Here is a 115,343-nt window from a genome sequence, read left to right as displayed (position 1 = left end):
GGCAGCGCCTCGCCGCGGAACCCGAGGGTGGCAACACCCTCCAGGTCGTCCAGCGAAGCGATCTTGCTGGTCGCATGCCGCGACACCGCCAGCGGCAACTCGTCGGGAGTGATGCCTCCACCATTGTCGCGGATGCGGATCAGGCGGACGCCACCTTCCTCCAGATCGATGTCGACGCGGGTCGCGCCGGCATCGAGCGCGTTTTCGACCAGTTCCTTGACTACCGAGGCCGGCCGTTCGACAACTTCGCCGGCAGCGATCTGGTTGATGAGGGTGTCGGGGAGCTGGCGGATCGTCACCGCACGAATGATAACGGTAGCGCCGGTTTTTTGTGACCCTTCATCCGGATGCGAGGGCCTCTGCCTGGCAGCCGATCCACCGGAGGTCGAAGAGAAGAACCGTTTTTGCAGGCTGCGGGCGCTCAGGGACTGCCGCCGGCACCGCCAGTATCACCCCCACCGCCCGAGTCGGCACTGGCGCGGGCTGCGTACAGGGTTCCGGGCGGCGGCTGGCGCACGAAGTAGGTATTGACACCATCGAGCATCGCACGCGCGAGCTGGCGCTGGAACGCAGGGTCGATCAGGCGGCGCTCTTCATCCGCATTGGAGATGAAGGCGGTCTCGACCAGCATCGCCGGCATGTCGGAGGTGCGCAGCACGGCGAAGTTCGCGCGCTCGATATTCGGCTTGTGGTTGTTGCCGATACGCTTGAGCCCGTTGAGCACCTGGATGGCGGCATCCTCGGACGCCCGCATCTGGCCGCTCTGGGTCAGGTCGAGCAGGACATTGGCCAGGGTGCTGTTGGTCTGCTCCAGTCTCACCCCACCGATCAGGTCGGATGCATTCTCCTTGTCGGCCAGCCAACGTGCGCGCTGCGACGAGGCGCCCTTGAGCGAAAGCACGTAGACCGAGGACCCCTTGGCATTGCGGTTCTCGGCGGCATCGGCATGAATCGACACGAACATGTCGGCCTTGGCCTGGCGGGCGAGCTGGGTGCGCCGGTGCAGCGGAATGAATACGTCACTGTCCCGGGTCAGGTAGGCCTTGAGGCCGGGGGTGGCATTGACCTGACGCGCTAGTTCACGGGCGATGGCGAGGGTCACGTCCTTCTCGCGCTTGCCGTTGGGGCCGATCGCTCCGGGGTCCTGGCCGCCGTGGCCTGCATCGATGGCGATGATCAGAGGACGCATCGGTCCGCCACGCGGCAGTCCCTGCGGCTGGCCGCTGGTGGCAGGCGCCGGAGTCACCGGCAGCGGCGGCCGCGTGGCCGGATCAGCGCTGGCCAGCGTTGGAGGCGGGACGGCCGAAGGCGCCGCCGCGGCAGGTGTCTGCGCCTGTCGTTCGGCGGTGGCAGCCTTGGCGGCCAACTCGCTGATCAACCGGGTCGTCGCGGCTGCGGAAGCGGCGGCATCGATATTCGCCTGCGCGCCAGCGGCGTCGTTCACCGTGGCCGGACCAGGAGCGCCTTGAGTCGTGGCCGGAACCGCTTGTGCGGGCGTGTCTTGTGCAGGCGTATGTTGCACCGGCGTAGCGGAAGCCGGGGTGACAGGTGTCGCTGCACTCTGCGATGCCACCGGAGCGCCGTCGTCCGGCCATTCCAGCACCAGGGTCGGCCCTTTCGCACCCGGTTCGAGCCTTGGCTTGAGCACGGCGACCGGCTGGGCAAGATCGAACACGATACGGGTGGTGCCGGGCACCGGCTGGCCTGTACGCACGGCCTTGACCACGCCGGCACCGGCCGGCAAGCGCAGATTGCGGGCCAGTTGGGAGCCTGGCAGGTCGACGACCAGCCGGTCCGGCCCGGACAGGCTGAGGGTGCGGATCTCGCCCTCGGTGTCCAGCAAGATCTCGGCTCGGGTCCCGGTGGCACCTGAACTGAGCTGCAAGTCATTGATTTGCGAGGCGTGCGCGAGGTTCCAGGCCAATGCGCCAAGCAGCGCCATGGCCAGCAGGAATTTCTGTACGGTGGCGCCCCTGACTCGCATGGACGCTAGTCAAGCACCAGCCCCAAGGATTTGCAAGCGTTTTTTCCTTGCAAATCGGGCACCTGCCGCCACTTCCTTCGGATTCGTTCAGGAGTGGACGGCAACTGCCGGTTCAGGTTTGCGGGCTCAGCCGTCGGCAGACGATCTGGCCAGCCAGCTCGCCCCGGCAGCCGACGCCGGGACCAGATGGGCATGACGGCCTTCGCCCTCCATCGCCAACTCGACAAGCAGATCGGCCGGCGGCAGCGCTCCGGCGCCCCGCTCCGGCCATTCGACCAGCCACAGCGCGACACCGTCGGCGTCCAGGCCCAGATACTCGAGCTCGCCGGCATCGGCAATGCGGTACAGGTCCAGGTGCCAGGCTTCACCGCCCTCGGCCAGCGGATAGCGTTCGACCAGGGTATAGGTCGGGCTGCGGATGGTGCCGGTCACTCCCAGTTCCCGCAGCAGCGCTCGGGCCAACGTCGATTTGCCGCTGCCGAGGTCGCCACGCAGATGCACGACGGCCCGCGCCGGCCGGGTTCGCGCCAGTTCGCGGCCGAGGTCCTCGGTGGCGGCCGGGTCGGCCAGATACAGTTCTCGGGTCGCCGAGGTCATCTGCAGATCTCCGGATTGGCCAATCGTCTCAGCCATGGCATCAGGTCCGAAGGCAGCAGGCCACGCTCGCCCGCCTCGGCCGCGGCACGGTCGCCTGCAGCCGAGTGCAACAGCGCGCCGCAACAGGCGGCATCGAACGGTGCAAGTCCTTGCCCGCACAGGGACGCGGTCACGCCACACAACACGTCCCCCATGCCCCAACCGCCATGCCCGGATTGCCGGCAGCGAGCACACGGGGCCGCTCGCCAGGGGCGGCGATCACGGTGCCGGCACCCTTGAGCACCACAACGCAGCCGTAGCGACAGGCGAGTTCTTCCGCCGCCCTGAAACGATCGGCCTGGACCTCCTGCGTCGTGCGGCCGAGCAGCCGTGCGGCTTCGCCAGGATGCGGGGTCAGCACGGCCTGCGCGCCTGGCCTTGCCTCCTTTCGCGCAAGCAGGTTCAGTGCGTCGGCATCGAGCACGAGAGGACGGTCGCTGCACAGGGCCTGCTCGAACAGCCGGCGGCCCCAGCCCTCCTGTCCCAGGCCCGGTCCGATCGCGATCACGTCGCAGCCATCGAGCAGACTGTCGGACAGAGCCGCATCGTCGACACCATGCACCATCGCCTCCGGCCGCCGCGCCAGCAAGGCAGGCACATGGGTCGGGCGGGTCACCACATCGACCAGGCCCGCGCCACAGCGCAGCGCCGCTTCGGCCGTGAGCAGGATCGCACCACCATGGCCATGATCTCCGCCGATGCACAGCACGCGTCCGTTGCCTCCCTTGTGGGTATCGCGCCGGCGCGGCTGCAGCCAGCGCATGAGATCGGCTGCCTGCAGGCGGGTGGACCGCGGCGAGGTGCCGGCGAAGTCGTCGGCAATCAGGCCGAGCCCGGCCACTTTGCATATGCCGGCATGATCCAGCGCCCGCCCGGTCGCCAGCCCGGCCTTGGCGACGATGAACTCCACCGTGCGTTCGGCACGCACCGCGGCACCCGGCACAGCACCGCTGTCAGCATCGACCCCACTGGGGACATCGAGCGCGAGCACGGGAACACCAGCGGCATTGATCGCATCGATCAGCCCGGCCGCATCCGCCTCGGGCGCCCGTGACAGGCCGATCCCGAACATCGCATCGACGATGAGATCGGCCTCCGACAACCGCTCGCCGGAGTCGACGACTCGGCCACCCGTTCCGGTGTAACGCCCTGCGGCATCGATCGCGAGCCGGCCATGGGGCGCGTGCGCAGGCAGGCGCACGACCGTGACATCCCGGCCGGACTCATGCGCATGACAGGCGAGCTCATAACCGTCGCCGCCGTTGTTGCCGGGGCCGCACACCACCACGATGCGTCGTGCCTGCGGCCAATGCGCAAGCAGAACCTGCCAGGCCGACTGGCCGGCGCGCCGCATCAGTTCGGCGGCATCGCCCAGCCGCAGCGCGGCCTGCGTCTCGATCCGGCGCAACGCATCGACGGCAAACAGCGGATCGCCCAGGGCGTAATCGTCTTGCATCGCGCGATTCTATACTTGGCACAGCCGTGAACACGTCCACCGCCCGCGATATCGATTACCCCTCACTCGCCCTGCGCGTGCGCGAACTCGCGCGCGAGGCCGGTTTCCAGCGCTGCGGCATCGCCGGAATCGAACTGGGCGAGGACGAAACGCACCTGCACAGCTGGCTGGCCGAAGGCCTGTACGGCTCGATGGACTGGATGGCACGGCACGGCGACAAGCGTTCGCGCCCGGCGGAGCTGATCCCCGGCACGCTGCGGGTGATCTCGGTCGGGCTCGACTACGGCCGCGACCCCGACGAGGCCTGGGCGACCTTGGACGATGGCGGGCGCGCCTACGTCGCCCGTTATGCGCTCGGCCGCGACTACCACAAGCTGATGCGCAACCGCCTGCAGAAACTGGCCACGCGCATCGCCGAGGAGGTGGGTCCGTTCGGCCACCGCGTGTTCGTCGACTCGGCACCGGTGCTCGAGCGCGCGCTCGCGCGCAACGCCGGGCTGGGCTGGATCGGCAAGCACACCTGCCTGATCGACAAGGACGGCGGTTCGTGGTTCTTCCTCGGTGAGATCTACGTCGACCTGCCGTTGCCCATCGATCCGCCGGCGACCGCGCACTGCGGCACCTGCACGCGCTGCATCGACATCTGCCCGACGCAGGCCATCGTCGCACCGAACCGGCTCGATGCGCGTCGTTGCATCGCCTACCTCACCATCGAACATGACGGCCCGATCCCCGAAGACCTCCGCAAGCCGATCGGCAACCGCATCTTCGGCTGCGACGACTGTCAGCTGGTGTGCCCGTGGAACAAGTTCGCCCGGCGCACCGACGAGCCGGACTTCCGCGTCCGCAACAACCTCGACAAGGCAACGCTCGCCGAGCTGTTCGCCTGGGACGAAGACGAGTTCCTGCAACGCAGCGAGGGCTCGGCGATCCGCCGCAGCGGCCACGAGCGTTGGCTGCGCAATATCGCCATCGCGCTGGGAAACGCACCGACCACGCCGGAAACGGTCAACGCGCTGCGCTCACGCCGCGACACCGCCAGCCCGATGGTGCGCGAACACATCGACTGGGCGTTGCGGGAGCACGGCCAGTAGCCCTTGCCCGGGCTACAACATCGACGGGATCAGACCCTGTCGCGCAACCGCGCCATCAGATAGACATCGACATATGCGCCATCGCGCAGGGCATAGCCGCGTGCATGGCCCTCGCGGACAAAGCCGTGCCGTTCGTACAGGGCGATGGCAGCCGCGTTGTCGGTGTAGACCTCCAGTTCGAGCCGCCGCACGCCATGCCAACGCTCGGCGGTCTCGATCACCGATTGCAGCAACCGCGTACCGATGCCCTGTCCCCGCCGCCGCTTCGCCACAGCCATGCCGAGGTTGGCGGCATGGCGTCGACGCGGGTTGCTGAACACCTCGAATCCGGCGGCGCCGGCCAGACAGCCGTCGGCATCGATCGCCACCAGTTGCACCATGTGCCTGGGCGGATCGGCCAGCACCCGTTCCCAGGCCGCCTGCGACGGAAATGGCGGCTGCAAGGTGCCACCATAGGCTTCTGCTTCGGAGAACAGCGCGTACAGGCCGGCCGCATCGACCGGCTCCGCATGGCGGACGCGGATACTGTCGCTCATGCGTCCCTGAGCTGCGCGATCAGCTCGCGGGTTACCGGATCGTCCGCCTCCGCTTCGCCGGCCAGGGCCGGCAGCAGGCGGTTGGCCACCTGCTTGCCGAGCTCGACGCCGAACTGGTCGAAGGCGTTGATGCCCCACATCACCGATTGCAGGTAGACGCTGTGCTCGTATAGCGCCAGCAGCGCACCGAGCGCGCGCGGGGTCAGGGCGTCGAGCAGGATCGTGGTGGTCGGACGACCGCCGGCATAGGCACGGTGCGGATCGTCGCTGGCCTGGCCATTGGCGAAGGCCTCGGTCTGCGCGAGCAGGTTGGCGTGCAGCGCGCGGTGATTCTCCACATACGGTGAATCGGCATGGATGACGCCAATGAAGTCGGCCGGCACGATCGAGGTGCCCTGGTGCAGGGCCTGGAAAAAGCTGTGCTGGGTATCGGTCCCCACCCCGCCCCACCACACCGGCACGGTGTCGCCGGCCACGGGGGAACCGTCGCGGCGTGTCGACTTGCCCAGGCTCTCCATCACCAGTTGCTGCAGGTAGTTCGACAGCAGCTTGAGACGGTCGTCGTAGGGCAGCACCGCGTGGGTGGCGAGGCCCAGCGCGTTACGGTTCCAGATCGCGGTGATCGCGTGCCAAGCCGCGAGGTTCTGCTCCAGCGGCGTGTTCAGGACGTGCGCATCGACCTCGGCCGCACCCGCGAGGAAGTCCTCGAACGCGTCCATGCCAATCGCCAGCGCGATCGGGAAGCCGACTGCCGACCATAGCGAATAACGGCCGCCGACCCAGTCCCACATCGGCAGGATGCGCTCGGGCGGGATGCCGAACACCTCGGCAGGACGTTCGACGTTCGCCGACACCGCGTACAGGCGGTCGACCGCACCCTCGCCCAGCCAGTCGGCCAGCACGCGGCCGTTGAGCAGGGTTTCCTGGGTGCCGAAGGTCTTGGAAATCAGGATGCCGGCGGTACGCGCCGGGTCGAGACCCGCCAGCACGCGCTGGGCGGCATGGCCGTCGACATTGGACAGGAAGTGCACGCGCAGGCGGTCGGGCACGGCGAGCGCGTCGACCACCAGCCGCGGACCGAGGTCGGAACCGCCGATGCCGACGCTGACCACGTCGGTGATGCCGCTGCCCTCGAGCGCCTCGACCAGCCCGCGCATGCGGGCCCGGGCCTCGACAGCCTGTGCGTGTGCCTCGCGTGCAACCGGCGCCCGCGACAGGTCGCTGCGCAACGCGGTATGAAGCACCGCGCGGCCTTCGGTCAGGTTGATCTTCTCGCCGTCGAACTGGGCGCGAACGCGACCCTCGGCACCGGCGTCGCGCAGCAGGCCGAACAGTGCGGCCAATGCATCGCGGTCGTAACCCTGGCGGGCGAAGTTGGCGTAGATCGGGCCGACCCGCAGCGCCATTGCCTGCGGTCGCCCGGGGTCGTTGGCGACCAGATCGAGCGTGCGTTGGCCGGAAAGGCGGGCCTGGTGGGCGCGGAGGGCTTCGTCGATCCGGTCAGTGGCAGTCATCGTGTCGTCAGGCGGCCTGCGCGGGGATGGAATCGTTGGTGTGGGTGAGCCGGTTGTCGCGGTCGACGTAGACCATGGTCGGCTTGTAACTGGCCGCCTCGGCCTCGTCGCACTGGCCGTAGGCGCAGATGATGACCAGGTCGCCCGGCTGGGCGCAGTGGGCGGCGGCACCGTTGACCGAGATCACCCCGCTGCCTTCCTCGGCGCGAATGGCGTAGGTCGAGAAGCGGTGGCCGCTGTTGATGTTGTAGATATGCACCTGCTCGTACTCGCGGATGCCCGAGATGTCGAGCAGGCGGCCGTCGATCGCGCACGAGCCTTCGTAGTGCAGCTCGGCGTGGGTGACGGTGGCGCGGTGGATCTTGGCCTTGAGCAGGTTCAGCAGCATGTCGTGTCTCCGTCGGGCGACGGGGTTTGGCGTGAACGTTGGATTTTAGCAGTCCATGGCGCGCTGCAACACAACCGGAACCGATGAAACCGTCCCCGGCCCCAAACGCCGTTCAGGCACCCGTGCACCAAAACGCTGTGTTCCGCTCAGACCTCGAATTCGAGGTTGTCGATCAGCCGGGTGCGCCCGAGCCGCGCGGCGATCAGGGCGACGCGGGCGCCGTTTCCGTATTCGGGCGGTTCGGACAGGTCGGGGCGGCGGACCACCGCGTAATCGACCTCGAAACCAGCCGCGGCCAGGTGCTGCTCCGCCCAGGCTTCCAGCTCGAAACGAGGTCGCCCGGCCCGGGCACCCTCGCGCATGGCCTGCAGCACAGTGTGGATTTCCGCTGCGCGTGGACGTTCGTCGGCCGAGAGGTACTGGTTGCGCGAACTCATCGCCAGTCCGTCCGGCTCGCGCAGGATCGGCGCCGGCACGATTTCGACCGGGAACGCCAGCTCGCGCACCATGTAGCGGATCACCGCCAGCTGCTGGTAGTCCTTGCGCCCGAACACCGCGACATCGGGCCGGACCTGGTTGAACAGCCGCGCGACGACGGTGGCGACGCCATCGAAATGACCCGGGCGATGCGCGCCCTCCAGCACGGCGGTCACGCCCGGCACGCCAACCCGCACCGCGCCTTCGATGCCGAACGGGTACGTGGTCTCGACCGAAGGCAGCCACAGTGCATGGCAGCCGGCTGCCTCCAGCCCGGCGGCATCGCCTTCCGGCGTGCGCGGGTAGCGGGCGAAGTCCTCGTTCGGACCGAACTGGGTCGGATTGACGAACACGCTGGCGACCACGCGGTCGGCATGCTGCAGCGCAAGCTCCACCAGCGAATGATGGCCGGCATGCAGGTTGCCCATGGTCGGGACCAGGGCGACGCGCAGGCCGGCGCGCTTCCAGTCGTCGATACGGGCGCGCAGGGCGTCGAGTCCGGTGAAGGTTTCGAGGCCACGCATGCTGATGTCATGCATACGAATGCGCGGCATCCGGGAACCGTCCTTCGCGTACTGCGTCGGCATAAGCCAGGCAGGCACCGGCAACGGAACCGCCCTCGGCGAGGAAGTCCTTGACGAAGCGTGGCCGGCGATGGCCGCTGTCGAGACCAAGCATGTCGTGCAGCACCAACACCTGGCCATCGCATTCCGGACCGGCACCAATGCCGATGGTCGGGATCGAGAGGTCGGCGGTGATCGCGGCGGCAACCGCGGTCGGCACGCATTCGAGTACCAGCAGACTGGCACCGGCGGCCTCGACCTCGCGGGCCTGTTCGCGCAGGTGCGCGGCGGCGGCCTCATCGCGGCCCTGCACCTTGAAACCGCCCAGCCGCAGCACCGATTGCGGGGTCAGGCCCAGGTGTGCGCAGACCGGGATCTCGCGCTCGACCAGATATCGGATCACCTCGAGCTTGTGTCCCGCGCCTTCCAGCTTGACCATGCCGGCGCCGGCCTGCAGCAACGCGACCGAAGCGTCCAGCGCACGTTGCGGGTCGGCATCGGCGGCGAACGGCAGGTCGGATACCAGCAGTGCCTGCGACAGACCACGGGCGACGCAGGCAGTGTGGTAGGCGATGTCCTCGACGGTAACCGGAAGGGTGCTGTCGCAGCCCTGCACGACCATGCCCAGCGAATCGCCGACCAGCACCAGGTCGATGCCGGCGCTATCCAGGGTTCGGGCAAAACCGGCGTCGTAGCAGGTCAGCATGACCAGCTTGCGACCCTCCTGCTTGGCCTCGCGCAAGGCGGGCACGGTCCAGGGCTTGTCGGCGGGGATTCCGTTGTACATGTCGGGCTCGGCAGTGGGGTCAGGGAGCCACATCGGGCTCTGGATACGTTAACGCTTCGATGTCGCCCGCATCCATCCTTGCCAATGCATCGCGTGCAGGACCGATGCCCGGGATCAGCACATCGGGCGCGGCCTCGACCAGCGGCACCAGCGCGAAGGCGCGTTCGAGCAGCCGCGGGTGCGGCACCTGCAACCCGGGCAGGTCGAGTACCGCGTCACCGTACAGCAGCAGGTCGAGATCGAGCGTACGCGGTCCCCAGCGCGGCATGTCGTCACTGCGGTCACGACCGGCGGCGCGTTCGACCCCGAGCATTGCCGCCAGCAGGGCCTGTGGCGCGAGCGTGGTTTCCAGCACCGCCGCAGCATTGATGAAGTCGGGCTGGTCGGTCAGTCCCCATGCCGGCGTGCGGTACAGCCGCGAGGTGGCGAGCAGGCGGCTGCCGGGCAACCCGGCCAGCGCGTCGAAGGCGGCGCGCACGGTGCCTGCGGCGTCGCCGACATTGCCGCCCAGGCCGATGCAGGCGACGACAGGAGAATTCATTGCGTGAGGCTCATTCCGAGGCCGGCTTGCGCCGGCGACGGCGACGACGGCGCGATGGCGGGCCCTCCCCCGCTTCATCGCCATCCGCCACTTCCCGGCTGGAATCGAGCTGGGCGGCGAGGGCGTCGCCCGGCTTCTCCTGCGCCTCACGCCAGAACACCACGTCATCGGCGTGTTCCTGCGATGCGGCCAGGCGCAGGCTGAGGAAATCGAAGGCGGCGCGGAAGCGCGGGTGCGCGAGCAGGCGGAACACCCGCTTGCGCTGGCGGCTGGAGAAGCGCGACTGCAGCAGCCAGATTTCCTGCATTGGCAACGAGAACCGGCGTGGCAACGCAACGGTGTCGAGCTGGTGCACGGTCACCCGGTCGGCAGCCCGGCGCTGGGCCTCGGCCACATGCACGCCCTGCACCTGCAACTGCGCCAGCGTGCGGCAATAGGCCGGCCACAACAGCAGCGCGAACAGGAATGCGGGCGACACCGGCTCATCGTTGGCCACCCGCAGGTCGGTGTTGCGCAGGCCTTCGAGCAGCATCCGCCGCAATGCGCCGCTGCGGTTGGAAGCGAGCGCGGCCGCGCTTTCCGGCAGCAGCGCCGGCAGCAACCCGTGGCGTTCAAGACCGAGGAAGCTCTCGACCCCGTGCCCGGACAGGAACATCTTCAGGCACTCCTCGAACAGCCTCGCCGGCGCCGACTCGGCCAGCAGCGGCGCCAGCTCGCGGATCGGTGCAGCGGTGGCGGGCTCGATCTCGAAACCGAGCTTGGCCGCCAGCCGGACCGCACGCAACATCCGCACCGGATCCTCGCGGTAGCGGGTCTCGGGGTCCCCGATCAGGCGCAACAGGCGGTTCTGCACATCATCGAAGCCGCCGACATAATCGCGGACCGAGAAGTCCTCGATCGAGTAGTACAGCGCGTTGGCGGTGAAGTCGCGACGGATCGCATCTTCCTCGATGGAGCCGTACACGTTGTCCCGCACCAGCCGGCCGCCCTCGACCTCGCGGTCGCCGCTGCCGTCATCACTGTTGGCGCGGAAGGTGGCGACCTCGATGATCTCGCGGCCGAACACCACATGTGCGAGGCGGAAGCGGCGACCGATCAGCCGGCAGTTGCGGAACTGCTGCTTGACCTGCTCCGGAGTGGCGTCGGTGGCGACGTCGAAGTCCTTGGGGTGGCCGCCGACCAGCAGGTCGCGGACAGCGCCACCGACCAGATAGCCGGCATAGCCCGCGTCGCGCAGGCGGTACAGCACCCTCAGCGCGCTGGAACTGATGTCCTTGCGCGAGACGCAGTGCTGGTCGCGGGGAATGACCCGGAGCGAGATACCGGGGGCGGGATTGGAAATGTCGAGATCGGCTGGCATTCGGGCGGACTTTGCCGCAGTTCAACGGAAGGTAAAGTGTGGTTGCGAATCGTTGCCAAGAACGGCAACAGCCCACTATACTAGCAGGCCGCCGCGGTCCTGAATGGGCCACGGCGGTCCCAGCTCCCTTCGTCTAGAGGCCTAGGACGTGGCCCTCTCAAGGCTAAAACAGGGGTTCGAATCCCCTAGGGAGCGCCATATTCTCGAAAAAGCCCGCGCAGCGATGCGCGGGCTTTTTTCTTGGTTCTTCTCTCAAGTGAGGGGGAGCACGCCTTCGAAGGCGTGGACGGTGCCGTTTGCGTTCGACACCGGTTCTCGCCGCTGTCTGGCTGTCCCGACGCGACCTGCCGGCCTTGACGGCGAATGTCCCCCGGCCGCCGCCCGCGGCGGCGGCCTCCTCCTTGATTTCGCCGTCAAGGCCGGCAGGCCACGTCGGATCGCACGGCCACGCTGTGGAATGCGAAGCCGGTCCTCCCCGGGATTCCGCTTCTGGAACCACCAGTCATGTCCGAATGCCGAGGGCGAAGGCCCTTGGGTGCGAAATCAAGGAGGAGGCGCCGGCCATGGTCGGTGCCGGGGGAGATTCGCATCCAAGGGCCTTCGCCCCCGGCGCCCCGGTCATCGAACAGACCCGGCGCTTTCCGCTAGATTGGGCGAAGAACCTTTTTCTTTCCCCCTCCCCTCTGGATAGAATGCCCGGCGCCAGCCAAGGAACATGCCATGCCCTTCGTCGTCACCGAAAACTGCATCAAGTGCAAGTACACCGACTGTGTCGAGGTGTGCCCGGTGGACTGCTTCCATGAAGGCCCGAACTTCCTGGTGATCGATCCGGACGAATGCATCGATTGCACCCTGTGCGAGCCGGAATGCCCGATCAACGCGATCTACCCGGAAGACGACGTGCCGGCCGGCCAGGAGGGCTTCGTAGCCCTGAATGCCGAACTGTCGCAGGCCTGGCCGGTGATCACCGCGCGCAAGGATCCGCTGCCGGACGCCAAGGAATGGGAGAACAAGACCGGCAAGCTGGACCAGCTGGAACGCTGAAGCCGGAAGCCGGAAGCCGGAAGCCGCAACCTGAAGCAGAAAGGGCGCCATCGGCGCCCTTTCCATTTCATGCATCAGCCTGCTGCTTCAGTCGCCCTGCATCGCCCGCTGCAATGCCTCGATCAACCGGGCCGGGGCCTCGCCCGAGGCCGGCACGCCTCGCGGGTCCACCGCCTCGACCATCACTCCACCGCCCGGCGCGTCGCCGACCCGGACCAGGAAATTGCTGCCCTGGTAGTCGATGTCATAGACACCCAGCAGCTGGGCGCGGCTGGTGATGTTCACGCCATCGATGCTTTCCAGCAGCGTACCGACCCGGTTGAACGCCTCCTCACGGGAGCCGGGGATGGTGAAGCCGACCGCAGACGTGGCCGGACGGCGCGCCGAGGCTACCGAGCTGGCGGTGACCCCGCCGGCCTCCGGCGCGGTTTCCGTGGCGGCCTGCATCGGCGGTGGCACCTCCAGCGGGCGCTGGGCCGGATCATCGTGATACAGGTCCTTGCCCTTGCGGAACCAGCCGCAGCCGGAAGTCGCGACCAGGGCCACGAGAACGGCGGCGGCCAGCGCGGCACGGGAAGTCGGAACGGTTCGGATCATGGAGCTCTCCAGATGGGCAGCCCGTGGCTGGCTGGATGGGAAGTTTCGGGGTCAGGCCGCAAGCAGCCTGAGGCATTCTTCTTCGATCGCTTCGATCGAAGCCAGCATCGCGGCAGCCGCCTCGCGATGGCGATCGGGCAGTACCTGCAACGGCAGGCGCAACTCATGGCCGATGCCCTGCAGGGCAAGGATCGCCTTGACCGGGATCGGATTGGGCTCGATACCCATGAAATCACAGGCAGGCCGCAGACGCGTGTCCCAGGCCCGGGCCTCGTCGCCCTTTCCGGCAAGTGCCAGGTCGCACAGGCGACGGAACCCCGCCGGCAACACGTTGGAAGCCACCGAGATCACCCCGCGCGCCCCGGCCAGCATCGCGCGGCAGGCGGTCGGGTCGTCGCCGCTGAGCACGGAAAAGTCCTTGCACTGCAGTTCCAGCAGGGCCTGCATGCGCTCGGGCTCGTTGCAAGCCTCCTTGATCGCGACGATGCGCGGATGCCCGGCCAGCTCTGCCACGGTCTCCGGCAGCAGGTCGCCGCCGGTACGGGCCGGCACGTTGTAGAGCACCACCGGCAGTGCGCCATCGTCGGCAATCGCGCGGTAGTGCGCGACCAGCCCGGCCTGGGTCGGGCGCACGTAGGGCGGCGTCACCACCAGTGCTGCATCCGCACCCAGTGCGGCGGCGCGGCGGGTCTGTTCGATGGTCTTGGCGGTGTTGGACTGGCCGGTACCGGCCAACACCGGGATGCGGCCGGCGATGAATTCGACCGCGCTGCGCAGCAGCAGGTCGTATTCGGCGTCGTACAGGGCCGCGGCCTCACCGGTGGAGCCGGCCACGACAATGGCCTGGGTGCCCCGCTCCAGCTGCATTTCCAACAGGCGGTGCCAGGCGTCGATGTCGAGCTCGCGGGCGGCGTCGAACGGCGTCGCCAGGGCGGTGATGCTGCCGGATAGTTGCAAGAGGAGGAACCTGATTTGCTGGGGTATGGAGGATGGAACCGGCGCCACGCAGCGGGCGCGGGCACAGGCCGATGTTACTTGCGGCGCGAAAGCACGGGCAAGTATGCTGCCTCCCATGGCACCGCACCATACGGCTGCCCTTCAGCACCAGTTGCAACCCCGACTCCAGTTTCCCACGCAGGCGCCGCCTTGACCGATACCGCTTCCCGGCCGTCGCCGACCGAAAACCACCTCCTGATCAATGCCTACACGACGCATCCGGAGTCGCCGCTGCTGTCGGTGACGCGACGGATCAGCGACAGCGGCTGCAATCTCGTCGATGCCCGTCTGTCGACCGTGGGTCGTGATGTGTCGGTGACTGCGCTTGCGACCGGCTCGTGGGACTCGGTGGCCAAGCTCGAGGCGATGCTGACCCGGCTCGAGCGCGAGGAAGGCCTGAAGCTGATCTGGTACCGCACCGGCGCCAAGCAGATCCAGTCCAACCTGCTGCCCTACGTGGTCGAGGTGGTCGCGGCCGACAAGCCCGGCATCCTGTTCCAGCTGGCCGACTTCTTCGACCGCCAGGGCATCACCATCGAAAGCCTGCATTGCTCGCGTTACCGTGCGATGCAGACCGGCGCCGACATGTTCTCCGCCCAGGTCACGATCGGCGTACCCTCGAACATGCACATCGCAGCATTGCGGGACGACTTCCTGGAGTTCTGCGACCACCTGAACCTCGATGCCATCATGGACCCGATGAAATTCTGACAATGGCTGAAGACGGCAAGAAGCTCCCCGCAAAGACCCTCAAGCTGCCGCTGGCCCTGTCCGGCGGCGACAGCACCACCCTCGGCGCCGCTTCACTTGGTGATTACTCCGGCCAATGGCTGGTGCTGTATTTCTACCCGAAGGACAGCACTCCGGGCTGCACCACCGAAGGCCTGGACTTCAACGCGCTGCTGCCGAAGTTCAAGAAGTTGAACGCCAGCGTTCTTGGCGTGTCGCGCGATTCGATCAAGTCGCATGACAACTTCTGCGCCAAGCAAGGATTCAAGTTCCCGCTGGTCAGCGACCCCGACGAGGCGCTGTGCAAGGCTTTCGATGTGATCAAGCCGAAGAAGCTCTATGGCCGCGAGTATGTCGGCGTGGAGCGCAGCACCTTCCTGATTTCGCCCGAGGGCGTCATCGCGCGGTCATGGCGCAAGGTGAAAGTGCCCGGCCATGCCCAGGCCGTCCTCGACGCGCTCAAGGAACTCACCACGCAGTGATCCACCCAGCCAGCCACCTTCTCCGCCGTCCCGCCCTGCGGGTCATGGCGGCTTTGGCGTGCGCGTTTTCGGCATGCAGGCTTTCGGCCAGGGAACTCATCGCCCCATCCCGTTTTCCAACCCGACCACTCGCCAGGTAGTCCGAATGACGCGAAGCAAGCGTATCTACGTGCTCGACACCAATGTCCTGATGCACGACCCGACCGCCCTGTTCAAGTTCGAGGAACATGACGTGTTCCTGCCGATGCAGGTCATCGAGGAACTCGACAACGGCAAGAAAGGCACCTCCGAGGCCAGCCGCAACGCCCGCCAGGTCAGCCGCTTCCTCAACGAGCTGATCGAAGCCCAGGGCAGCAAGGCCAACATCCACGAGGGCATCGACCTCGGGCGCCCGACCGGCCTGCAGCTGCGCGGCGAGCGCAGCAGTGGGCGGCTGCTGTTCCAGACCGACAACTTCGACGCCGGCAAGCGCTTCGGCGCGGTCGTGCCTGACAACGCGATCCTCGGCGCGATCCTGGCGCTGAAGGAAGCGCAGCCGGAAGTACCGGTGGTGTTCGTCTCCAAGGACATCAACCTGCGGATCAAGGCCTCGATCGCCAACATCGTGTCGGAGGACTACGAGAACGACCGCGCGCTCGACGACTTCAGCCTGCTCTATGCCGGCGCCACCGCCCTGCCCGAGGATTTCTGGCAGCGCTGCGGCAAGGATCTCAAGTCCTGGACCGACAAGGGCCGCACCTATTACGAAATCAACCGTCCCGAGATCGAGGACGGCGAAGAACCCTGGCATCACAACCAGTTCCTGTACCTGCCCGGCGACGACGAGTCGGAAATGAAGGTCGTGCGCATCAGCGACGACAAGGTGGTTTTGCAGATCGTCGACGACTACCGCCACAGCCAGCATGCGGTGTGGGGCATCACCGCGCGCAACCGCGAGCAGAACTTCGCCCTCAACGCGCTGATGGACCCGGAGGTCGATTTCGTCACCCTGCTCGGCACCGCCGGCACCGGCAAGACCCTGCTCGCGCTGGCCGCGGGCCTGGCCCAGACCATGGACCAGCAGCGCTACCGCGAGATCATCATGACCCGCGCCACGGTCAGCGTCGGCGAGGACATCGGCTTCCTGCCCGGCACCGAGGAGGAGAAGATGACCCCGTGGATGGGCGCGCTGACCGACAACCTGGAAGTGCTGACCCACAACCAGGACGGCGGCAGCTGGGGCCGCGCGGCGACCAACGACCTGCTCGCCAGCCGGATCAAGATCCGCTCGTTGAACTTCATGCGCGGCCGCACCTTCCTCAGCCGCTGGCTGATCCTGGACGAGGCGCAGAACCTGACCCCGAAGCAGATGAAGACCCTGATCACCCGCGCCGGCCCCGGCACCAAGATCGTCTGCCTCGGCAACGTCGAACAGATCGACACCCCGTACCTGACCGAGACCACCTCCGGCCTGACCTACGCGGTGGACCGCTTCAAGCACTGGGAGCACAGCGCCAGCGTGACCCTGCGGCGCGGTGAGCGCTCGAGGCTGGCGGACTATGCGTCTGAAGTGTTGTAGCCCTGTCAAGGACAATGACAGATGCAACTGAAACGCATACTGGTGCTGTCATTGGTGCTTGCCGTCGTGGGAGGCATTGCGACTTTCGCGATACCGGCATCGCATTGGGTTCGGTCCGAGCTGCAACGACGGGCTGAAGAGCCAGCTCCTGTACTCGCTAACCCGCAGGAAGCCCGCCAGATCATTGCCACGGTGCTGGCCGAGAAGAACTATCACTATCATGGTCTGCCGCTCCCACCTCCCAAAAACGGCAAAACGATCAGGGTAAAGGAAAAACGGGACTTGGTTGTATCGGCCGTATCTGTCTGTTTCAGAGCCGAGCACGCTCCTCAAAGCCCTCATTGCATGGCCTATCCCGCTGACTCAGTGCAGGCGGTTGAGCTCGACGGTTTTGCTTCGCGAAAACTGCGCGAGGAATTGATCCTTGCCAATGCGAATCCACGGCCACTTGACCTGAAAGGCTTGCCGAATACAGAGGTTGTGGACCCATCTGAAGTGAAGGCATTGCTTACTTCACGCTTCTGGAAAGGCTTCTACGAACAATTTCCTCAAACAGCCGGGTGGGTCCAAGCCAGCATGCCCGTTCTGACCAAAGATCGGCAAAATGCTCTGGTCTATATCTCCCATTCCTGCGATGGGCTGTGCGGCACAGGTACTTTGTATTACTTGTCTCGCACAGCCGACGGCTGGACCGTCACCCGAGACTTCCTGCTTTGGGTCAGCTAATTCGTAGCATGTGGCGATGAGCTGAACAGATATGATGTTCAAAACATCAAGTTAAATGTTCAGCAATTGAATCTACATGGTTAAGCGGGGAGAATTGGCTTCTACCTCCCTGCCCCGCGCCACCATGATCACCGCCACACAGATGCGGGCCGCACGCGCCCTGCTGGGGATCGACCAGCGCCAGTTGGCCGCGATGGCCAGTGTTTCCCTGCCGACCATCCAGCGGATGGAGGCCAGTGACGGCACCGTCCGCGCCGTGGTCGGGACACTGATGAAGGTGATCGATGCGCTGGATGCCGCCGGCATAGAACTGATCGGTCCGGGGCAACCGAGCCAGGGTCTCGGGCGCGGGGTGCGGTTGAAGGAATCGCAGTGATGTCCATGCACTTCGATCACCGCCAGTACTTGCGGATGTTCGAGCCCAAGTTGCTGACGGTGCTGCGCGAGGGCTACCGCTTCACCGATTTCCGTCGCGACCTGATCGCCGGGCTGACCGTGGCGGTGGTCGCGCTGCCGCTGGCAATGGCGCTGGCGATCGCATCGGGTACCACGCCGGAAAAAGGCCTGCACACGGCAATCATCGCCGGCTTCCTGATCTCGATGTTCAGCGGCTCGCGGGTGCAGATCGGTGGGCCGACCGCAGCCTTCATCCCGGTCGTGTTCGTGGTGATCCAGAAATTCGGTTACGGCGGGTTGATCCTGTGCACCCTGCTCGCCGGGTTGATGCTGATCGCCGCCGGGCTGCTGCGGCTGGGCACGTTGATGAAGTACATGCCGCAGCCGGTCATCACCGGCTTCACTGCCGGCATCGCGGTCAGCATCTTCTCCAGCCAGGTCAAGGACATGCTCGGCTTGCAGATGGGATCGGTGCCAGTCGAGTTCATCCCGCGCTGGAGCGCCTACGCTCAGCACATCGCGACGACCCAGCCAACGGCGGTGGCGTTGACCGTGCTGGGGCTGGCGGTGATCGTCGGCCTGCGCCGCTGGAGGCCGAACTGGCCCGGGTTCCTGATCGCACTGCTGGCCTGCACCCTGGTTGCGACCAGCTTTGCGATGCCGGCCGAGACCATCGGCAGCAAGTTCGGCGAGCTGCCATCGGCACTGCCGACGTTCGAGTTCCCGCACATCCCGTTCGAGCGCACCTTCGAGCTGCTGCCGAGTGCATTGACCATCGCCTTCCTCGCCGGCGTGGAATCGCTGCTGTCGGCGGTGGTCGCCGACGGCATGACCGGCGGACGCCACCGCTCCAACGGCGAACTGGTCGCGCAGGGCGTGGCCAACGTCGGCTCGGCGCTGTTCGGCGGCCTGCCGGCGACCGGTGCGATCGCGCGCACCGCCACCAACGTCCGCTCCGGAGGACGCACGCCGGTTGCCGGCATGCTGCACGCGGTGTTCCTGCTTGCTTTCATGCTGCTGCTGGCGCCGCTGATGGGCCATGTGCCGCTTGCCGCGCTGGCGGCGGTACTGCTGGTGGTGGCCTGGAACATGAGCGAGGTCGAGAATTTCCGCAGCACGATGTCGGCGCCTATCGGCGACCGCGTGGTATTGCTGCTGACCTTCTTCCTGACCGTGTTCCTCGACCTCACGGTGGCGATCCAGGCCGGCATCGTGGTCGCCGCATTCGTCTTCATGTTCCGCATGTCGGAGGCGATGGAGGTCAGCTCAGGCATCCGCGCGACCGACGACGACCTGCTGCGGGAAGGCATGGCGCAGGGTGACGAGGACCAGCGCGCCAAGCTGCCGAAGGGCGTGGAGGCGTTCCAGATCAGCGGCCCGCTGTTCTTCGGCAGCAGCAACCGGCTCGACAACCTGCTCGACCAGTTCTTCGAGTCGCCGAAGGTGTTCATCCTGCGCATGCGGCTGGTGCCGGTGATCGACGCCAGTGGCGTGCATGCGTTGAAGAAGCTGGCCGAGCGCTGCCAGCGCAAGGGCATCGCGCTGGTGATCTCCGGCCTGCAGGAGCAGCCCAACCGGGTGATCTCGAACATGCAGTTGCAGGAGCGTGATGGCGAGCTGCACTTCGTCTCCAACTTCGACCGTGCGGTGAAGCTGGCCGAGGCGATCGTCGCCCGCTCCGACACCTGACACCTGCCCCATACATCACGCGAAATCTGTTTTCCAGCAATCTGTCCAGGTCGCGGGCGGGGTTGCCTTTGCAGGACCTTCCAAAACATGGATGTTTTGGAAGAGCCCCCATGGATGGGTTTACGGCGTGTCCTGCAAAGGCAACCCCGCCCGCGACCCAACGCAGATCCACCAAAACAGATTTCCCGCAATCCACCCCTCCTGACGGCAGCGTATGGTTCGCGGCACAATGTCAGCATGCCGACTCCCTCCACCGTTTCCGCCCTGACCATCGCCGGCTCCGACTCCGGCGGCGGCGCGGGCATCCAGGCCGACCTGAAGACCTTCGCCGCACACCGCGTGCACGGGTTGAGTGCGATCGCCGCGCTGACCGCCCAGCACACCCGCGGCGTGACCGCCGTGCACGTGCCGCCGCTGGCGTTCCTGCGCGCCCAGATCCACGCCTGTTTCGACGATTTCGATATCGCCGCGGTCAAGCTCGGGATGCTGGCGAACGCGCAGGTGATCCACGCCGTCGCCGATGCACTGGAAACCAGCCGGCCCGCGCATATCGTGCTCGACCCGGTGATGGTCGCCACCTCCGGCGCCAAACTGCTGGAGGATGACGCCCTCGATGCGTTGCGCACGCGGTTGCTGCCGCTGGCCAGCATCGTCACCCCGAACATCCCCGAAGCCGAACTGTTGCTCGGCCACCCGATCGCCGGGGCAGCGGCCGCCGAGTCGGCATTGGCCGAGTTCGTCGACGATCTCGGCGCACGCGCGGTGCTGCTCAAGGGCGGTCATCTGCCCGGCGACGGACCGGGAGACACGCTTGTCATCGACCGCTACTGGGATGGCGAATGCGTCGCCCAGTACGGCCATGACCGCCTCGACGTCGATGCCCATGGCACCGGCTGCACGCTGGCCTCGGCGATCACGGCACGTTTGTGCCGCGGGCATGCGCTGCCGGAGGCCTGCGAACTCGCCACCGGATACGTGCACAGGGCCCTGCGCGGTGGCTACCGACCGGGACGTGGAGATGTCCTGGTGCTGGACCACTTCGGTGCGGCGGAGGCGGAATGAGTGCGATCCCCAACGGTTTGACGACGACCGAGGCTGAGCTGTCCTGCGATGCCGCCGATGGACACCGCTGGTCGCTGCTGGTGCGTCGCCCCGCAGACATGCCGCGCGCCGTGCTGACCTGGCTGCCGGCACTCGGTGTGGCCGCGCGCCACTACCTGCCATTCGCGGAGGCGCTGACGGCGCACGGTATCGCGACGGTGATCCACGAATGGCGTGGCAGCGGCAGCAGTTCGTTGCGCCCCGACCGGAGCACGGACTGGAGTTATGCGCAGCTGCTCGCTGCCGACCTGCCGGTGACGGAAGCCGCGGTGGCCCAAGCGTTCCCGGATACCGGGCGCATCCTCGGCGGACACAGCCTGGGCGGGCAGCTGGCCTGCTGCCGGCTGGGCATGGCGCCCGACGCAGCCGGCCAACTGTGGCTGGTCGCCAGCGGTGCGCCGTACTGGCGCGCATTCCCGTCGCCAACGCGCTGGTGGTTGCCGATGGTCTACCGCTTCCTGCCATGGCTGGCAAACTTGCGCGGTGCCCTGCCCGGCCGCCGGATCGGTTTTGGCGGCGAGGAAGCACGCGGCCTGATCGACGACTGGTCGCGCAGTGCGCTGAGCGGGCAATATCGCGCCCGCCACCTCGACACCGATCTCGAAACGGGCATGGCGAGCCTGTCGCCGACGGTGCGTGCCGTCACCCTTGCCCACGACTGGCTGGCGCCGCGTTCTTCACTGGACTTCCTGTTGTCGAAGTTCGATCGGCCGCGGGTGCATCACGCGTTGCTTGACAACTCGACACTTGGCACGCAGGCCGATCACTTCGCATGGATGAAGCAGCCGGAAACGGTCGCCAGGACTCTGTCCGGGCTGGATGGTCCGGTCGGTAGAGATTGACCGCGGCTTGTGCCGCTTCCCGGGGGAATGAGGGTCAGGCGACGGCGGCGCGCGGAGTGGCATCCGGGGTCTGGTATCCGGCCGGATTCATCGACTGCCAGCGCCAGGCGTCGCGACACATCGCCTCCATACCCAGTTGCGCACGCCAGCCGAGCCGCTCGTGCGCGAGCGAGGGGTCGGCATAGACCTCGGCGACATCGCCGGGGCGGCGGGCGACGATTTCACAGGGAACTGCACGACCGCTGGCGGCTTCGAACGCGCGCACCAGCTCCAGCACGCTGATGCCGCGGCCGGTGCCCAGGTTCACGGTCAGCCCTTGCTTCTCGCGTTGCAGGTAGTCGAGCGCATCGGCATGCGCGCGCGCCAGGTCCACGACGTGGATGTAGTCGCGCACACCGGTGCCGTCGCGGGTCGGGTAGTCGTCGCCGAACACCTGCAGCCGCTCACGGCGGCCGATCGCGACCTGGCAGACGTAGGGCATCAGATTGTTGGGGGTGTCGCAGGGGTCCTCCCCAATCAGGCCGGAGACGTGGGCGCCGACGGGATTGAAGTAGCGCAGGTTTGCGACCTTGAATGCCGGATCGCAGGCGACGACGTCTTCCAGCAGCTGCTCGACCACGAGCTTGGTGCGGCCATAGGGATTGGTCACCCGCAGCGCCGCGTCCTCGCGCACCGGCACCGAGTCGGGCAGACCATAGACGGTTGCCGACGAACTGAACACCAACCGCTTCACTCCGGCCTCGACCATCGTCTGCAGCAGGGCGATGGTGCCGCCGATGTTGTTGTCGAAATAATCGAGAGGACGCTGGCACGATTCGCCGACCGCCTTGAGCGCGGCGAAGTGGATTACCGCGTCGAAGCGGTGCCGCTCGAACACGCGGGCCAGTCGCACGCGGTCGCGGATGTCCACCCGTTCCAGCAGCGGTGGTCGCGGCAGCAGCATCTGCAGGCGCGCCAACACCGCCGGCGAGCTGTTGCAGAAGTTGTCGGCGATGACGACTTCATGGCCGCGTTCGGCCAGGACCACGCAGGCGTGCGCGCCTATGTAGCCCGCTCCCCCGGAAACCAGAATCCGCATCGTCGCCCCGCTTTGACCGTTCGCTGTAGGGGTCAACGCGAAAGGGCGGCATGACCGGCAACCGAGGTTCGGTGCTGCTTCCGGTCGTTTCACGAGTACGCGAAACCGCCCGGCGTTGCCGGATTCGCCACGGCTTTGCGTTGTAGCTGGGCAGAAGGGGGACTTCGCCCGCGAGCCGGGCAGGTATCCGGATACCGGAGCGGCCATTCGCACCCCTGCCAGCCTGGAGAGCCTGAAACCCCATGAGCGCCCCGCTGCCGCAACGGGACCGGATCCGTCTGGCCGTCGTTGGACTGGGATATGTCGGACTGCCGCTGGCCGTGGCCTTTGGCCGCAAACTGCCGACGCTCGGCTTCGACGTAAACCTCATCCGCGTCAACGAACTCGAGCGGCATCACGACCACACCCTGGAAGTGTCCGGGAAGGCATTGCGCGAGGCGTCGAGACTGCAGTTCAGTACCGATGCCGGGCGGCTGCACGAGTGCAACGTCTACATCGTCACCGTGCCGACCCCCATCGATGAGTACAAACGCCCCGATCTGCGCCCGCTGGAGGCAGCCAGCCGCACCGTCGGCGAATCGCTGTCGCCCGGCGACGTCGTGATCTACGAGTCCACCGTCTATCCGGGCGCGACCGAGGAAGTCTGCGTGCCTATCCTGGAACGCGAGTCGGGGCTGGTGTTCAACCGCGACTTCTACGTCGGCTACAGCCCTGAGCGGATCAATCCCGGCGACCACGAACACCGGCTGGAGACGATCACCAAGGTCACCTCCGGCTCGACCCCGGAGGCGGCCGACTTCGTCGACGAACTGTACGCCTCGGTCATCACCGCCGGCACCCACAAGACCTCGAGCATCCGCGTCGCCGAGGGAGCCAAGGTCATCGAGAACATCCAGCGCGACGTCAACATCGCCCTGGTCAATGAACTGGCATTGTTGTTCCACCGCCTCGGCATGGACACCCAGGAGGTGCTGGCCGCGGCCGGCACCAAGTGGAACTTCCTGCCGTTCCGCCCCGGGCTGGTCGGTGGGCACTGCATCGGCGTGGATCCCTACTATCTGACCCACAAGGCACAGCAGGTCGGCTTCCACACCGACGTGATCCTGGCCGGGCGTCGCATCAACGACGGCATGGGCCAGCACGTGGCGCACCGGGTGGTGCGACTGATCCAGAAAAACGACACCCACCCGGCCTGCTGCCGGGTGCTGGTACTGGGGCTGGCGTTCAAGGAGAACTGCCCCGATCTGCGCAACACCCGGGTCGTGGATATCGTGCATGAACTGCAGGACTACGGGGTCGGTGTCGACGTGCATGACCCGTGGGTGGATGCCGCGCAGGCACGCGAAGCCTACGGCATCGAACTGGTGACCGATCCCGCGCACGGGGGGTACGACGCCGTGATCCTGGCCGTTGCCCATCGCGAGTTCGTGTCCCCGGGTGCACCGGGCCTGCGCGCCTTCGGCAAGCCGGGCACGCCCCTGTTCGACGTCAAGGGCGCGCTTCCGAAAGCCGACGTGGACGGACGACTGTGACCGGGGAGGAATGAGGATGCGGATTCTGGTCACCGGTGCCGCCGGCTTCATCGGCTACCACGTTTCGCAGCGACTGCTGGAGCGCGGCGATGAGGTGCTGGGCTTCGACAACGTCAACGACTACTACGACCCGACGCTGAAGGAGGCACGGCTGGAACGGCTGGAACAACACGCCGGCTTCGGCCTGATGCGGGCATCGCTGGAGGACCGCGAAGTCGTGGAGCGGGCCTTCCGGGTGTTCAAGCCCGAGCGGGTGGTGAACCTCGCCGCACAAGCCGGCGTGCGCTATTCGATCGAGAACCCGCGCGCCTACATCGACAGCAACATCGTCGGATTCATCAACATCCTGGAAGGCTGCCGCCATCACTCGATCGAGCACCTGGTCTACGCCTCGTCGAGCTCGGTCTACGGCGCCAATACCCGGCTGCCGTTCGCCGTCGACCATGACGTCGATCACCCGGTCAGCCTGTACGCGGCAACCAAGAAATCCAACGAGCTGATGGCGCACACCTACAGCCATCTCTACGGACTTCCAACTACGGGCCTGCGCTTCTTCACCGTATACGGGCCTTGGGGACGACCCGACATGGCGCTGTTCCTGTTCACCCGCAACATCCTCGCAGGCAAGCCGATCAACGTGTTCAACCATGGCCACCACCGTCGCGACTTCACCTACATCGACGACATCGTCGAGGGCGTGGTCCGCGTGCTCGACCGTGTCCCGGCCGCGGACCCGGACTACGACTTCGGTCATGCCACCCCGGCCGCCTCGGCGGCGCCGTACCGGCTCTACAACATCGGCAGCGACCGCCCGATCGAGCTGATGAAGTACATCGGCCTGATCGAGGACTGCCTCGGCCGCAAGGCCGAATGCAACCTGCTGCCGCTGCAACCGGGCGACGTGCCCGAAGCGCATGCCGATGTCGAGGCGCTGCGTCGCGACGTCGGCTACGCCCCGACCACGTCGGTGGAGACCGGAGTGCGCCGCTTCATCGACTGGTACCGGGCGTACTACCGCGTCTGAGCCGGTACGCCGGCGTCGCCTTGCTGGCCTGCCCTGCCTCCCAACCGCGTTGTCTACAGCTGACCCCCAGGGGACTCCAGTCATGCACAAGATAGCCCTCATTCCCGCCGTCCTCCTCGCCCTGCTGCTGGCCGCCTGTGCAAGCACCCCGGGCACTTCCGGCGCGCGCCCCCCGGACGAAGCGCCGGCTGCCGTAGAGCAGTACCGGATCGGCGTCGACGACATCGTCCAGGTCACGGTGTGGCGCAACCCCGACCTCGGCATCACGGTGCCGGTGCGGCCGGACGGAAAGATCTCGGTGCCGCTCGTCGGCGACGTGCCGGCGGGGGGGCTGACCCCGGACGAAGTCGCCGCCGACATCACCACCAGGCTGGCCGCCTACGTGCGCGACCCGCAGGTCGCGGTGATCCTGACCGATCTGCGCAGCCATGAGTACCTGTCGCGGGTGCGGGTGACCGGCGCGGTCCGGCAGCCGGTCTCGATCCCCTACCGCCAGGGCATGACCGTGCTCGATGCGGTACTGGCCGCCGGCGGGGTCACCGAGTTCGCCTCGCCATCGCGGTCGGAGCTGTACCGCAGCAACGGCGAGAACACACGCAGGTATGCGGTCAAGCTCGACCGCATTCTCGATCGTGGCGACCTGAGCACCAACTTCAAGGTCGCCCCCGGCGACGTCATTACCGTACCCGAGCGCATCCTGTGAATATCCCGACCCTGGAATGGAGCGGGCAGGAGCCGCCCGCTTCGATGATGGCGCTGGCCCCGATCGCGCTGGAGGAGCTCAAGCGCCGCCATCTGGTGCTGGCCGTGATCTTCACGTCCATCGCTCTGCTTGCACTCGGGGCCGGCCTGTTGCTGCCGAAGAAGTACACATCCTCGACCACGATCCTGGTCGAGGACACCAACATCATCCGTCCGCTGATGGAAGGCCGGGCGGTGGCAACCGCGATCTCCAACCGTGCCAGCATCACCCGCCAGGTGGCCTTCAGTCGCAAGGTCATGAACGAGATCCTCGGCACCGGTGGCTGGATGGATGACAACCCCACGCCGATACAACAGGAACGATTGATCGAGGAGATCACCAAGCGCACCCGGATCGACAATCCACGCGACAACCTGATCCAGATCTCCTACACCGACTCCAACCCGCGCCGCGCCTTCGAGGTGACCAGGCGCTTCGCCGATCTGGTGATCGAGGAAAGCCTCGGTACCAAGGAGCGCGAGAGCCGGGACGCCTACGACTTCATCGATTCGCAGGTAAAGCAATACCACGGCAAACTGACCGATGCCGAGTCCCGCCTGGAGGCATATCGCAAGTCCAATCCCGACGCGCGCCCCGGCATCGAGGTCGACGTCAATGCGCGTATCGGCGAACTGCGTCGGCTGGTGGAATCGGCACGCATGGACCTGCACGACCTGCGCTCTCAGGAAACCGCGCTGCAGGCGCAGTTGTCGGGCGAGAACGAAATCACAGTCGTACGCAGCCGCACCGGGCAGATGATCGCCCGCCTGGCCGAACTGGAGGAGGAGCAGGATCGCCTGTTGCTCAGCTATACCCGCCAGCATCCGGATGTCGTTCGCGTCCAGCACCAGATCGACGACCTGCAGGAACAACTGCGTAACGAGGACGGGTTGCGGCGCACGCGCGCACCATCGTCATCCGACCGGCTGAGCAACAGCGCCGAATACAACCCGCTGTACGCCGAGCTCAAGAGCAAGCTGGCCCAGACCCGTCGGCAATCGGCGGCCATGGCCAGCCGCATCTCGACCTCGCAACAACTGCTTGAGGAAGAACTTGCGCGAAGCCGACGGATCGCCGCCTCGGAAAGCGCGCTGGCCGAACTGACCCGCGACTACGAGGTCAACCGCGACCTCTACCAGGACCTGCTCAAGCGCCGCGAGAACGCCCGCGTCTCGATGAGTCTGGATTCGGAACAGCGCGGCCTCAACTTCCGCATCCAGGAGCCGGCAACGTTTCCGTTGCGGAGCAATGGATTGCGGCTGATGCACGTGGCTGGCGGCGGCCTGGGCATGGCCGTGGCCACGCCGCTGTTGTTGCTGCTGGTACTGGTCAAGTTCGATCCTCGCGTCCGAAGCGCTCCGCAGATAGAACGTCAGGGCGGGCTGCCCGTGCTTGGCATCGTTCCACACTACCGCACGGCAAAACACCACCATCGCCGGCGCATCGCTGCCGCGGCCCTCCTTCTTCTGCTGGTCCCGGTCGTCTACGGACTGGTCCTGATCACGCAACTGGTCCAGGCATGAGCACACTCTCCTTCCCGAACAGGCAGTCCGGTCACGAGGACCACGCTCCGCAGCCTTCCTCCGGACGCTCGCGCTCGCTTTCGCTGCGACACGAAAGCACCATGCTGACGCCGCAGCAGATGGAGGACCGCTCGCTGATCTGCCGCTCCTCGGTGGCCCGCCCCGACGTCGATGCGTTCCGGGAGTTGCGCACCCGGCTGTTGGCGATGACGACCAACAACTTCGTCGCCCTGGTCGCCCCGGTCAGCGCCGGTTGTGGCGGCAGTTTCGTAGCCCGCAATCTCGCGGCGGCGATGGCCTTCGACGAGACCAAGACCGCGCTGCTGATCGATTGCGATCTGCGCCACCCTTCCCAGCACGCCACGATGCACATCGAACCGGTTTCGGGCGGTTTGATCGACTACCTGGAGAACCCGGACGACGAGCGCGGCGAGCTGTCTTTCGAAAGCGTGCTCTACCAGACCGGCGTACCAGGGCTGAACCTGATGCCGGCCGGGGCCATGCGCGAGGCCGGCATCGAATATTTCTCTTCGGTGCGGATGCGGTTGATGCTCGATTCGATCCGCAGCCGCCATCCGGACTGCTACATGTTCCTCGACAGCCCCCCCGTTCTCGGTTCGCCCGAAGCGCGGATCCTGGCCGATCTGGCCGACATCGTGGTGCTGGTCGCCGGCTACGGTCGGAACACGCCGCAGGCGATCGCCCAGGCCGCCGCCAACTTCGACCCTGAGAAGTTCGCCGGTGTCGTATTCAACCAGGGCGTGTAAGGAGATCGGCATGGACACCGGGACTCGACGCGGCACACCGGGGCATACCTTGTTGTTCCTGGCGCTGGCATCGCTGCTGCCACAGGTGGCGGGCGCGATCGACCTGGAGTACGAGGCCAGCCTCGGCGTCATCCACAACTCCAACATCGCCCTGTCCGAGACCGACGAAATCAGCGAGACCACGATCTCGCCCGGCATCGCCTTCGAAGTAAGCCAGGAAGGGGCGACGCTGGAACTGGCAGGGCGCGGCAACGTGCGCTACCTGCACTACACCGGCAACAGCTTCGACGATGAGTTCCGCGGCCAGTTCACCGGGCACCTGCGCTGGCGGGTCATTCCGGAGCGGCTGGATTTCATCGCCGAGGACTACCTGAGCGAGCAGCCGGTCGACATTCTGTCCTCGTTCGCCCCGAACAACACCCAGCGAGTCAATATCGTGACCGGCGGCCCCACCCTGTACCTGCGTTTCAACGGCAATACCCGCGGCCAGTTCGACCTGCGCTACAGCCGCAGCCACGCCGAGGAAACCACGGACTTCAACGGCCATCGCTACAATGCCGCATTGCGCGTGCTGCGCGACTTCAGCGCGACCACCCGCGGCTCGCTCAACCTCGAATCGACCCGGGTCGACTTCGACGAAGCCGGCAGTTCGGTCGATTACGATCGCCACGACGGTTACCTCAACTTCCAGCGCAACCTCAATCGCATAGATTTCAGCCTTGATGCCGGTTACTCGCGGCTCGAACGGGACGGCATCGGCGGCGACCACTCGAACCACTCAAGCGCCCTGTTCCGAGCCGACTTCAACTGGCGTGCGACCGCCTTCGGCACCCTGAGCCTGCACGCCGACCATCAATTCTCCGATGCCACCCAGGCCCTGTCGAAACTTTCGCTCGGGCCCGAGGCACCGGTCGGCACCGACATCGACCCGGGCGGCACCGTCATTTCATCGGACACCTACCGCCAACGCGACATACGCGCGACCTGGCACCAGGCGGACGATGTGTCCACGCTCGACGTGGGCGTCTACCGCACCCGCTCCCGCTATATCGGTGACGACAGCTTCGACAACGACGTCAGCGGCGCCCACATCAACTACGAATACCGCATCCGTCCGTTGCTGACCGTGTCGGCATCCGCGTTCCACCAGCGGCGCGAGTTCGACAATCTCGATCGCCGCGACCGCGACACGGTGCTCACGGCCGGAGTTTCCAGACAGTTCACGCGCCACTGGATCGGCCGCTTCGATCTCAGGCGGATCTCCCGCAACAGCACATCCCCGGGTTTGAGCCATGACGACAATGCCGTCATTGTCAGCGTCATCTATCGGCGCTGACTGTCCGGGCACAGATTCCGGGAACGTTGATTCCAGCGGTATCGGCGCGCCCTTGGACAGACAGCAAGGGCACGACCCGATCCGTCTCCTGCTGCTGACCGACACCACGGTCGCCAGCACCGGGGGCAGCGAACGCTTCCTGCGCAACCTGATCGCCGGCCTTCCCGCGGACCGCTACCGGATCACCCTCGTCCAGCTCGGCGCCTTCTCCGGGCCTGAAGCATGCCTGCGGACACTCGCCGGGGAGCCGCCCGTGCGAATCATCAACTGGCCGGTCGGCCGCGTTTACGGTGCCGGTGGCTGGAGAGCGATGGCTCGCCTGCGGCAGCTCCTGCGCACCGAACGGTTCGACATCGTGCAGTCGCAGCACGAAAAATCGGACCTGCTCAACGCCCTGGTCCGCGGTCAACCGTCGCCACCGCTCCGGTTGTCGAACCGGCGCGACATGGGATTCAAGAAGAACTGGCGTCTGCGGACACTGTTCCGGCTGGTCAACCATCGCTACGACGGCGTGATCGCACCGGCACCGGAAATCCTCTCCGTGCTGGCCTCGCACGAGGGCCTGCCGGCCCATTCGATGTTCTGGATCGCAAACGGTGTCGATACCCAACGCTACCGGCCATCGCCAGAGCATCTGCGTCGCGAATGCCGCGATGCGCTTGGACTGTCGCCGGAGCATATCGCCTTCGCCTGTGTGGCGAGCTTCTACCCGGTGAAGTGCCACGACATGCTGCTCGAGGCTTTCGCGCAGGTCCATCGCTCGCAACCGAACGCGCGCCTGCTGCTGATCGGCCAGGGCGGGTTGCAGGAACAACTCGAAGCGCGCGCCCGGGCACTCGGCATCCATGCCGCGGTCGACTTCCTCGGCGCCCGCAACGATATCGACAGACTGCTTCCGGCGATGGACGTGGCCGTACTCACTTCATCCAGCGAGGGGATGTCCAACGCCCTGCTCGAGGCCATGGCCTGCGGCCTGCCGGTGGTCGCAACCGCGGTGGGTGGCAACCGGCAACTGGTCCGGCACGAAGGCAATGGCCTGCAGGTGCCGGTCGGCGACAGCTATGCCACCGCCGAGGCCATGCTACGGCTGGCCGGATCGCCTCTCCTGCGCCAAAAGATGAGCCGGCACAGCCGCGAGCGTGTGGAGCGGGATTTCTCGCTGGCGAACATGGTGCAGTCCTACGACGCCCTGTACAGGCGCCTTCTGGGGTGCGGCTGAGATGGGCGTGCGCCTCAAGATCCTGCAATTGCGTTCCAGTGCCGGCCTGTTCGGTGCCGACAGGGTCGTGCTGGCGCTCAACGGCGCGCTCGACGATGCAGGTATCGACAGCGGCCTGTTGTGCATCAACAACTATCGGATGCAGGAACAGGCGCTGCACCAGGCCGCAACCGACCGGCGGCAGGATGCCGCGTTGCTGCCGTGCCGGCGGCGGATCGACCTGGCCACCATCGCCCGGCTTGCAGGCGAACTTCGCCGGCGTGGCACGGACATCGTCCACGTGCACGACTACAAGAGCGCCTTCTACGCCTGGCTCGCCACCCGTGGCCAGGCGGTGCGGTGCGTGGCGACGATGCATGGCCAGGTCGACGGCACCCGCAGCCTGCGCCTGTACAACCGGATCGAACTGGCGTTGCTGAGGCACTTCGATGCACTGGTCGCAGTATCCGCGCGTCAGGTCGAGGCCCTTGGGAAGGCCGGAGTTCCAGGTCAGCGGATCCACCTGATCGACAACGCGATCGAATGGCCATCGCCGTCGCCACTGCGGACCGCGGAGATCCGCCGGGAACTCGGCCTCGATCATGGCCAGTTCGTGTTCGCGGCCGTGGCCCGCTTCTCGCCGGAGAAGAACCTGGGTCTGCTGGTGGATGCATTCGCAGCGGTCGCCGAAGACAAGCCCGACAGCCGCCTGCTGCTGGTTGGCGATGGGCCCGATGCCAGCGGGTTGCGCCAGCAGGTGCATGCGCTGGGCCTGGAGCGCCACGTCCACTTCACCGGCTTGCGCGACGACATGGAGCATGTGTACCCGCTGTTCGACTGCCTGGTCCTGCCGTCGCTGACCGAGGGCATGCCACTGGTGGTGCTGGAAGCCATGGCGCATGCGATACCGGTAATCGCCAGCGATGTCGGCGAGATCCCGCGCCTGCTCGCGCAGACCGAGCATGGACAGCTGATTCCCCCGGCCGACCGCGATGCACTTGTCGCTGCCATGCGGAACGCCCTGCTCCGTCGCGGACAACGCGATGCGCGCGCCCGCCGCCATGTCGAGACCCACCATTCACCTGCCGCCATGGCCGTGCGCCATGCCGCCCTGTACCGCTCGTTGACGGAGTCGGTCGATGAACCCCAGGCGGCCTGATCCCAGCGCTGTACCCGGCTCCGTCCGCTTCCCGCTGGCGGAGCGGGCACTGCCGCTGCGTCCGCGGTTGCAGGCGCCCGCCGGGCCAACCCGGGCATCGGCCACGCCCGCCTCCACGCAACGGAGACACCCGCAGAACTGGCCGCTCTACCTGTTCCTGTTCCTGATCCCGCTGCAGAACCTCCAGACCGGCTATCTGCCCAACATCGGGGCAGGCCTGAATTTCCTCAATGTGATGTTCCTGCTGGCTTGGGTCGGGGCATGGTTCTCCGGCGCCCGGCTGGCTCGCAACGAGCCGGTCAACCGCTGGGTCCTGGCCTATGCGTTGTACGGCGTCGTCTCGCTGTTCGTCGCTTCGGCCCATGTGGCCGATGCCGGCGACCATTTCCAGATGCTCAAGGATCAGCTGATCGGCCTGTTCGTGCTGTACCTGGTGCAGATGAGCGTCGGCGACTGGAGCACCGCCCGCCGCGTGCTGCTGGTCACCCTGCTGCCGCTGCCGTACATCGCCCGGGTGATCTGGTCGCAGCACAACAGCGTTTCCCGCTGGCACTACTCCGACGACCTGCGCATCAGCGGTACCTTCTCGATGCTCGGCGCCAACGAGTTCGCAGCGTTCTGCGTGACCGTGGCAGTGGTGCTGTTCGCCGTGCTGATCGCGGCCCGGATGCCGAACCGCTGGCGGATCGCATTGGCGGCAGGCGTGGCGTGCATGGTGCTGGGCGTTCTCTACGCCTATTCGCGCACGGCCTATATCGCCCTGCTGCTCGGCCTGGTCACGGTGATCCTGGCCTGGCGTGGACGCTGGAAGTTGATGTTGCCGCTGCTGCTCGGGGCGGCGCTGCTGCCCGGTGCGCTGCCGCAATCGGTGATGGAACGCTTCGACAGCACCTCCGTCGACGAGGGTGAGCGCGACGAAAGCACCGAGATGCGCTTCGTCTATTGGGAACTGGCATGGGACAACTTCAAGCGCAACCCGGTTGTCGGCACCGGCTTCCACACCTTCACCCACCCCGAATACAACCCGTACGGCATGGACACCCATAACCTCTACCTGAGGACGCTGAGCGAAGGCGGACTGATCGGCTTCACCCTGCTGCTGGGCGTGTTGCTGTCGGTATTCACGACCGCCAGGCGCGAACTGACCCGCTCACCCACCGGCAGCCTGCGCTACGCACTGGCCCTGGGGCTCATCGGCGCCTGGATGGCGCTGGTGTGCGGGAACCTGTCCGGCGACCGCTTCACCCACTACCCGATGATTGCTTTCTTCTGGGTCTACGTGGCCATGGTGGTAAAGGGGAGACACCTGCCCCCGGAGGCCCCGCCACGATGATCGCGACCTGCCGGCAATGGCTGCGATACCTGTTCGCGCTGGCGGTTCACTACAGCGGCCTGGACCTGCTGTACCGCCGGCTCTCCGGTGGCGGACTGGTGTTGCTGATGTTGCATCGTATCCGCGACGACGACGATCCCTACCCGCTCAGCATCAATGCAACGACGCTGACGACCTTGGTCGACTGGCTGCTGCAGCGCGAGGTTCTGCTCAGCCTCGATGATGGCCTGCGTCGACTGGATGAATCCGATGCCCGCTCCACCGCCTATGCCATCACCCTCGACGACGGCTACCGCGACAACCTGCGGATGCTCGAAGGCCGGCTCGCCGGGGTGCCGGCGGTGCTCTATCTCGCCACCCGTCACATCGGTGCCGAGCCGATCTGGGCCTACCGGCTGGCCGACGCCATCCATGCCCGACGCAACGACCTGCTCACGCTTGGCCCGCACGGTCTGGGCAACTACGATCTGTCCGATCCGGATGAAGTCCGGCGTGCGCTGGTGCAGATCCCCCGCTGGCTGAAGACGCTTCCGGACGACAGCATGCAGGCCTGCCTGGCCGGCATACTCGCCCGACTGGATCCCGGCCCGGTCGACAACGAGCGCACCATGCTGGGCTGGGACGATGTCCGCACCCTGCACGACAAGGGCATCGAGATCGGCGGTCACACCCGCAACCACGTCCTGCTCAGCCAGGTGGACGAGCAGACCGCCCACGATGAAGTGTTCGGCTGCAGCCGCGACATCGCCGACGCACTGGACATGCCGCCGCGCCACTTCGCCTACCCCAACGGTACGGTCCACGACTTCGGCGATCGCGACATGCTGATGGTGAAGCGAGCCGGCTACGCCACCGCTGCCACCACCATCGAAGGGATCAACCGGCGCGGCGTGGACCCGTTCCGGTTGCTGCGCCACAACGTCCACGAGTCGCGTTACCTGTCGCCCCTCGGGCGGCTGTCACCCGCGCTGTTCTTCAGCGACACCAGTGGCCTGCTGTGCTGGCTGCGCACCCGGGGGAGGCACTGACATGCTGCCGGTGCTGATGTACCACGGGCTTCACGCCGACACCGGCGCCCCAGGCCGTTTCGACCCGGTCTACAGCGTCCACCCGGACAATTTCGCCCGCCAGCTGGACTGGCTGTGCAAGAGCGGTTACCGCAGCGTGCGGTTCAACGACCTTGCCGATGGCGGTGTCGACGGCACTGCTTGCGGCCGGCGTGTCGTGATCACCTTCGACGATGGCGACGTGTCCAATGTCGAGATCGCGCTGCCACTGCTGCTCGAACGCGACATGGTCGCCGAGTTCTTCATCACCAGCGACTTCGTCGGCGAGCCGGGCATGCTCGACATCGACGATGTCCGCACTCTCGCCCGCCATGGCATGGGCATCGGCTCGCACGGACGCAGCCACCGTTTCCTGGAAGACCTGGACGCGGACGCCATGGAACTGGAGCTTCGCGAAAGCCGGGCACGGCTCGAAGCCTGGAGCGGACAACGCGTCGATGCCCTGGCCCTGCCCGGCGGACGCGGTGGCCGACGTGAGCTCGTGGTCGCCGCCGCACTCGGATACAGGCATCTGCTCGGTTCGGTACCAGGCCCCAACCGTCATCCGGGCGGAGGCTGGATCGAACGGATCGCGGTAACCCGAAAATTGTCCGACGCACACTTTCGCCAACTGGTCCGCTGGCAGGGCATGACGCCGTGGGTTGTCCTCGCGCGCCACCTTGCTCTCAGCATTCCCAAGCGTCTGCTCGGCAACGCCGGCTACGACACACTTCGGCAAAGACTGCTGCGGCAAAGACCGCTGCGGGAACGGCTGCCATGAGCGCCGCGATGGCCATGCTGTTCTGGCTCGCGACGGCCGTGGTCGGCTACGCCTACCTCGGCTATCCGCTGCTAGTGCGATGGCTGGCGTCACGGCGCGCCACCACGCCGATCATGTCGACCGATGCACAGGCGCCGCGGGTCACGGTCCTGATCGCGGCGCACAACGAGGCCCGACGCATCGCCTCGCGCCTGCTCGACATCCTGGCCCAGGAGCATCCGGCCGATCGCCTGTCGGTCATCGTGGTCAGCGACGGCAGCAGCGACGGTACCGCCTGGGCCGCCGACATCGGCGACCCGCGTGTGCGGGTGGTGGAACTGCAGCCCAATGGCGGCAAGGCCGTGGCCCTCAACCTGGCCGCCTCGATGGCGGAAGGCGAAATACTGGTGTTTGCCGACTCCCGCCAGCGATTCGTTCCCGGCACCCTGCGAGCCCTGCTGATGCCGTTCGCCGACCCGCAGGTGGGTGCGGTCAGCGGCGAGCTGGTGATCGAAGGCGCAGGTGATGAAGGCCTGTACTGGCGGATGGAAAAAGCCCTGCGCTTCGACGAAGCACGGCTGGGCTGGCTGCACGGGGTCAGCGGTGCGGTGCACGCGATGCGGCGCGAACTGTTCAAGCCGATGCCGCCCGGCACCGTGCTCGACGACATGTGGCTGCCCTTGAACGTGGTGCTGTCCGGTCGCCGGGTATGGATGGCACGCGACGCGGTCGCGCTCGATGTGGCCAGCGCGACCCCCGGCGAGGAATTCCACCGCAAGCTGCGCACCCTGGCCGGCAACTGGCAGTTGCTGGCGCGGCTGCCGGTGCTCGCCGACCCGCTGCGCAACCCGGTGTTCCTGGCCTGGTTCTCGCACAAGTTCCTGCGCCTGGTGGTGCCCTGGGCGTTGCTAGCCGCGCTGATCGCCTCGGCATTGGCCGACGGCGCGTTCTATCGCATCGCCCTGGCGGCCCAGCTCGCCGGCTATGCGGTCGCCGCGCTGGCCTGGGCGATGCCGCGCCCGGCGGCACGGATTCCGCTGCTGCCCGCGGCCGGCACCTTCCTGATGCTCAACTCAGCGGCCCTGCTGTCGCTGCCGGCCTCACTCACCCGCGACGCGTCCCGACTCTGGCGCAAGCACTGATCCACAGGACGTCCATGGCCCGCATCATCGCCCTGACCAGCCGCCTGCCGTTCCCGCCCCGGGAAGGCCACCAACTGCGCTCGTGGCACCTGCTCAAGGCATTGGCCGCGCGGCACGAGGTGACCCTGCTGTCTTTCGTACGCCGGGATGACGACCTCGCCGGCCTCGACTGTCTGCGCAAGACCTTCAAGGCCGTCCATGTGTTCCCGATCCCGAGCGAGCACTCGGGTGTCTCGCGCGCCCGCGCGCTTCTGCGCGGGGTCGGCGGAGCGGATCCGTTCGTGGTCGCCAAATATGCCTCTGACGCCATGCGCGACACCCTTCGACAGCTGGCCGTGGACGCCGATGCGGTTCATTTCGACATGCTGCCGCTGTTCGCCCATGTCGATTGCGTGCCCGACGGCGTGCCGACCGTGCTCAACGCGCACAACGTCGAGCACGTGCTGCTGGAGAAGCGACTGGGTATCGAATCCAACCCGTTGCGGCGCTGGTTCATCGCCACCCAGATCGGCCGGCTCCGCGCGTTCGAGCGGGCCGCCTGCCGACGCGCGCAGCTGATCCTGGCCTGCTCGACCGACGATGCCGCCTGCCTCCAGGCACTGGCGCCCGACACCGCCATCCGTGTCACCCCGAACGGGGTCGATCTCGACGGCAATGCCCCGGCCACGACCGCTCCGGCGCATGGCGCACGGATGGTCTTCGTCGGTCAGATGGGCTGGTTCCCCAACCGCGACGGCGTGGAGTGGTTCATGGGCGAGGTGTTGCCGAACATCGTCGCTGCCCGCCCGGACGCCGATTTCGTGCTGGTCGGCAAGCCGGAGGGACTGGCGGTCCCGGCGAACCTGCGCCGACACGTGACCCTGGCCGGTTTCGTCCCCGACCTGCGGCCGATCGTCCACGACGCAGCGATCTACGTGGTGCCGTTGCGTGCCGGCAGTGGTACCCGGCTCAAGGTGTTGGAGGCGATGGCGCTGGGCAAGGCGATCGTCACCACCCGCATCGGCAGTGAAGGCATTGCTCTGCGCGATGGCGAGGATGCGATGTTCGCCGACGATGCCGGTGATTTCGCCAGGGCGGTGCTGGAACTGATGGACGACCCGATGAAGATCGCACGGCTGGGTTCGTTCGCCCGCGGCTGCGCCGAGCGCCACTATGGCTGGGACGCGATCGGCCTGGGCCTGCTCCGCGACTACGACACTCTGCTGGACTGCACTTCGCCACCCGACGCCCCACCACCGCCATCCCGATCGGCAACGACGCGCAACGTGGTGACCACATGAACCTGCCCTCGCCGCCGTTTCCCAACAGCCGGGGTAACACGAGTCCGCTGTACGCACCTGTCGCCCCGATAGCCGACCCGTTGCGGATCGGCCTGCTGGTGGATGGCGACCACGTGCCGGCGTGGGTCGCGCGGATCGTCGAACAGATCGGCAACAGCGGCTTCGCCAGGATCGTGGTCGTGGTCCGCAACAACGAGCGGCCACGCCGATTGTCCCTGCGCGCGCGCATCCGCACGCGGCTGCGCCACTTCGCCTGGCAACAGTACTATCAGCGCGACAGCCGCCGCCGACGTGGTCCTGATTCACCCTTCCACGCCCGCGAACTGCGCCCACTGATCGGTGAAGTGCCATGGTTCGAGGTCCGGCCAAAGCGCCGTGGCTTCGTCCACCGCATCGAGTCTGCGGACCTGGAGCGGATCAACGCCACCCGGCCCGACCTGCTGCTGCGTTTCGGCTTCAACATCCTGCGCGGGGGAATCCTGCAGCTGCCGCGGCACGGCGTGTGGTCCTATCACCACGACGACAGTGCCGAGTACCGCGGCGGGCCGGCGATGTTCTGGGAAATCCACGAGGGCAACCCGCTGACCGGCACCGTGCTGCAGCGGCTGAGCGAGGAACTCGACGCCGGCGCAGTCCTGTACCGTTCGCACGCGGCCACCCACCCACATTCGCTCGAACTCAACCGCGCACCGGCCTACTGGAAAGCCTCGTCCTTCGTGATGCGCTGCCTGCGCAGTCTGGCCGCCGGCGAGCCGTTGCGGGAAACACCGCCCGGCCGCTGCGACAAACCGCTCTACCGCACGCCCGGCAACCTGAAGATGGCCCATTTCCTGGCCCGGACCCACCTGCGCAAAGCGCGCAGGTGGGTCGACGACCGGCTGCGCGTGCCGCACTGGCATGTCGCCTGGCGCCACACTCGTGAACCGCTCGACCCGGGCGCGCCCACACTGTCCAACATGCGCGAACTGCCCTGTCCGCGCGGGCATTTCTATGCCGACCCGATGCTGCACATGCACCGCGACGAGCCGTGGCTGTTCGTCGAGGACTTCGACTACCGGCTCGGCAAGGGCTCACTGGTCGCATTGCCCTGGTCGGACCAGGGCCCGGCCGGCGACGCGCGCCCGGTGCTCGATCTCGACGTGCACCTCTCGTACCCATTCGTATTCGAATGGCGCGGCGAAACCTGGATGGTGCCTGAGTCCGCGGCCGCGCGCCGGGTCAGCCTGTACCGCGCACGCCGCTTTCCCGACCAGTGGGAATACGTCTGCGACCTGCTGCACGGCCATCGCGCCGTCGATGCGACCTTGCACGAACACAATGGCCGCTGGTACCTGTTCGCCAACATCTGCGAATCGGGCGGCGGCACCTACGACGAACTGTTCCTGTTCCATGCCGACACCCCGCTGGGGCCATTCATGCCCCACCCCTGCAATCCGATCGTCTCCGACGTGCGCCGCGCACGCCCGGCCGGCCGCCTGTTCACGCACAACGGCGCACTGATCCGGCCGGCACAGGACTGCGCCCGCGGATACGGCAACGCCCTCGTATTCCACCGGGTCGAGGAACTCGACGCCCGCCACTACCACGAACAGCCGCTGGGCCGGCTCGCACCGGAATGGGCACCCGGACTCGACGGCTGCCACACCTACGCCCGCCTCGGCGACATCGAAGTGGTCGACGGCAAACAACCGGTCTGGCGCCGCAGGGTCGGGGCCTGAAGCGGCCTGCTACACGCGTCACACGCAGGGGCGAGCACTCATTCCCCGCTCCACCGGCAATGACGATGGTGGACACACCCGTGCCAACCTTGCTGTGCATCGGACACGATGACGTTCGGTGAGGTCGGACACTCTTTCCATGCGCGCCAGCCAACTATCCAGCAGCCGGTGGCCATGCCTTTGCGGGACCTTCCGAAACATGGATGTTTCGGATGAGCCCCCATGGATGGGTTTACGGCGTGTCCCGCAAAGGCATGGGCATCGGCTGCCTCGCAAAGCCTCCTGTTCCTGGCGGAATCACTCCATCCACTCCCGCCAGGCGACTACGACGGCCCCACCCGCCGCGCACGCCAGCGATAGGCCAGCGTCCCGGCCAGCTCATGCAGCGCACGCTCGCTCTTGACCAGCGCCGACGACTGCGGGACGAAATACCCCCAGCCACCAGGCGGCTGATAGTCACTGCCGCTGGGATGAGCGCAGGGATCGAAACCCGCAGCACCGAACGCGACCCTCGCACGTGGCATATGCAATGCGGACGTCACCAGACGGATCCGGGACGAGCCGTGATCGCGCAGGGCGAATGCGTTTTCCCACGTCGTGGCCGACTCCGTCTCGGTCCGCAGCGCGTTGTCCGGCACGCCCCACCCGCGCGCAAGCGAGGCCAGCATCTCGCTCTCGGCGATGGCGTACGGACCTCCGCCGGCGATCACCAGCTCGCCACCTTCGCGCTGCCACAGCCGTACCGCCGCATACAGCCGACGCCAGCTCTCCGGATTCAACGCAGCGTAGTCATCAATGCCGCCGGGCGACCGCAGGAACCCGCCGGACAGCACCACGATCGGCGATGACGCTTCCACCTGCAGGCAATTCTCTGCAGCGCCATTTCCCGATTCGGCCAGCCGCACCAGCACATTGGCACCCAACGGCGTGCACAGCACCAGCGGCAACGCGGACATCGCCAGCCCCGCCAGCCGCAACCGCCGTCCCAGACGCCGCCACGCCAGGCAAAGCGCCAGCGCCAGCAGCAGCCCCCAGGTCAGCGGCGAGAGCAGCAGATACCCCATGCGGACAGTCTCGCATGACCGATTCCGACGGCACAGTGCGTAACAGTCAGTAGCCAATCCATATTCCGGCGGCGACACCGCGCATGCTCGAAACCCTGCGACAAGACTTCCAGCGCTATCACCGCGTCGCCCTGACGACCGGCCCAAGGTTGGCCCGTCTTCGCGCCTGCCTGCGCTACGGCTTCATCGCCGTGTGCCTGCATCGCTACGGGCGCTGGACCCGGACCCTGCGGCCACGCTGGCTGTCGCTTCCGTTCAAGCTGATCTACGCAATCCTCAAGATCCCGGTGGAACTGCTGCTGGGGATCGACATCTCGGGCAATGCCAACATCGGACCCGGGCTGTATATCGACCACTTCGGCGGCATCTTCCTGCACTGCGATGCCGGCCGGAACCTCAGCGTCACCCAGGACGTCACCCTCGGCTACAAGGGTGCAGGCCGGTCCACGCGCTGGCCGCGGCTGGGCGACGACGTCTACATCGGTGCCGGCGCCAAGGTGATCGGCGACGTATCGATCGGGGATGGCGTGCTCATCGGCGCCAACACGGTCGTCACCAAAGACGTGCCCGCACATATGCGTGTCGTCGGCGCAGCGATCAGGATCTCGCCCCTCGAATGTCTTGAGCGCACCGATCTTTCTGGCGAAGGCACGGCGGCTGCCTCGCCGTCGTCCGCCGACACGCCGGCACGGACCGAGGCAACGATGCATGCCAACGGCTAGCTCCGGCATCCGCAACCGGGGAGGCGACCTCGGCATCCTGCTTGCGCTGACCCTGGTCCCGGCCTGCGGAAGCCCTTCGGCCATCGAAGCCGTGGATGGGGATGGCCCGCGCCCGCCCGATGCGCGCGCCGACGGCGAAGTCCGCGAGGATGCCGCCATCTGGTACGTCCGCACCGACGGCGGCAGCGCTGCCCAGTGCACCGGCACCAGCAATGCCGCCTATCCCGGCTCCGGCTCGAGCGCTGGTTCACCCCAAGCCTGCGCCTGGAACTCCCTCCACCAGGCCCTGCCCATCGGCGCCACCGCTCGCATCAACGGCGGCGATACCGTCTACATCGCCCCCGGCGAATACATGATCGGCTGGGGCGCCCCCGGCGCCGAAGGCGGGCGCTGCTACTCCGGTGGCCGCTACGACTGCTACCTGCCGCCCATCCCCTCCGGTCCCAGCGCCACCAGCAAGACCCGCATCCTCGGCCTCGACCCCGCTCGCCCGCCCAAGCTCTGGGGCACCGAACGCGTCCAGTCCATGCTCAACCTCAACGGCAGCTCCAACGTCGAGATCGGACACCTGGAGATCACCGACAAGAGCGACTGCGTTGAATTCCACACCAACTCCAGCGCCCGCTGCGAGCGCAACTCCGCCCCCTACGGCCAGTGGGCCAGCGTCGGCATCTCCGCCTCCAACTCGCGCAACGTCCACCTCCACGACCTCGACATCCATGGCCTGGCCAACCGCGGCATCATGGCCGGCGGCCTCACCGACTGGACCGTGGAACGGGTCAAGTTCGTCGGCAACGGCTGGGCCGGCTGGGACGGCGACATCGGATCGGGCAGTTCCAACAGCGGCAACATCGTCCTGCGCGAGGTCGAGATCGGCTGGAACGGCTGCGGCGAACGCTGGCAGACCCGACAGCCCTGGGCCTGCTGGGCCCAGCAGGCCGGCGGCTACGGCGACGGCCTGGGCACCGCCACCACCGGCGGCCACTGGCTGATCGAGGACAGCTACATCCACCACAACACCTCCGACGGCATCGACCTGCTGTACATGGACGGCGGCAGCAACTCCTCGGTCACCATCCGCCGCACCCACGCCGTCGGCAATGCCGGCAACCAGCTCAAGACCAACGGCCGCGCCACCATCGAGAACTCGGTGGTGATCGGCAACTGTTCCTTCTTCGACGGTCGCGACTCCATGCAGTCCGGCGACCAGTGCCGTGCCCTGGGCAACGTCGTCTCCGTCGGCATGGTCAACAGCCAGCCGGTCGTGCTGCGGCACAACACCATCACCGGCGAGGGCGACTGCCTCATCCTCAGCAGCGGCGGTGATGCAAGCACCCGCCTCGACATCACCGGCAACGTGCTGCTTGGCCAGACCGACTGGCACCGGCAGCAGGAACTCAGCTGCGTTCATTACCACGACAACTCCACTGCCGTGACCCGCTTCTCCGGCAACGTGGTCTGGAACACCAAGCGCCATCGCTGCCCGGGCGACAGCCTGTGCATCGACCCGGGACTGTCCGATACCCGCCTGGCCCACTTCGACCCGGTACCGCGACCCGACAGCCGCATCGCGGGCCGCGGCCCGGTTCCGGACCGGGACGAACGCGACTTCAAGGGCAACCTCCGCCCCGCGGGCCAGCCCTCGACGCCGGGCGCGATCGAGGCACCCGGAAAATAAGGTTCTTCTCCCAATCAAGGGGAAAGCATCAGGTCTGCTGGATGGCCGGGGCGCCAGGGGCGAAGGCCCTTGGATGCGAATGTCCCCCGGCACCGGCCAGGGCCGGCGCCTCCGCCTTGATTTCGCACCCAAGGGCCTTCGCCCCCGGCGTTCGGACATGGCCGGTAGTTCCAGAAGCAGAATCCCGGGGAGGACCGGCTTCGCGTTTCGGTGTAGCCGCGCGATCCGACGTGGCCTGCCGGCCTTGACGGCGAAATCAAGGAGGAAGCCGCCGCCACGGGCGGCGGCCGGGGGACATTCGCCGGCAAGGCCGGCAGGTCGCGTCGGGACAGCCAGGTAGCGGCGAAAAGTAGCGGCGAGAACCGGCGATCGAACGCAATCGGCAGCGTCCACGCCTTCGCTGAAAGCGCGCTCCCCCTCACTTGGAAGAAGAACCGAAAATAAGGTTCTTCTCCCAACTCCGGGGAGAGCGGCTTCGGCAGGAGTCGCCGCCCGTCGGGGTGGGGGTGGCCTTTCGCGAGCGTGAAGGCGTGTCGCTTCGGATGGTTTCTCATCAAGTGCCGAAGACAGGCGGCTGTTTGGTCGCTGGAGCCTGCGACCGACAATGCCGATCCGCCAGATGAACGCGGGGCGATCGTCATGCATCTTGCCCATATCGCGACATGAACATCTGCCAACAACATCCCGGCAGATTTCTTTGATGCCACCAAAATTGCCGTATTTGTGGCCCACGCTGCAGAAGCAGACCCCCAAAACGCCAAAAATCCGCTCCGGGTCAGCAGGGAAGCAGTACGCCCACTCCCCCTGCACACAAAATTCTGGAGCCCACTCCGTGGTTTTTGGCACCTCTTCCCGCCCGTTCGCGCGGCGAGCATCCTTCCTGCAGCCCCGTTCGCTGCTGCTCGCCTTCCTCGCCCTTTCCGCCCTCGCAGCCGCCGGCTCGGCCACCGCCGCCACGTACTACGTCCGCACCGACGGCGGCAGCGCTGCCCAGTGCACCGGCACCAACAATGCCGCCTATCCCGGCTCCGGCTCCAATCAAGCCTGCGCCTGGAACTCCCTCCACCAGGCCCTGCCCATCGGCGCCACCGCCCGCATCAACGGCGGCGATACCGTCTACATCGCTCCCGGCGAATACATGATCGGCTGGGGCGCCCCCGGCGCCGAAGGCGGACGCTGCTACTCCGGCGGCCGCTACGACTGCTACCTGCCGCCCATCCCCTCCGGCCCCAGCGCCACCAGCAAGACCCGCATCCTCGGCCTCGACCCCGCTCGCCCGCCCAAGCTCTGGGGCACCGAACGCGTCCAGTCCATGCTCAACCTCAACGGCAGCTCCAACGTCGAGATCGGACACCTGGAGATCACCGACAAGAGCGACTGCGTTGAATTCCACACCAACTCCAGCGCCCGCTGCGAGCGCAACTCCGCCCCCTACGGCCAGTGGGCCAGCGTCGGCATCTCCGCCTCCAACTCGCGCAACGTCCACCTCCACGACCTCGACATCCATGGCCTGGCCAACCGCGGCATCATGGCCGGCGGCCTCACCGACTGGACCGTGGAACGAGTCAAGTTCGTCGGCAACGGCTGGGCCGGCTGGGACGGCGACATCGGATCGGGCAGTTCCAACAGCGGCAACATCGTCCTGCGCGAGGTCGAGATCGGCTGGAACGGCTGCGGCGAACGCTGGCAGACCCGACAGCCCTGGGCCTGCTGGGCCCAGCAGGCCGGCGGCTACGGCGACGGCCTGGGCACCGCCACCACCGGCGGCCACTGGCTGATCGAGGACAGCTACATCCACCACAACACCTCCGACGGCATCGACCTGCTGTACATGGACGGCGGCAGCAACTCCTCGGTCACCATCCGCCGCACCCACGCCGTCGGCAATGCCGGCAACCAGCTCAAGACCAACGGCCGCGCCACCATCGAGAACTCGGTGGTGATCGGCAACTGTTCCTTCTTCGACGGCCGCGACTCCATGCAGTCCGGCGACCAGTGCCGTGCCCTGGGCAACGTCGTCTCCGTCGGCATGGTCAACAGCCAGCCGGTCGTGCTGCGGCACAACACCATCACCGGCGAGGGCGACTGCCTCATCCTCAGCAGCGGCGGTGGCTCGAGCGCAAGCCTGAGCATCCAGAACAACGCCCTGGTCGGCCAGACCGACTGGCGCCAGCCGTTCGAGCTCAGCTGCGGTCACTACGCCGACAATTCCAGCGCCCAGGTCAGTTTCTCGGGCAATGCGTTCTGGAACGTCAAGCAGGGACAGTGCCCCAGCGGCAGCATCTGCACCAACCCGCGGCTGGCCAGTACCACCCTCGCCAGCTTCGACGCCACCCCGCTCTCCGACAGCCCGCTGGTCAACAAGGCTCCGGCGCTGAGCGGCATCACCAACGACTTCTACACCAACCCCCGCCCGTCCGGTTCCGCACCCGACATCGGTGCGATCGAACTCCAGTCCGGCGGCGGCAGCCCGACCCCGACCTGCACCCGCAATGCACCGACGTTGAGCCTGAGCGGTGGCGGCAGTGCAGTGGCTGCCGGCACCGCGATCACCTACACCCTGAGCCTGACCAACCGCGACAGCAGCGCCTGCCAGAACACCAGCTTCAGCCTGGCCCGCACCGTCCCCTCCGGCTGGACCGGCACTCTCGGCAGCAGCAGCCTGAGCGTGGCCCCGGGCGCCAGTGCCAGCACCACCTTGCGCGTGACCTCGCCGACCAGCGCCAGCGCCGGCAGCTACAACATCGGTGCCGGGACCAGCAGCAGCGTGGGCAGCAGCCACACCGCCAATGCGTCTGCCACCTACACCGTGGCCAGCCAGACCGCGCCGCCGGCCCCCGGCTGCACGCGCGCCAAGCCAACGGTACGGCTGACCGGATCGAGCCGCCCGTCCCGTGCCGGCAATCCCGCCCGTTACACCCTGTCCATCACCAATCGCGACAGCGGTGCCTGTGGCAGCACCACGTTCAACCTGGCCCGCACGGTCCCGTCCGGCTGGACCGGCACCCTTGACGCGTCGAGCTTGCGGCTTGCCGCAGGTGCCAGTGGCAGCACCACCTTGCGGGTGAACTCGCAGCGCACGACCTCGGCTGGCAGCTACGACATCAGTGCCCGTACCACGAGCAGCGTGGGCAGCGTGCACAGCGCCAGCGCCGTTGCCAGCCACACCGTGGCCTCGGTGCGCCTGTACAGCTCGAGTGACGACAAGAGCGGGAGCGATGGCGTATCCGGCGCGTTCTGGGGTGGTTTCGACAATCGCCGCCTGATTCGCCTGGCTTCGGTGGATGGTCCGCAACAGCTTTTTGACCACTCCGGCCATTTCTCCGCCACGGATACGCGGCACTACGGAAGCGCCAGGCAGGCTGCGGATTCATCCTGGTACGTTGCCACGACGTCGTCCGCCCGCCGCGTGGCGCCGATCACGGACAGCATCGCGATGCTGGACGAGGAAGACGAAAACGAGCGCGCCGAGGGCACCCGAAGCAATGCTTCGAATCGACCGGCGACGGCGGCACCGGTCACCGTCAGTGCACCACAGTCCACTGCAGCGCCAGTCGCACCGTCCAGGCGGACCGGGACTCACGCGAAAACCCCGATCACCTGGCAGATCATCAGCTCAGTGCGCCACTACACCCTTGATGCGTCTGACGACATGGGCGACAGCCGCGCTGCCGGCCAGGTCGCGTACGCGGCCGTCCAGACCCAGTAACACGGCCAGATAGGCGAGTCCGGTCGCGCCTCCTCCGAGCAGGAGGCGCGACCATCCGGCCTGGAGCCCCCAGAGTGCCCAGGCCACACCGCCGGCCACCAGCACGGCCAGCAATGCCGTCAGCAGACAACGCGCGTCCGGCAGCTTCAACAGCGAACGCTTCACGCAGATGCAGTGTGCGATGCCCAGCAGGGCCGAACTGCACACCGTCGCCCAGGCCGCGCCCATCACGCCGAAACGCGGGATCCACAACCAGTTCAGCACGGCATTGGCCAGCAGGGTGATGAAGGTCAGGCCGAGCACCGCCTTCGACCTCTTCTCCAGCAGCAGGCCGTAACCGGCCAGCAGCAGCACCGGCTGCAACACGCAGATCATTGCCAGCAGCGCGAACACCGGTCCGGAACCGGCCTTGTCCGCACCGCTCGCAACCAGGATCAGATCGCTGCCGAAACAGCCGAACAACAGCGCGATCCCGGCCGCGGCATAGGTCATCGGCACCAGCACCCTCGCTTTCAGGTCGCGCAGCGCGGCTTCGCCCTCGGTCGTGTAGACGCGGTTCGCCACCGGCAGGAAGGCCTCGAACACCGATGCATTCATGAACAGGCTGACCTGCATCGCCAGCGACGAACCGATGCTGTAGACCCCGACCAGTGCGAACTCGCCGGTGATGCTCTTCAGCATCCAGCGGTCCAGCGACACCAGAGTCACCGAGATGATCTCGCTGGCCGCCATCGGCAGGCCGAACAGAAGCGCCGCGCGGGTTTCGGCGGTATCGACCGCGCCCCGCGAGAAACCCAGGTGGCGTCGCGCCCAATGCAGGTAAAAGCCCACGAACAGGATCGAGGTCAACAGTCGCCCCCAGTAGGCGGCGACCGCACTGGCCTGGATCAGGAACACCGCGCCCAGCATCAGCGCCAGTTCGATCCAGCGGCTGCTGACCCGGACGTGCATGACCAGTTGCGAGCGCTCGGTGACCTTCTGCACCGTGTCGACGAGGCTGGAGAAGATCGCCAGCGGCGCCATCGCCACCACCAGCCAGAACATCGCGCTCTGGCGCACGCCGGCCAACACATCCACCAGCAGCATCGCCACCACCAGCACCGCCCAGACCACCAGCGCGAGCGCGACCGGCAGGTAGAACAGGTTGGTCGAGAACGCCCGCTGGCGCGTCTCGTCGCCGTCGTGCGGATAGAAACGCTGGATCGCATGCTGGGCGCCGAACTTGCCGACCGCTACCGCCATCAGCAGCCAGGCACCGTAGTAGCCGAACATCCCGTACTGGGTGTTGTCGAGCGCACGCGTGAGCAGCGGAAACGAAACCAGCCCCGCCAGCAGCGTCAACGCATTGCCTGTGGCGTAACGCCGGTAGTGGGTGCCTACGCCGGTACTGCCCTGGCTCATGGCCCCGCGTTCGCGGTCCGCTCCGACGACGACGCGGGAAATTCCTCCAGCATCCAGTCGGTCACCCGGGCAACCAGCCGCTCGCGCTCGCGGCGCAGGTAGAAGGTGTGTTCGCAGTCGCGCCACAGTTCGACCCTGACCTGCGGCGCGCGGCCGGCACGGCCCAGCGCGGCGGCGAACTGCCCGGCATGATTGAAATAGTAGTAGCTGCCGGAGGTGTACAGGCACAGCAGGCGCACGCCGCGATCGACCAGCCCGGCCAGCTGCCGTGCTGCATCCGCCCGCTCCGGGAAGTCGCGGTAATCCAGCAATCCCGGCGTTTTTTCCGCTCGCAATCTGCGTGCGAGCGACAGCCAGCGGCGCGGGGAGAAAAGTCGTGGCAGCAGATGGCGGATCCAGAAGCCTCGGGTACGGTAGCCGGGACCGTCGAGCAGGATCGCACCAGCCACGCGCCGGTCCCGCACCGCGATATGGAACGCATCGTCGGCACCCGAGCAGATGCCGCCGAGCACGAAACGCATCGCACCGGTTTCCGCACCGATCAGGGTCATCGCCGCCTGCGCCTCGCGCTGGTGACGGTCGCCGGTCGACGGACTGGCTGTCGGGCTGTCGCCGCGTCCGGCCTGGTCGAAGCGCAGCACCGCGAATCCCGCCGCGGCCAGTGCCCGTGCCAACCGTACATAGCCACGGTAGGGCCCGGCCCGGTGCACCAGCCCGGCATTGAACAGGATCACCGCGGTGTTGCGCGCGCCTCCCCGCGCCTGCGCATGCGGCCGGTGCAGCACGCCGATCAGGCCGGCGCCGAAGCGATGCACGCTCTCGCCCAGGCCATTGCTGATGCGGCGTTCGGGCGCTTGCAGCTCGCCGGGTCTGTCGATCATCGCGTTCACTCGCCACCGCCTCCGACAATGCGCCGGGCCAGCAGGGCCACGCTGCGGCGCGGGAACAGCTGCGATTCGAACAACCGCGGCTGGTCGAACGGCGGCGTTTCGTCCGGATCCAGCAACAGGCGCTCGACTTGCACGCCCGCGGCCAGCTGGTGCGCGACGAAGGCATCGGTGTCGACAGAAGGACTCCATTCGGCCAGCAGCAGGCGACTTCCGGCAGGCAGCACGACCTTGCGCCCATCGAATCCGGACAGGGCATCGCACAGGACATCGGCGACAGCAAAGCCCATCAGTTCGTCGTCATCCGGCGTCGGTGCGCCGTACGGATAGCGGCCAGCGACCGTCATCTGTTCCTGCTGCTGCCGACGCCATCCCTCGACCAGGGCACCACCGTCCAGGCAGGGATCCCACAACACCAGGTCGACCGGGCCACGCTGCCGGGCCGCATGGGCGAGCAGCGGCAGCGCCGAACTGCGCAGCCCGAACCGGCGCATGCGCGTGGCCGCGGTCATCGAAGCGAGCATCTCGCTGGCCATTCCGACATCGTCCACGAGGCCTTCGAACAGCACATCGGCATCGTCGCCGGCTGAATCGCCGGTGCCGAACCAATCGAACCGAAGGGTGTCGACGCCGCCCTCGGACAGGGTCTCGCCCAGTCTCCATAGCGCGCGATGGCTGCGGATCGCATCCTGCAGCAACGGCGGACAGACCAGCAACGCTTGACGGTCGTGATCCGGACTTTTCTGGCCCAGCGCCGGATGAAACGCCCCGAACAGCGAGCGCGGCAGTTCTCCGAAGTAGAACGGCTCGGTCATGGCACGACCGCCTCGCCACGCCCGATCACGCGTTTGAGCGCGTTGACCACACGCGATGCGAGTGTCGTCCGCCGCTCCTCTGCCGGGACGGGGTGAGGCAGTTCGAGCGCGACCTGTTCCAGCGTGAGCGTGGCCAGTCGCATCAGCTTGAGCCGCACGCCGGTATCGCGGGCGACCCGGTTGGCCATCTGTACCGCCAGCATCGAATGCCCCCGAGGTCGAAGAAGTTGTCGCCGGGCGACGCCTGGATGCCAAGCAATCCGCTCCATACCTGCATCAGATAACGGATCCTCGGGTCGGAAACGGCCGGCACGACGGCGACAGGCGTGCTCGCCCCGGCTGTATCGATTGGCGTCGACGCTGCCGGGTCGCGCTCCACCACGACCTGTCCCATAACAAGCGGTTGTCGGGAGGCCGCCTCCAGCCCCGGGGCAGGCAATGCGTTGCGATCGACCTTGCCGTTGGGCAGCAGCGGCAGCGCATCCAGCGCCACCACATGCTGGGGCAGCATGTACGCAGGCAGGTCGCGGCGCAGGTGGTCCAACAACACCACCGGTTCGAGCGCGGCACCGGCACGTGGCACGACATGGGCGACCAGGCGGACATCGCCCGCGTTCACCTCATGGGTGACGACGACTGCCCGCGCGACTGCCGGGTGCGACAGCAGCGCGGCCTCGATCTCGCCCAGCTCGATCCGGTGCCCGCGCAGCTTGACCTGGTGATCGGCACGACCGAGATGCTGCAGTTTCCCGTCGCCGCGCAGCCGACCGAGGTCGCCGGTGCGGTACAGCCGGCCCGGACCACCGACCCGGGCCTGGCCGTCGAAGCGGTCGGCCACGAAACGTTCGGCGGTCAGCTCCGGGCGGCCCAGATAGCCCACGGCCACCCCCATGCCGCCGATGCATATCTCGCCGGCCTGCCCCAGCGGGCACGGCTGCAGGGCGTCGTCGAGGATGTGTACGGTGGTGTTCGCGATCGGCCGGCCGATGGTGATGTCGTCGATATCGGCGGCGATGATCCGCGTGCAGGTCGACCACACCGTGGTTTCGGTGGGCCCGTACATGTTCCAGACCTCGTCGCAGCGTTCGCACAGTGCGCGTGCGAGATCGGGCGCGAGCGGCTCGCCACCGCACAGCGCCTTGAACGGCCGGTCTGGAGACCAGCCGGTATCGATCAGCATCCGCCAGGTCGACGGCGTGGCTTGCATGACGCCGGCACCGGAGTCGCGCAGGAGCGCGGCAAGCTCGAAGGCATCGATCGCGGTCTCTCGGCCGGCGAGCACGATTTCCGCGCCCACGCTGAGCGGCAGGAACAGTTCCAGCACGGCGATGTCGAACGAAGTGGTGGTGACCGCGACGATGCGCTCGTCGCGCACCATCCCCGGCTCGCGCCGCATGCTGCACAGGAAGTTGACCACCGCCCGGTGCGGCACCTGCACCCCCTTGGGCTTGCCGGTCGAACCCGAGGTGTAGATCACGTAGGCGGCCGACTCCGGCGTGGCAAGGTCGGTGGCTACGGGCAACGGCTCGACGAAATCCAGGGCCGCGCGTTCCTGATCGAGACGGAACAACCGCTCCGGCTCCAGCCCGAGTGGATCGGCGAGTTCGCCTTCGGTGACGACCAGTGCCAGGCCCGCATCCTCGACCATGAACCGCAGCCGGTCGGGCGGATACGCCGGGTCGAGCGGGACATAGGCCGCGCCCAGCTTCATCACCGCGAGCATCCCCGCGACCAGGTCGATGCCGCGATCGAGGCAGATGCCGACGCGCTTGTCCGCCGACACGCCACGCGCCTGCAGGCAGGCGGCGATGCGGCCCGCGCGCGCGTGCAGCGATGCGTAATCGACTACAGCGGCGCCGTGGCGCAGGGCGATCCGGTCGGCCGACCGCGTGGCCTCAGCGGCGAGCAGCGCGTTGACGGTCTGCACGGCGGGCAGTTCCATCCGTGTCGCGTTGAACGCGTCATGGACCGCCCGCTCCGCCTCGCCGGCGATCGGAAGCTCGCCGATGGATGCTTCCGGTCGCGCAAGCACGGAGTCCAGCAACGTCGCATAACGCTGGTTGATCAGTTGCGCTGAGGCCGCGGCGAGGATGTCGGTGTTGTAACTCAGCACACCCGACAGCCCTTCACCGTGCTCCAGGAACCACAGGCCCAGGTCGCCGGCACTCGCTTTCTGGAATACGAGCAGGTGTTCGTGCTCGAGCTCGCCCCAGCGCGTATTGCGCGCGCGCACGTCCTGGAACGAGAACGTGGCCTGGTACAGCGGTGCACGCGACGGATCGCGCGGGACGTCCAGTTCCCGCACCAGGTGATCGAATGGCACGTCGGGATGCGAGAACGCATCGAGCACGGCGGCGCGGACCTTCGCCAGCACGTCAAGGAAAGAATCGGATGGGGCCAGCTTCAACCGCGTCGGCAGCATGTTGACGAAGAAGCCCATGATGGCTTCCGTATCCTCGCTGTCGCGGTTGCGCACCGGCAACCCGACCACCAGGTCGCGCTGGCCGCCGAGCCGGTGCAGCAGGATGTAGTAGCTGGCCAGCAGGGCCATGAACAGCGTCGCGTCCGAGCGCTTGGCCAGCGTGCGCATCGCATCGACGGTGCCCCGCCCGACACTGAGCCACTCGATGCTGCCCTCCCCGGTCGCTTCCGGCGGCCGTGGCCTGTCCTGCGGCAACTGCAGCGGCTCGATACCACCGGTCAGGTGCCGCTTCCAGAAGTCCAGCTGGCGCGCCAGCTCGCCGCCCTGCAGCCATTGCAGTTGCCATTCGGCGAAATCGCCATAGCCCACGTGCAATTCGGGCAGCGGCGAGGCATGGCCGGTGCTGAAGGCTTCGTACAGCGCCGACATCTCCTTGTAGAGCACGTCGAACGACCAGCCGTCCCAGATGATGTGATGGGTCATGAAGAACAGCACGTGGTCGTCCTCGCCCATCCGGTACAGGCGGGCGACGAACAGCGGGCCCTCGTCGAGCCGGAACGGCGTGGCGATCAGCGCCTCCAATCGTTGCATCAGCGCGGGCAGGCGTTCGGCCTCGTCGATATGGCCGAGGTCCTCGAACGGCAGCGATGCGTCGATGTCATCGCGCACCCGCTGCACCGGCCCATCGCCTTCCTCGACGATCACGGTGCGCAGCGAGGCCTGGCGACAGACCATGGCCTGGAACGCGCGCCCGAACGCATCGCGGTCGAACGGGCCGCGCAGCCGGTGCGCCGAAGGCGTGTTCCAGGTCACCCGTCCCGGCTGCATCTGTTCCAGCACCCACAGCCGTTGCTGCATCGATGACAGCGGTGCACTGTGCTGGTCTGCACGCCGCACGATCGGCGGCCGCGCAATGGTCTTCGCGCTTCCCGCATCGCCCAGCAGATGCGCCAGGCGTGCGGCGGTCGGCGCATCGAACAGCGAGCGCAGCGTCAATGCGGCGCCCAGGTCGCGATTGATCCGCGACACGACCTGGGCCGCGATCAGCGAGTGGCCGCCGTTGGCGAAAAAGTCGTCCTCGACACCCAGCCCGTCGACGCCAAGCACCTCCTCCATCGCATCCACGATGGCGCGCTCGGTGGCGTTACGTGGCGCGATCGGCTCGCGAGGTCCGGACACATGCGCGTCCGGCGCAGGCAGGCCCTTGCGGTCGATCTTGCCGTTCGGCAGCAACGGTACGACCGGTATCGCCATCAGGTGGTGCGGGATCATGTACTCGGGCAGCACGCCGCGCAGGTGCGACAGCAGCGCCGCCTCGTCGAAGCGTGCGGCATCGGCCGGCACCACGTAGGCCACCAGGCGCACGTCGCCGGGGCGGTCCTCGCGGGTCGTCACCACCGTCCGCGCCACCCCGGCATGCTGCGCGAGCACGCTCTCGATCTCGCCCAGCTCGATGCGGTAACCGCGCACCTTGACCTGGAAATCGAGCCGGCCGAGATGCTCGAGGTTGCCGTCCGGGCGCCAGCGGCCGCGATCGCCGGTGCGGTACAGCAGCGCTCCTTCCGGTGCGGCAGCGAACGGCACCTGCGATTCAGGGACGAAGCGGTCGGCGGTCAGCTCCGGGCGATCGAGGTAACCGAGGGTGACGCCGTCGCCGGCGATGCAGATCTCGCCCGGCACGCCGCGCGGGCACGGCAGGCCCTGGCCATCGAGGATCCATACGCGGGTATTGGCGACCGGGCGGCCGATGTGGATGTCGGGCCGCTCGCCGATGGCGACCGGTTCGACACGCGTACAGGTCGACCACACCGTGGTCTCGGTCGGACCATACATGTTCCACAGCGAACCGCAGCGATCGAGCAGTTGCGCGGCCAGGTCGGCCGGCATCGGCTCGCCGCCGCACAGTGCCTTGAAGTCCGGCATGCCCTGCCAGCCGGCCTCGACCAGCAGCCGCCAGGTCGCCGGCGTGGCCTGCATGACGGTCGCCGCACTGGACGCGAGCAATGCCTTCAGCGCATGGCCGTCGATCGCATCGTCACGGCGGGCGATCACCACCTCGGCGCCGGTGCTCAGCGGCAGCATCAGCTCCAGCACCGCGATGTCGAACGACAGCGTCGTCACCGCCAGCAGGCGGTCGTCGGCATCGATGCCGGGCTCGCGCTGCATCGCGATGATGAAGTTGTTGACCGCGCGGTGCGGCACCTGCACGCCCTTGGGCCGGCCGGTCGATCCCGAGGTGTAGATCACGTAGGCGACCGATTCCGGCGTGGCGGCATCGGCATCCTTGCCAGGTCGCTCGGCCGGCAGCGCGGCGAGCTCCTCGTGGAGCGTGTCCAGGGCAAGGACCGGCCGTCCGCGCAGGTCGAAGGCGTCGGCGTGATCCGAATCGGTGAGCAGGGCCGCGAGCCCGGCGTCACCGACCATGTAGGCCAGACGGTCCGCCGGAAAGCCCGGATCGAGCGGCACGTAACCGGCCCCGGCCTTGAGCACGCCGAGCAGCGCTGCCAGCATGCCGGTGCCGCGCGGCAAGGCCAGTCCGACCAGGCTGCCGCGATGCACACCGTGCGTGCGCAGCAGGCGGGCGATGCGATTGGCGCGGGCGTCCAGCTCCGCATACGACCATGCCTCGCCGCCGGCGCGCACGGCGATGCGATGCGGGGCCCGGTCGCATTGCGTCTCGAATGCCTGGTGCATGAGCCGCGTGCGGTCGTACGCCACGGGGCCGGGCTGCAGCGCGAGCAGTTCCGCGGTGGCGGTATCGTCCAGCCACGGCAGCGATGCCAGGCGTTCCCCGGGGTTGGCCGCGGCGGCGCGCAGCAGGGCCTCGTAGGCCGATATCCAGCGCTGTACCGTCACCTCGTCGAACAGATCGCGGTTGTACTGGCATTCCAACCGCAACCGACCTTGGACCTGCACGGCATTGATCGACAGCTCGAAGTTCTCCGCGCTGCGCGGATTGCAGTCGAACTCCAGCGACAGGCCGGGGAAGGCGTGGCTCTCCTGGTCCAGCGCCTGGTCGATGTTGAACACCACGTTGACCAGCGGCAGCCGCGACGGGTCGCGTTCGATCCGCAGCTTCTTGAGCAGGCTGCCGAAGGTGTAGCGCTGGTGATCCAGCGCATCGAGCAGGGTTCCCTGCACGCCGGCGAGCGCCTGCCCGAAGCTGTGCTGCGATGCCATGTCGAAGCGCAGCGGCAGCAGGTTCACGCAGTGACCGATCAGATGGTCGTGGCCGTCGACCGACTGCCCCGCCGCCGGAATACCGACCACCACATCAGCCTGCCCCGACAGTCTCGATACCAGCGTACCGAAGCCGGCCAACAGGGTCGCGAACAGGCTGGCACCCTGCCGCGCCCCCATCCGCCGCACTGCCGCGACGAGCTCGGCATCGAGTACGTGGTCGTAGCGGCGCGAGGCGAAACTACGGCGCTGCGGACGCGGCCGGTCGAGCGGAAGCTCCAGGACGGGGGCCGGTTCGCGGAAACAGGACAGCCAGTACGCCTCGTCGTCAGCGAAGGTCGAAGACGCCGGGTGCAGCGCCTGTTCCAGCGCGTAGTCGGTGAACGACTCCGGTTCGGGCAGCCCGGGCTCGGACAACCCGGTCGCCGCCTTGCCCAGCACCTGCGCATAGAGCACGCCCAGCTCGCGCACCAGCACCCACCACGACCAACCGTCGCAGACGATGTGGTGGGCGCTGAGCACCAGTTGGTGATGTCCGGGGTCCAGCCGCAACAAGGTGGCGCGGAACAGCGCCCCGTGTCCCAGATCGAACGGCGTTTCCACCGAATGGCGCAGGCAGGCCTGCACGCCGGCTTCGCGCGCATCATCGTCAAGTCCGGACAGGTCGCGCAGCTCGACTTCCAGCGGCCGCTGCGAACCGATGCACAGCGTCTCGCCATCGGGACCGAAGTTCGCGCGCAGGATGTCGTGGCGGTCGCAGACCGACTGCAGGGCATGACGCAATGCCTCCACGTCCAGAGTGCCGCGCAGGTGCAGCGAGACCGACTCGTTGAACGCCAGCGAAGCCTCGTCGCCCAGGCGCGACGCCAGCCACAGCTCGCGCTGCGGCTCCGTTGTCGGCACGACGCGTTCCAGCAGGCCGCCGGCGAACGGGTCGTAATCGACCACGGCACGCGGGCTCCCTTTGTTGGCACAACGTACCGTGCTCATGCCGCCACCCATCGCATCAGCCCACCTTGACGTACTGTCCGGGACGTTCGGCGCTGTCCACGTACCACCCCGGCCGACCATCCGGATCGCGACCGATACGCGCGCCCGGCACCGGCGGCCTGGACGCGTCCATCACCGTCGCCGGTGTCGCCGCGTGGCGCGGCAGGAAACCGCACTCCTGCAACTCCACCACCGAGTCCTTGAACGCCTCGACGATCGCGCGGCACTCGGCCTCGCCATGGGCGGCGGTGAGGAAACACGGGAAGTTGTCGAGGATGTGGATGCCGCGGCTGCGCATCATCGCGAACAGCAGATCCTGCAGCGGATGGTCTTCGAGGAAGAAGGTCTTCCACACCGAGGCGAAATGGCGCACCTCGACCGGTGCACCGCGGCTGGCACAGAACGCGTTGATCTCGGCCGCCATCGCGCCCATCCGGGCGTTGAGGTCTTCCTGCAGCGCGGGGCCGCGGCGCTTCATCTCGTCGAGCACGACCCTGGCCGCGGCCAGTGCCATCGGGTGACGGACGAAGGTGCCGGCGAAATAGGTCACGCCGACGGTCGGCACCGAATCGTCGCCATAGTCCCATTGGCCACCGTCGAGCGCATCCATGAATTCGCGCTTGCCGGCGATGACGCCGATCGGCTGGCCACCGCCGACCACCTTGCCGTAGGTCGCGATATCGGCCTGGACACCGAACATCGCCTGGGTACCGCCCGGATGCGCGCGGAAGCCGGTGATGACTTCGTCGAAGATCAGCGCCGCGCCGGCATCAGCGGTGAGCTGGCGCAGTTCCTTCAGGAACTCGATCGGGCGGAAGTCCGGCCGCCGGCTCTGCACCGGCTCGACCAGCACCGCGGCGATCTCGCCGGCGCGCTCGCGGATGATCGCCATCGTCTCGGGCGTGCCGTAGTCGAGCACCAGCACGTGCGCGGCGGTGTTGCGCAGGATGCCGGGCGCGGCCGGCACCGCCTTCAGCTTGCGGGTACCGCGGACGATGACCTCGTCGTTGATGCCATGGTAGGAGCCGTTGAACATCACCACGGTCTCGCGTCCGGTCACGGTGCGGGCGATCCGCAGTGCGCCGAGCACCGCCTCGGAGCCGGTATTGCACAGCGCGGCGCGGTCGTGGCCGGTCAGCTCGCAGACCAGCCGCGCGACCTCGCCGGCCAGCGGATGCTGCGGGCCGATGTCGAGGCCCAGATCGATCTGGCGGCGGAGTGCGTCGGCGACGAAGTCCGGCTGCCAGCCGAACAGGCTCATGCCGAAGCCGTTGAGCGCATCGACGTACTCGTTGCCGTCGATGTCCCACATCCGCGCGCCCTTGGATCGCTCGATCACGATCTGGTAGACGATCTCCTTGGTCAGCGGGCGGAAGCCGTTGACCACGCGCGGATCGGCCATATGCGGGCGGTGCTCGCGGGTGTAGGCCTTCGACTTCGGTGTGCGGGCGACATAGCGTTCGATGAAGGCATCGAGCCTTGAACGCTGCCTTTCATCCAGCGCCAGCTGGCCGCTGCTGTCGATGCGGGCGATCGCGCCGAAAGCCTTCCTGGGGTCGTAGCGGGTATGGGCGACCTCGGCGTCGTTGTCGCCATCGTCGGTGGCAGCCGGGCCGGGAGTCGCGGCAGGCTGCGCGGGCGTGGGAGGCGGTTCGACGGACGTTGCCGCTGCCGGAGCGGGCATGGACACGGCCGGCGCGGGCATCGGAATGGAGGGTACCGGAGCGACCGCAGTGGTGCCCGACAACAAGGCCAGCTGCTGCGACATCAGCTGCATCTGCTGGGCGATGACCTGTTGCAGCAGGCCGCCGTCGACGCCTGCCGCGGGCGCTGTCGCCTGCATCGTCTGCATCGCGGGCATCGTCGCCGGTGTCGTGGCGGCGGGCGCGACGGAGGGAGTGACAGCAGGCGCGGGGGCGACGGCAACAGGTACCGCCTCGACCGCAGGCGCCGGCGGCACGGCCTCCTCCGGCGGCAGCTGTGCGTCCAGCAACGCCGCCAGTGCCTCAAGTGTCGGCGCGTCGCCCATCAGTTGGCGGAACGTCACCCGGGTCCCGAAGCTCTTCTGCACCTGCAGCGCGACCTGGGTCAGCACCAGGCTGTCGAGGCCGAGCTCGATGAAGTTCGCCTGCGGATCGGCATCGTCCATGTCGAAACCGGCAACGTCCTCGATCAACTCGCGCAGCTGCGCCAGCAGGCGCGGCTTGCGGTTGGCCGGGGCGGCAACGGGCGTCACGGGTTGTTGCATGGTGTTCTCCTGGACGGCCACCACGGCCGGATGCTGGACCACGTTGTCGGTGGCCGGGGACGTGATCTGTGGCCGGGTCGCGGCAGGCGCCTCGATCCAGCAGCGCTGGCGCTCGAACGGATAGGTCGGCAGGCACAGGCGATGACGCACGCTGCGACGATCGAGCCGGGACGGGTCGACGTCCACGCCGACCGCCCACAACTGGCCGAGCGCGTTGCGCAGCAACGCATGTTCGGCCCCGGCGTCGTCGGCCAGCGTGGCCAGCACGGTCAGCTTCTGTTTCTGTACGGGCGCATGCATGCGCGCGAGGCTCGACAGCGCGGTGCGCGGGCCGACTTCCAGCAACACCCGCGACGGGGTGTCGATGACCTTCGACAACGCCTTCGAGAAACGCACCGGCTCGCGCAGATGACGGGCCCAGTAATCGGCCGATACCGCCTCTTCGGCCTGCAGCCAGTCGCCGCTCGCGGTGGAAACGATCGGAAGCGTCGGTGCCTTGCGCGTGATGGCGGCCACCGCTTCAAGGAACGGCGCAACCGCCGGCTCCATCATTGACGAGTGGAAGGCGTGCGAGGTGCGCAGCATCCGGCAGGCCACGCCCTCGCCTTCGAGCACGGTCTGGAAGGCCGACAATGCGCCCTCCGGTCCGGCGACGACCGAGGCGCCCGGCGCGTTCTCCGCGGCCATCGACAAACCCTCGGGCAACCGCACGGACAGCGCCTCCCACGGCAACCGCACCGACAGCATCCGCCCTTCCGGTTGCGCCTGCATCAGTGCGCCGCGGCGGGCGACGAGGCGGATCGCATCGCCGACCTCGAACACACCGGCAAGGGTCGCGGCGACGAACTCGCCGACGCTGTGGCCGATCATCGCCGCCGGCCGGAGCCCCTGCGCCATCCACCATCTCGCCAGCGCGTACTCGATCGCGAAGGTCGCCGGTTGCATCACCGCGGTCGGCAGCAACGCCTCGGGGTCGTCCGAGAACAGGCGCTCGCGCAGATCGAAACCGAACCCGTCGCCAAGCGCGGCGATGCAGGTCTCCAGCGCCTCGCGGAACACCGGCTCGCCGGCATGCAGCTGCCGCCCCATGCACGGATAGGTCGAGCCCTGCCCCGGGAACAGGAACACACACTCACCACCGCGCGCGGGCCGGCTGCGCTGCGCTGCCGAGAGCGTCTCCGCGCGTCGCAGGATCTCGGCAGCTTCAGCGGCATCGCCTGCGACCACGGCGAGCCGGTGCGCGAAAGCCTTGCGTCCGGTGGCGAGCGTCCATGCCACGTCGGCCAGGTTCGCATCCGGCGTCGACTCGAGACGATCGGCCAGCCGCGTCGCGGCGACTTCAAGCGCGGACGCGGTACGCGCGGACAACACCAGCAGTTGCGGCCCCTCTGCCGGATCGGATAGCGGCCGCTCCGGTGCCTCCTCGACCACCGCATGGGCATTGGTGCCACCGACGCCGAACGAACTCACGCCCGCACGGCGCGGTTCGTCCGCTCGCGGCCACGGCTGGTTTGCCGCGTTGACCACAAACGGCGAGGTGTCGAGGTTCAACGCCGGGTTCGGCGACTCGAAATACAGGCTGGCTGGGATCAGTTCCCGCTCCAGCGACAGCGCGGTCTTGATCACCCCGGCGGCACCGGCGGCGATCAGCAGGTGGCCGACGTTGCTCTTGACCGAACCGAGGCGACAGAAACCGGTGTCGCCGGTATCGAAGCGGAACGCGCGGGTCAGGCCCTCGACCTCGATCGGGTCGCCGAGCGGAGTCGCGGTGCCATGCGCCTCGACATAGCCGATGCTGCGCGCGGGTACGCCGGCATCCGCATGCGCCTGTGCGATCACCACCGCCTGCGCGGCGGCGCTGGGCGCGGTGAAGCTGGCCTTGTCGCTGCCGTCGTTGTTGACGCCGACGCCGCGGATCACCGCATGCACCGGGTCGCCGTCGGCCAACGCATCGGACAGCCGCTTGAGCATGAGCACCGCGGCGCCGTCGCAGAACACCGTGCCGGCCGCCTTCTCGTCGAAGGCCCGGGTGCGCCCGTCGGGCGAGAACATCGCGCCTTCCTGGTAGCGGTAGCCGCTGCGCGGCGGGCAGGTCACCGAGGCGCCGCCGGCCAGGGCCATGTCGCAGCGGCCGGCGCGCAGGCCGTCGACCGCCTGCGCGATCGCGACCAACGAGGTCGAACAACCGGTATGTACGCTGATCGCCGGCCCGGTGAGATTGAGCTTGTGGGCGACGCGGGTGGCGATGTAGTCCTTCTCGTTGTCGAGCATGACCTGGAACGCGCCCAGGCGCTCGACCAGGTCCGGCCGCGACAGCACGTGATGCTGGAAGTAGCTGGCGTTGTACATCCCGGCGAACACGCCGACCGGGCCGTCGCCATCGGCACCGGGGACATGGCCGGCGCGCTCCATGCATTCCCAGCACAGCTCCAGGAAGATCCGCTGCTGCGGGTCCATCAGCTCCGCCTCGCGCGGGCTGATGCCGAAGAACGCGGCATCGAAGTCCTCGACACCGTCGATCACGCCGCGTGCCGGGACATAGGCCGGGTCCTCGCGGTCGGCGGCCGGCACCGCCGGATCGAGCGAGGCCGCATCGAAGAAGCTGATGCTGTCGCGGCCCTCGCACAGGTTGCGCCAGAACTGTTCGACGTCGGACGCGCCCGGGAAGCGGCCGGCCATCGCGATGATCGCGATCGGGTCATCGTCGCGGCCGCGCCGGTGCCCACGCACGGTGCGCATGCGCCCGGCCGGCTCGCCGTCCTGCGCCCGCAACGCATCCGCCAGCATCGCCGGCGTCGGGTGCTGGAACAGCGCGATCGCGGACGGCTCGCCGACCCGCTCGTCGCGGATCAGCTGCAACGCGCGGATCGCCAGAAGCGAACTGCCGCCCAGCTCGAAGAAATTGTCGCCGCGGCCAACCGACTCCAGGTCGAGCACGCCGGCCAGGATCCGGCACAGCGCGCGTTCGAGTTCGTCGCGCGGCGGTGCGTACTCGCCGATCCAGTCCGGCCTGCCCCGGTCCGGTGCAGGCAGCCGGGCGCGGTCGAGCTTGCCGTTCGGCGACAGCGGCAGCGATTCCATCGCCACGTAGGCCACCGGCACCATGTAGTCCGGCAACTGCGACACCAGGTCGCGGCGCAGCGCGTCGACGTCGACCGGCACGGCCGGATCGCGCGGTGCGAAGTACGCGACCAGGCGCTTGAGCCCCGGCGTGTCCTCGCGCGCCATCACCCCGGCCTCGCGGATGCCGGGGAAGGCCATCAATCGCGCCTCGATCTCACCCGGCTCGACCCGGAAACCGCGGATCTTGACCTGGCTGTCCCGGCGTCCGAGGAACTCGAGCGCACCGTCGTCGCGCCAGCGGCCGAGGTCGCCGGTGCGGTACATGCGCGCGTCCTCGCCTGCCACGAACGGATCGTCCAGGAAGCGCTCCCGGGTCAGGTCGTCGCGCTTGAGGTAACCACGCGCGACCACCGGCCCGGCCAGGTACAGTTCGCCGACCACGCCCTCGGGCACGGGCTGGCCGCGGTCGTCGAGCAGGTACACGCGCGCGTTGTCGATCGGCATGCCGATCGTGGGCAGGCTCGGCCACGTCGCCGGATCGTCCGGCAGCGCCAGCGCGGTGACCACGTGGGTCTCGGTCGGTCCGTAGTGGTTGTGCAGCCGGCAGCCGGGCAGGCGCTGGAAGAAATGCCGGATCTTCGGTTCGATGCGCAATTGCTCGCCGGCCGTCACCACTTCCTTCAGGCAGCAGTCCAGCGTCGCGTCCTGCACGGCCAGCCGGTTGTCGACCGCCTCGGCCAGGATCTGCAGCGCGAAGTACGGCAGGAACAGGCGTTCGATGCGATGTTCGACGACGAAGTCGAGCAGACGGTCGCCGCTCAGGCGGGTGTCGGCATCGATCATGTGCAAGGTGCCGCCGGTCGCCAGCGTGCCGAATATCTCCTGGAAAGCGACGTCGAAACCGAGCGCGGCAAACTGCAGCGTGCGCAACGGCGCCTCGTGTCCCGGCTGGCGCATCTGCCAGTCGATCAGGTTGACCAGCGGCGCATGCGGCATCGCCACGCCCTTGGGCTTACCGGTCGAACCGGAGGTGTAGAGCACGTAGGCCAGATCGTCCGACGGCCCGTTTTCCGCTGACACGGGCATGTCATTGATGGCCTGCGCCGACCACGGCGCATCCATGTCGTCGAGCATCAGCACGGGGCAGTCCAGCCTCGCTTCACCGGCAATCGCGCGCCAGTCGCCCGGCATGTCCGACTGGGTCAGCAGTGCCGCCGGCTCACTGTCCGACAACGTGTATCCCAGCCGCTCTGGCGGATATGCCGGATCCAGCGGCACGTAGGCGGCGCCGGCCTTGAGCACGGCGAGAACGCCGACGACCAGTTCCAGCCGCCGTTCAAGATAGAGCGCGACCCGGTCGTCCCGGCCGATTCCGAGCCCGATCAGGTGGCGTGCAAGCCGGTTCGCTTCCGCGTTGAGGTCGGCATAGGTCGCGGTACGCGCGCCATCGACGACCGCAACCGCGTCCGGGCGGCGCGCGGCCTGCACCTCGAAGAACTGATGGACCCGGGCGATCCCTGCGGGCAACCCGTGCGCCTTGCTCCCCTTCGCAAGCAATCCGTGGATAGCCGCCGGCGCCACCAACGCCAGCGCGAGTGGCGGCCCTGCCGGCGTTTCGACCATGCCGGCGAGCAAGCGTTCAAGCCATGCCGCATGACGTTGCGCCAGTCCGCGCTGTTCAACGTAGGTGGAACCGTGGACGGACAGGCTCCATCGCGCGTCCTCGTCACGGCCCATGCACAATGTGAGATCACAGCCCTCGATCGGTCCTGCCGCCTTTTCGCCGCCCTCGTCGACGGCCGAAAGCGGGCCCGCGAAACCGATGTTCAGGGGCGGCGCACCATCGTCTCCCGATGGCGGCAGGCAGGCTTCGACAAAACGGGCCATGGGCAGCCCGGCATGGTCGCGCGCCGCGGCCAGCGCCTGTCCCAGCGCCACGATCGCCGCCCCGCTCCCCTCCACGTCGGCAAGCTCGACATGGATCGGCCACCAGTCGAGGCTCCGCCCATCCGCCACGGCCATGGTGTCAGCCACCGCCACCCAGGCATCGCTGCGTGCACATGTCCGCGCCACCAGCGTCATCCAGGCCAGCAACACCAGCTCGGGAACATTGCAGCCGTTGCGAGAGGACAGCGTCTCCAGCCCGGTCACGGTCGCGGGCGATAACAGCGAATGCAGATCCCCCGCGATTCCGCCGGTATCCGGACGCCGGTGAGCGTCGTCGCAGCCGGTCGGCAACTCCATCCGCAACGATGCCCCGGACAGCACGTCCCTCCAGTACCGTTCTTGCTCCTGGAACGCATTCACCCCGGCAACCCCGTCATGTCGTCGACAAATGTCCTGTTCACCCCGACGAATACGTACCTCAGCTATAGATACGGCCATCGCGCGGCGCCATGGAGCGGTGCCGTGGAGCGGCGACGCCGGGCCGATTGGACTGATGCAGGGGGTATTCGATGGAATCCGATTTCGCGCGGCTGTATGCGTGGCTCGACCTTCGTCCGGAATGCACGCTGGAAGAGTTCAAGCGCGCATACCGGAGGCGGGTCGCGCAACTGCATCCGGATCGGTGCGAACACCCGCATCGACTGTCGGCCAACGACATGCCGCTGTCCGAACTGACCTCGCTGTACTCCACCGCGACACGCTTCCATCGCCAGCACGGGCGCCTGCCCGGCGCGTCGTCGCGCACGCGCGTGCCGATGCACTTCGAACAGGCGCCCTCCCAACTCCGGGATGGCCCCCTGGCGCCGCAACGCAGGCGCGGCGATCTGGTACGGCTTCCGGTCCAGGACGCGATGGGATCACATCGCCGGACGACACTTGCCGCATTAGTGGTGTTCATCGTGCTCGTGCTGATGATCGTGGTGGAAGCCTCGCTGCCTGCGCCGGACGAGCCGCCCGGCAGCCGTGGCGCAACGGTGCCGCAGGAGGCCTCGCCCTCCACCGGACGCTGACGCCTCACCGCGACCCACGCTGGAACACCACCACCTCGACCGTCTGCAGCAGGATCATCATGTCGAACAGCAGTCGCTGGTTCTTGACATAGAACAGGTCGAACTTGAGCTTCTCCTCGGCATCCTGCACCGAGGCGCCATACGGATAGCGCAACTGCGCCCATCCGGTCAGCCCGGGCTTCACGCTGTGACGTATCGAGTAGTAGCGAAGCTGCTGGTCGAGCATGTCGACGAACTGCGGTCGCTCCGGGCGCGGCCCGACGAAGCTCATCTCGCCCCGGATGATGTTGAACAGCTGGGGCAACTCGTCGAGCCGGGTCAGGCGAATGAAGCGTCCGATCCGTGTGGTGCGATCGTCGCCGGCCTTGGCCCAGCGCGCCACGCCATCGGCTTCGGCATCGGTACGCATGCTGCGGAACTTGATCAGGTCGAAGTTGCGGCCGCCCTCACCGACACGGGTCTGCCGGTAGAAGAGCGGACGCCCATCCTCGAACCAGATACAGACCGCCACGGCCAGCATCGCCGGCCACGCGATCGCCAGCAGCAACAGCGCCGCGGCCAGGTCGAAGCAGCGTTTGCTCAGGCGCCGTGGCAGCGAATGGTCGAAGCCGCCCGAGAACACCAGCCATGACGGATCGGCGATCTTCAACGTCACCAGCCCGGCCTCGCGCTCGAAGAACGTCGACAGGTCGGTCACCGCGACCCCGCGCTGGGCGCAGGCCAGCATCGCGTCCATCGGCAGCGCCCCACGACGCTCGTCGGGCGCCACCACGATCTCATCGACCTGCAGGCGCTCCACCAGCCCGGCCAGGCCATCCTCGCCGGAGGCAAGCAGGCTGGAATCCACGTGCAGCGCCTGTCCCGGAATCGGCACAAAACCGACGACCACGAACGATTGCCGGTCGCTGCGTCGGCGCATGCGCTGATTGATCAGGTCGGCATTCTCGCCCGCACCGAACACCAGCACCCGGCGCCTGAACACGTCGGTCGCGAGCACGTGGAACAGCAGCACGCGGAACAGCAGCAATGCCGCGAAGCCGGTCGCCAGCGACATCAACAGCACGCCACGACCCATGTAGGTGAACGGCAACACGTAGTACAGCACCAGCAGGCCGATGCCGCCGAAACCGAACGACAACATCAGCCTCAGGGCGAGGTCGGTCCAGCGATGGCGCAGATGGACCTGGTACAGGCCGAATGCCGCCATGGCCCCGGTGATGCACAGCGCGACCAGCACTGCGCGCAACGCCATTCCCTGCGAGAACACCTCGAGCCCGACCGGATCGTGCCGGAACCGCAGCACCGCAGCCAGCAGTACCGACAGCATCAGCAGCGCGACCTCCAACACCCACACCGCCAGCAGGGTGCGGTTCTTCACGCTTGCACGTACACGGCTCACGACGAATGCCTCCGCCCGCACGGCACGGCGGCACACGTCGCCTCATCATGCATCGTCGTCATGCCCGCGCCCTGCCGGTGCCGCGCCACAGCCGGTGACGCCTGCATCGTCCCCTTCGGATCCATCTTCATGTCCACCCGTTCGTGTGGAGTACGGATTGCCTACCCCGGTGACAACGCGAATCCGTCAGGCATCCGGCCGCCGGTCCAGGGCGAGTCGTCCAGCGCGGGCCGCGACGGGAAATGCGGCCAGACAGGGATCATCGTCGCCGTGAGCCACCGCCACCACGCACTCCGGGAGCACATCGCACATTTCGATCCGCACCCTGGCATCGCCTGCCGGTAGACGGAGCCAATCCGCTTCCGGCGCATGCGTGCGCTCCATCGGCTCGGCCAGGCCGACCCCGGCCGCCTTGAGCAAGGCTTCCTTGCGTACCCATAGCCGCAGCAGGGCCAGCGCCCTTGCATGCTCGGGCAGCGATTCGATCATGAGCTTTTCGAGCGGCGTGCAGACACGCTCCGCCAGTTCGGGCATCAGCCCGGCCTTGCCACGCAGTTCGATGTCGACGCCCACCGGACCCAACCGCGACACCGCCACCGCGACCCGCCCGTCGGCATGGCTCAGGCTGGTATGCCAGCCGTCCATGCCCACCCTGGGGCATCCCCTGGAATCGCGCCATAGCGGCACCTTTTCCGGAGCGACTCCCATCCAGTAGCCGAGGACAAGCCGGTGCAATGCATAGGCCATGCGCAGCATCGCCGCGAATCCCGGCCGACGTTGCCGCGCCGCGCGTGCAGACTCGCTTGCGGAAAGCAGGCTTTCGCAGGCGTCCAGCCATCGCGCCCAGTGCTCGAGCCGGAATACCGCCACGCTCGTCACCGGAACCCGGCCCGCCGGACCGAACGCGCCTTTCATCGCATGCTCGAATGCGGCATGCAGTTTCCGGCCTGCAGGTGGGGATATTTCGAAGGCGAGCGAAGTCGTGGGCATTGCGTCGGAAGCGATTGCGTCGGAAGCGTCGGAACGATCCTTCTGGCTTCCCACGAACAACGCAGCGGGCACGGCCATCCGGCCATGCCTGTCCGCTGTGCCTGAAAAGCAGAAGGGCCGACGAGGTTGTGACTCGTCGGCCCTTCTGTCTTTGTAATGGCGCGCCCGGAAGGATTCGAACCTCCGACCCCCAAGTTCGTAGCCTGGTGCTCTATCCAGCTGAGCTACGGGCGCGTAGTCGAAAAATTATGACTTCAAATCATCTGACCGTCAACAATTTTTCTGAAGCTTCACCGATGAAATGTCATCGGCAGGCAGTGGGTCCAGTCGATGCCGGAAACACGGCCCAGCCATCGCAAGATGGCTCCACAAAAGTTCCATTCTCGATTACACGGAGCCCTGGATGGTCACGATTCCATGACCTGAGCCTGTGCATCGAACGCACTCTTCCTGTTTCATGAACCCCGGTGAGCGGCGATCACGGGCAGGAAAAGCATCGTTGGAAAATGGCGGAGAGTGAGGGATTCGAACCCTCGATAGAGCTATAAACCCTATACTCCCTTAGCAGGGGAGCCCCTTCAGCCACTCGGGCAACTCTCCGCGGCACGTAAGCCTGTGCGGGCGGAGAGCATAACGGCTCCCTCTCCGCGCAGCAAACTTTTTTTGATCAGCCCGCCGCCTTGTCCGAGTCGTTCGGGGCACCTTCCCCGCGCTGGATGCGCTGGTAAATCTCTTCACGGTGCACTGCTACATCTTTCGGCGCAGTGATGCCGATACGCACCTGGTTGCCCTTCACGCCGAGCACGGTGACGGTCACCGTGTCGCCGATCATCAGGGTCTCACCGACGCGACGCGTCAGAATCAGCATTGAGAAATCTCCTCATGCCGGCACGGGCCGGCGATTGCGCCATCTCTGTGACAAACAGGTGACGCTTCCAGTGAAAACACGATCAACAATTATCCTATTGCCCGGGACCAATCACAAGCGGGAATGTTCCCGGACAGCCAATCAACTCAGGCGCTGTTCAACCCAGCCCGGCACCCCGGCCAGGGCGGCTACCAGCGATGGGCCATCCTCCCCGCCTCCCTGCGCCATGTCCGGACGACCACCGCCCTTTCCATTGATCTGACCGGCCACATGACCAATCAGTTCACCCGCCTTGACCCGGCCGGCGGCGTTGCCGCTGACTCCGGCCACGAGGGCGGCCTTGCCCCCGGCGGTTCCTGCCAGAACGATCACCGCATCCCCCAACTGCTGCTTGAGACGGTCCACCGCCTCGCGCAGCGCCTTGGCGTCGAACCCCTCCAGACGCTCGGCCACCACTCGTATACCACGGACTTCCGACGCTGATCCGGCCAGATCCGAAGTCGCGCCCGCGGCCGCCTTGGCCTTGGCCGCCTCCAGCTCACGCTCGAGTTTCTTCTGCCGCTCGATCAGGTTGCGCAGCTTGTCGGCCACCTCGGCGGGCTGGCCGCCGAGCAGGCGCGCAGCCTCGTCGAGGCGGGCCTCTTCCTGCGCCACATGGTCGAGCGCGCCCTGTCCGGTCAGCGCTTCGATCCGGCGCACGCCGGCCGAAACGCCGCCTTCGGACACGATCTTGAACAGGCCGATGTCGCCGGTCCGGGCGACATGGGTGCCGCCACACAGCTCGGTGGAGGCATCGCCCATCCGCAGTACCCGGACCTCGTCGCCGTACTTCTCGCCGAACAGGGCCAGGGCGCCGAAGTCGAGCGCCTCCTGCATGCCCATGTGGCGGACTTCGGCGGCGTGGTTGCGGCGGATCTCGGCGTTGACCCGGAGCTCGATCTCCGCAAGTTCGGCCGCCGAAACCGGCTGGAAGTGCGAGAAGTCGAAACGCAGGCGGTCCGGCGCGACCAGCGAGCCCTTCTGGGTCACGTGCTCGCCGAGCACGGAACGCAGCGCGGCGTGCAGCAGGTGGGTCGCAGAGTGATTGAGCACGGTGGCGGCGCGACGCGCCTCGTCGACGGCGCCGAGGATGCGGTCGCCGCGCTTGAGGCTGCCAGCTTCCAGCCGGCCGACATGACCATGGAACTGGCCGGCGAACTTGAGGGTGTCCGCGACCATGAAGCGGGTGCCGGCTTCGTCCAGCTCACCGGCATCGCCGACCTGGCCGCCGCTCTCGGCATAGAACGGGGTGCGATCGAGGATCACCACGCCCTCGTCGCCGGCATCGAGCCGGTCGACCGGGGTCCCGTCACGAAGCAGGGCCAGCACCTCCAGGCCGCCTTCGGTCAGGCGGTCGTAACCGAGGAACTGCGTGGCCGGCAGTTGCGCGGCCAGCTCGGCCGGCATCGTGGCCGTGTTGCCGAACTTGCCGGCGGCGCGCGCGGTTTCGCGCTGCTGTTCCATCGCCGCCTCGAAGCCGACCATGTCGACGCTCAGGCCACGCTCGCGGGCGATGTCGGCGGTCAGATCGACCGGAAAGCCGTAGGTGTCATAAAGGCGGAACGCATCGGCACCGGGGATCACACCACCGGAAGCAGCGCCACCGGCTTTTGTGGCGACCTCGTCGAAAATCCGCATGCCGGCATCGAGGGTCTCGGCGAAGCGCTCCTCTTCGGCAAGCAACGCGCGCTCGATCAGTTCGCGCTTCCCGGCCAGTTCCGGGTAGGCCTCGCCCATGACATCGATCAGCGGGACGAGCATCTTGTGGAAGAACGGCCCCTTCTGGCCCAGCATCCAGCCGTGGCGCAGGGCGCGGCGGATGATCCGGCGCAGCACGTAGCCGCGACCTTCGTTGCTCGGCAACACGCCGTCGACGATCAGGAACGCGCAGGCTCGGATGTGGTCGGCGATCACCCGCAGCGATTTGTTGTCCAGATCGGCCGTGCCGGTCAGCTTGCCGGCCGCGGCAATCAGGTTCCGGAACAGGTCGATGTCGTAGTTGCCATGCACGCCCTGCAGCACCGCGGCGACCCGTTCAAGGCCCATGCCGGTATCGACGCACGGTGCAGGCAGCGGCAGCAGGGTGCCGTCCGGCTGGCGATCGAACTGCATGAAGACCAGGTTCCATATCTCGATGAAGCGGTCGCCATCCTCGTCCGGCGAACCGGGCGGGCCGCCGGGAATGTCCGGGCCGTGATCGTAGAAGATCTCGGTACAGGGACCGCAAGGTCCGGTGTCGGCCATCTGCCAGAAGTTGTCGGAGGCGTACGGCGCACCTTTGTTGTCGCCGATGCGGATGATGCGTTCGGCCGGCACACCGACCTTGTCGCGCCAGATCGCGTAGGCCTCGTCATCGGTGTGGTACACGGTGACCAGCAACCTCGCCGGGTCGATCTTCCAGACCCCGGTCAGCAGTTCCCAGGCCCAGACGATCGCGTCTTCCTTGAAGTAGTCGCCGAACGACCAGTTGCCCAGCATCTCGAAGAAGGTATGGTGGCGCGCGGTATAGCCAACCTGATCGAGGTCGTTGTGCTTGCCGCCGGCACGCAGGCAGCGCTGGACGTCGGCCGCACGGACGTAGCCCGGCTTTTCGCTGCCGAGGAACACATTCTTGAACTGCACCATCCCCGAGTTGGTGAACAACAGCGTCGGGTCGTTGGCCGGCACCAGCGGCGCGGACGGCACGATGGTGTGCGCCTTGCCACGGAAGAATTCGATGAAGTCGCTGCGGACCTGTTGGGTACCGGACTTGCCGCTGTTATCTGGGGTCTTGCTCATGCCTGGCGCTGGATATCGGGGCTGGGCCGGGCCGCCATGACCCGCCGCGACCCAAGCATGGAGGCGGCGATCCGGGCAGGCAACCGAACGGGAAAGCGCGATAGCCTATCAGGCATCGATACCGCGTGTATCTCCCCGGCCGACCAACAGGCCGTCCCGAAGGGTGGAGGGGCGCGGCGGGACAGCCGTTCGATGGGATCAGACCGGGTTGTTCGTGCTGGAGCGCAGCCGTCCAGGCTGCCCCCCCCGGTGCTGTTCGCTAGTCGCAGGCGTCGTCGGGGTCGAACCGGGTCGCCGTGCGGATGACATCGCCGGGGAAACCGCGGCGGGCCAGCAGGTCGGCGGCCTTGCGGCGAGAGCGCAGGTCGGACAGGGCGCCTCCCGCGCCGAAGCGCCGCCGGACCAGGTCGCGTGCCAGTTCGTTCCAGTCGCCATCGAAGGTGTCCATGGCCGCCTCGATGGCTTCGCCGTCGAGGCCATGGGTGGCCAGTTCGGCCCGGATCCGGATCGGGCCATGGCCGGAGCCGGCACGGCCGCGGACCAGGTGCTCGGCGAAACGGGCGTCGTCCTGCCAGCCATCGCCGGCAAGACGGTCGACTGCCGCGACCACTTCCTCGCGTTCGAGCCCGCGGGATGAAAGCTTTTCGATCAGCTCCTTGCGAGAGTGCTCCCGTCGAACCAGCAGGCCCAGGGCTCGCTGGGTCGGGGTCTGGCGCGCCCGGGTGCCTCGGCGACCGGCGGGTGTCGCCGCGCTGCCGGAGCCCGGCCGGTCGTGCTCGTCATGCATGGATCGACTCCATGGTTCCGGTAGGACTCCAGGGCATCAGCCCTCGGCGTCATCATCCCCGTCACGGTTGGCTTCGGCCGGGACGAACTGTTCGCGCAGGGCCTCCTCGAGCCTGACCGCCACTTCCGGGTTCTCCTTCAGGTAGTTTCGGGCGTTCTCCTTGCCCTGCCCGATCCGCTCGTCGCCGTAGCTGTACCAGGCACCGGCCTTGTCGACCAGCTTGGCGTTCACGCCCATGTCGATCAGCTCGCCTTCGCGGGAGATGCCCTCGCCGTACAGGATCTCGGTGATGACCTGTTTGAATGGCGGCGCCAGCTTGTTCTTGACCACCTTGATCTTGGTCTGGTTGCCGATGATCTCGTCGCCCTTCTTGATCGAGCCGATGCGGCGGATATCCAGGCGCACCGAGGCATAGAACTTGAGCGCGTTGCCGCCGGAAGTCACCTCGGGGCTCTGGCCCGGCATCATCACGCCGATCTTCATGCGCAACTGGTTGATGAAGATCACCATGCAGTTGCTGCGCTTGATGTTGCCGGTCAGCTTGCGCAGCGCCTGGCTCATCAGGCGGGCCTGCAGGCCGGGCAGCTGGTCGCCCATCTCGCCCTCGATCTCGGCGCGCGGGGTCAGCGCGGCGACCGAGTCGATCACGACCATGTCGACCGCGCCCGAACGCACCAGCATGTCGGCGATCTCCAGCGCCTGCTCGCCGGTATCGGGCTGCGACAGCAGCAGCTCATCGACGTTGACGCCGAGCTTGCCCGCATAGATCGGGTCGAGCGCGTGCTCGGCGTCGATGAAGGCGGCGGTCCCGCCGGCCTTCTGGCACTGGGCGATGGTCTGCAGGGTCAGGGTGGTCTTGCCCGAGGACTCCGGCCCGTAGATCTCGACCACACGGCCCTTGGGCAGGCCGCCGATACCGAGCGCGATGTCGAGCATCAGCGAGCCGGTGCCGATCACCTCGGCCGCTTCGACCACGCGGTCGCCCATGCGCATGACCGAGCCCTTGCCGAACTGCTTCTCGATCTGGCCCAGGGCGGCGGAAAGGGCGCGCTTCTTGTTCTCGTCCATCGTGGAGTCCTTTGTAGGTCGCTGAGGTATGGAATCAGTCTAGGAGGTGGCGTTCGCACAGGTTGAGAACCGTCGCCACTGCGTCAGGTTGGCACCTGCCAGGCACCGGATCATTCGGGAGAAAGGCCGGCAGGAGATGGGACCAGGCCGCCTTGGTGGGTAGGAAATTTCCGATGGCCGCGAATGCGGCAGGCTCACGGTAGGGGTGGCCACAATTGCAACCATCAGCGACTCGGCCTCACCAGGCCGCAGTAGAGGCCCTCGATGGCGAAGTCCTGCCCAGGCTGGACCTCGATCGGCCCGTAGTCGGGGTTGCGTGGCAACAGACGGACCCGGTCCTTGCCGAGCTTGAGCAGCTTGACGGTGATCTCGTCGTCGATGCGGGCGACCACGATCTGGCCGGAGCGTGCATCGCGGGTGCGGTGCACGCCGATCAGGTCGCCGTCGAATATGCCCTCGTCCTGCATCGAGTCGCCCTTGACCTTGAGCAGGTAGTCCGGTGCGGGCGAGAAGAAATTGCGGTCAAGCAGGACCACCTGGTCGGAACCGATGTCAGCACCGATCGGCACCCCGGCCGCAACCTGGCCAAGCACCGGCAGGCGCAGGGCGTCATCATCGTTGGCCGGAGCGGCGGCGGCACCGGTCTCCCCAGCCCTGCCCGGCGGCAGCTGGCACAGGCGGATACCACGGGCCCGGCCCGGAACCCGTTCGATCACGCCGGCCTGCTCCAGCGCCTCCAGGTGGTACTGGGCCGCCCTGACGCTGCTGAAGCCCATGGCGCGCGCGATCTCGGTCTGCGAGGGTGGCATGCCCTCGACTTCGATCCGCTCGGCGATCAGGTGCCAGATGGTGTGCTGGGTATCGGTGATGTCCATTAGTAGCAATGCTACTAACTAAATTCCGCCAGCGTCAAGCCCCCGCTCAAAGCCGCTTAGTTCATCAGTTCGATCAGCCCGTGCAACGCCGCGGCCACGCTCTGGCGGCGGACCGCGTCGCGGTCGCCGTCGAAATGGAAGACCACGGCCGTCGGGTAGCCGCCGCGCTTCTTCCAGGCGATCCAGACGGTGCCGACCGGCTTGTCCTTGTTGCCGCCGGTCGGGCCGGCGATGCCGGTCACCGCGACCGCCGCGGTGGCGCCGGAGTGGACCAGTGCGCCGGACACCATTTCCATGACGGTTTCGCGACTGACCGCACCATGCTCCTCGATCGTATGCGGATGCACACCGAGCAGGGCCTGCTTGGCCTCGTAGCTGTAGGCGGTAACGCCGCTTTCGAACCAGTCGGAGGCGCCCGGGATGTCGGTCAGCGACTTGGCGATCCAGCCGCCGGTGCAACTCTCTGCGGTGACAAGGCGGTGATGTCGGGCGATTGCGGTGCTGGCGACCTGTTCGGCCAGCTGCCTCAGGGCGGTGTCGGTGATGTCTGCGTTCATGGCGCCACTATACCGGCCCCCAACCGGATTCCATCCCGACACCACGACGTCCCGCGGCCGGGACGTCGTGGTCGGGAGCGGCCTTTCGAAAGACTTCGAGGTCCTTCCTGAAGAAGCCTCCGAACGGATTCAGAGGCTCCACAATCCAGGAAGGCTGCCCGCGGATCGGGCACGCAAGTACCCTGCTCCGCGGGAGCCGGTCCAGACAAGACATGGATCGACTTGTCCGGAGCTTGCCTCAGTACCTCACCCTCAGGGTCACGCCATACATCCGCGGCGCACCGGGGAAGGCATTGAAGGTGTTGAACGGGTTGCCCGGATCCGGGAACAGGCCCTGCAGGGGAGCATCGAACCCGACCTGCACGTAGTCGGTGTCGGTGAGGTTGGTACCCCACAGTTCGACCATCCAGCTGTTGTCGCTGGCACCAAAGCCGAAGCGGGCGTTGACGACAGTGTAGGAGTCCTGGTGCTTCTCGACGTCGAGGTCGGAGCCGGTGTTGTAGTCCCCCATGTATTTCGCGCCGATGTTGAAGCGGCCCATGAGGTTGCTGGAGAAGTCCCATTCGTACGTCGCCGAGAGCGAGCCGGACCACTTCGGTGCGAACGGCATGGTCGCACCCGGCAGCTTGTACAGGGCCCCCGAAGTGCTCAGCGGTGTCCGTTCCTCGAAGTCGACTCCCGGGATGTCGTTGCCGAACTTGGTGATGGCATACATCAGGCCGCCCTGGAGCATCAGCCCCTGCACGGCGCGCGGCTGCCACAGGAGTTCTGCGTCGAGCCCCTTCGAGGTCACCTTCGGAATCGAGCGCACCACGAAGCTGGTGCCGAGGAAGCTGTTGAGCTGGAAGTCCTCGTACTCCTGATAGAAGGCCGTGGCATTCAGCAGCAAGGTGCCGTCGGCCCAGGTCGTCTTGGCGCCCAGCTCATAGCTGTCGACGAACTCGCCGCCGAACGAGGTGTCGTTGACCGGCGCGATGCCGGCGCCGCTGGCCGAGTCGCCGTCCGCCGACTGCACCCGGTCGAGGTTGAAGCCGCCGCCCTTGTAGCCGCGCGCGAACGAAGCGTAGGTCATGACGCTGTCGTTCCAGCGATAGGCCGCCTTGAGCGTGCCGGACCACTCCTTCTCCTGGCTTTCCTGGAAGGTTGCGCGACCGTTGTGCAGGACGTTGGCCCAGGGCAGGCACATGTAGCCGGCGATCTGCGGCCCGGCCGATGCCATGATCGCGTCCTGCACGGGGCCTGGCAGCCCTGCGAAGGCCGAGCTGCGCGAGCTCAGCGCCGCCCTCAGGTTGGTATAGCGGTTCGGGTTGGCGGGATTCTGGTCGGTCAGGGCGCCGGTACAGGCCAGGCTGCCGTTCGGGTTGCTGTACTGCGAGTCCAGCTCCTTGTCCTCGCGGGTGTAGCGTAGGCCGACGGTGATGTCGAGCGCGTCGGTGGCGTGCCAGGTGTTGTTGGTGAACAACGCCATGCTCTTGGCGTTCTGCTCGTAGCGGTCATGCGCGCCGAACCCGGCGAAACCGGTGCCGAACGGGGTCCCGCCGACCTGGGCCAGGAACGCGGCCGGCGACAGGCCCATCGGGTTGTCCAGCGGGATGCCGGCCGCGGCCAAGCTCTGCCCCACCAGCTGGTAGACCAGGGTGGAGACATAGGGTTCGTAGTGCGGACCGATGCGATAGGTTTCGTTGCGGCGCAGGTCCTCGTCCGAGTAGAACATGCCCACCATCCAGTCGATGCGATCGGTGGAGCCGGTCAGGCGGAGCTCCTGGCTGAAGGTCTTGAATCCGGAGAACGATTCATCCTTGTCGGCGTTGCGATACAGCAGGTCGGCAGTACTGAAGTCGAAGTCGAGGCCGTTGATCGCCTGCCAGTCGCGATGCGCCGTGATCGAGGTCAGGGTGGCGCCGCCGAACCATGGGGTATTCCAGTTGACTTCAGCCGATACGCCCTTGTCCTTGATGTCCTGGGTGGTTGCGCGATTGCTGTAGGCGACACGGTCGAACGGATCATCGCCCGGGGCGGCCACCGCCTGGCCACCGGCCAGCGCGTTGAGGATCGCCGAGGTCGCACCGACGGTGGTCTGCACCGCTGTGCAGCAGTTCTCCTCGCGACTGGTGAAGTCGGCCGAGAACAGGATCTCGAGGTCATCCGACGGCTCCAGCAACAACTTGCCGCGCAGGGTGTGGAAATTCTGGTCGTAGTCCTTGTCCTCGGTGCGCGGCCCATTGCCCCTGCGCACGTCCATCCAGCCGTCGCGCTTGCGTTTGGCCGCAAAGATGCTGAAAGCCGCATTGTCGCCGAGGGCGTCGTTGTAGCTGCCCGATACGCCCAGTGCGTTGTAGTTGCCTGCGGTGATCTCGGCCTCGGCACTCTGCTGGTAGTGCGGACGTTTGGTGATCACGTTGATGACGCCTGCCGAGGTGTTCTTGCCGAACACCGTGCCCTGCGGCCCCTTGAGCACTTCGATCCTCTCGAGCTCGCCAAGGTCGCCGAAGCCAACGCCGTTGCGCGGCCGGTACACGCCATCGACGACGATGCCCACCGACGACTCCAGGCCGACGTTGTCGCCCACGGTGCCGATGCCGCGGATGCGCGCGGTGGTGATGGCTTCGTTCTGGGTGCTGGTCACGGTCAGGCCCGGCACCAGGATCTGCATGTCCTTGATGTCGCGCACGCCGGTGTCCTGGATCAGTTGCTGGTCCAGCGCGGTCACCGAGATCGGGACGTTCTGAAGAATCTCCTCGCGTTTCTGCGCGGTCACCACCAGGCCGGCCAGGGTCGTGGCCCGCTCCTCGTCAGCGGCCTCGGCCTCCTGTGCCTGTGCCGGAGCAGCGGACATGGATGCGACGGCACTGCCGATCGCGATGGCCAGCAGACTCGATATGGGCTTGCTTGCATTCACGGCACTCCTCCCCGGAGATGTCAGATTTGATGGGCGGTCAATACACCTTTCCTGGCCAAACTGGTGTTGCCTTGCATGGCGCGCATCGCTCGATGGCATCCGCGGTCTGCCTTCCGGCTTCCGCGCTGCCAGGGTCCCCACCCCGTGCCGCACATGCAGGCCATACGGCCTGGAACGGTGCCGAAGCTACCATGTCCACGGGGCAATACATGACGCATTGCAGCAGATGCCCGTATGAGGCGTCATCGGCACTGCGGGCCATGTCCGCTTCCAGTATCATTGCGCGCCATGCACGTCCCCCACGCCCCGGTCAGTCCGCCCTAGCGCCCCCGCTGCGCCGCACGCCGCGCCCGCGGCCGCACACCTGACCGACCCGCTCCGCGGACCTGCCTTCCTTCTCCCCTCCCCCAAGCCTTTCGTGCTGCGCTCGTGCGCGGCGAGACCTTTTCATGCCCACTACCCTCCACCAGCAATGGTTCTCCAACATCCGCGGTGACGTGCTCGCCGGCCTCGTCGTCGCCCTCGCCCTGATCCCGGAGGCGATCGCGTTCTCGATCATCGCCGGAGTCGATCCCAAGGTCGGCCTGTACGCCTCCTTCAGCATTGCCGTGATCATCGCCTTCACCGGCGGTCGTCCGGGCATGATCTCGGCCGCGACCGGCGCGATGGCGCTGGTGATGGTCGGGCTGGTCAAGGACCACGGCCTGCAATATCTGCTCGCCGCCACCATCCTGACCGGTGTGTTCCAGATCATCGCCGGTGTGCTGAAGCTCGGTTCGCTGATGCGGTTCGTGTCGCGCTCGGTGGTCACCGGCTTCGTCAACGCGCTGGCGATCCTGATCTTCATGGCGCAGCTGCCGGAACTGACCGGGGTGTCGTGGCATGTCTACGCGATGACCGCGGCCGGGCTGGCGATCATCTACCTGTTCCCACGGCTGACGAAGGCGGTGCCGTCGCCGCTGGTCGCGATCGTGGCGCTCACCGGCGTGGCGATCTGGCTGGGGCTGGACATCCGCACCGTCGGCGACATGGGCGAGCTGCCCGACAGCCTGCCGGTGTTCCTGCTGCCGGACGTACCGCTGAACCTGGAAACGCTGAAGATCATCGCGCCGGTGTCGGCGACGCTGGCGGTGGTCGGCCTGCTCGAATCGCTGCTGACCGCGCAGATCGTCGACGACCTGACCGACACCCCAAGCGACAAGAACCGCGAGTGCGCCGGGCAGGGCGTGGCCAACATCGCCACCGGCTTCATCGGCGGCATGGCCGGCTGCGCGATGATCGGCCAGTCGGTGATCAACGTGAAGTCGGGCGGCCGCGGCCGATTGTCGGCGCTGGTCGCCGGCGTGGTGTTGCTGATCCTGGTGGTGTTCGCCGGGCCGTGGGTGAAGCAGATCCCGATGGCGGCGCTGGTCGCGGTGATGATCATGGTCTCGATCGGCACCTTCAGCTGGAGCTCGATCACCAACCTGCGCACCCATCCGCGTACATCCAGCATCGTGATGATCGGCACCGTGGTGGTCACCGTGTTCACCCACGACCTCGCCAAGGGCGTGCTGACCGGCGTGCTGCTGTCGGCGCTGTTCTTCGCCCGCAAGGTCGGCCATGTGCTGCACGTGGGTTCACAGGCCAGCGGCGATGGCCGCGAACGCACCTACACGGTGACCGGCCAGGTGTTCTTCGCCTCGTCCGAGAGTTTCATCGCGGCGTTCGACTTCAAGGAGGCGCTGGACCGGGTCGTCATCGACGTGTCCGACGCGCACTTCTGGGACCTGAGCGGGGTCGGCGCTCTGGACAAGGTCGTGATCAAGTTCCGCCGCGAAGGCACTCAGGTCGATATCGTCGGCCTGAACGCAGCCAGCAGGACCATCGTCGACCGCCTTGGCGTGCACGACAAACCCGATGCCGAACGCCTGATGGGCGGCCACTGACAAGCTAGGAATCGATGCGATGACCTCACTGATCAAGACCGATGGCCGTGTGCTGGCCGCGCTCGACCCCTCGACCTACGCCGACAGCGTGGCCGACCACGCCGGCTGGGCCGCCTCGCGGGTGGGTGCCCCGCTCGTTCTGCTGCACACGCTGGATCGCGACAACGTCGGCTCCAGCAAGGACCTGAGCGGCAACCTCGCCCTCGGCAGCCGCGAAGCGCTGCTGGAGCAGCTCGCCACCATCGATGCCGAACGCGCGAAACTGGCCCAGGAGCAGGGCCGCGCCCTGCTCGCCCACGCCGCCGAGCACGTCGCCGAGCGCTTCGGCCTGCAGGCGGAAACCCGGCTTCGCCACGGTGCGCTGGTCGACACCCTGCTCGATGCCGAGGAGGAAGTACGGCTGTTCGTGGTCGGCAAGCGCGGCGAGCACGCCGACTTCGCCAGGGGCCACCTGGGCAGCAACCTCGAGCGCGTGGTCCGTGCCGTGCACCGGCCGGTGCTGGTCGCATCGCGTGCCTTCAAGCCGGTGCAGCGCTTCATGATCGCCTTCGACGGCAGCGCCACCACCCGCAAGTGCGTCGAGATGGTCATCGCCAGTCCGCTGCTCAAGGGTCTACCCGGTGTGCTGCTGGCGGCCGGCGACAGCGCGCCCGCGGGCATGGACGAGGCGGCCGGAAAATTGCGCGAGGCCGGCTTCGATATCCAGGCTGTTGTCGCACCGGGCAACCCGGACGCGGTGATCGCCGCGCAGGTCACCGGACACGGCATCGACCTGCTGGTGATGGGTGCCTACGGCCACTCGAAGATCCGCCAGCTGATCGTCGGCAGCACCACCACCCAGGTGCTGCGCAGCTGCACGATCCCGGTGCTGCTGCTGCGCTGAGGCCATCGATCGGACGGCCCCGCAGGAGCGGCGCGAGCCGCGATCGGGCTTTCATGGGAAAGCCTCGTCGCGGCTCGCGCCGCTCCTGCGGATGCACATCAGCCCTTGGTGCCCACCTCGGCCAGCGCGGCAGTCGCCTGCAACTTGGCAGCCGCTTCCCTTCGTTCCGAATAGCGGTCGGTCAGCACCTGCGTGTGCGGACGCAGCAACAGGGTGAACCGCACCAGTTCCTCCATCACGTCGACAATGCGGTCGTAGTACGACGACGGCTTCATCCGTCCGCCCTCGTCGAACTCCTGCCAGGCCTTGGCGACACTGGACTGGTTGGGGATGGTGAACATCCGCATCCAGCGGCCGAGCAGGCGCAGCGAATTGACCGCGTTGAACGACTGCGAGCCACCGGACACCTGCATCACCGCCAGGGCCCTTCCCTGGGTCGGGCGCACGCCGCCCATCGACAGCGGCAGGTGGTCGATCTGCGCCTTCATCACGCCGGTGATCTGGCCGTGGCGCTCGGGTGAGCACCACACCTGCCCTTCCGACCACATCGAAAGTTCGCGCAGCTCGCGCACGGCAGGGTGGTCGTCGCCGGCCACCTGGTCGGGCAACGGCAGGTCGCGCGGATCGAAGATGCGCGTCTCGGCGCCGAACAATTGCAGCAGCCGTGCCGCTTCCTCCACCGCCAACCGTGAGTACGAGCGTTCTCGCAGCGAGCCGTACAGCAGCAGAATTCGCGGTGGATGGCCGTCGATCGCTGACGGCTGCACGTGCTCGCGGCAGAGTGCGGGCAGCACGTCGGGGTCACGCAGTTCGCGCAGGCGCGCGATGGCCGGGGCCTGCATCAGGGTCATCAGGTTTCTCCTTTAAATTCGTGTGCAGGCAACAGCAGCGCCACCCCCGCGGCCACCGCGACGAACGCCGCCGACACCCACAAACAGGCGACCAGCCCGCTCGCCTGGTAGACCCAGCCCGACAGCACCGTGCCGACCAGCCGGCCCATCGCGTTGGCCATGTAGTAGAAGCCGACGTCGAGCGAGACACCGTCTTCGCGCGCATAGCTGACGATCAGGTAGCTGTGCAGTGCCGAATTGGCCGCGAACAGCACGCCGAACATGCCCAGCCCGGCCAGCAGCACCGTCTGCGCGGATACACCATCGCCGGGCTGCCCTGTTGCGAGCTGCCACGCCATCAGCGCCGGCACCAGCGAAAGCACCGCCGCCCACGCGAACGCGGCGACGCGCCCCGGCGGATGCCCGTCGCGTCCGCGCACGAAGCGTGGCGCCGAAGCCTGCACGATGCCGTAGCCGATGATCCACGCGGCCAGGAACGCACCGGCCTGCCAGTCGTCCCAACCCAGCGTCGCGACCAGGAACACCGGCAGCGCGACCACGAACCAGACATCGCGTGCACCGAACAGGAACAGCCGCGCCGCCGACAGCACGTTGACCGGGCGACTCTTGGAAAACAGGTGGCTGAACTTCGGCCGGGCCTTCGCCTTGCCGAGATCGCGGCGCAACCAGACCAGGCTGCCCAGCCACACCAAGGCCAGCATCGCCGCCATCGCCAGCACCGCGCCGCGGAAGCCGAGCGCGGCCAGCAACACGCCGCCGAGGAAGAAGCCGACGCCCTTGAGTGCGTTCTTTGAACCGGTCAGCGCCGCCACCCAGCGGTACAGCGCGCCACCCGCGTCCGGCACCAGCAGCTTGATGCTGCTCTTGGCGCTCATCTTGTTGAGGTCCTTGGCGATGCCCGACAGCGCCTGCGCCGCCATCACCCAGGGCACGGACAGCCAGACCGTCGGTATCGCCAGCATCGACAGGGCAACGACCTGCATCGCCAGGCCGATGTTCATGGTCCGGTTGAGGCCGATGCGCGCGCCGAGCCAGCCGCCGACCAGATTGGTGACGACGCCGAACACCTCGTAGAACAGGAACAGCAGCGCGATCTGCAGCGCGCCGTAGCCGAGCTGGTGGAAGTGCAGGACCACCAGCATGCGCAGCGCGCCGTCGGTCAGGGTGAACGCCCAGTAATTGCCGGTGATCAGCGCGTACTGGCGCAGCGCGGCCTTGTGGTCCGCCGCGTCCATCAGCTCGCCGAACCCACCTTGAGGGCGAGCTCCGCGGTGCGGCTCACGTAGCCCCATTCGTTGTCGTACCAGGCGTAGATCTTGACCTGGGTGCCGTGGATGACGCGGGTGGACAGCGCATCGACGATGCTAGAGCGCGGATCGCTGCGGTAGTCGATAGACACCAGCGGGCGAGTTTCGTAGCCGAGGATGCCGGCCAGCGGCGTCGACTTCGAAGCCGCCTCCAGCAGGCCGTTGACCTCCTCCACCGTGGTCGCGCGCTCGACCTCGAACACGCAGTCGGTCAGCGAGGCATTGGTCAACGGCACGCGCACGGCGATGCCGTCGAGGCGCCCGCGCAGTTCGGGGAAGATTTCGGCAATGGCGGTGGCCGAGCCGGTGGAGGTCGGGATCAGGCTGCTGCCACAGGCACGGGCACGACGCGGGTCCTTGTGGGCGGCGTCGACGATGACCTGGGTGTTGGTCAGCGAGTGGATGGTGGTGATGCTGCCATGGAGGATGCCGAGGCCTTCATGGATCACCTTGACCACTGGCGCGAGGCAGTTGGTCGTGCAGGAAGCGGCGGTAACGATGCGGTGCGTGGCGGGGTCGAACAGGTGGTCGTTGACGCCGACCACGGTGTCGAGCACGCCGGCTTCCTTGACCGGCGCGGTGACCACGACGCGCGGCACGCCCTGGTCGAGGTAGGGCTGCAGCACCGATTTCCTGCGGAATTTTCCGCTGGCCTCGATCACGACATCGCAGCCGGACCAGTCGGTGTCGGCGATGGCGGTGTTTCGGGTGACCGGGATCCGGCGGTCGCCGATCAGCAGGTCGTCGCCGTCGTGGCGGGCTTCATGCGTCCAGCGGCCGTGGATGGAGTCGAAGTTGAGCAGGTGCGCGAGGGTGGCGGCATCGCCGCTGGGGTCGTTGATGCGGACGAACTCCAGCTCCGCGAGGTCATCGCGCTGCAGCGCCGCGCGCAGGGTCAGGCGGCCCATGCGGCCGAATCCGTTGATGCCGGTCTTGATGGTCATTGGGGTCTGCTCGCTTGTGCGGGGAATTTCGATGGCAAGGAGCTGCTCACTTGCATGCTGCCTTCGGCACGCATTCGACCGTTCCCCCGCAGCAGTTGCGCGTAAGGAACTCGATCAGCGCGTTCATCGTGTCGAACCTGGCGCGGTAGCAGATGCAGCGGCCGCGTTGTTCGCCACTGATCAGGCCGGCTGCGCCCAGCTCTTTGAGATGGAAGGACAAAGTCGCGCCAGGCAACGACAGGGCCTCGGCGATGTCGCCGGCCATCCGCCCTTCCGGGCCAGCCTCGACGAGCAGTCGGAACACTGACAATCGGGTGGACTGTCCGAGCGCGGACAATGCCAGGGTCGCGTCATTTATTTCCATATATCCAGAATAATCGAATGTTAGTGACATCAACAAGCCCCACGGGTCGTCCATCCGGGGTAAGGCACACATGTTGAAATCCGGCGCTGGGGTTGATGAGAATCTTTCTCATGAGAGAATGATTCTTATTTAACAACTCGGGGAATCGAAACCATGCCCATCGGGCCCATCCGGGCCGGTGCCATCCGCACCGCCCGCCGCCACGCCATCGCACTTGCCATGACCCTGTCCCTGCCCGGCCTTGCCGCCGCCCAGCAGGCCGATGCCGCAGGCGACCGGACGGACCCGTCGGTGACCGATCTCGACAGCGTGCAGGTCGTCGGCCGGGCCCAGAGTCTGTACAAGGTCGACGATTCCACCACCGCAACCCGCACCCAGACGCCACTGGAATGGGTGCCACAGGCAGTGCAGGTGCTGCCGCGGCAACTGATCGACGACCAGGCCGCGCACCAGGTCACCGACCTGTACCGCAGCATCAGCGGCATCAGCTTCTTCAGCTACGCCGGCGTCACCTTGCGCGGGTTCCGCCAGGAGAACGTGCTTTACGACGGCCTGCGCGGCGACCCTTATGCCGGCTTCTCGGTGCCGCAGCTGTTCGACATCGAGCGCATCGAGGTACTGAAGGGGCCGGCGGGCGCTCTGTATGGCGGTGGCGACCCGGGCGGGGTGATCAACTACATCACCCGCAAGCCCCGCCGCACGCCCGGGACCAGCATCGAACTGCAGGCCGGCAACTACGACTTCCTCGCCGGCTCGTTCCAGTCCACCGGGCCGGTGGCCGGCAGCGAGCGCCTGTTCTACCGCGTCGGCGTCTACGGCGAGACGGCCGAGCCGTTCCGCTGGAACACCGACAACGAAGTGCGCATGGGCGACGCCGCGCTTTCGCTCGACGTCGGCAGCACCGGCACGCTCACTTTCAAGGTCACCGACATCGAGCAGGACCAGGCTGGCAACCGCCTGCGCGGCGTGCCGGTGACAGACAACGGTCTTTTCCTGACCGATCGCCGCTGGAACCACAACGAGGCGAGTGACTTCCTCGACATGGACGCGCGGATCGCGCTGGCGATCTATACCGCCTCGCCGACCGCCGCGCTCGACATCGACGCCGCGGTGCGCTGGTTCTACAACGACGAGCGCCAGCAGTATCACGAGCCTTGGGGGCTGATCGACCGCGACGGCGACGGCACCGAGGAGTGGATGACCCGGCAGTTCCGTGACCAGGCCCGCCATGTCGAGGGGCTGGCCGCCAACTTCAACGGCGTCTGGCGGACCCAGGTCGGCGGGCTCGGCCATACCGTTTTGTTCGGCGTTGACGGCTACCGCGAGGACAACGACTTCTTCGGCCGCACGGCCCACAGCCTGGATGTGATCGCGGGCGGCACCGTGCCGGGCGTGGACCTGTTCGATCCCGAGTACGGCCTGGCCTCGATCGCCGACTACGACTTCACCCCCTGGCGCAGCACCCGCGTGCGCGGCACCCGCTACGGGATCTATCTGCAGGACCAGATCGAACTCGGACCGCGCTGGCAACTGCTGGCCGGGTTGCGCTGGGACGGATTCGAGGACGAAGACCGCGCGAACGGCGGCCGCGTCGACGGCGACGACCTCGGCTGGCGCCTGGGCACGGTGTGGGCGCTGACCGGCGAGGTCCACGCCTATGCCAACGTCGCCAGCGGATTCAAGCCGCAGAGCGCGGGTAACCAGGGCACGGCCGTCGGCGGCCCGTTCGATCCCGAGCACAGCCGGCAGCAGGAGATCGGCCTCAAGACCGCGTTCGCCGACGGCCGCGTGACCCTGAACTCGGCGCTGTACCGGATCGAACGCAGCAATGTGCTGCAGGCGACCGGGGAGACGGTGGACGGGGTCAACCAGCTCGCCCCGCTCGGCCTGGTCCGCAGCGACGGCCTGGAGCTCGACCTGCTCGCCGACCTGACCACGCACTGGGTACTCAACGCGTCCTACGCCTACAACGACGCGCGGGTGATCGACGCCGGCGTCAGCGGCATCACCAACTCGGTCGGCGACCGCTTCGCCAACGCGCCGCGCAACACCTTCGGCCTGTGGACGCGCTACGAGCTTCCGGCGCTGCGCTCGGCGATCGGCTTCGGCGCCGATTACGTCGACGAACGGCTCAGCCTCAGCGGCCAACGGGTCAAGCCCTACACCATCTACGACCTGAGCTGGCAGACCGAGTGGAACGGCTGGCACTTCCAGGCCAACATCAAGAACCTGTTCGACAAGGTCTATGCCGCCAGCGGCTTCATCGACCGCACCGGCCACTTCCCGGGCGAGCCGCGCCGGTTCTACCTGCAGGCGCGCTACAGGTTCTGAGCGCACGCATGGGCCAGCCGATGCCAGCCTCCAACGACGCCACGCGCAAGCCGCGTGGCCGCCGGCTGTGGTTCGACCTGCACAGCTGGGTCGGGCTCAAGCTGTGCGTGCTGATGGCCTTCGTCTGCCTCACCGGCACCTTGGCAGTGCTCGCGCACGAGATCGACTGGCTGCTGCATCCACCGATGCGGGTTGAGCCCGCGCCCACGCACGCGAGCTGGGGCGCGGTGCTGGCCGCCGCACGTACCGCCCATCCGGACTGGCGGATCGACTTTGCTGAAGCGCCGGAAGGCCCGCGCTTCGCCGCGAGGGTTCGCGTCACGACGCCGGATGGGCAGCGCCGTTTCGTCTGGGTGGACCCGTACCGCGGCACGGTCACCGGCGACACCGCCTTTTTCAACGTCCACCGCTTTCTGCGCAACACCCATCGCCATTTGATGCTGCCGTTGTACATCGGCCTGCCGCTGGTGGCGGCACTGTCGATCCCGCTCGCGATCAGCCTGCTCAGCAGCCTCTACATCTACCGTCACTGGTGGCGCGGGTTCTTCGTCCGCCCGCGTGGCGATCGCCCGCGCCGCTGGTGGGGCGACATCCACCGCCTGGCCGGGGTCTGGAGCCTGGGCTTCGTCGCCCTGATCGCACTGACCGGCACCTGGTACCTGGTCGAAGCCCTGGGTGGCGGGGCCCGGCTGCCGTCGCTGCCCGAACCCGAGCGCCTCGCGATAGCTGAAACGCCCATCGATGCCAGCCCCGCCGCCATCGACCGCGCCGTTGCCGAGGCACGCAGGCGCTGGCCGGCGTTCGAGATCCGCCAGGTCTTCCCGTGGAGTGCCGACGGCCTGTTGCTGCTGCGCGGACAGGCCGAGGCCGTGCTGGTGCGGCCGCGCGCCAACGTGATCGCGTTCGATGCCACCGACGGCCACTGGCTCGGCCACAACGAGGCCCGCGACATGGGCGTGCACCAGCGCATCGCCGAGATGGCCGATCCATTGCATTTCGGCAACTTCGGCGGATTGCCGGTCAAGCTGGTCTGGTTCGCATTCGGCGCCCTGCTGACCACGCTGAGCCTGACCGGCGCCTATCTCTATGGACTGCGGGCGGCCGATGCGCTGCGCTCGGCCCGTCGTCGGGACCCCGCGGCGGCGGAACATGCCGGCCCGCCGCGCCCGTGGCCGCTGGCCTGGCGAGGCATGATGCGCTGGCGCTGGCTCGCAACCGGCCTGTTGCTGGCATGCGCCGTGGCATGGTCGATGGCGGGATCGACGGGCGCGACCTGATGCGCTTGCGCGACGGATCCGGAAACTCCCGCACTGCCGGTCCAGGCTGGTCGGTCGCGCCGCCCGTCCGCGACCACCCGTTACAATCGACGGCCGCGCCGGGTCCCCTGCCCGCGCCATGACACTTCCAGCGAGCCCGATGTCCAAGAGCGCCGACAAGACGCCCGAACACACTCCCCTGATGAAGCAGTTCTTCGCCGCCAAGGCGGAGCATCCGGACGTGCTGCTGTTCTTCCGGATGGGCGACTTCTATGAGCTGTTCTACGACGATGCGCGCAAGGCCGCACGGCTGCTCGACATCACCCTGACCCAGCGTGGCAGTTCCGGCGGGGCGCCGATCCCGATGGCCGGGGTGCCGCACCATTCGGCCGAGGGCTACCTCGCGCGGCTGGTCGCGCTGGGCGAGTCGGTGGCGATCTGCGAGCAGATCGGCGATCCGGCCGCGAGCAAGGGTCTGGTCGAGCGCAAGGTGGTGCGGATCATCACCCCGGGCACGGTCACCGACGAGGCGCTGCTCAACGAGCGTCGCGACACCTTGCTGCTGGCGATCTCGCGGATGAGGAATGGCTACGGTCTGGCCTGGGCCGACCTCGCCGCCGGGCGCTTCATGGTCAACGAGGTCGCCAGCGAGGACGCACTGGAAGCCGAACTCGCACGGCTGGAACCGGCCGAGACCCTCATCGCCGACGAGGACGGCTGGCCGGACTTCGTGCTCGAGCGTGGCGGCCTGCGCCGGCGCGCACCGTGGCTGTTCGATGCCGACAGCGGCCGCCGGCAGTTGCTGAAGTTCTTCAACCTGCATGACCTTTCGGGATTCGGCATCGACGACAACCCGCTGTCGATCGCCGCCGCCGCCGCCCTGCTCGGCTATGTCGAGGAAACCCAGAAGCAGCGCCTGCCGCACCTGAGCTCGATTGCGGTCGAGTCCGGCGATGGCGCGATCGCGATGAATGCCGCGACCCGCCGCCATCTCGAACTCGACACCCGCGTCGACGGCGACACCCGCAACACCCTGCTCGGCGTGCTCGACAGCACGGTCACACCGATGGGCGGGCGCCTGCTGCGGCGCTGGCTGCACCGTCCGCTGCGCGATCGCGACACCCTGCGTCTGCGCCACCAGGCAGTGGAGACGCTGATCGAGTCGCGGGCCGGCGACGATCTGCGCGAATCGTTCCGCGCGCTCGGCGACCTCGAACGCATCCTGTCGCGTATCGCCCTGCGCAGCGCGCGCCCGCGCGACCTGTCGACGCTGCGCGACGGGCTCGGCCTGATCCCGGGTGTACGCACCCTGCTCGGCCCGCTCGACGCGCCGCGCCTGGCCGAGCTGGTCGGCGAACTCGGCGAGCACGACGAACACGCCCACCTGCTCGCCTCCGCCATCGTCGAGCAGCCACCGGTGCTGGCGCGCGACGGTGGCGTATTCGCCGAGGGCTACGACACCGAACTCGACGAGCTGCGACGGCTGTCGGAAAACGCCGACCAGTTCCTGATCGACCTGGAAATCCGCGAGCGCGAGACCAGCGGCATCCCGACCCTCAAGGTCGGCTACAACCGCGTGCACGGCTATTACATCGAGATCAGCAAGGCGCAGGCCGGCAAGGCACCGACCCACTACACCCGCCGGCAGACCCTGACCAATGCCGAGCGCTACATCACCGAGGAACTCAAGCAGTTCGAGGACAAGGTGCTGTCGGCGCGCGAACGTGCACTGGCCCGCGAGCGCCTGTTGTACGAGCAACTGCTCGACATGCTCAACGAGCGCCTGCCCGAGTTGAAGACCTGCGCCGCCGCGCTGGCCGAGCTCGACGTGCTCGCCGGCCTGGCCGAGCGCGCGCAGGCGCTGGACTGGGCACGACCGGAACTGACCGACGCGCCGAAGCTGCACATCGAACGCGGCCGCCACCCGGTGGTCGAGGCGGTGCGCGACGATCCGTTCGAGCCCAACGACCTGGTCCTGGGGATGCAAGCGAAGACGCCGACGGCGGCAACGGCCGCCGCATGCTGGTCATCACCGGCCCTAACATGGGCGGCAAGAGCACCTACATGCGCCAGAACGCGCTGATCGTGCTGCTCGCCCACATCGGCAGCTTCGTACCGGCGTCGCGCGCGGTGATCGGGCCGATCGACCGCATCCTGACCCGAATCGGCGCCGGCGACGACCTGGCCAAGGGCCAGTCGACTTTCATGGTCGAGATGAGCGAGACCAGTTACATCCTCCACCACGCGACCGAGCAGTCGCTGGTGCTGATGGATGAGATCGGCCGCGGCACCTCGACCTACGACGGCCTTGCCCTGGCCGAAGCCTGCGCGCGCCATCTCGCCGAGAAGAACCGCGCCTGGACGCTGTTCGCGACGCACTATTTCGAATTGACCGCACTCGCCGGGCCGGGCAGCGGCATCGCCAACGTGCACCTGGACGCGGTCGAGCACCACGACAAGGTCCTCGGCGACCGGCTGGTGTTCATGCACGCGGTCAAGGACGGTCCGGCCAACCGCAGCTTCGGCCTGCAGGTCGCTGCACTGGCCGGTCTGCCGAAGGCGGTGGTGCAACAAGCCAAGGGCCGGCTGGCTGAGCTCGAACAGCGCGGCCACGACACGCCGGCCGCGCCCCCCCTGCTCCCCGAAACACTCGAAGCCCCGCGCCAGGCGAGCCTGTTCGGGGCGCCGTCGGCGGCGATGGAGGCGCTGGCCGGACTCGACCCGGACGAGCTGACCCCGAAACAGGCTCTCGAAGCCCTGTACCGGCTCAAGTCACTGCAGTAGAAGGCAGCCGAAGGGGCGGCGTTCAGCCACCACCCGGAACCGGATGCTCCTGCGCCAACGCCTCGTCGATGGCATTGGCGCGCAACGCTGCCGGCCGCTGCCTGTGCAGTTCGACGAAACGAACGAAGGCCGGACGAGCTTCCAGCATCTCGAATTGCAGGTACCAGCCGATGTAGGCCGACACCAGCAGGTCGGCGGCGGTGAAGTGGTCGCCGACCAGGTGGTCGTTGTCGCCAATGGCGGATTCCAGGGTCGCGATCACGTCGGCCTCGGTCCCGTAGCCGGCCTGGGCCGGTTCGGCCAGCTTGCCCGTGGACTTGGCGATCATCAGCTGTTCCAGCGGTCCCATGAAGCTGATCCAGCGGTAGTAGCTGCCGCGCTCCTTCGAACCCGGCGCCGGCGCCAGTTGCTTGTCCGGCACCAGGTCGGCCAGGTACAGGCAGATCGCCGCATTCTCGGTAATCACGGTATCGCCGTGCTTCAGCGCCGGCACCTTGCCCATCGGGTTGATCTCCCGGTACTCCGGCGCCTTCATCGTGGTGCCGTAGTCGAGCACCACGGTTTCGTAGGGCAGTCCGGTTTCCTCCAGCATCCAGCGGGCAACCCGACCGCGGGACATCGGGTGGGTATGGAAGATCAACTTGTCTTTCATGGCGCGACTCCGTTCAAGGGAACCCGCAGTCTGCACCGGGGCTGCTGCCATCGGTTGTCAGCAATCAACAGGAGATTGCCACCCATCTCGAACTCCCCGCCGCATGAACGATTTCGTCATCGATCGCGGCGCAGGATGGTCGGCGCCCTTCTGTATCCCTGCTTGCATTCCCGGAAAAGGGTGCTCTACACACCGCTTTCACGCAGATAGCCACGCGCTATTGGTTCGCTAGGAACATTCAATTTCAGAAATCAACAGGCCGGGCGTACGGTAATGGCACGGCTTCAACAACTTCCAGCCGCTCCTGCAAAGACAGCCATTCCATCAACTCGATGCCCGCGATCCCGGAGCTGGACGAATGCGGGCACGAACAGCCAGAGGAGAGCACAGATGTCATCCGAAGCAACGTGCCCGTTCAAGCACGCCGCCGGCGAGGGTACTTCGAACAGGTACTGGTGGCCGAACCAGTTGCGGGTCGACCTCCTGCGCCAGCACTCCTCCAGGTCCGATCCGCTGGGCGAGGACTTCAATTACGCCGAAGCGTTCAAGAGCCTCGACTACGACGCGTTGAAAAAGGACCTCCACGCACTGATGACCGATTCTCAGGACTGGTGGCCGGCCGACTTCGGCCACTACGGCGGTTTGATGATCCGCATGGCGTGGCACAGCGCCGGCACTTACCGGGTCGGCGACGGCCGCGGCGGTGGAGGCCGGGGCCAGCAGCGGTTCGCCCCGCTCAATTCCTGGCCGGACAATGTCAGCCTCGACAAGGCGCGTCGCCTGCTCTGGCCGATCAAGCAGAAATATGGCCAGAAGATCTCCTGGGCCGACCTGATGATCCTCGCCGGCAACGTCGCACTGGAATCGATGGGCTTCAAGACCCTCGGCTTCGGCGGCGGCCGCGAGGACACCTGGGAACCGGACCAGGACGTGTACTGGGGTCGCGAGACCACCTGGCTGGGCGGTGACGTCCGTTACGCTCACGGCTCGCCGGGCGTCGTGGAAGGCGAGGACGAAGCCGTTCTCGTCTCCGACGACGACGCCGATGGCGACATCCACAGCCGCAATCTCGAGAACCCGCTCGCGGCCGTGCAGATGGGCCTGATCTACGTGAACCCCGAAGGCCCGGACGGTAATCCCGATCCGATCGCCGCCGCCAAGGACATCCGCGACACCTTCGGCCGCATGGCGATGGATGACGAGGAGACCGTCGCCCTGATCGCCGGCGGCCACAGCTTCGGCAAGACCCACGGCGCCGGCCCGGCCGACAATGTCGGCGCCGAACCCGAGGCAGGCGGCCTTGAGGAACAGGGCCTCGGCTGGGCCAACGCGTTCGGCAGCGGCAAAGGCGCCGATACCATCACCAGTGGCCTGGAAGTGACCTGGTCGCGGACGCCGACGCAATGGGGCAACAGCTTCTTCGAGATCCTTTTCGGCCACGAATGGGAGCTGTCGAAGAGCCCCGCCGGCGCGCACCAGTGGGTGGCGAAAGACGCCGAGCCGACGATCCCGCACGCATACGACAAGTCGAAGAAGCTCGTGCCGACGATGCTCACCACCGACCTGTCGCTGCGCCTGGACCCGGGCTTCGAGAAGATCTCGCGGCGCTTCCTGGAGAACCCGGACCAGTTCGCGGATGCGTTCGCCCGCGCCTGGTTCAAGCTGACCCACCGCGACATGGGACCGCGCGCCCGCTACCTTGGCCCGGAAGTACCGGACGAGGAGTTCACCTGGCAGGATCCGGTCCCGGCCGTCGACCACCCGCTGGCCGACGACAAGGACATCGCCACGCTCAAGGCCAAGGTGCTGGATTCGGGCCTGTCGGTGGCCGAGCTGGTCTCGACTGCCTGGGCCTCTGCCTCGACCTTCCGCGGCGGCGACAAGCGCGGCGGTGCCAACGGCGCCCGCATCCGCCTCGATCCGCAGAAGGACTGGGAAGTCAACAATCCGGCCCAGCTCGCCAAGGTGCTCAAGACGCTGGAAGGCATCCAGGCCGACTACAACAAGTCGGGGGCCGGTGGCAGGAAGGTCTCGTTGGCCGACCTGATCGTGCTGGCCGGTTGCGCCGGTGTCGAGCAGGCGGCGAAGAATGCCGGCTTCGACGTGACCGTGCCGTTCTCGCCGGGACGCAGCGACGCTTCGCAGGAGCAGACCGACGTCGACTCGATCAACATGCTCGAGCCGCTCGCGGACGGCTTCCGCAACTACATCAGGGCAAAGCTGCCGATCCCGGCCGAGGCGATGCTGATCGACAAGGCGCAACTGCTGACCCTGACCGCGCCCGAGATGACCGTCCTGGTCGGTGGCATGCGCGTGATCGGCACCAACTTCGACGGCAGCCGGCATGGCGTGCTCACCTCCAGTCCGGGTGCACTGTCCAACGACTTTTTCGTCAACTTGCTCGACATGGCCATTGAGTGGAAGCCGGTATCGAAGGCCGCGGATCTGTTCGAAGGACACGACCGGAAATCGGGCAAGAAGAAGTGGACCGGCACCCGCGTGGACCTGGTCTTTGGTTCGAACTCGGAGCTGCGTGCACTGGCCGAGGTCTACGCCAGTTCCGATGCCGGGCAGAAGTTCGTCGACGACTTCGTCGCGGCCTGGAACAAGGTGATGAACCTCGATCGCTTCGACCTGGCCTGACCTCCCGGACCTGCATGAAACCGGCGGGCGACCGCCGGCCAGCTGATCATCCGACCCCGCAGCAATACCGCGGGGTCGTTTTTCTCCCGGTCGCTCGGCCCCGTGCGGCTCAGGCTGCCTTCTGGCAGCCGTCGGCGGCGGCACGATCGAGCGCCTGCGCCAGGTCCGCCCACAGGTCTTCGACGTGCTCGATGCCCACCGACAGGCGCAGCAGACCTTCGGTAATCCCATTGGCGGTCTTGTCCGCTGCACTGACCACCCGATGAGTCAATCCCGAGGGGTGCTGGATCAGGGTGTCTACCGACCCCAGGCTCACCGCCGGCGTCATCAACGCGACCGAACGCATCACCATCGCCGCGGCACGATGGCCGCCGACCATCTCGAAGGCCATGAGCGCGCCCGGACCACGCATCTGTGTTTCCGCCAGCGCGGCGTTGCGCACGGTTCCGAGCCCCGGGTAGAACACGCGCGCGACCTGCGGATGTGCGGCCAGACGCGCGGCGATCTCCCGGGCATTGGCCTGTGCGCGCTCGACCCGCAGCGCCAGCGTCGGCAAGCCGCGGTGCAGCAGGTAGGCCGCCAGCGGATGCAACAGGCCGCCGGTCGCCGCCCGCACCGTGCGCAGCGGTTGGGCCAGCGGCTCTTCACAACACACGACACCGGCAATCACGTCACCGTGACCGCCCAGGAACTTGGTTGCACTGTGCAGTACGTAGCGCGCACCCAGTGCAGCCGGGTTCTGCAGCACCGGCGTGGCGAAGGTCGAATCGACCAGCACCGGCACCGCGCCGGCGGCCGCAACGACCGCACGGATGTCGACCAGGTCGAGGGTCGGGTTGGCCGGCGTTTCGATGATGACCAGGGCGGTATCGGGACGCAGGCGCGCGGCAATCTCGTCCGCATCGACGAACTCGGCCTCGATCCCGCACAGGCCGCTTGCCAGAAGGTGGTCGGAAGTGCCGTACAGCGGCCGCACCACCAGCACGTGTCCGCCGTGCGCGCGGCGCGCCATCAGCACCGCGGTCAGCGCCGCCATGCCGGAGCCGAACGCGACGCAGGCCTCGGTACCCTCGAGCCGGGCGAGCGCCGACTCGGTGCGGGCCACGGTCGGGTTGTGCAGGCGCGCGTAGATCGGATTCGCGGCGCTCGCCTGCCCGGCCACCAACGCATCGAAACTGGCCGTCCCCTGGTCGAGGTCCGCGACCGGGTAGGTCGTCGACAGGTCGATCGGCGGGGCGTGGACGCCGGCCTCGCGGAAGTCGTCGCGGCCAGCGTGGACAAGTGCGGTCTCGAAGCGATTCATGGCAATCCTCTGTCGACTCAGAGGCAAACTCTAGAAGAACATGCGACTGATAGAATCAGTTCCGAACATTATTCGATCAAACAGGAAATCGACGATGCTTGACCGAATCGACTTCGAGCTGCTGCGGCTGCTGCGGAAGAATGCGCGGCTGCCCAACAAGACTCTGGCCGAGAAGGCCGGCATCGCGCCGTCGACCGCACTCGAGCGGGTCCGGCGCCTGCATGAATCGCGCGCCATCCAGGGCTATCACGCCGAAGTCGCTCCACCGGCCATCGGCATCGGCCTGCAGGCGATGGTCGCGGTGCGGCTCGCACGCCATTCACGCGCACTGGTCGACAGCTTCCACCGGCACCTGCTGGGGCTGAAGGAGGTGCTGGCGTTCTACCACCTGGCCGGCGCGGACGACTTCCTTGTCCACGTGGGCGTGCGTGACAGCCACCACCTTCGCGAATTCGCGCTCACCGCCTTCACCGAGCGCGAGGAAGTCGCGCACATCCAGACCCAGCTGATCTTCGATTTCCGACGCAACACCGAGCTGCCGGTCTACCGCGACCCCGATTGAGTGGATGTTGCCCCTGTCATCATCGCCCCTGGTACAGGGCGCCGAGGCATTGTGCGGTTCGCTGTTCGGCAAACGCTGACCCGGCCGGCATAGCCGGCGCAGGCCCCGGCCCCGCTCAGCATTGAGCCGATTGCGGCTCGTGCCGCTTCTACGGGTCGAACTTCGCGCGGGCGATGGCCGGTGCAAGCTGGCCGGGCCAGTCGCGGTCGTTGGCCACCTGGGCGCGTTCGCGACTGGCCTCCAGCGCGGCGAAGTCCAGTTCGGCCACCGCCCAGCGCTCTTCGCCCCGGGTCATCGCGAGCACGCCGTCGTCCGGCAGGCCGGCATCCATCGGCGCGTACACCGCCGCCTCGCCGGTATTGGCGTCCAGCGCCGGACTCCACGGCGCCTCGCCGGCCGTGACCGCCTGGGCGACGAAGCAGCGATTCTCCAGCGCGCGGGCCAGGCAGCCGACCCGGACCCGGGTCGCGCCGGCATCGGTATCGGTGCAGCTCGGCACCACCAGCAGTTGCATGCCGGCCTCGCGCTGTGCGCGTACCGGCAACGGGAACTCGCAGTCGTAGCAGACCGCGGTGCCGGTGCGCACGCCATCGATTTCATACACGCCCAGCGCATCGCCCGGCTCGATCACCCCCGCCCCGCCCTGACCGGCTTTTTTCTCGAAGCAGGTCAGCTGCAACTTGTCCTGCCAGCCGTGGCGGCCATCCGGGGCGAAGCGATAGCTGCGGTTGCGATAGCCGCCGCGTCCGTTCGCAAGCAGGAAACTGCCGGCGACGATGTGCATGTCCAGTTCGCTCGCCAGTCGCGAGAACAGCGCCATCCATGGTTCGTGCAAGGCCTGGATGGCCTCCAGCGAAGTCTGCAGGTCGGCATGAATGGCCGGCGGGAACGCCGCTGCCAGTTCAAGCGACAGGTATTCGGGCAACACGGCCAGCCGCGCGCCGAGCTTCTGCGCCTCACCGAGCCAGTCGGCCTGCTTGCGGGCGAAGGCGTCGAAACCGAAACCCGATGGTCGCGGCTCGATCCGGTATCTGGCCACCGCGACCCGCAAGGGCCCGCCCGGCTTGCTCAAAGCACCCGCTCCAGCGGCCGCAGCCAGTAGCGCAGCACGTGGCCGACTTCGCCTACCCCGGGTTCGCGCCACGGCAGTTCCACCGACAGCCGCGGGTGCGGGCTGTAACCGCGCCGGCGCCAGAACGCGCCGAGTTCGCGATGGAATGGGGGGCGCCTGGGATCGTCGTCGCTGCGCTCGACCGCGCAGAATCCGGTCCAGGCAAACCCGCCCAGCGAACGCGCATGGGCCTCGCGCGCCTCGAAGAAGCGGTGGCCGAAGCCGCGCCCGCGATACCGCGGCAACAGCACCGACTCACCGCAGTAGAACACCTCGACCGGATCGATCGAAGCCTCGGCGAACGGTGCGCGGAAAGCCGCGTCCGCATCCATCAGCGGCAGGCCGGTCGAGGCACCGACCACTTCGTCTCCGTCGACCGCCAGTACGACGACGCTGAACGGCGAGTCGAGATAGACGCTGAGGTAATCGGCTTCGTAGGCGGCGTCGCCATCGTAGAGGTAGGGCCAACTACGGAAGACCTCGGTGCGCAGGGACGCGAGGTCATCGATGTAGGGGGTGATCGCCGTGCCGGAGACCACGCGGATGCCGGGGGATGCATGCATGTCCATGGCGGAATTCTAGAAGCTATCGCGGGCCGCGGAGGACCTTCCGTGCCGCCGGATCGACCGTTGTCGCGGCAGGCGGCCCTTCCCTGGGCCCTGTACCGTCCATGCGAACCGGTCCTCAGGCGCGCGGAGCGGGCCGCCCCGCCAGCTGGTACCAGTCGACCTTGCGGGTCACGGTCATCAGCGCCGCCAGAATCACGAACAGCAGGCCGGAGCCGAGCACCAGTGCGTTGTCTTCCGACACCAGCAGGCCGTACAGCGCCGCGTACAACAGGCCCAGCATCGCCGCGAAACCCAGTCCGCGCAGTACGCTGCGCAGCACCGCGCTGAGGTAGAAACCGATCAAGCCGAGACAGGCGACACTGGCGGTGAGGTATGCCCAGCCGAAGGCGATGTGCTCGCTGAGGCTGACCAGCAACAGGAAGAAGATCGACAACGCAAGCCCGACCAGGCCGTACTGGATCGGATGAACCGGAAGCTGCCTGACCAGCTCGAAGATGAAGAAGCCGACGAAGGTGATCAGCACGAACAACAGGCCGTACTTGGTCGCACGGTCGGCCTTCGAGTAAACGTTGACCGGATCGACCAGCGAGACCTTGACCGCATCCAGCGGACCGGAATGCTCAAAGTAGCGCAGGGCGCTGGCGTCGTCCAGCCCGGTCATCGGCAACCGGTCGCCACCCAGATACTGCCGTTGTGCATTGGTCGCCACCGAGGCCACCTGCCAGTTCGCATTGAAGCCGTTGCTGTCGATATCGCGGTTGCGCGGCAGGAAACTGCCGCTGAAGCGGGGATGCTGCCAGCTCGAATCGATGGCGAAGTCGTTGTGCTTGCCCAGCGGCACCAGCGACAGCGACTCGGTGCCGCCAAGGGTGAAGTCGAGCCGGGTATCGAGCACCAGCTCCTCGCCAGGCAAAGGGGCCGGCAGGCGGACATGCACGCCGGCTCCGCTTGCATGGCCCAGCCCGTCCGCAATCTCGCGCGGCTCGCCGTTCAACTGCATCCGTGGCGGTGCCAGCAGGCCACGCACGTCGGCGATCCCGTAGCTCAGCCAGGCCTGGCCGATCCGCCGGTTGCGGGCGCCGGTTTCATCGACCGGAATCACGGCCTTGAATTCCGCCTTCGCGGTCGCCTCCCATTCGTACACCCGGACTTCGTGCAGGCCGAGCCTGCGTGTGTCGGGCTGCAGTTGTCCGCGCACATCGAGGTTTTCCGGGAAGAACACCCATTGATGGCTCTGTTCGCGCTCGACCTGCCGCGGCTTGCCGTCGGCATCGTTCTCTTCGACCAGTACGTTTTCGGTGTACGGCACCACCAGCACCGGCCCCGAGAACGCCTGCGCGCCGGCATAGCTGCGGGCGACCTCGCGCACGGCGTCGGCACGGTAGGCCTGCCGCTCGCTGATCACGCCACGGATCATCAGCAGTGGTATCAGGATGGCCAGGGTCATCCCGATCACCACCAGTATCTTCACCCAGAGTCGCATCACCCTCTCCTGTCGGTTGTAGTGGCGACAGGATCGGGGGGCGATGCGGGGGGAGGATGGGGTTGTTGTGTAGCGAGTGTGAAGTCGGGTGGCTTTCGATCTGCCGGGAACAGTTGGAACGGGGTCTCCACCCCGGGAGAAATCGAAAAGAGATGGACCTCAGACCGGCAGCCTGAGACTGGCGACGGCGCCGCCGTCTTCGCGATTGGCGAGTGTGGCGCGGCCGAGGTGCAGGGCCGCCACCTCGGCGACGAAACTCAGGCCCAGCCCGCTGCTGCGGCTGCCGCCGTCCGGTCGGGCCAGCGAGTAGAAGCGCTCGAACACGCGGTCGAGCGCGTAGCCGGGGATGCCGGGACCACGGTCACGGACCTCGATGCGGACACCCTCGCCATCGCGCTTGGCTGCGACTTCAACCTCAGTGCCGCGCGGTGCGAAGTCAGCGGCGTTCTCGATCAGGTTGACCACCGCCTGCCTCAGCAGGAAGGCATCACCCCGCACGGCCGGCAGCGATGGCTCGACTTCCATCCGGCAGGTCACGCCGGCCCGTTCCAGGCATGGTCGGGCCATTTCGACGGCTTCCGCGAGCAGATCGTCGAGTGCCAACGACTGCGGATCCTCCAGATGCTGGCGATGTTCCACCGCCGCCAGTGCCAGCAGCTTGTCGATCATCTGCGCCAGTCGTTCGCTCTGGCGACGGATGTTGGCGGCAAACCGGGCGCGGTCGGCGTCTGCCATCGGCGGAGCGTCATCTGCACTGCCATCTTCGAGCAGTTCGGCGCTGCCACGGATCGCGGCCAGTGGGCTCTTCATTTCGTGGGTCAGCGTGTGCACGTACTGCTCGACGTACTGCTTGCCCTCCAGCCGCGTGCGCATGGTTTCCAGCGCCTCGCCAAGCGCCCTGAACTCGCCGCTCGCCCGCGGCGGGGTGGCGCGCTCGCCGGCGGTCACCGCGCGCGCGTAGCGTTGCAGGCCCTGCACCTGCCGCGACAGCCACCACGCGGCGACCACGCCCACGCCCAACGCCACCCCCATCAGCAGCAGGCCCCAGCGCCGCACCACCGACTGGCTGCGGGCAATGAACGGCGCGATGGTGCGATTGGGCTTGGCCACCGTCAGCGAGCCGACGATGTGGCCGTCCGCATCGTGTATCGGCGCGGCGACGTGCATGACGGTCGAATCCGGGTCATGGGGATTTTCCGGACTGGAGCGGGCACCGTAGCGACCGCGCAGGGTCAGGTAGACATCGTTCCAGCGCGAATAGTCCTTGCCGAGGTCGCGTCCGCTGCTGTCGAAGACGACGATGCCCTGCGCATCGGTGACATAGACGCGGTACTGCGCGGTGCGCTTGCCGAATCCCCATATCTCGGCACCGAGGTCGCGACTGCCCAGGGCGCGGATGCGGTCGGCAAAGCGGCCGTCATCGATACGGCCGGCGAGGAAGTCATCGGCAGCCAGCTCGGCCAGCACGTTGGCGCTGTCGACCAGGGAGTCCTCCATCGCCTGTCGCACACCGGGCTTGACCTCGGCCAGGAACACCCGTGTCAGCAGCAGCGCGGCCAGGGCCACGATCAGGAAGTAACCGAGGAAGATGCGCAGGCCGATCTTCATTGCAGCGCCCGCTCAGACCGCGCCGGCATCGCCGCCGCCATCGATGTCGATGGAATAGCCCAGCCCGCGGTGGGTACGGATGGGGTCGGTATCGGGCCGCACCTCGCGCAGCTTGCCACGCACGGTCTTGACGTGGGTATCGACGGTGCGATCGCCGCTTTCCAGCGCGTCGCCCCAGACCCGGTCCATCAGCTGTGCCCGCGACAGCACCGCACCCGGCCGCTGCAGCAGCGCAGCAAGCAGGCCGTACTCGTAGCGGGTCAGGTCCAGCAAGCGGCCGTGGTAGCGGATGCGGCGGCCTTCGGCATCGTGCTCGAACCCGCCCGACGTCGCCACCGGTCCGGCCTGGCGTTGGCCGCGCCGCAGCACCACCCGTACCCGCGCCACCAGCTCGCGCGGCGAGAATGGTTTGGTGACGTAATCGTCGGCGCCGAGTTCGAGGCCGAGGATGCGGTCGATCTCGCCATCCTGCGCGGTCAGGAAGATCACCGGCAGGTCGCGCTGCCGGCGCAGCGTACGGCACAGGTCCAGCCCGCTCATGTCCGGCAGGCCGATGTCGAGGATCGCCAGCTCGTGCTGCCCGCCTGCCGCCAGCCGCTCCGCGTCACCGCCGGTCAGGCAGTGATCGACCGTGAATCCCGCCGCTTCCAGTGCGTACTGCACGGTGGCGGCGATATCGGTTTCGTCTTCTACGAGCAGGATGCGCATGGGAAAGCAGGAGCGGGAACGGGAAATGGGGAATGGGGAATGATGGATTGCCGTCATCCCCAGAGCGCAGCGAGGAATCCGCTTTTCCATGATGTATCAAGATGCAGGCGGGCATCGCTTTGCAGGACCGTCCGCGGCATGGATGCCGCGGTCGAGCCCCCATGGATGGGTTTACGGCGTGTCCTGCAAAGCGATGCCCGCCTGCATCACCCGCGAACCATCAAAGCGGATTCCTCGCTGCGCCCGGGGTGACAGGATACGCTGTCCGATTCCCGCCCCTGCCCCGATCAATGAACTATCGCCACGCCTTCCACGCCGGCAACCATGCCGATGTCCTCAAGCATGTCGCGCTGCTGGCGATCTGCGACGCGCTGACCGCCAAGCCGGCGCCGGTGTTCGTGCTCGACAGCCATGCCGGGCGCGGGCTGTACCGGCTCGACGATGACGCTGCCCGCCGCACCGGCGAGGCCGCGGGCGGGATCGGTCGCCTGATCGAGCTCGGCCGCCAGTGCCCGCCGCTGGAGCGCTACCTGCGGGCGGTCCAGGCCTGCCGGATGGCGCATGGTTCGCACGCCTACCCGGGCTCGCCGTGGCTGCTGGCGCACGCGTTGCGCGAACAGGACCGGATCGCGGCCTGTGAACTGCAAGCGGAGGAAGCCGCCGCGCTCCGGCAGACCTTCGCTGGCGATCACCGCGTGGCCGTGCATGCCCGCGACGGCTACGCAGCACTCAAGGCCCTGCTGCCGCCGAGGATCGGCGACACCCGCTTCGGCCGCGGGCTGGTCCTGATCGACCCACCCTACGAAGCGCAGCTGGAGGAGTTCGATCATGCCCTGGCGGCACTGCGATCGGCGCTGGAACGCTGGCCGCAGGCGACCTACGCCCTGTGGTATCCGATCAAGCGACGGCGCTCGCTGCAGCCGTTCCTGCGCCGGGCGACCAACCTGCCGGCGAGATCGACATTCGTCGCCGAGCTGATGGTCCACCCGGACGACTCGCCGCTGCGCATGAACGGCAGCGGCATGCTGCTGCTCAATCCGCCCTGGCGACTGGATATCGCATTGAAGACCACCCTGCCGGCGCTGGTCGCGGCCCTGGGCGAGCCGGGTGCCTCCTGGCGCCTGGACTGGCTGAAGGCCGCCGCCTGATCGCAGCGCCGGACCCGGGACCGGTGAGCCACGTCATGGGTCGGTGGCCAGGTCCGGCTCGAAGAAGCTCCAGCGTACGTCCGGGAAGGCCTGCTTCATCGCCTGCTCGACGGCATCGATCCGTCCTGCCAGCACCGGCATGTCCCCGCCCCCGCGCATCTGCGCCTGCACCGCCACCATCATTTCATCGCCCAGTTGCAGGGTGATCAGGTTGATCACCCGCTCGACCTCCGGACGCGCCTCGAGGAACGCCAGGATCTGCCGCTGGCGTTCAGGATCGGCACTCTGTCCGATCAGCATCGCCTTGACCTCGACCGCCACCAGCACCGCGATCACGATCAGCAGCACGCCGATGCCGATCGTGCCGATCGCATCCCAGGCCGGGTTGCCGGTGGCCACCGCCAGCACCACCGCTGCGAGCGCGAACGCCAGCCCCAGCAGCGCCGCCAGATCCTCGCCGAAGATCACCACCAGCTCACTCTGGCGGCTTTCGCGGAACCAGCGCCACAGGCTGCGGTCGCCGCGGACCTTGTTGACCTCCTGCAGGCAGGCGCGCATCGAGACCGCCTCGAGCACGATGCCGAACGCCAGTACGCCGACCGCCCACCCCCACTGCCTGATCGGCTCGGGATGCTGCAGTTTGTGGATGCCCTCGTACAGAGAAAACATCCCGCCCACGGTGAACAGCATCACCGCTACCAGGAACGACCAGAAATAGACCGCCTTGCCATGACCGAGGGGATGCTCGGTCGAAGCCGGGCGCCTGGACCGCTTCATCCCCAGCAGCAGCAGGCCCTGGTTTCCGCAGTCGGCCAGCGAATGGACGGTCTCGGCCAGCATCGCGCCGGAGCCGGTGAAGAACGCCGCCACCCCCTTGGCGCAGGCGATCGCGAAATTGGCCCCGAGGGCGAACAGGATCGCGCGGGTCGAGTCACTGCCGGCAGCCATCGCATCATTACCGTTGAAACAAGGCGCGCGAGTATAGGCGGAGGGCCGGGGGCATGCACTCCGACCAGGCGGTGCCGGCCCACTTGCCCGTTCCTGCTGGCCACCGGTCCAACGGATAGCGGGCGTGATAGCCGCATGAAGACCACATCCCCCTCCGTTATGCGAATATCCGCGCATGGCCTCGCGTGAACGGCTCCCGCCCTGGCATGAATACCAGCGCCTGCCCAACGGGCGCGAAGTACTCATACGCCCGATCCGGCCCGACGACGCGGTTCCACTGCGCGAGGGCTTCGGCCTGCTGCAGCCAGGCGAGGTCCGGCAGCGCTTCCTCCACTCGGTCAAGGAACTGACCCCGGAAGCGGCCGAACGCTTCTCCCGCATCAACCCCAAAACCGAGTTCGCCCTGGTCGCGGCCGAACCGCTGCCGCCGGGCCAGGCGCTGGTCGGGGCGGTTGCGCGCATCGCCATCGATCCCGACGGCCATGATGCCGAGTTCGCGATCCTGGTCAGCCATTACATCGCCGGCATGGGCCTGGGCCGCTACCTGATGACACGGCTGGTCAAGTGGGCGCGTGGCAAGAAGGTCCAGCGCCTCTACGGCGATGTATTCGAGGACAACCAGCCGATGCTGCAGTTGGCGAAGTCGCTGGGCTTCGTGCGCGAACACCAGCACGACTCGCCGGGGCTGGTGCGGGTGGTGCTGGAGCTCAATCCGCCGCTGAAGGCCGCCTGAGCCGAGGCCGCTTGCTAGAATGCGCGTCCTTCCGGGAGCCTCGGAAACCCGACGTCCGGCTGTCATCCCCGTGAAAGCGGGGATCCGGCGACTTCCCCCGATTGAAAACCAAGGCATCTGATTCCAGCTTGCACGGGCAGGACGGGCCATTGGGGGATTACGGGTCCATGAGACCTCCCTTGTCGCGCTGGGCACTGCCGTGTCCGGCGCTGTTGCTGTTTTGTGTCCGGTGCCGATGAACGATCCCGCTTCTGCCTTCCCCACCCCGCCATTGCCCCGAACCGGCCAGCAACGCGCCTGGTGGCGCGCACCTGCATCGCCATCCGCGCTGGCCTGGCACATCGCCGCGGCGGCGCGCGCGCATGGCGGTCCGCTGCTGGCGATCACGCGCGACAACCACGGCGCGCACCAGCTCGAATCCGACCTGCACACCCTGATCGGGGACGACGGCACCCTGCCGGTGCTGCCGTTCCCGGACTGGGAAACCCTGCCCTACGACGTCTTCAGCCCACACCCGGACATCGTCAGCCAGCGGCTGGCCGCATTGCACCGACTGCCAACGCTGGAGCGCGGGATCGTGGTGGTACCCGTGCAGACGCTGATGCAGCGGCTGGCACCGAAGCGGCACGTGATCGGTGGCAGTTTCGATCTCGCGGTCGGCCAGCGCCTCGACCTCGATGCCGAAAAGCGCCGGCTCGAATCGGCCGGCTACCGGCATGTGCCGCAGGTGCTCGACCCGGGCGATTTCGCGGTACGCGGCGGCCTGCTCGACGTGTTCCCGATGGGCGCGACGCAGCCGTTCCGGGTCGAGCTGCTCGACGACGAGATCGACACCATCCGCGGCTTCGACCCCGAGACCCAGCGTTCGCTGGAAAGAATCGACGCAGTGCGCATGTTGCCCGGCCGCGAGATGCCGCTGGACGAGGCCGCGCGGGGACGCGCGCTCGACACCCTGCGCGAGCGCTTCGACCTCGACGCCCGCAACAGCGCGCTATACCAGGATCTGAAGGCCGGCGTGGCTCCCGGCGGCGTGGAGTACTACCTGCCTCTGTTCTTCGGTGGGGATGCTTCCGGAACGACGGCGACCCTGTTCGACTATCTCGGGGACAACGTCCTGCCGATGGTCGGCGACGGTGTGAACGAAGCCGCCGAAGCGTTCTGGAAACAGACCGGCGAACGCTTCGAGCAGCGCCGTCACGACATCGAACGCCCGGTACTGCCGCCGGCCGAGTTGTACCTGTCGCCTGACATGTTGCGCGAGGCGTTGAACAGGGGCGACCGGATCGAGGTCTGCGGCGAATCGCATCCGCAACGCGAACGCGCGGCCGCTCTTGGCGACCAGCCCGCACCGTCGTTGCCTCTGGCAGCGAAGGATGCCGCACCGGCTGAAGCATTGAAATCGTTCCTGTCGAGCTATCCCGGCCGGGTGCTGATCGCTGCGGATTCACCCGGCCGTCGCGAGGCATTGCTGGAGGTGATGGATGCGGCCGCACTGAAACCCGACGTCGAATCCGACTGGGGCGCATTTGCCGCAAGCGATACCAGGTTCGCGATCGCCGTCGCCCCATTCGACGATGGCTTCGCCCTGACCCAACCGGCGATCGCCATCCTCACCGAGCGCCAGTTGTTCCCCGAGCGCGTCAGCCAGCCACGCCGGCGCCGCCGTGCCGGCCGCGAACCCGAAGCGATCATCCGCGACCTCGGCGAACTGACCGAAGGCGCGCCGATCGTCCACGAGGACCACGGCGTTGGCCGCTACCGCGGGCTGGTGGTACTGGAGGCTGGCGGTCAGCCTGGCGAATACCTCGAGATCGAGTACGCCAAGGGCGACCGCCTGTACGTGCCGGTCGCGCAATTGCACTTGATCAACCGCTACTCCGGCGCTGCGATCGAAACCGCGCCGCTGCATTCGCTCGGCGGCGAGCAGTGGTCGAAGGCCAAGCGCAAGGCCGCCGAGAAAGTCCGCGACGTCGCCGCCGAACTGCTGGAGATCCAGGCCAAGCGGCAGGCCCGGGCCGGGCTCGCGATCGAGGTCGACCGCGCGATGTACGAGCCGTTCGCCGCGGCCTTCCCGTTCGAGGAAACGCCCGACCAGCACTCCTCGATCGAAGCGGTGATCCGCGATCTCGGCTCCAGCCAGCCGATGGACCGGGTCGTCTGCGGCGACGTCGGCTTCGGCAAGACCGAGGTCGCCGTGCGCGCGGCCTTCGTCGCCGCCGCAAACGGCAAACAGGTTGCGCTGCTGGTGCCGACCACCCTGCTGGCCGAGCAACACTACCGCAACTTCCAGGACCGCTTCGCCGACTGGCCACTGCGGGTGGAGGTGCTGTCGCGCTTCAAATCGACCAAGGAGATCAAGGCCGAACTCGACAAGCTCGCCGAAGGCAAGATCGACGTGATTGTCGGCACCCATCGCCTGCTGCAGAAGGATGTGCGCTTCAAGGACCTGGGCCTGGTCATCGTCGACGAGGAACAACGCTTCGGCGTGCGCCAGAAGGAGGCGCTGAAGGCACTGCGCGCGAACGTGCATCTGCTGACCCTCACCGCCACGCCGATCCCGCGCACGCTCAACATGGCGATGGCCGGGCTGCGCGATCTGTCGATCATCGCCACCCCGCCCGCGCACCGGCTCGCCGTGCAGACCTTCGTCGTGCCCTGGGACGATGCCCAGCTGCGCGAGGCGTTCCAGCGCGAACTGTCGCGCGGCGGTCAGGTCTACTTCCTGCACAACGACGTCGAAAGCATCGGTCGCATGCAGCGCGAACTGCAGGAACTGGTGCCGGATGCGCGTATCGGCATCGCCCACGGCCAGATGCCCGAGCGCGAACTGGAAAAGGTAATGCTCGACTTCCATAAGCAGCGTTTCAACGTGCTGTTGTGCTCGACCATTATCGAGTCCGGCATCGACATCCCCAACGCCAATACCATCATCATCAACCGCGCCGACAAGTTCGGCCTGGCCCAGCTGCACCAGCTGCGCGGCCGTGTCGGTCGCAGCCACCATCGCGCCTACGCCTACCTGGTCATTCCCGACAAGCGCTCGATCACCCCGGACGCGCAGAAGCGGCTGGACGCGATCGCATCGATGGACGAGCTCGGCGCCGGCTTCACCCTCGCCACCCACGACCTAGAGATCCGCGGCGCCGGCGAGCTGCTCGGCGAAGGCCAGAGCGGGCAGATGGCCGAGGTCGGCTTCAGCCTCTACACCGAGCTGCTGGAGCGCGCCGTACGCTCGATCAAACAAGGCAAGCTGCCAGATGCGGACGAAGCCGAAGCGCGCGGTGCCGAGATCGAGCTGCACATCCCCGCGCTGATCCCCGAGGACTACCTGCCCGACGTGCACACCCGCCTGACCCTCTACAAGCGCATCAGCAGTGCCCGCGACAAGGAGGCGCTGCGCGAGATGCAGGTGGAGATGATCGACCGCTTCGGCCTGCTCCCGGAGACCGCGAAGCAGATGTTCGCCGTCGCCGAACTGAAGCTGGACGCGACCGCGCTGGGTATCCGCAAGCTCGACCTCGGCGCGAATGGCGGCCGCGTGCAGTTCGTCGAAAAACCCAACGTCGATCCGATGGCAATCATCAAGCTGATCCAGGGTCAGCCAAAGTCGTACCGGATGGATGGGCCGGACAAGCTGCGGATGACGCTCGACCTGCCGGACGCCGCGACGCGACTGGCCGCGGCGAAGGGACTGTTGCTGATGCTCGGCAAGGGCGGCTGAGCGGACTCAAGCCGCGGCGCACGCCGGACTGAGGACCGTGGGCGCTTCCCTTGCCGGCATCTCGGCCAGACATCCCTCGATCGTATAGCGTGCGCGACGCTCGGCCACGCCCGGCCGGTCAAGCGGACTGAGTACGCCACCCGCGCCACGTCCGAGCACATGGGTGTAGATCTGCGTCGTTGTCACGTCCTTGTGACCCATCAGTTCCTGCACGGTGCGGATGTCCTGCCCGGCCTCGATCAGGTGGGTCGCGAACGAGTGGCGCAGCGTGTGGCAGCTGGCCGGCTTGTCGATGCCGGCCTTCGCCTTCGCCGCCTTGACCGCCCGTTGCAGCACCGCCTCGTCGACATGGTGTCGGCGACGGATGTTCGTACGAGGGTCCCGCGAAAGCCGCGGTGAGGGAAACAGGTACTGCCAGCCGAGCTCGAAGCCCGCATTCGGATACTTCTTCGCCAGTGCGTGCGGCAGATACACGCCAGCCACCCCTTCGAGCCGATCCTGCCCATGCAGGACCTTCACCCGGTCACGCTGGCGCTGCAGGTCGACCTTCAACCGTTGCGGCAGCGGTACCCGCCGGTCCTTGCCGCCCTTGCCGTTGCGAACGCAGATCTCGTTGCGTTCGAAATCCAAGTCCTTGACCCGCAGCCGGTGGCACTCCATCAAGCGCATCCCGGTGCCGTACATCAAGGCCGCCATCAGCCAGGCCTGTCCATCGAGCCGCGAAAGCAACCTCGCCACCTCATCGCGCGAGAGCACCACCGGCAACCGCGACGGCCGCTTCGCTCGCACCACCGTCTCCATCCACTCCAGCTCGGCATCCAGCACCTGCCGATACAGGAACAACAGCGCCGACAACGCCTGGTTCTGCGTACTGGCCGCCACCTGACCCTGCGTCGCCAGGTTCGACAGGAAGGCCTCCACCTCACTACGCCCCATGTCTCGCGGGTGTCGCTTGCCGTTGGCCAGGATGAAACGCTTGATCCAGTCGACATAGGCTCGCTCCGTTCGGATGCTGTAGTGCATCACACGGCAGCGCGCACGGACCATGTCTAGCAGCTTCGATGGCATACCGGGCCCCACGTTCTGGAAGAACCGCTTACGGCGGCCTTTGCCCGCCCCCCTATCCTGACCTGCCGGGCTTTCCGCACCAGATACCACCCCATCGCCTTCCATAGCACCCCCAATTCGTCAGATATCCGGGGAGGATGGTCTAGTCTAGATCCCCGCACCATCGGAAAAGTCCTTGATTCTTGGTAGGAATACTCCGATTGACGCTGCGACTCGGCTTGGCCAAGATTCGATACCACCCCGCTTTCGGGGTCTACTAGGTGTTAGGCGCTGTAAAAGCAGTTTGCGTTGCTGGCTTCGCTGCCCCGCTCCGCCGTCCGCGCTGCGCACGGCTCCGCTGCTAGCGTTTCCAGGTCACTAGACACAACCATCGTGCTTCCACCGCCGCCCGCTTCGCGCGCGGCTGGGTTCGCCGCGTCGGACACAGCTTCGGACACGCTGCCAGGCGCGCTCACACGGGGTCGCGGGCAGTCTGTCGGCTTCGGATGTAGGCCAAGCTCGCGGCCGGGCTGTCGGTAAAGCCCCCGCTTCGGGCAGCATCCAGCGGATACGTCGTCGGGCGCGCACGGTTGCCCTGGCTTCGGACACGTTCAAAGCGGCAGTTGCCAGCCCCGGGGCATTCTGGGGTAACCTCAGCGCCTAACAATTCATTCAAGCCGAAGTTGCTTCGCAACTCGGCTTAATTCAGGTGTTAGCCCTGCTTGGACACATCAATGGAGGCGGACATGATCAGCAGGATGGTTCTCATCGCAAGCTTACTGACCGTTCTTGTCGGCTGTTCCACCATTCCAACCGAAAACCCTGCGTTCGTAGGCGTCGAACCCACGCGAAATGATTCTGCCCTTGTCTACCTCTACCGGCCAAAGAACTTCACTGGTGGCGGTGTCAGAATTCACGCAAATCTAAATAATCGGCAACTAGCAACACTGCCAAACTGCTCCTTCACTTACGCATACCTGCCGCCCGGCGAGTACACAGTCTCAACCACCTCGTCACCATCGTTCTCTCAGACGCCAGAGCCTATCTCATTCAAGGCGCAGTCTGGCCAAAAGCAGTTCTATCTGTTGGACATCGACGGCTCATTCAGCATCATTCCAGTCGGACCAATTACGGTTGGCACATCTTCTACAAGCATGACATGGCGCAACACCAACGAGTCAGACGCGGTACGCCTAATGACAGGCTGCTACCTTGTACAAGCATCGGATCCGCAAGGCTAACAATTCATTCAAGCCGACGCCGCTTCGCGGCGCGGCTTAATTCAGGCGTTAGGCGTGGGCATGCAGCTTTCAAAATTGCGCTCCCACTGCCGAGCCGCTCTGCCCGGTCAGGCATTCCCTCGCGTCAAAAGCCGCCGTCGGTTGTTCCTTGCTGCGCCGCCACGGCCATTGCGCCGCCCGGCCTCCGGGACAGTGGGTCAAGGCCAGACGGGCGGCGCAGGGATCGGTCAAACTTGAGGTTGGGGCGGCGCTCCTGGCTTCGGTCAATCGGGTCCGGGCCACCGACTGTTGTCGGCCTTCGTTGGGTTTGATCGGCGGGCTCACTGTTACGCACACGGGTACAACCTCACTTCGCCGCCTTTCACCGTGCGCCTAACAGGTCGTTCAAGCCGAACCCGCTTCGGATCAGCTTGCACCCGGGTGGTTCCGCGTTAACATCGGCTTCGGAACCGGCCCATAGCGGGTCGGCTTAACTCTGGTGTTAGGCCCCACATGGAGTTAACTTGTGGCCACAGCAATTATTGTCGTGTGCGCTCTGATCTTTGCGCTTTTCTATCCGTTAGTCGTGCCGTGGCGCAAGCCCAGCCTCTATGTTTGGCTAATTGTCTGGTTTGGCTCCTGGCTCTCATTCTTCTATCTCTCCCAACTTGAGTCGGCCGACTACAGCAAGGGACAAGATTCCACATTCGTGGGAATGTTTATTGCGTTTCTTACAATCGGCAGTCTTATTCGAGCCATTAGTCGTGGCATTGCGCTGCGGGTTCGTAGGCGCAAAGAGCAGCAACTCAGGTCTCTAGCCGGTGGGACCTAACAATTCGTTCAAGCCGAACCCGCTTCGTGGCTTCGGCCAACCTGTCGTCTCTGCCAGCGCGTCGTGCTCCCACCGTTCGCGCTGCGGGTCGGCTTAACTCAGGCGTTAGGTGCCATGGAAAGCATCGTCGCGAATTTGAACAAAAGTTTTGGCGACCTTCCTGCCAGTCCACCCATGTCGCTCCGAGGTGGAAATTCCCTTGATGACTATCAGGCGGCTCCAGCCTTTGACCCGGAGCTGGACAGGATCACACCTGAGTATCTAGAGACCTACTTCTGGGGCATCTCGTACTTAGACACTCAGTCCTGGCGTTTCTACCTGCCTCATTTGCTGGGCTACGCCCTAAAAAATACCGCCAACCCCCATTCCAATGCTACGGATTCCTTTCTGTCTTCGCTCCGACCACCTGACCGCGATCCACCTCGCTTCGGATCTCTCACTGTCGCTGAGGAGCAAGTGGTTGTGGCAGTCCTCGACAAGCTCGCTTTCTCAGATCAGTCCGTATGGCAAGAATCAGCTCAAGTTGCACTCGAGGAATACTGGGCGCCAGGAGCCACCTACCGGTGAGCTGGCTGGCACCTAACAATTCGTTCAAGCCGAAGTTGCTTCGCAACTCGGCTTAACTCTGGCGTTAGGCGTGGGCATGCCGCTTTCATAATTGCGCTCCCACTAACGAGCCGCCCTGCCCCGGTCAGGCATTCCCTCCCATCAAAAGCCTCCTTTGGTTGTTCCTTGCTGCGCCGCCACGGCCATTGTGCCGCTCGGCCTCCGGGACAGTTGGCCAAGCCCAGACGGGCGGCACAGGGATCGGTCAAACCTCGGGTTTGGGGGCGGCGCTCCTGGCTTCGGTCAATCGGGTCCGGGCCACCAACTGTTGTCGGCCTTCGTTGGGTTTGATCGGCGGGCTCACTGCTTCGTGCACGGGTACGATTCCACTTCGCCGCCTTTCACCGTGCGCCTAACAGGTCGTTCAAGCCGAACCCGCTTCGGATTAGCTTGCACCCGGATGGTTCCTCGTTAACATCGGCTTCGGAACCGGCCCGGGGCGGGTCGGCTTAACTCTGGCGTTAGGCCGCCGGGGAACCATGCGCAATCTGAAACAAGTACTTCTTATCGCGTTCTCTTCTGGCTGGGTCGCACCTATATGGTTGGCCATATGGCTATTCGCCGACTTCTGGCAAGTTGAGGGCTGGCCGCGCCTGCTCGAGCAACAGCCTGGGAACTCCTTTGAGTGGTTTGGCTATATCAAGAACTGCCTCAATCTCGGCTTTGCTAGGCTGGCCGCTGTAATTGCATACTGGTCATGGGTTGGCTCATCAGCGCTCAAGCGCGGACGGTCGGCCTAACAATTCATTCAAGCCGACGCCGCTTCGCGGCGCGGCTTAATTCAGGTGTTAGGCCCCACATGGAGGTATTTTTTGTGGCCACAATTATCCTGATCGCATGCGCTCTTGCCCTTGCGCTCTTTTATCCACTGCTCTCTCCATGGTGTAAGCCGAGCCTCTATGTCTGGCTGATTGTCTGGTTTGGGTCTTGGCTCTCGTTCTTCTATCTTTCGCAACACGAGTCCATTCACTACGACAAGGGGCAAAATTCCACACTCATTGGACTGTTTATTTCCTTACTTACGGTCGGCAGTCTTGTTCGAGTCATTCATCGTGGCATTGTGCTCTGGGTTCGTAGGCACAAAGAGCAGCAACTCAGGTCTTTAGCCGGTGGGGCCTAACAGTTCGTTCAAGCCGAACCCGCTTCGGGTTAGCTTGCACCCGGGTGGTTCCGCGTTAACATCGGCTTCGGAACCGGCCCATAGCGGGTCGGCTTAACTCAGGCGTTAGGCCTCAGAGGCAACTTTCATGGGACTGGCGATTGTTATTGCGGTAGTGGCCATAATCCTGATCGTAAATGTTGCAGCTCTTTGTGCTGGCCACGAGCGTCATGGGATTTCCCATAATGTAGCGACGATTTGTGGCGGTGCCGGCTTCTTCTGCTTACTTGGTCTCGTGGTCGCATACTTTGATGCGTTTATGCAAGTTTGGGTCAAACGTCCTGGATACGAGGGGCAACTCGTTTTCTTTTTCCTTTATGCAACCGGCGTGACAACGACTGGGTCGCTGATCTCAACAGTAGTAGTTGCCATCCGAGACTACCGGTCAGAGGCCTAACAATTCGTTCAAGCCGAACCCGCTTCGGATTAGCTTGCACCCGGGTGGTTCCGCGTTAACATCGGCTTCGGAACCGGCCCGGGGCGGGTCGGCTTAACTCTGGCGTTAGGCGGCGCAAGATGCATCCCACCCACTGCCCACATTGCGGTAACCACTGCATGGACTTCTGGTCCAAGGTTTCACTCGGCCCAGCTCGTAAGAGAAGGTGCCAATCCTGCGGAAGCATGGTGAGTGTTCCATGGTTGCAAAGCTCTCTTCATCTGCTGACGGTGGGGTTCATCCCGTTCTTCATCTGCCTGCTAGCCATTACTCTCCTTGACTTATCAAACTGGCTTTCTTGGGCGCTTCCTGTAGGCGGCATATTCGCTGGCGTTGCAGCTGAGCTGTGGTTGTACTATCGCTTTGTCCCGTTGGTGGCGCGTACCGCCTAACAGTTCATTCAAGCCGAAGTTGCTTCGCAACTCGGCTTAATTCAGGTGTTAGGCCCCACATGAAGCATGTCGCGCAGTTAGCCATTGCCATCTTTGCTGTAGCTCTGGCCGCCTGGGCTGCTCTCGTATTCCTAGAGGGAGACGCTTGCGCCGACGCTGGCGGGAGCTTCCACAGCGCGACAATGCAATGCCTGGTTGCTCCCGGCCAAAGCCATACCCCTTTGGTTTCGCGTTCGCATTGGCCTTTTTGGGCCTTCTATATCGCAGTAACAACCTTTACAGCAGTCGTAATCTACGCGCTAGCATCTGGTCTGGCATCAGGTCTTCGCTCACTGTGGGTGGATATCATTCGTGGGCGTGGGGCCTAACAGTTCGTTCAAGCCGAACCCGCTTCGGATCAGCTTGCACCCGAGTTGTTTCGCGTTAACATCGGCTTCGGAACCGACCCAAGGCGGGTCGGCTTAACTCAGGCGTTAGGCCTCAGAGGCAACTTTCATGGGACTGGCGATTGTTATTGCGGTAGTGGCCATAATCCTGATCGTAAATGTTGCAGCTCTTTGTGCTGGCCACGAGCGTCATGGGATTTCCCATAATGTAGCGACGATTTGTGGCGGTGCCGGCTTCTTCTGCTTACTTGGTCTCGTGGTCGCATACTTTGATGCGTTTATGCAAGTTTGGGTCAAACGTCCTGGATACGAGGGGCAACTCGTTTTCTTTTTCCTTTATGCAACCGGCGTGACAACGACTGGGTCGCTGATCTCAACAGTAGTAGTTGCCATCCGAGACTACCGGTCAGAGGCCTAACAATTCGTTCAAGCCGAACCCGCTTCGGATTAGCTTGCACCCGGGTGGTTCCGCGTTAACATCGGCTTCGGAACCGGCCCGGGGCGGGTCGGCTTAACTCTGGTGTTAGGTCTCACAACGAGCATGCCGAGCATTCCAGTCCAATTAGCAACACTCCTTGCTGCACTGCTCGGCGGCTTTCTACTTCTGTACGTTCATCGCAAGAACGCTCGTCGCACTGCCGCAGCCAAGTTCCGCTCCTCGCTGCTGGGCGCCGTGACCGGACTTTATCCAGTTCCTTCCAACTGGCCCAGCAACATTGACTCGCATCTGCGGCAGGTCTTCCCAATTCTTCAACAGGCGGTTGCGGAGTTTCGGCCCTATGTCCCCTGGCATTCTCGGCATTCCTACGACCGTGCATGGTTCATCTACCGCTTGGGGCCCGATGGTAGGGAGATCGATAAGCAGCTGTACCATCAGTACATGGGTTTCACCTCGCCAGGTGAGCCGGTCATTGACCCCAAGGAGACCTTTCGGGCCAATGTGGCTGGCTTGCTCGCATTCGCGGGTGAGACCTAACAATTCATTCAAGCCGACGCCGCTTCGCGGCGCGGCTTAATTCAGGCGTTAGGCGGCATTGGATGAGCGTCAACACGTGCCCACATTGCAAAAACTACCAGTTTGGGTTCTGGGCCAAGATTTCGCTCAGTCCGAGACGAAAGCGCCAATGTCAGAGTTGCGGTGGGCTTGTCTCAGTCTCAAAGTACCGCAGCGCGCTTCATCTGCTGACGCTCGGCGTCATACCGCTCTTCTTTTGCCTCTTGGCCATTTCCATCACCAATAGTTCTTCCGCAACGTGGTGGTTGTTCCCTACCGTTGGCATAGTCGCCGGCGTCTCGTTTGAGCTCTGGTTGTACTATCGTTCTGTCCCGTTGGTGGCGCATGCCGCCTAACAATTCATTCAAGCCGATGCCGCTTCGCGGCACGGCTTAATTCTGGCGTTATGCGTGGGTTGGCGATTTCAAAGTAGCGCTACCGGCGCCGCACTACCCCACCATTCCAACCGTCACTGGCGCTTCGCAAAGCCCGCTTTTGCCGCATCCGCGTTGCACCGCCGGCGGTCTTCGCGCCGCTGCAATACAGAGCTGTTCGGCTACCGGGTCGGCGGCGCGGTTCACTGCCACGGTCAGTTCACCGATTCACGGATCGGCGGCGCCCAGGCTTCGGTCGGTCAAGCGCTGGCCTCGATTTCCTACCGGCCTTCGGGACAGTGGTGGTAGGCTCCCGGTCATGGTCGCGTCGGGGACAATGGCGGCTTCGCTCAGTGTCCGTGGCGCATAACAAATCGTTCAAGCCGAAGCCGCTTCGCGGCTCGGCTTAACTCAATCGTTAGGCGCCAAGGAGAGTTCCATGCCAGACCATCGTCAGATCTACCTCGATGACGTCATTCTCCGCGTCAACATGCTGTTGGATGATGGTCTCACCGCCTCATTCGACGAAGTACATGGTGCAATACAAGCCGGTCGCATCATCGAGTGGCTTGATGAGAAAGGTGCTGACATGTCCATCTTGCTGGCTGACAGCATGTCGGACGAAAAGGCGCTAGTCGTCGAAGCACTTAAACTTGCTTCGACCGTGCGCAAGGGTCAGGAGCGGCGGAAGCTTGGCGTAGAGCACAACGGACTTTGTCTGGTCATCGCTCTGGCATTGGAGGCTAAGGCGATCAGTCCGCCCGTCACTAGCCCGTACTTGCCAGATGCAGGTGTCCAGTGATGCGGGCATTGGCGCCTAACAATTCGTTCAAGCCGAAGCCGCTTCGCGGCTCGGCTTAACTCTGGCGTTAGGCGCCAATTCGGCCAGGTCGTTGTTCGGTCAGCACCGCAGTGGCTACGCCATCCGCTGTGCGCATGGCTCCGTCCCGATTGGTGTCGGCAAGCAGGCCACAACCATCGGCCCAGTCCGCCACCCGCTACGCGCGTGGCTGGGTGCTCGCGCAGCTTCAACAAACATCGGCTGCGTTGACCTTCCAATGCCGGCACGGCCTGGTCGTCCCGCCCTCGGCCATGATCGGCACCCCAACTCCCCTGCCCGCCATGTTCCTCGGGCACCTCTCGGAACATTCGTGCACCCAGACGGTGTTCCCGTGAATGCGGCCTTATGGGCTGGGTCTTTGTGCACTTTCAGCCAAAGGCACGCTATTCTCGGCGCATCTGGCTCAAGGCCATGCGGTCTGGGTCAGCGGCAAGGCGTCAAACAGTTCGGTTGGCGCCTAACAATTCGTTCAAGCCGAACTACCTTCGCTACACCAATCACATGGCAGGTAAAGCATGCCATGTGATTGGCTCCGCTACGGTAGTCGGCTTAACTCTGGCGTTAGGCGTGGGCATGCAGCTTTCAAAATTGCGCTCCCACTGCCGAGCCGCCCTGCCCGGTCAGGCATTCCCTCGCGTCAAAAGCCGCCTTCGGTTGTTCCTTGCTGCGCCGCCACGGCCATTGTGCCG

The 115,343-nt window shown here is 66.6% G+C and carries 85 protein-coding genes, 3 tRNA genes and 2 pseudogenes (1 of these 90 running past the window's edge); 45 read left to right on the top strand and 45 right to left on the bottom strand.

Features of this window, described 5'->3' with window-relative positions:
• The 4 genes and pseudogenes from mutL to FKV23_RS06480 all read right to left on the bottom strand — a co-directional run.
• Window positions 1-299: the beginning of a DNA mismatch repair endonuclease MutL gene (gene mutL, locus FKV23_RS06495; protein ID WP_141623121.1), read on the bottom strand. The gene continues 1,516 nt to the left of window position 1, outside the view; 299 of the gene's 1,815 nt are visible here — the first part of the coding sequence; it begins with the start codon at window positions 297-299; the stop codon falls past the left edge of the window.
• A 122-nt stretch (window positions 300-421) separates the two neighbouring features.
• Entirely contained in the window at window positions 422-1,984 is a 1,563-nt protein-coding gene (locus FKV23_RS06490) for an N-acetylmuramoyl-L-alanine amidase (protein WP_244244117.1), read from the bottom strand.
• A gap of 126 nt (window positions 1,985-2,110) precedes the next feature.
• Entirely contained in the window at window positions 2,111-2,581 is a 471-nt protein-coding gene (gene tsaE / locus FKV23_RS06485; protein ID WP_141623120.1) for a tRNA (adenosine(37)-N6)-threonylcarbamoyltransferase complex ATPase subunit type 1 TsaE, read from the bottom strand.
• Window positions 2,578-4,076 (bottom strand): annotated as a pseudogene (locus FKV23_RS06480) (NAD(P)H-hydrate dehydratase). Before FKV23_RS06480 ends, tsaE begins: the two are co-directional and overlap by 4 nt.
• A 50-nt stretch (window positions 4,077-4,126) precedes the next feature.
• On the opposite strand from FKV23_RS06480, the gene queG reads away from it, so the two are divergent.
• Entirely contained in the window at window positions 4,127-5,170 is a 1,044-nt protein-coding gene (queG, locus tag FKV23_RS06475; RefSeq protein WP_141625083.1) for a tRNA epoxyqueuosine(34) reductase QueG, read from the top strand.
• A gap of 29 nt (window positions 5,171-5,199) precedes the next feature.
• On the opposite strand, the gene FKV23_RS06470 is transcribed toward queG, so the two are convergent.
• The 7 genes from FKV23_RS06470 to pcnB form a co-directional block, all read right to left on the bottom strand.
• Window positions 5,200-5,706, bottom strand: a complete 507-nt coding sequence (locus FKV23_RS06470; protein ID WP_141623119.1) for a GNAT family N-acetyltransferase — start codon at window positions 5,704-5,706, stop codon at window positions 5,200-5,202.
• Window positions 5,703-7,220, bottom strand: a complete 1,518-nt coding sequence (gene pgi / locus FKV23_RS06465) for a glucose-6-phosphate isomerase (protein WP_141623118.1) — start codon at window positions 7,218-7,220, stop codon at window positions 5,703-5,705. The genes FKV23_RS06470 and pgi overlap by 4 nt, the downstream gene beginning before the upstream one ends.
• Window positions 7,221-7,227: 7 nt before the next feature.
• Entirely contained in the window at window positions 7,228-7,608 is a 381-nt protein-coding gene (gene panD, locus FKV23_RS06460; protein ID WP_141623117.1) for an aspartate 1-decarboxylase, read from the bottom strand.
• Window positions 7,609-7,754: 146 nt separating this feature from the next.
• Window positions 7,755-8,609, bottom strand: coding sequence for a pantoate--beta-alanine ligase (gene panC / locus FKV23_RS06455; protein ID WP_141623116.1), 855 nt, complete (start codon window positions 8,607-8,609; stop codon window positions 7,755-7,757).
• 7 nt (window positions 8,610-8,616) lie between these two features.
• A complete protein-coding gene (gene panB / locus FKV23_RS06450; RefSeq protein ID WP_141623115.1) occupies window positions 8,617-9,435 on the bottom strand; it encodes a 3-methyl-2-oxobutanoate hydroxymethyltransferase in 819 nt (272 codons plus the stop codon).
• A gap of 19 nt (window positions 9,436-9,454) precedes the next feature.
• Complete coding sequence (gene folK / locus FKV23_RS06445; RefSeq protein WP_141623114.1) at window positions 9,455-9,976, bottom strand: 2-amino-4-hydroxy-6-hydroxymethyldihydropteridine diphosphokinase; 522 nt, start codon at window positions 9,974-9,976, stop codon at window positions 9,455-9,457.
• Between the two features lie 10 nt (window positions 9,977-9,986).
• Complete coding sequence (gene pcnB / locus FKV23_RS06440) at window positions 9,987-11,336, bottom strand: polynucleotide adenylyltransferase PcnB (protein WP_141623113.1); 1,350 nt, start codon at window positions 11,334-11,336, stop codon at window positions 9,987-9,989.
• A 122-nt stretch (window positions 11,337-11,458) separates the two neighbouring features.
• On the opposite strand from pcnB, the gene FKV23_RS06435 reads away from it, so the two are divergent.
• Together FKV23_RS06435 and fdxA are read left to right on the top strand one after the other, a co-directional pair.
• Window positions 11,459-11,534, top strand: a tRNA-Glu gene (locus tag FKV23_RS06435).
• 522 nt (window positions 11,535-12,056) lie between these two features.
• A complete protein-coding gene (gene fdxA, locus FKV23_RS06430) occupies window positions 12,057-12,380 on the top strand; it encodes a ferredoxin FdxA (RefSeq protein WP_141623112.1) in 324 nt (107 codons plus the stop codon).
• An 87-nt stretch (window positions 12,381-12,467) separates the two neighbouring features.
• Here the strand turns inward: fdxA and FKV23_RS06425 are convergent, their stop codons facing one another.
• The gene (locus FKV23_RS06425) at window positions 12,468-12,977 is read right to left on the bottom strand and encodes a hypothetical protein (protein WP_141623111.1); all 510 of its coding nucleotides are present in this window, start codon (window positions 12,975-12,977) and stop codon (window positions 12,468-12,470) included.
• Between the two features lie 51 nt (window positions 12,978-13,028).
• Entirely contained in the window at window positions 13,029-13,934 is a 906-nt protein-coding gene (dapA, locus tag FKV23_RS06420; RefSeq protein ID WP_141623110.1) for a 4-hydroxy-tetrahydrodipicolinate synthase, read from the bottom strand.
• 189 nt (window positions 13,935-14,123) lie between these two features.
• Here dapA and FKV23_RS06415 point away from each other — a divergent pair, with 189 nt between their 5' ends.
• The 8 genes from FKV23_RS06415 (at window position 14,124) to FKV23_RS06380 (ending at window position 21,496) form a co-directional block, all read left to right on the top strand.
• A complete protein-coding gene (locus FKV23_RS06415) occupies window positions 14,124-14,684 on the top strand; it encodes a glycine cleavage system protein R (protein WP_141623109.1) in 561 nt (186 codons plus the stop codon).
• 2 nt (window positions 14,685-14,686) lie between these two features.
• On the top strand, window positions 14,687-15,184 hold the full coding sequence (locus FKV23_RS06410; protein WP_141623108.1) for a peroxiredoxin: 498 nt from the start codon (window positions 14,687-14,689) through the stop codon (window positions 15,182-15,184).
• A 145-nt stretch (window positions 15,185-15,329) separates the two neighbouring features.
• Window positions 15,330-16,742 (top strand): PhoH family protein, encoded by a 1,413-nt coding sequence (locus tag FKV23_RS06405; RefSeq protein ID WP_141623107.1) that lies wholly within the window; start codon window positions 15,330-15,332, stop codon window positions 16,740-16,742.
• A gap of 21 nt (window positions 16,743-16,763) precedes the next feature.
• Window positions 16,764-17,468, top strand: coding sequence for a hypothetical protein (locus FKV23_RS06400; protein WP_141623106.1), 705 nt, complete (start codon window positions 16,764-16,766; stop codon window positions 17,466-17,468).
• A gap of 124 nt (window positions 17,469-17,592) precedes the next feature.
• Window positions 17,593-17,844 carry a helix-turn-helix domain-containing protein gene (locus FKV23_RS06395; protein ID WP_141623105.1) on the top strand — a complete coding sequence of 84 codons (252 nt, stop codon included), beginning with the start codon at window positions 17,593-17,595 and terminating at the stop codon, window positions 17,842-17,844.
• A complete protein-coding gene (locus tag FKV23_RS06390) occupies window positions 17,844-19,553 on the top strand; it encodes a SulP family inorganic anion transporter (protein WP_244244116.1) in 1,710 nt (569 codons plus the stop codon). Before FKV23_RS06395 ends, FKV23_RS06390 begins: the two co-directional genes overlap by 1 nt.
• Window positions 19,554-19,790: 237 nt before the next feature.
• Window positions 19,791-20,615 carry a bifunctional hydroxymethylpyrimidine kinase/phosphomethylpyrimidine kinase gene (gene thiD, locus FKV23_RS06385; protein ID WP_141623104.1) on the top strand — a complete coding sequence of 275 codons (825 nt, stop codon included), beginning with the start codon at window positions 19,791-19,793 and terminating at the stop codon, window positions 20,613-20,615.
• Window positions 20,612-21,496, top strand: coding sequence for an alpha/beta hydrolase family protein (locus FKV23_RS06380; protein ID WP_141623103.1), 885 nt, complete (start codon window positions 20,612-20,614; stop codon window positions 21,494-21,496). Before thiD ends, FKV23_RS06380 begins: the two co-directional genes overlap by 4 nt.
• A gap of 34 nt (window positions 21,497-21,530) precedes the next feature.
• On the opposite strand, the gene galE is transcribed toward FKV23_RS06380, so the two are convergent.
• Window positions 21,531-22,574, bottom strand: coding sequence for a UDP-glucose 4-epimerase GalE (gene galE, locus FKV23_RS06375; protein WP_141623102.1), 1,044 nt, complete (start codon window positions 22,572-22,574; stop codon window positions 21,531-21,533).
• 242 nt (window positions 22,575-22,816) lie between these two features.
• On the opposite strand from galE, the gene FKV23_RS06370 reads away from it, so the two are divergent.
• The 14 genes from FKV23_RS06370 (at window position 22,817) to FKV23_RS06305 (ending at window position 39,134) form a co-directional block, all read left to right on the top strand.
• Complete coding sequence (locus FKV23_RS06370; protein WP_141623101.1) at window positions 22,817-24,106, top strand: nucleotide sugar dehydrogenase; 1,290 nt, start codon at window positions 22,817-22,819, stop codon at window positions 24,104-24,106.
• Window positions 24,107-24,122: 16 nt separating this feature from the next.
• A complete protein-coding gene (locus FKV23_RS06365) occupies window positions 24,123-25,130 on the top strand; it encodes an NAD-dependent epimerase (protein WP_141623100.1) in 1,008 nt (335 codons plus the stop codon).
• Between the two features lie 82 nt (window positions 25,131-25,212).
• A complete protein-coding gene (locus FKV23_RS06360) occupies window positions 25,213-25,833 on the top strand; it encodes an XrtA/PEP-CTERM system exopolysaccharide export protein (protein WP_141623099.1) in 621 nt (206 codons plus the stop codon).
• Window positions 25,830-27,395: an XrtA system polysaccharide chain length determinant gene (locus tag FKV23_RS06355; RefSeq protein ID WP_244244115.1), complete on the top strand. Its 1,566-nt coding sequence runs from the start codon at window positions 25,830-25,832 to the stop codon at window positions 27,393-27,395. Before FKV23_RS06360 ends, FKV23_RS06355 begins: the two co-directional genes overlap by 4 nt.
• Window positions 27,392-28,162: a P-loop NTPase family protein gene (locus tag FKV23_RS06350; RefSeq protein WP_141623098.1), complete on the top strand. Its 771-nt coding sequence runs from the start codon at window positions 27,392-27,394 to the stop codon at window positions 28,160-28,162. Before FKV23_RS06355 ends, FKV23_RS06350 begins: the two co-directional genes overlap by 4 nt.
• 10 nt (window positions 28,163-28,172) lie before the next feature.
• Window positions 28,173-29,498, top strand: a complete 1,326-nt coding sequence (locus tag FKV23_RS06345; RefSeq protein WP_141623097.1) for a porin family protein — start codon at window positions 28,173-28,175, stop codon at window positions 29,496-29,498.
• A 52-nt stretch (window positions 29,499-29,550) separates the two neighbouring features.
• On the top strand, window positions 29,551-30,717 hold the full coding sequence (locus tag FKV23_RS06340; protein ID WP_167285043.1) for a glycosyltransferase: 1,167 nt from the start codon (window positions 29,551-29,553) through the stop codon (window positions 30,715-30,717).
• Between the two features lie 7 nt (window positions 30,718-30,724).
• Complete coding sequence (locus FKV23_RS06335; RefSeq protein WP_167285040.1) at window positions 30,725-31,855, top strand: glycosyltransferase; 1,131 nt, start codon at window positions 30,725-30,727, stop codon at window positions 31,853-31,855.
• A complete protein-coding gene (locus FKV23_RS06330) occupies window positions 31,836-33,188 on the top strand; it encodes an O-antigen ligase family protein (RefSeq protein WP_141623094.1) in 1,353 nt (450 codons plus the stop codon). The genes FKV23_RS06335 and FKV23_RS06330 overlap by 20 nt, the downstream gene beginning before the upstream one ends.
• A complete protein-coding gene (locus FKV23_RS06325) occupies window positions 33,185-34,216 on the top strand; it encodes a polysaccharide deacetylase family protein (protein WP_141623093.1) in 1,032 nt (343 codons plus the stop codon). Before FKV23_RS06330 ends, FKV23_RS06325 begins: the two co-directional genes overlap by 4 nt.
• A 1-nt stretch (window position 34,217) precedes the next feature.
• A complete protein-coding gene (locus FKV23_RS06320) occupies window positions 34,218-35,015 on the top strand; it encodes a polysaccharide deacetylase family protein (protein ID WP_141623092.1) in 798 nt (265 codons plus the stop codon).
• Complete coding sequence (locus FKV23_RS06315) at window positions 35,012-36,136, top strand: glycosyltransferase family 2 protein (protein WP_141623091.1); 1,125 nt, start codon at window positions 35,012-35,014, stop codon at window positions 36,134-36,136. The genes FKV23_RS06320 and FKV23_RS06315 overlap by 4 nt, the downstream gene beginning before the upstream one ends.
• A 14-nt stretch (window positions 36,137-36,150) precedes the next feature.
• Window positions 36,151-37,416, top strand: coding sequence for a glycosyltransferase family 4 protein (locus FKV23_RS06310; protein ID WP_167285037.1), 1,266 nt, complete (start codon window positions 36,151-36,153; stop codon window positions 37,414-37,416).
• Complete coding sequence (locus tag FKV23_RS06305) at window positions 37,413-39,134, top strand: glucosamine inositolphosphorylceramide transferase family protein (protein WP_141623089.1); 1,722 nt, start codon at window positions 37,413-37,415, stop codon at window positions 39,132-39,134. The genes FKV23_RS06310 and FKV23_RS06305 overlap by 4 nt, the downstream gene beginning before the upstream one ends.
• Window positions 39,135-39,457: 323 nt before the next feature.
• On the opposite strand, the gene FKV23_RS06300 is transcribed toward FKV23_RS06305, so the two are convergent.
• Window positions 39,458-40,198: a YdcF family protein gene (locus tag FKV23_RS06300; protein ID WP_141623088.1), complete on the bottom strand. Its 741-nt coding sequence runs from the start codon at window positions 40,196-40,198 to the stop codon at window positions 39,458-39,460.
• A gap of 83 nt (window positions 40,199-40,281) precedes the next feature.
• On the opposite strand from FKV23_RS06300, the gene FKV23_RS06295 reads away from it, so the two are divergent.
• From FKV23_RS06295 to FKV23_RS06285, 3 genes are all read left to right on the top strand, one after another.
• Complete coding sequence (locus FKV23_RS06295; RefSeq protein WP_141623087.1) at window positions 40,282-40,920, top strand: serine O-acetyltransferase; 639 nt, start codon at window positions 40,282-40,284, stop codon at window positions 40,918-40,920.
• On the top strand, window positions 40,907-42,598 hold the full coding sequence (locus FKV23_RS06290; RefSeq protein WP_167285035.1) for a right-handed parallel beta-helix repeat-containing protein: 1,692 nt from the start codon (window positions 40,907-40,909) through the stop codon (window positions 42,596-42,598). Before FKV23_RS06295 ends, FKV23_RS06290 begins: the two co-directional genes overlap by 14 nt.
• Before the next feature lie 832 nt (window positions 42,599-43,430).
• Window positions 43,431-46,307, top strand: a complete 2,877-nt coding sequence (locus FKV23_RS06285; RefSeq protein ID WP_167285032.1) for an NEW3 domain-containing protein — start codon at window positions 43,431-43,433, stop codon at window positions 46,305-46,307.
• Here the strand turns inward: FKV23_RS06285 and FKV23_RS06280 are convergent.
• From FKV23_RS06280 to FKV23_RS06260, 6 genes are read right to left on the bottom strand one after another with little or no spacing between them, the layout of a single operon-like run.
• Window positions 46,215-47,708 (bottom strand): oligosaccharide flippase family protein, encoded by a 1,494-nt coding sequence (locus FKV23_RS06280; protein ID WP_141623084.1) that lies wholly within the window; start codon window positions 47,706-47,708, stop codon window positions 46,215-46,217. The two genes, FKV23_RS06285 and FKV23_RS06280, sit on opposite strands and share 93 nt — an antisense overlap.
• The gene (locus FKV23_RS06275) at window positions 47,705-48,589 is read right to left on the bottom strand and encodes a serine aminopeptidase domain-containing protein (protein ID WP_167285029.1); all 885 of its coding nucleotides are present in this window, start codon (window positions 48,587-48,589) and stop codon (window positions 47,705-47,707) included. Before FKV23_RS06275 ends, FKV23_RS06280 begins: the two co-directional genes overlap by 4 nt.
• A 5-nt stretch (window positions 48,590-48,594) precedes the next feature.
• Window positions 48,595-49,410, bottom strand: a complete 816-nt coding sequence (locus FKV23_RS17145) for an alpha/beta hydrolase family protein (RefSeq protein WP_167285027.1) — start codon at window positions 49,408-49,410, stop codon at window positions 48,595-48,597.
• On the bottom strand, window positions 49,407-49,613 hold the full coding sequence (locus FKV23_RS06270) for a hypothetical protein (protein ID WP_141623082.1): 207 nt from the start codon (window positions 49,611-49,613) through the stop codon (window positions 49,407-49,409). Before FKV23_RS06270 ends, FKV23_RS17145 begins: the two co-directional genes overlap by 4 nt.
• On the bottom strand, window positions 49,553-56,002 hold the full coding sequence (locus FKV23_RS06265; protein WP_167285024.1) for a non-ribosomal peptide synthetase: 6,450 nt from the start codon (window positions 56,000-56,002) through the stop codon (window positions 49,553-49,555). Before FKV23_RS06265 ends, FKV23_RS06270 begins: the two co-directional genes overlap by 61 nt.
• Window positions 56,003-56,018: 16 nt before the next feature.
• A complete protein-coding gene (locus tag FKV23_RS06260; protein WP_167285021.1) occupies window positions 56,019-63,581 on the bottom strand; it encodes a polyketide synthase in 7,563 nt (2,520 codons plus the stop codon).
• A 188-nt stretch (window positions 63,582-63,769) separates the two neighbouring features.
• On the opposite strand from FKV23_RS06260, the gene FKV23_RS06255 reads away from it, so the two are divergent.
• Window positions 63,770-64,270, top strand: coding sequence for a J domain-containing protein (locus FKV23_RS06255; protein ID WP_141623079.1), 501 nt, complete (start codon window positions 63,770-63,772; stop codon window positions 64,268-64,270).
• Window positions 64,271-64,274: 4 nt separating this feature from the next.
• Here the strand turns inward: FKV23_RS06255 and FKV23_RS06250 are convergent, their stop codons facing one another.
• The 11 genes from FKV23_RS06250 to FKV23_RS06200 all read right to left on the bottom strand — a co-directional run bounded on the left by FKV23_RS06250 (window position 64,275) and on the right by FKV23_RS06200 (window position 76,530).
• Window positions 64,275-65,669 (bottom strand): TIGR03013 family XrtA/PEP-CTERM system glycosyltransferase, encoded by a 1,395-nt coding sequence (locus FKV23_RS06250; RefSeq protein WP_244244114.1) that lies wholly within the window; start codon window positions 65,667-65,669, stop codon window positions 64,275-64,277.
• Between the two features lie 186 nt (window positions 65,670-65,855).
• Complete coding sequence (locus FKV23_RS06245; RefSeq protein WP_167285018.1) at window positions 65,856-66,584, bottom strand: 4'-phosphopantetheinyl transferase family protein; 729 nt, start codon at window positions 66,582-66,584, stop codon at window positions 65,856-65,858.
• A gap of 232 nt (window positions 66,585-66,816) precedes the next feature.
• Window positions 66,817-66,893 (bottom strand) — tRNA-Arg (locus tag FKV23_RS06240).
• Between the two features lie 273 nt (window positions 66,894-67,166).
• Window positions 67,167-67,259: transfer RNA gene (locus tag FKV23_RS06235), tRNA-Ser, on the bottom strand.
• 67 nt (window positions 67,260-67,326) lie between these two features.
• Complete coding sequence (gene csrA, locus FKV23_RS06230; RefSeq protein ID WP_141623077.1) at window positions 67,327-67,527, bottom strand: carbon storage regulator CsrA; 201 nt, start codon at window positions 67,525-67,527, stop codon at window positions 67,327-67,329.
• Window positions 67,528-67,668: 141 nt separating this feature from the next.
• Window positions 67,669-70,344 (bottom strand): alanine--tRNA ligase, encoded by a 2,676-nt coding sequence (gene alaS, locus FKV23_RS06225; RefSeq protein ID WP_141623076.1) that lies wholly within the window; start codon window positions 70,342-70,344, stop codon window positions 67,669-67,671.
• Between the two features lie 259 nt (window positions 70,345-70,603).
• Window positions 70,604-71,131 carry a recombination regulator RecX gene (recX, locus tag FKV23_RS06220; RefSeq protein WP_141623075.1) on the bottom strand — a complete coding sequence of 176 codons (528 nt, stop codon included), beginning with the start codon at window positions 71,129-71,131 and terminating at the stop codon, window positions 70,604-70,606.
• A 36-nt stretch (window positions 71,132-71,167) separates the two neighbouring features.
• A complete protein-coding gene (gene recA / locus FKV23_RS06215; protein ID WP_141623074.1) occupies window positions 71,168-72,199 on the bottom strand; it encodes a recombinase RecA in 1,032 nt (343 codons plus the stop codon).
• Window positions 72,200-72,423: 224 nt separating this feature from the next.
• Complete coding sequence (gene lexA / locus FKV23_RS06210; protein WP_141623073.1) at window positions 72,424-73,074, bottom strand: transcriptional repressor LexA; 651 nt, start codon at window positions 73,072-73,074, stop codon at window positions 72,424-72,426.
• Window positions 73,075-73,130: 56 nt separating this feature from the next.
• Window positions 73,131-73,631: a CinA family protein gene (locus FKV23_RS06205; RefSeq protein ID WP_141623072.1), complete on the bottom strand. Its 501-nt coding sequence runs from the start codon at window positions 73,629-73,631 to the stop codon at window positions 73,131-73,133.
• A gap of 238 nt (window positions 73,632-73,869) precedes the next feature.
• Window positions 73,870-76,530 carry a TonB-dependent receptor gene (locus FKV23_RS06200; RefSeq protein WP_244244113.1) on the bottom strand — a complete coding sequence of 887 codons (2,661 nt, stop codon included), beginning with the start codon at window positions 76,528-76,530 and terminating at the stop codon, window positions 73,870-73,872.
• 449 nt (window positions 76,531-76,979) lie between these two features.
• Between FKV23_RS06200 and FKV23_RS06195 the strand changes: the two genes are divergently transcribed.
• Together FKV23_RS06195 and FKV23_RS06190 are read left to right on the top strand one after the other, a co-directional pair.
• On the top strand, window positions 76,980-78,458 hold the full coding sequence (locus tag FKV23_RS06195) for a SulP family inorganic anion transporter (protein WP_141623071.1): 1,479 nt from the start codon (window positions 76,980-76,982) through the stop codon (window positions 78,456-78,458).
• Between the two features lie 19 nt (window positions 78,459-78,477).
• A complete protein-coding gene (locus FKV23_RS06190; protein WP_141623070.1) occupies window positions 78,478-79,341 on the top strand; it encodes a universal stress protein in 864 nt (287 codons plus the stop codon).
• A 98-nt stretch (window positions 79,342-79,439) separates the two neighbouring features.
• Here the strand turns inward: FKV23_RS06190 and arsH are convergent, their stop codons facing one another.
• From arsH to FKV23_RS06170, 4 genes are read right to left on the bottom strand one after another with little or no spacing between them, the layout of a single operon-like run.
• Entirely contained in the window at window positions 79,440-80,192 is a 753-nt protein-coding gene (gene arsH, locus FKV23_RS06185; RefSeq protein ID WP_407067651.1) for an arsenical resistance protein ArsH, read from the bottom strand.
• Window positions 80,192-81,427, bottom strand: a complete 1,236-nt coding sequence (gene arsJ / locus FKV23_RS06180) for an organoarsenical effux MFS transporter ArsJ (protein ID WP_141623069.1) — start codon at window positions 81,425-81,427, stop codon at window positions 80,192-80,194. The genes arsH and arsJ overlap by 1 nt, the downstream gene beginning before the upstream one ends.
• On the bottom strand, window positions 81,427-82,443 hold the full coding sequence (locus FKV23_RS06175) for an ArsJ-associated glyceraldehyde-3-phosphate dehydrogenase (RefSeq protein ID WP_141623068.1): 1,017 nt from the start codon (window positions 82,441-82,443) through the stop codon (window positions 81,427-81,429). Before FKV23_RS06175 ends, arsJ begins: the two co-directional genes overlap by 1 nt.
• A 46-nt stretch (window positions 82,444-82,489) precedes the next feature.
• The gene (locus tag FKV23_RS06170) at window positions 82,490-82,807 is read right to left on the bottom strand and encodes an ArsR/SmtB family transcription factor (protein WP_141625077.1); all 318 of its coding nucleotides are present in this window, start codon (window positions 82,805-82,807) and stop codon (window positions 82,490-82,492) included.
• A 153-nt stretch (window positions 82,808-82,960) separates the two neighbouring features.
• On the opposite strand from FKV23_RS06170, the gene FKV23_RS06165 reads away from it, so the two are divergent.
• The 3 genes and pseudogenes from FKV23_RS06165 to mutS all read left to right on the top strand — a co-directional run bounded on the left by FKV23_RS06165 (window position 82,961) and on the right by mutS (window position 89,178).
• On the top strand, window positions 82,961-85,138 hold the full coding sequence (locus FKV23_RS06165; protein ID WP_407067650.1) for a TonB-dependent siderophore receptor: 2,178 nt from the start codon (window positions 82,961-82,963) through the stop codon (window positions 85,136-85,138).
• 8 nt (window positions 85,139-85,146) lie between these two features.
• A complete protein-coding gene (locus tag FKV23_RS06160) occupies window positions 85,147-86,415 on the top strand; it encodes a PepSY-associated TM helix domain-containing protein (RefSeq protein WP_141623067.1) in 1,269 nt (422 codons plus the stop codon).
• A 118-nt stretch (window positions 86,416-86,533) separates the two neighbouring features.
• A pseudogene (gene mutS, locus FKV23_RS06155) lies at window positions 86,534-89,178 on the top strand (DNA mismatch repair protein MutS).
• Window positions 89,179-89,200: 22 nt separating this feature from the next.
• Here the strand turns inward: mutS and FKV23_RS06150 are convergent.
• Window positions 89,201-89,830 (bottom strand): glutathione S-transferase family protein, encoded by a 630-nt coding sequence (locus FKV23_RS06150; protein ID WP_141623066.1) that lies wholly within the window; start codon window positions 89,828-89,830, stop codon window positions 89,201-89,203.
• A gap of 390 nt (window positions 89,831-90,220) precedes the next feature.
• Here FKV23_RS06150 and katG point away from each other — a divergent pair, with 390 nt between their 5' ends.
• Complete coding sequence (gene katG / locus FKV23_RS06145; RefSeq protein WP_141623065.1) at window positions 90,221-92,473, top strand: catalase/peroxidase HPI; 2,253 nt, start codon at window positions 90,221-90,223, stop codon at window positions 92,471-92,473.
• Between the two features lie 109 nt (window positions 92,474-92,582).
• On the opposite strand, the gene FKV23_RS06140 is transcribed toward katG, so the two are convergent.
• Entirely contained in the window at window positions 92,583-93,776 is a 1,194-nt protein-coding gene (locus FKV23_RS06140; RefSeq protein WP_141623064.1) for a trans-sulfuration enzyme family protein, read from the bottom strand.
• Between the two features lie 94 nt (window positions 93,777-93,870).
• Here FKV23_RS06140 and FKV23_RS06135 point away from each other — a divergent pair, with 94 nt between their 5' ends.
• Window positions 93,871-94,338, top strand: coding sequence for an Lrp/AsnC family transcriptional regulator (locus FKV23_RS06135; protein ID WP_141623063.1), 468 nt, complete (start codon window positions 93,871-93,873; stop codon window positions 94,336-94,338).
• 148 nt (window positions 94,339-94,486) lie between these two features.
• Here FKV23_RS06135 and FKV23_RS06130 read toward each other — a convergent pair whose 3' ends face one another.
• The 5 genes from FKV23_RS06130 to creB all read right to left on the bottom strand — a co-directional run bounded on the left by FKV23_RS06130 (window position 94,487) and on the right by creB (window position 99,844).
• Window positions 94,487-95,389, bottom strand: a complete 903-nt coding sequence (locus FKV23_RS06130) for a carbon-nitrogen hydrolase family protein (protein WP_141625075.1) — start codon at window positions 95,387-95,389, stop codon at window positions 94,487-94,489.
• Between the two features lie 17 nt (window positions 95,390-95,406).
• On the bottom strand, window positions 95,407-96,012 hold the full coding sequence (locus FKV23_RS06125; RefSeq protein WP_141623062.1) for a GNAT family N-acetyltransferase: 606 nt from the start codon (window positions 96,010-96,012) through the stop codon (window positions 95,407-95,409).
• Between the two features lie 121 nt (window positions 96,013-96,133).
• Window positions 96,134-97,501, bottom strand: coding sequence for a cell envelope integrity protein CreD (creD, locus tag FKV23_RS06120; RefSeq protein WP_141623061.1), 1,368 nt, complete (start codon window positions 97,499-97,501; stop codon window positions 96,134-96,136).
• A gap of 159 nt (window positions 97,502-97,660) precedes the next feature.
• Window positions 97,661-99,109 carry a two-component system sensor histidine kinase CreC gene (creC, locus tag FKV23_RS06115; RefSeq protein WP_141623060.1) on the bottom strand — a complete coding sequence of 483 codons (1,449 nt, stop codon included), beginning with the start codon at window positions 99,107-99,109 and terminating at the stop codon, window positions 97,661-97,663.
• A 12-nt stretch (window positions 99,110-99,121) separates the two neighbouring features.
• Window positions 99,122-99,844, bottom strand: coding sequence for a two-component system response regulator CreB (creB, locus tag FKV23_RS06110; RefSeq protein ID WP_407067669.1), 723 nt, complete (start codon window positions 99,842-99,844; stop codon window positions 99,122-99,124).
• A gap of 263 nt (window positions 99,845-100,107) precedes the next feature.
• Here creB and FKV23_RS06105 point away from each other — a divergent pair, with 263 nt between their 5' ends.
• Complete coding sequence (locus tag FKV23_RS06105; RefSeq protein ID WP_141623058.1) at window positions 100,108-100,965, top strand: 23S rRNA (adenine(2030)-N(6))-methyltransferase RlmJ; 858 nt, start codon at window positions 100,108-100,110, stop codon at window positions 100,963-100,965.
• 33 nt (window positions 100,966-100,998) lie between these two features.
• On the opposite strand, the gene FKV23_RS06100 is transcribed toward FKV23_RS06105, so the two are convergent.
• Window positions 100,999-101,913 carry a cation diffusion facilitator family transporter gene (locus FKV23_RS06100; RefSeq protein WP_141623057.1) on the bottom strand — a complete coding sequence of 305 codons (915 nt, stop codon included), beginning with the start codon at window positions 101,911-101,913 and terminating at the stop codon, window positions 100,999-101,001.
• A 175-nt stretch (window positions 101,914-102,088) separates the two neighbouring features.
• Here FKV23_RS06100 and FKV23_RS06095 point away from each other — a divergent pair, with 175 nt between their 5' ends.
• Both FKV23_RS06095 and mfd read left to right on the top strand, forming a co-directional pair.
• The gene (locus FKV23_RS06095; protein ID WP_141623056.1) at window positions 102,089-102,646 is read left to right on the top strand and encodes a GNAT family N-acetyltransferase; all 558 of its coding nucleotides are present in this window, start codon (window positions 102,089-102,091) and stop codon (window positions 102,644-102,646) included.
• Between the two features lie 235 nt (window positions 102,647-102,881).
• Window positions 102,882-106,367, top strand: coding sequence for a transcription-repair coupling factor (mfd, locus tag FKV23_RS06090; protein WP_141623055.1), 3,486 nt, complete (start codon window positions 102,882-102,884; stop codon window positions 106,365-106,367).
• Between the two features lie 6 nt (window positions 106,368-106,373).
• Here the strand turns inward: mfd and FKV23_RS06085 are convergent, their stop codons facing one another.
• A complete protein-coding gene (locus FKV23_RS06085; protein WP_141623054.1) occupies window positions 106,374-107,435 on the bottom strand; it encodes an integron integrase in 1,062 nt (353 codons plus the stop codon).
• A 713-nt stretch (window positions 107,436-108,148) separates the two neighbouring features.
• On the opposite strand from FKV23_RS06085, the gene FKV23_RS17780 reads away from it, so the two are divergent.
• The 6 genes from FKV23_RS17780 (at window position 108,149) to FKV23_RS06055 (ending at window position 114,615) form a co-directional block, all read left to right on the top strand.
• On the top strand, window positions 108,149-108,655 hold the full coding sequence (locus FKV23_RS17780; RefSeq protein WP_407067649.1) for a DUF2846 domain-containing protein: 507 nt from the start codon (window positions 108,149-108,151) through the stop codon (window positions 108,653-108,655).
• A 925-nt stretch (window positions 108,656-109,580) separates the two neighbouring features.
• Window positions 109,581-110,033 (top strand): DUF6714 family protein, encoded by a 453-nt coding sequence (locus FKV23_RS06075; RefSeq protein WP_141623052.1) that lies wholly within the window; start codon window positions 109,581-109,583, stop codon window positions 110,031-110,033.
• A gap of 1,286 nt (window positions 110,034-111,319) precedes the next feature.
• Window positions 111,320-111,628 carry a hypothetical protein gene (locus tag FKV23_RS06070; RefSeq protein WP_141623051.1) on the top strand — a complete coding sequence of 103 codons (309 nt, stop codon included), beginning with the start codon at window positions 111,320-111,322 and terminating at the stop codon, window positions 111,626-111,628.
• Between the two features lie 926 nt (window positions 111,629-112,554).
• The gene (locus tag FKV23_RS06065) at window positions 112,555-112,863 is read left to right on the top strand and encodes a hypothetical protein (protein WP_141623051.1); all 309 of its coding nucleotides are present in this window, start codon (window positions 112,555-112,557) and stop codon (window positions 112,861-112,863) included.
• Window positions 112,864-112,986: 123 nt separating this feature from the next.
• A complete protein-coding gene (locus FKV23_RS06060; protein WP_141623050.1) occupies window positions 112,987-113,421 on the top strand; it encodes a hypothetical protein in 435 nt (144 codons plus the stop codon).
• Window positions 113,422-114,252: 831 nt separating this feature from the next.
• Window positions 114,253-114,615, top strand: a complete 363-nt coding sequence (locus FKV23_RS06055; protein WP_141623049.1) for a hypothetical protein — start codon at window positions 114,253-114,255, stop codon at window positions 114,613-114,615.
• Window positions 114,616-115,343 lie beyond the last annotated feature (728 nt).

The organism is Lysobacter alkalisoli, from assembly GCF_006547045.1.
In the GTDB taxonomy this organism is placed as follows: Bacteria; Pseudomonadota; Gammaproteobacteria; order Xanthomonadales; family Xanthomonadaceae; genus Marilutibacter; species Marilutibacter alkalisoli.
This window is presented reverse-complemented; position numbering and strand designations above follow the sequence as displayed.

Coding starts and splice junctions, on each gene's coding strand:
- FKV23_RS06330 (WP_141623094.1), top strand. CDS start 31,836: ATGAACCCCAGGCGGCCTGATCCCAGCGCTGTACCCGGCTCCGTCCGC.
- recX (WP_141623075.1), bottom strand. CDS start 71,131: ATGCATGACGAGCACGACCGGCCGGGCTCCGGCAGCGCGGCGACACCC.
- thiD (WP_141623104.1), top strand. CDS start 19,791: ATGCCGACTCCCTCCACCGTTTCCGCCCTGACCATCGCCGGCTCCGAC.
- FKV23_RS06160 (WP_141623067.1), top strand. CDS start 85,147: ATGGGCCAGCCGATGCCAGCCTCCAACGACGCCACGCGCAAGCCGCGT.
- FKV23_RS06490 (WP_244244117.1), bottom strand. CDS start 1,984: ATGCGAGTCAGGGGCGCCACCGTACAGAAATTCCTGCTGGCCATGGCG.
- FKV23_RS06280 (WP_141623084.1), bottom strand. CDS start 47,708: ATGAGCCAGGGCAGTACCGGCGTAGGCACCCACTACCGGCGTTACGCC.
- FKV23_RS06265 (WP_167285024.1), bottom strand. CDS start 56,002: ATGAGCACGGTACGTTGTGCCAACAAAGGGAGCCCGCGTGCCGTGGTC.
- FKV23_RS06360 (WP_141623099.1), top strand. CDS start 25,213: ATGCACAAGATAGCCCTCATTCCCGCCGTCCTCCTCGCCCTGCTGCTG.
- FKV23_RS06165 (WP_407067650.1), top strand. CDS start 82,961: ATGCCCATCGGGCCCATCCGGGCCGGTGCCATCCGCACCGCCCGCCGC.
- csrA (WP_141623077.1), bottom strand. CDS start 67,527: ATGCTGATTCTGACGCGTCGCGTCGGTGAGACCCTGATGATCGGCGAC.
- FKV23_RS06085 (WP_141623054.1), bottom strand. CDS start 107,435: ATGCCATCGAAGCTGCTAGACATGGTCCGTGCGCGCTGCCGTGTGATG.
- FKV23_RS06380 (WP_141623103.1), top strand. CDS start 20,612: ATGAGTGCGATCCCCAACGGTTTGACGACGACCGAGGCTGAGCTGTCC.
- fdxA (WP_141623112.1), top strand. CDS start 12,057: ATGCCCTTCGTCGTCACCGAAAACTGCATCAAGTGCAAGTACACCGAC.
- FKV23_RS06365 (WP_141623100.1), top strand. CDS start 24,123: ATGCGGATTCTGGTCACCGGTGCCGCCGGCTTCATCGGCTACCACGTT.
- FKV23_RS06315 (WP_141623091.1), top strand. CDS start 35,012: ATGAGCGCCGCGATGGCCATGCTGTTCTGGCTCGCGACGGCCGTGGTC.
- FKV23_RS06320 (WP_141623092.1), top strand. CDS start 34,218: ATGCTGCCGGTGCTGATGTACCACGGGCTTCACGCCGACACCGGCGCC.
- FKV23_RS06350 (WP_141623098.1), top strand. CDS start 27,392: ATGAGCACACTCTCCTTCCCGAACAGGCAGTCCGGTCACGAGGACCAC.
- FKV23_RS06305 (WP_141623089.1), top strand. CDS start 37,413: ATGAACCTGCCCTCGCCGCCGTTTCCCAACAGCCGGGGTAACACGAGT.
- alaS (WP_141623076.1), bottom strand. CDS start 70,344: ATGAGCAAGACCCCAGATAACAGCGGCAAGTCCGGTACCCAACAGGTC.
- FKV23_RS06100 (WP_141623057.1), bottom strand. CDS start 101,913: ATGGCTGCCGGCAGTGACTCGACCCGCGCGATCCTGTTCGCCCTCGGG.
- FKV23_RS06205 (WP_141623072.1), bottom strand. CDS start 73,631: ATGAACGCAGACATCACCGACACCGCCCTGAGGCAGCTGGCCGAACAG.
- FKV23_RS06390 (WP_244244116.1), top strand. CDS start 17,844: ATGTCCATGCACTTCGATCACCGCCAGTACTTGCGGATGTTCGAGCCC.
- arsH (WP_407067651.1), bottom strand. CDS start 80,192: ATGACCCTGATGCAGGCCCCGGCCATCGCGCGCCTGCGCGAACTGCGT.
- FKV23_RS17780 (WP_407067649.1), top strand. CDS start 108,149: ATGGAGGCGGACATGATCAGCAGGATGGTTCTCATCGCAAGCTTACTG.
- FKV23_RS06190 (WP_141623070.1), top strand. CDS start 78,478: ATGACCTCACTGATCAAGACCGATGGCCGTGTGCTGGCCGCGCTCGAC.
- panC (WP_141623116.1), bottom strand. CDS start 8,609: ATGCGTGGCCTCGAAACCTTCACCGGACTCGACGCCCTGCGCGCCCGT.
- FKV23_RS06400 (WP_141623106.1), top strand. CDS start 16,764: ATGCAACTGAAACGCATACTGGTGCTGTCATTGGTGCTTGCCGTCGTG.
- FKV23_RS06300 (WP_141623088.1), bottom strand. CDS start 40,198: ATGGGGTATCTGCTGCTCTCGCCGCTGACCTGGGGGCTGCTGCTGGCG.
- FKV23_RS06410 (WP_141623108.1), top strand. CDS start 14,687: ATGGCTGAAGACGGCAAGAAGCTCCCCGCAAAGACCCTCAAGCTGCCG.
- FKV23_RS06105 (WP_141623058.1), top strand. CDS start 100,108: ATGAACTATCGCCACGCCTTCCACGCCGGCAACCATGCCGATGTCCTC.
- FKV23_RS06175 (WP_141623068.1), bottom strand. CDS start 82,443: ATGACCATCAAGACCGGCATCAACGGATTCGGCCGCATGGGCCGCCTG.
- FKV23_RS06395 (WP_141623105.1), top strand. CDS start 17,593: ATGATCACCGCCACACAGATGCGGGCCGCACGCGCCCTGCTGGGGATC.
- FKV23_RS06290 (WP_167285035.1), top strand. CDS start 40,907: ATGCCAACGGCTAGCTCCGGCATCCGCAACCGGGGAGGCGACCTCGGC.
- FKV23_RS06310 (WP_167285037.1), top strand. CDS start 36,151: ATGGCCCGCATCATCGCCCTGACCAGCCGCCTGCCGTTCCCGCCCCGG.
- FKV23_RS06170 (WP_141625077.1), bottom strand. CDS start 82,807: ATGGAAATAAATGACGCGACCCTGGCATTGTCCGCGCTCGGACAGTCC.
- galE (WP_141623102.1), bottom strand. CDS start 22,574: ATGCGGATTCTGGTTTCCGGGGGAGCGGGCTACATAGGCGCGCACGCC.
- FKV23_RS06245 (WP_167285018.1), bottom strand. CDS start 66,584: ATGAAAGGCGCGTTCGGTCCGGCGGGCCGGGTTCCGGTGACGAGCGTG.
- folK (WP_141623114.1), bottom strand. CDS start 9,976: ATGAATTCTCCTGTCGTCGCCTGCATCGGCCTGGGCGGCAATGTCGGC.
- lexA (WP_141623073.1), bottom strand. CDS start 73,074: ATGGACATCACCGATACCCAGCACACCATCTGGCACCTGATCGCCGAG.
- FKV23_RS06405 (WP_141623107.1), top strand. CDS start 15,330: ATGACGCGAAGCAAGCGTATCTACGTGCTCGACACCAATGTCCTGATG.
- pgi (WP_141623118.1), bottom strand. CDS start 7,220: ATGACTGCCACTGACCGGATCGACGAAGCCCTCCGCGCCCACCAGGCC.
- FKV23_RS06140 (WP_141623064.1), bottom strand. CDS start 93,776: ATGAATCGCTTCGAGACCGCACTTGTCCACGCTGGCCGCGACGACTTC.
- FKV23_RS06055 (WP_141623049.1), top strand. CDS start 114,253: ATGCCAGACCATCGTCAGATCTACCTCGATGACGTCATTCTCCGCGTC.
- FKV23_RS06295 (WP_141623087.1), top strand. CDS start 40,282: ATGCTCGAAACCCTGCGACAAGACTTCCAGCGCTATCACCGCGTCGCC.
- creD (WP_141623061.1), bottom strand. CDS start 97,501: ATGCGACTCTGGGTGAAGATACTGGTGGTGATCGGGATGACCCTGGCC.
- creC (WP_141623060.1), bottom strand. CDS start 99,109: ATGAAGATCGGCCTGCGCATCTTCCTCGGTTACTTCCTGATCGTGGCC.
- tsaE (WP_141623120.1), bottom strand. CDS start 2,581: ATGACCTCGGCGACCCGAGAACTGTATCTGGCCGACCCGGCCGCCACC.
- arsJ (WP_141623069.1), bottom strand. CDS start 81,427: ATGGACGCGGCGGACCACAAGGCCGCGCTGCGCCAGTACGCGCTGATC.
- FKV23_RS06065 (WP_141623051.1), top strand. CDS start 112,555: ATGGGACTGGCGATTGTTATTGCGGTAGTGGCCATAATCCTGATCGTA.
- panD (WP_141623117.1), bottom strand. CDS start 7,608: ATGCTGCTGAACCTGCTCAAGGCCAAGATCCACCGCGCCACCGTCACC.
- panB (WP_141623115.1), bottom strand. CDS start 9,435: ATGTACAACGGAATCCCCGCCGACAAGCCCTGGACCGTGCCCGCCTTG.
- FKV23_RS06125 (WP_141623062.1), bottom strand. CDS start 96,012: ATGCATGCATCCCCCGGCATCCGCGTGGTCTCCGGCACGGCGATCACC.
- FKV23_RS06370 (WP_141623101.1), top strand. CDS start 22,817: ATGAGCGCCCCGCTGCCGCAACGGGACCGGATCCGTCTGGCCGTCGTT.
- katG (WP_141623065.1), top strand. CDS start 90,221: ATGTCATCCGAAGCAACGTGCCCGTTCAAGCACGCCGCCGGCGAGGGT.
- FKV23_RS06135 (WP_141623063.1), top strand. CDS start 93,871: ATGCTTGACCGAATCGACTTCGAGCTGCTGCGGCTGCTGCGGAAGAAT.
- FKV23_RS06070 (WP_141623051.1), top strand. CDS start 111,320: ATGGGACTGGCGATTGTTATTGCGGTAGTGGCCATAATCCTGATCGTA.
- FKV23_RS06060 (WP_141623050.1), top strand. CDS start 112,987: ATGCCGAGCATTCCAGTCCAATTAGCAACACTCCTTGCTGCACTGCTC.
- recA (WP_141623074.1), bottom strand. CDS start 72,199: ATGGACGAGAACAAGAAGCGCGCCCTTTCCGCCGCCCTGGGCCAGATC.
- FKV23_RS06270 (WP_141623082.1), bottom strand. CDS start 49,613: ATGCTGGCGGTACAGATGGCCAACCGGGTCGCCCGCGATACCGGCGTG.
- FKV23_RS06095 (WP_141623056.1), top strand. CDS start 102,089: ATGGCCTCGCGTGAACGGCTCCCGCCCTGGCATGAATACCAGCGCCTG.
- FKV23_RS06345 (WP_141623097.1), top strand. CDS start 28,173: ATGGACACCGGGACTCGACGCGGCACACCGGGGCATACCTTGTTGTTC.
- FKV23_RS17145 (WP_167285027.1), bottom strand. CDS start 49,410: ATGACCGAGCCGTTCTACTTCGGAGAACTGCCGCGCTCGCTGTTCGGG.
- FKV23_RS06195 (WP_141623071.1), top strand. CDS start 76,980: ATGCCCACTACCCTCCACCAGCAATGGTTCTCCAACATCCGCGGTGAC.
- FKV23_RS06150 (WP_141623066.1), bottom strand. CDS start 89,830: ATGAAAGACAAGTTGATCTTCCATACCCACCCGATGTCCCGCGGTCGG.
- pcnB (WP_141623113.1), bottom strand. CDS start 11,336: ATGCCAGCCGATCTCGACATTTCCAATCCCGCCCCCGGTATCTCGCTC.
- mfd (WP_141623055.1), top strand. CDS start 102,882: ATGAACGATCCCGCTTCTGCCTTCCCCACCCCGCCATTGCCCCGAACC.
- FKV23_RS06425 (WP_141623111.1), bottom strand. CDS start 12,977: ATGATCCGAACCGTTCCGACTTCCCGTGCCGCGCTGGCCGCCGCCGTT.
- FKV23_RS06255 (WP_141623079.1), top strand. CDS start 63,770: ATGGAATCCGATTTCGCGCGGCTGTATGCGTGGCTCGACCTTCGTCCG.
- FKV23_RS06275 (WP_167285029.1), bottom strand. CDS start 48,589: ATGATCGACAGACCCGGCGAGCTGCAAGCGCCCGAACGCCGCATCAGC.
- FKV23_RS06325 (WP_141623093.1), top strand. CDS start 33,185: ATGATCGCGACCTGCCGGCAATGGCTGCGATACCTGTTCGCGCTGGCG.
- FKV23_RS06470 (WP_141623119.1), bottom strand. CDS start 5,706: ATGAGCGACAGTATCCGCGTCCGCCATGCGGAGCCGGTCGATGCGGCC.
- FKV23_RS06075 (WP_141623052.1), top strand. CDS start 109,581: ATGGAAAGCATCGTCGCGAATTTGAACAAAAGTTTTGGCGACCTTCCT.